At 73.2% G+C, this 95,020-nt stretch carries 87 protein-coding genes (1 of these 87 running past the window's edge); 44 read left to right on the plus strand and 43 right to left on the minus strand.

Annotated features, from left to right (window positions below; translation table 11 throughout):
- A protein-coding gene (locus tag ABD899_RS02110) for a hypothetical protein (RefSeq protein WP_345201767.1) crosses the window boundary here: on the minus strand, nucleotides 1-1,008 show its 5' portion. It extends 30 nt beyond the left edge of the window; 1,008 of the gene's 1,038 nt are visible here — the first part of the coding sequence; it begins with the start codon at nucleotides 1,006-1,008; the stop codon falls past the left edge of the window.
- Nucleotides 1,009-1,095: 87 nt separating this feature from the next.
- Here ABD899_RS02110 and ABD899_RS02115 point away from each other — a divergent pair, with 87 nt between their 5' ends.
- From ABD899_RS02115 to ABD899_RS02145, 7 genes are all read left to right on the plus strand, one after another.
- Nucleotides 1,096-2,052, plus strand: coding sequence for a 1-phosphofructokinase family hexose kinase (locus ABD899_RS02115; RefSeq protein WP_345201768.1), 957 nt, complete (start codon nucleotides 1,096-1,098; stop codon nucleotides 2,050-2,052).
- Complete coding sequence (locus ABD899_RS02120; RefSeq protein WP_345201771.1) at nucleotides 2,049-3,056, plus strand: LacI family DNA-binding transcriptional regulator; 1,008 nt, start codon at nucleotides 2,049-2,051, stop codon at nucleotides 3,054-3,056. Before ABD899_RS02115 ends, ABD899_RS02120 begins: the two co-directional genes overlap by 4 nt.
- Nucleotides 3,053-4,507, plus strand: a complete 1,455-nt coding sequence (locus tag ABD899_RS02125) for an FGGY-family carbohydrate kinase (protein ID WP_345201772.1) — start codon at nucleotides 3,053-3,055, stop codon at nucleotides 4,505-4,507. The genes ABD899_RS02120 and ABD899_RS02125 overlap by 4 nt, the downstream gene beginning before the upstream one ends.
- Nucleotides 4,504-5,406 carry a hypothetical protein gene (locus ABD899_RS02130; RefSeq protein ID WP_345201774.1) on the plus strand — a complete coding sequence of 301 codons (903 nt, stop codon included), beginning with the start codon at nucleotides 4,504-4,506 and terminating at the stop codon, nucleotides 5,404-5,406. Before ABD899_RS02125 ends, ABD899_RS02130 begins: the two co-directional genes overlap by 4 nt.
- On the plus strand, nucleotides 5,403-6,167 hold the full coding sequence (locus ABD899_RS02135) for an ATP-binding cassette domain-containing protein (RefSeq protein ID WP_345201775.1): 765 nt from the start codon (nucleotides 5,403-5,405) through the stop codon (nucleotides 6,165-6,167). Before ABD899_RS02130 ends, ABD899_RS02135 begins: the two co-directional genes overlap by 4 nt.
- Nucleotides 6,164-7,201 carry an ABC transporter permease gene (locus ABD899_RS02140; protein WP_345201778.1) on the plus strand — a complete coding sequence of 346 codons (1,038 nt, stop codon included), beginning with the start codon at nucleotides 6,164-6,166 and terminating at the stop codon, nucleotides 7,199-7,201. Before ABD899_RS02135 ends, ABD899_RS02140 begins: the two co-directional genes overlap by 4 nt.
- A gap of 144 nt (nucleotides 7,202-7,345) precedes the next feature.
- Nucleotides 7,346-8,332, plus strand: coding sequence for an ABC transporter substrate-binding protein (locus tag ABD899_RS02145; RefSeq protein ID WP_345201779.1), 987 nt, complete (start codon nucleotides 7,346-7,348; stop codon nucleotides 8,330-8,332).
- Nucleotides 8,333-8,566: 234 nt separating this feature from the next.
- On the opposite strand, the gene ABD899_RS02150 is transcribed toward ABD899_RS02145, so the two are convergent.
- From ABD899_RS02150 to ABD899_RS02165, 4 genes are all read right to left on the minus strand, one after another.
- The gene (locus ABD899_RS02150) at nucleotides 8,567-9,076 is read right to left on the minus strand and encodes a GDYXXLXY domain-containing protein (protein ID WP_345201781.1); all 510 of its coding nucleotides are present in this window, start codon (nucleotides 9,074-9,076) and stop codon (nucleotides 8,567-8,569) included.
- Nucleotides 9,073-10,314: a DUF2157 domain-containing protein gene (locus ABD899_RS02155; RefSeq protein ID WP_345201782.1), complete on the minus strand. Its 1,242-nt coding sequence runs from the start codon at nucleotides 10,312-10,314 to the stop codon at nucleotides 9,073-9,075. The genes ABD899_RS02150 and ABD899_RS02155 overlap by 4 nt, the downstream gene beginning before the upstream one ends.
- Before the next feature lie 195 nt (nucleotides 10,315-10,509).
- A complete protein-coding gene (locus tag ABD899_RS02160) occupies nucleotides 10,510-11,352 on the minus strand; it encodes an aldo/keto reductase (RefSeq protein WP_345201785.1) in 843 nt (280 codons plus the stop codon).
- Entirely contained in the window at nucleotides 11,340-12,380 is a 1,041-nt protein-coding gene (locus ABD899_RS02165; protein WP_345201786.1) for a DMT family transporter, read from the minus strand. The genes ABD899_RS02160 and ABD899_RS02165 overlap by 13 nt, the downstream gene beginning before the upstream one ends.
- A gap of 40 nt (nucleotides 12,381-12,420) precedes the next feature.
- On the opposite strand from ABD899_RS02165, the gene ABD899_RS02170 reads away from it, so the two are divergent.
- Nucleotides 12,421-12,906, plus strand: a complete 486-nt coding sequence (locus ABD899_RS02170) for a MarR family winged helix-turn-helix transcriptional regulator (RefSeq protein ID WP_345201787.1) — start codon at nucleotides 12,421-12,423, stop codon at nucleotides 12,904-12,906.
- Between the two features lie 90 nt (nucleotides 12,907-12,996).
- Nucleotides 12,997-14,781: an acetyl/propionyl/methylcrotonyl-CoA carboxylase subunit alpha gene (locus ABD899_RS02175; protein WP_345201789.1), complete on the plus strand. Its 1,785-nt coding sequence runs from the start codon at nucleotides 12,997-12,999 to the stop codon at nucleotides 14,779-14,781.
- Between the two features lie 137 nt (nucleotides 14,782-14,918).
- Here ABD899_RS02175 and ABD899_RS02180 read toward each other — a convergent pair whose 3' ends face one another.
- From ABD899_RS02180 to ABD899_RS02250, 15 genes are all read right to left on the minus strand, one after another.
- Nucleotides 14,919-15,392 (minus strand): RsbRD N-terminal domain-containing protein, encoded by a 474-nt coding sequence (locus tag ABD899_RS02180; RefSeq protein WP_345201790.1) that lies wholly within the window; start codon nucleotides 15,390-15,392, stop codon nucleotides 14,919-14,921.
- A gap of 280 nt (nucleotides 15,393-15,672) precedes the next feature.
- Nucleotides 15,673-15,921, minus strand: a complete 249-nt coding sequence (locus ABD899_RS02185; RefSeq protein WP_345201793.1) for an antitoxin — start codon at nucleotides 15,919-15,921, stop codon at nucleotides 15,673-15,675.
- 156 nt (nucleotides 15,922-16,077) lie between these two features.
- Nucleotides 16,078-16,425 (minus strand): hypothetical protein, encoded by a 348-nt coding sequence (locus ABD899_RS02190; RefSeq protein ID WP_345201794.1) that lies wholly within the window; start codon nucleotides 16,423-16,425, stop codon nucleotides 16,078-16,080.
- Nucleotides 16,412-17,035 (minus strand): hypothetical protein, encoded by a 624-nt coding sequence (locus ABD899_RS02195; RefSeq protein ID WP_345201796.1) that lies wholly within the window; start codon nucleotides 17,033-17,035, stop codon nucleotides 16,412-16,414. The genes ABD899_RS02190 and ABD899_RS02195 overlap by 14 nt, the downstream gene beginning before the upstream one ends.
- Nucleotides 17,036-17,095: 60 nt before the next feature.
- Nucleotides 17,096-17,947 (minus strand): ethanolamine utilization protein EutJ, encoded by an 852-nt coding sequence (gene eutJ, locus ABD899_RS02200; RefSeq protein WP_345201797.1) that lies wholly within the window; start codon nucleotides 17,945-17,947, stop codon nucleotides 17,096-17,098.
- Nucleotides 17,947-18,489, minus strand: a complete 543-nt coding sequence (locus tag ABD899_RS02205; protein WP_345201799.1) for a cupin domain-containing protein — start codon at nucleotides 18,487-18,489, stop codon at nucleotides 17,947-17,949. Before ABD899_RS02205 ends, eutJ begins: the two co-directional genes overlap by 1 nt.
- A 34-nt stretch (nucleotides 18,490-18,523) precedes the next feature.
- Complete coding sequence (gene eutM / locus ABD899_RS02210; protein ID WP_345201929.1) at nucleotides 18,524-18,823, minus strand: ethanolamine utilization microcompartment protein EutM; 300 nt, start codon at nucleotides 18,821-18,823, stop codon at nucleotides 18,524-18,526.
- 142 nt (nucleotides 18,824-18,965) lie between these two features.
- Entirely contained in the window at nucleotides 18,966-20,510 is a 1,545-nt protein-coding gene (locus tag ABD899_RS02215) for an aldehyde dehydrogenase family protein (RefSeq protein WP_345201800.1), read from the minus strand.
- On the minus strand, nucleotides 20,510-21,166 hold the full coding sequence (gene eutL / locus ABD899_RS02220; RefSeq protein WP_345201802.1) for an ethanolamine utilization microcompartment protein EutL: 657 nt from the start codon (nucleotides 21,164-21,166) through the stop codon (nucleotides 20,510-20,512). The genes ABD899_RS02215 and eutL overlap by 1 nt, the downstream gene beginning before the upstream one ends.
- Complete coding sequence (gene eutC, locus ABD899_RS02225) at nucleotides 21,166-22,227, minus strand: ethanolamine ammonia-lyase subunit EutC (protein WP_345201804.1); 1,062 nt, start codon at nucleotides 22,225-22,227, stop codon at nucleotides 21,166-21,168. Before eutC ends, eutL begins: the two co-directional genes overlap by 1 nt.
- Before the next feature lie 11 nt (nucleotides 22,228-22,238).
- A complete protein-coding gene (locus ABD899_RS02230) occupies nucleotides 22,239-23,606 on the minus strand; it encodes an ethanolamine ammonia-lyase subunit EutB (RefSeq protein WP_345201807.1) in 1,368 nt (455 codons plus the stop codon).
- Nucleotides 23,607-23,636: 30 nt separating this feature from the next.
- On the minus strand, nucleotides 23,637-25,073 hold the full coding sequence (locus ABD899_RS02235) for an ethanolamine ammonia-lyase reactivating factor EutA (RefSeq protein ID WP_345201809.1): 1,437 nt from the start codon (nucleotides 25,071-25,073) through the stop codon (nucleotides 23,637-23,639).
- A gap of 8 nt (nucleotides 25,074-25,081) precedes the next feature.
- Nucleotides 25,082-25,372, minus strand: a complete 291-nt coding sequence (locus tag ABD899_RS02240) for a EutN/CcmL family microcompartment protein (RefSeq protein ID WP_345201811.1) — start codon at nucleotides 25,370-25,372, stop codon at nucleotides 25,082-25,084.
- A 1-nt stretch (nucleotide 25,373) separates the two neighbouring features.
- Nucleotides 25,374-26,831 carry an ethanolamine permease gene (gene eat / locus ABD899_RS02245; RefSeq protein WP_345201814.1) on the minus strand — a complete coding sequence of 486 codons (1,458 nt, stop codon included), beginning with the start codon at nucleotides 26,829-26,831 and terminating at the stop codon, nucleotides 25,374-25,376.
- 122 nt (nucleotides 26,832-26,953) lie between these two features.
- Nucleotides 26,954-28,366, minus strand: a complete 1,413-nt coding sequence (locus ABD899_RS02250) for an NAD(P)H-quinone dehydrogenase (protein WP_345201817.1) — start codon at nucleotides 28,364-28,366, stop codon at nucleotides 26,954-26,956.
- A 180-nt stretch (nucleotides 28,367-28,546) separates the two neighbouring features.
- Between ABD899_RS02250 and ABD899_RS02255 the strand changes: the two genes are divergently transcribed.
- Genes ABD899_RS02255 through ABD899_RS02270 form a run of 4 tightly spaced genes read left to right on the plus strand, consistent with a single transcriptional unit; the run spans nucleotide 28,547 to nucleotide 32,475 of the window.
- Nucleotides 28,547-29,692 (plus strand): ABC transporter substrate-binding protein, encoded by a 1,146-nt coding sequence (locus ABD899_RS02255; RefSeq protein WP_345201820.1) that lies wholly within the window; start codon nucleotides 28,547-28,549, stop codon nucleotides 29,690-29,692.
- Nucleotides 29,685-30,569, plus strand: coding sequence for an ABC transporter permease (locus ABD899_RS02260; RefSeq protein ID WP_345201822.1), 885 nt, complete (start codon nucleotides 29,685-29,687; stop codon nucleotides 30,567-30,569). Before ABD899_RS02255 ends, ABD899_RS02260 begins: the two co-directional genes overlap by 8 nt.
- On the plus strand, nucleotides 30,566-31,429 hold the full coding sequence (locus ABD899_RS02265) for an ABC transporter permease (protein WP_345201824.1): 864 nt from the start codon (nucleotides 30,566-30,568) through the stop codon (nucleotides 31,427-31,429). Before ABD899_RS02260 ends, ABD899_RS02265 begins: the two co-directional genes overlap by 4 nt.
- Nucleotides 31,426-32,475 carry an ABC transporter ATP-binding protein gene (locus ABD899_RS02270; protein WP_345201826.1) on the plus strand — a complete coding sequence of 350 codons (1,050 nt, stop codon included), beginning with the start codon at nucleotides 31,426-31,428 and terminating at the stop codon, nucleotides 32,473-32,475. The genes ABD899_RS02265 and ABD899_RS02270 overlap by 4 nt, the downstream gene beginning before the upstream one ends.
- Nucleotides 32,476-32,558: 83 nt before the next feature.
- Here the strand turns inward: ABD899_RS02270 and ABD899_RS02275 are convergent, their stop codons facing one another.
- Nucleotides 32,559-33,137 (minus strand): fasciclin domain-containing protein, encoded by a 579-nt coding sequence (locus ABD899_RS02275; protein WP_345201829.1) that lies wholly within the window; start codon nucleotides 33,135-33,137, stop codon nucleotides 32,559-32,561.
- 175 nt (nucleotides 33,138-33,312) lie between these two features.
- Here ABD899_RS02275 and ABD899_RS02280 point away from each other — a divergent pair, with 175 nt between their 5' ends.
- The 11 genes from ABD899_RS02280 to ABD899_RS02330 all read left to right on the plus strand — a co-directional run bounded on the left by ABD899_RS02280 (nucleotide 33,313) and on the right by ABD899_RS02330 (nucleotide 46,157).
- On the plus strand, nucleotides 33,313-34,152 hold the full coding sequence (locus ABD899_RS02280) for a purine-nucleoside phosphorylase (protein ID WP_345201830.1): 840 nt from the start codon (nucleotides 33,313-33,315) through the stop codon (nucleotides 34,150-34,152).
- 10 nt (nucleotides 34,153-34,162) lie between these two features.
- On the plus strand, nucleotides 34,163-36,013 hold the full coding sequence (locus ABD899_RS02285; protein WP_345201832.1) for a phospho-sugar mutase: 1,851 nt from the start codon (nucleotides 34,163-34,165) through the stop codon (nucleotides 36,011-36,013).
- A 434-nt stretch (nucleotides 36,014-36,447) separates the two neighbouring features.
- Nucleotides 36,448-37,437 (plus strand): deoxyribose-phosphate aldolase, encoded by a 990-nt coding sequence (deoC, locus tag ABD899_RS02290; RefSeq protein ID WP_425474930.1) that lies wholly within the window; start codon nucleotides 36,448-36,450, stop codon nucleotides 37,435-37,437.
- Between the two features lie 40 nt (nucleotides 37,438-37,477).
- Nucleotides 37,478-38,926 carry an aldehyde dehydrogenase family protein gene (locus tag ABD899_RS02295; RefSeq protein WP_345201833.1) on the plus strand — a complete coding sequence of 483 codons (1,449 nt, stop codon included), beginning with the start codon at nucleotides 37,478-37,480 and terminating at the stop codon, nucleotides 38,924-38,926.
- On the plus strand, nucleotides 38,923-39,852 hold the full coding sequence (locus ABD899_RS02300) for an aldehyde dehydrogenase family protein (protein WP_345201834.1): 930 nt from the start codon (nucleotides 38,923-38,925) through the stop codon (nucleotides 39,850-39,852). Before ABD899_RS02295 ends, ABD899_RS02300 begins: the two co-directional genes overlap by 4 nt.
- A gap of 127 nt (nucleotides 39,853-39,979) precedes the next feature.
- The gene (locus ABD899_RS02305) at nucleotides 39,980-40,630 is read left to right on the plus strand and encodes a uridine kinase family protein (RefSeq protein ID WP_345201836.1); all 651 of its coding nucleotides are present in this window, start codon (nucleotides 39,980-39,982) and stop codon (nucleotides 40,628-40,630) included.
- A 63-nt stretch (nucleotides 40,631-40,693) separates the two neighbouring features.
- Nucleotides 40,694-41,881, plus strand: a complete 1,188-nt coding sequence (locus ABD899_RS02310; RefSeq protein ID WP_345201837.1) for a DUF7847 domain-containing protein — start codon at nucleotides 40,694-40,696, stop codon at nucleotides 41,879-41,881.
- A gap of 4 nt (nucleotides 41,882-41,885) precedes the next feature.
- Nucleotides 41,886-42,524, plus strand: coding sequence for a DUF4129 domain-containing protein (locus ABD899_RS02315; protein ID WP_345201839.1), 639 nt, complete (start codon nucleotides 41,886-41,888; stop codon nucleotides 42,522-42,524).
- Entirely contained in the window at nucleotides 42,521-43,816 is a 1,296-nt protein-coding gene (locus ABD899_RS02320) for a DUF4350 domain-containing protein (RefSeq protein WP_345201840.1), read from the plus strand. Before ABD899_RS02315 ends, ABD899_RS02320 begins: the two co-directional genes overlap by 4 nt.
- Nucleotides 43,813-44,865: an AAA family ATPase gene (locus ABD899_RS02325; protein ID WP_345201842.1), complete on the plus strand. Its 1,053-nt coding sequence runs from the start codon at nucleotides 43,813-43,815 to the stop codon at nucleotides 44,863-44,865. The genes ABD899_RS02320 and ABD899_RS02325 overlap by 4 nt, the downstream gene beginning before the upstream one ends.
- The gene (locus ABD899_RS02330; RefSeq protein WP_345201844.1) at nucleotides 44,865-46,157 is read left to right on the plus strand and encodes a DUF58 domain-containing protein; all 1,293 of its coding nucleotides are present in this window, start codon (nucleotides 44,865-44,867) and stop codon (nucleotides 46,155-46,157) included. Before ABD899_RS02325 ends, ABD899_RS02330 begins: the two co-directional genes overlap by 1 nt.
- A 220-nt stretch (nucleotides 46,158-46,377) precedes the next feature.
- Here ABD899_RS02330 and ABD899_RS02335 read toward each other — a convergent pair whose 3' ends face one another.
- Nucleotides 46,378-47,376, minus strand: a complete 999-nt coding sequence (locus tag ABD899_RS02335) for a stage II sporulation protein M (protein WP_345201845.1) — start codon at nucleotides 47,374-47,376, stop codon at nucleotides 46,378-46,380.
- A gap of 231 nt (nucleotides 47,377-47,607) precedes the next feature.
- On the opposite strand from ABD899_RS02335, the gene ABD899_RS02340 reads away from it, so the two are divergent.
- Complete coding sequence (locus ABD899_RS02340) at nucleotides 47,608-48,450, plus strand: RDD family protein (protein WP_345201847.1); 843 nt, start codon at nucleotides 47,608-47,610, stop codon at nucleotides 48,448-48,450.
- Between the two features lie 90 nt (nucleotides 48,451-48,540).
- Here ABD899_RS02340 and ABD899_RS02345 read toward each other — a convergent pair whose 3' ends face one another.
- From ABD899_RS02345 to ABD899_RS02365, 5 genes are all read right to left on the minus strand, one after another.
- Entirely contained in the window at nucleotides 48,541-49,641 is a 1,101-nt protein-coding gene (locus tag ABD899_RS02345; RefSeq protein ID WP_345201848.1) for an adenosine deaminase, read from the minus strand.
- Nucleotides 49,641-50,930 (minus strand): thymidine phosphorylase, encoded by a 1,290-nt coding sequence (locus ABD899_RS02350; RefSeq protein WP_345201849.1) that lies wholly within the window; start codon nucleotides 50,928-50,930, stop codon nucleotides 49,641-49,643. Before ABD899_RS02350 ends, ABD899_RS02345 begins: the two co-directional genes overlap by 1 nt.
- Before the next feature lie 65 nt (nucleotides 50,931-50,995).
- Nucleotides 50,996-51,457 carry a cytidine deaminase gene (locus ABD899_RS02355; RefSeq protein ID WP_345201851.1) on the minus strand — a complete coding sequence of 154 codons (462 nt, stop codon included), beginning with the start codon at nucleotides 51,455-51,457 and terminating at the stop codon, nucleotides 50,996-50,998.
- Entirely contained in the window at nucleotides 51,454-52,677 is a 1,224-nt protein-coding gene (locus tag ABD899_RS02360) for an amidohydrolase (protein WP_345201852.1), read from the minus strand. The genes ABD899_RS02355 and ABD899_RS02360 overlap by 4 nt, the downstream gene beginning before the upstream one ends.
- Before the next feature lie 20 nt (nucleotides 52,678-52,697).
- Nucleotides 52,698-53,342 (minus strand): GbsR/MarR family transcriptional regulator, encoded by a 645-nt coding sequence (locus ABD899_RS02365; protein WP_345201855.1) that lies wholly within the window; start codon nucleotides 53,340-53,342, stop codon nucleotides 52,698-52,700.
- 53 nt (nucleotides 53,343-53,395) lie between these two features.
- Between ABD899_RS02365 and ABD899_RS02370 the strand changes: the two genes are divergently transcribed.
- The 3 genes from ABD899_RS02370 to ABD899_RS02380 are packed head-to-tail and all read left to right on the plus strand — an operon-like array spanning nucleotide 53,396 to nucleotide 56,427.
- Nucleotides 53,396-54,292 (plus strand): ABC transporter ATP-binding protein, encoded by an 897-nt coding sequence (locus tag ABD899_RS02370; protein ID WP_345201856.1) that lies wholly within the window; start codon nucleotides 53,396-53,398, stop codon nucleotides 54,290-54,292.
- Nucleotides 54,289-55,953 (plus strand): ABC transporter permease, encoded by a 1,665-nt coding sequence (locus ABD899_RS02375; RefSeq protein ID WP_345201859.1) that lies wholly within the window; start codon nucleotides 54,289-54,291, stop codon nucleotides 55,951-55,953. Before ABD899_RS02370 ends, ABD899_RS02375 begins: the two co-directional genes overlap by 4 nt.
- Nucleotides 55,954-55,998: 45 nt before the next feature.
- On the plus strand, nucleotides 55,999-56,427 hold the full coding sequence (locus tag ABD899_RS02380; RefSeq protein ID WP_345201860.1) for a VOC family protein: 429 nt from the start codon (nucleotides 55,999-56,001) through the stop codon (nucleotides 56,425-56,427).
- Between the two features lie 124 nt (nucleotides 56,428-56,551).
- Here the strand turns inward: ABD899_RS02380 and ABD899_RS02385 are convergent, their stop codons facing one another.
- Nucleotides 56,552-57,376, minus strand: a complete 825-nt coding sequence (locus ABD899_RS02385) for an aldo/keto reductase (RefSeq protein WP_345201863.1) — start codon at nucleotides 57,374-57,376, stop codon at nucleotides 56,552-56,554.
- A 258-nt stretch (nucleotides 57,377-57,634) separates the two neighbouring features.
- Here ABD899_RS02385 and ABD899_RS02390 point away from each other — a divergent pair, with 258 nt between their 5' ends.
- Complete coding sequence (locus tag ABD899_RS02390) at nucleotides 57,635-58,360, plus strand: FMN-dependent NADH-azoreductase (protein ID WP_345201864.1); 726 nt, start codon at nucleotides 57,635-57,637, stop codon at nucleotides 58,358-58,360.
- A gap of 15 nt (nucleotides 58,361-58,375) precedes the next feature.
- Here ABD899_RS02390 and ABD899_RS02395 read toward each other — a convergent pair whose 3' ends face one another.
- Genes ABD899_RS02395 through ABD899_RS02410 form a run of 4 tightly spaced genes read right to left on the minus strand, consistent with a single transcriptional unit; the run spans nucleotide 58,376 to nucleotide 61,901 of the window.
- Nucleotides 58,376-59,461 carry a mannose-1-phosphate guanylyltransferase gene (locus ABD899_RS02395; RefSeq protein ID WP_345201866.1) on the minus strand — a complete coding sequence of 362 codons (1,086 nt, stop codon included), beginning with the start codon at nucleotides 59,459-59,461 and terminating at the stop codon, nucleotides 58,376-58,378.
- 47 nt (nucleotides 59,462-59,508) lie between these two features.
- Nucleotides 59,509-60,021: a 2'-5' RNA ligase family protein gene (locus tag ABD899_RS02400; protein WP_345201869.1), complete on the minus strand. Its 513-nt coding sequence runs from the start codon at nucleotides 60,019-60,021 to the stop codon at nucleotides 59,509-59,511.
- Between the two features lie 11 nt (nucleotides 60,022-60,032).
- Nucleotides 60,033-61,067: a tryptophan--tRNA ligase gene (gene trpS / locus ABD899_RS02405; RefSeq protein ID WP_345201871.1), complete on the minus strand. Its 1,035-nt coding sequence runs from the start codon at nucleotides 61,065-61,067 to the stop codon at nucleotides 60,033-60,035.
- Between the two features lie 33 nt (nucleotides 61,068-61,100).
- Nucleotides 61,101-61,901, minus strand: a complete 801-nt coding sequence (locus ABD899_RS02410; RefSeq protein ID WP_345201873.1) for an exodeoxyribonuclease III — start codon at nucleotides 61,899-61,901, stop codon at nucleotides 61,101-61,103.
- A gap of 112 nt (nucleotides 61,902-62,013) precedes the next feature.
- On the opposite strand from ABD899_RS02410, the gene ABD899_RS02415 reads away from it, so the two are divergent.
- On the plus strand, nucleotides 62,014-64,224 hold the full coding sequence (locus tag ABD899_RS02415) for an NADP-dependent isocitrate dehydrogenase (RefSeq protein ID WP_345201876.1): 2,211 nt from the start codon (nucleotides 62,014-62,016) through the stop codon (nucleotides 64,222-64,224).
- Nucleotides 64,225-64,337: 113 nt separating this feature from the next.
- Here the strand turns inward: ABD899_RS02415 and ABD899_RS02420 are convergent, their stop codons facing one another.
- Nucleotides 64,338-64,775 carry a cupin domain-containing protein gene (locus ABD899_RS02420; RefSeq protein WP_345201878.1) on the minus strand — a complete coding sequence of 146 codons (438 nt, stop codon included), beginning with the start codon at nucleotides 64,773-64,775 and terminating at the stop codon, nucleotides 64,338-64,340.
- A 181-nt stretch (nucleotides 64,776-64,956) separates the two neighbouring features.
- Between ABD899_RS02420 and aqpZ the strand changes: the two genes are divergently transcribed.
- Nucleotides 64,957-65,772, plus strand: coding sequence for an aquaporin Z (gene aqpZ, locus ABD899_RS02425; RefSeq protein WP_345201881.1), 816 nt, complete (start codon nucleotides 64,957-64,959; stop codon nucleotides 65,770-65,772).
- Nucleotides 65,773-65,891: 119 nt separating this feature from the next.
- On the opposite strand, the gene ABD899_RS02430 is transcribed toward aqpZ, so the two are convergent.
- Nucleotides 65,892-66,740 (minus strand): ceramidase domain-containing protein, encoded by an 849-nt coding sequence (locus ABD899_RS02430; RefSeq protein ID WP_345201884.1) that lies wholly within the window; start codon nucleotides 66,738-66,740, stop codon nucleotides 65,892-65,894.
- A gap of 95 nt (nucleotides 66,741-66,835) precedes the next feature.
- Here ABD899_RS02430 and ABD899_RS02435 point away from each other — a divergent pair, with 95 nt between their 5' ends.
- Entirely contained in the window at nucleotides 66,836-67,825 is a 990-nt protein-coding gene (locus tag ABD899_RS02435) for a malate dehydrogenase (protein WP_345201886.1), read from the plus strand.
- 257 nt (nucleotides 67,826-68,082) lie between these two features.
- Here ABD899_RS02435 and ABD899_RS02440 read toward each other — a convergent pair whose 3' ends face one another.
- Nucleotides 68,083-69,186: a calcium:cation antiporter gene (locus ABD899_RS02440; RefSeq protein WP_345201888.1), complete on the minus strand. Its 1,104-nt coding sequence runs from the start codon at nucleotides 69,184-69,186 to the stop codon at nucleotides 68,083-68,085.
- Nucleotides 69,183-70,097 (minus strand): bifunctional methylenetetrahydrofolate dehydrogenase/methenyltetrahydrofolate cyclohydrolase, encoded by a 915-nt coding sequence (locus ABD899_RS02445; RefSeq protein ID WP_345201889.1) that lies wholly within the window; start codon nucleotides 70,095-70,097, stop codon nucleotides 69,183-69,185. The genes ABD899_RS02440 and ABD899_RS02445 overlap by 4 nt, the downstream gene beginning before the upstream one ends.
- 69 nt (nucleotides 70,098-70,166) lie before the next feature.
- Here ABD899_RS02445 and ABD899_RS02450 point away from each other — a divergent pair, with 69 nt between their 5' ends.
- A complete protein-coding gene (locus tag ABD899_RS02450; RefSeq protein ID WP_345201890.1) occupies nucleotides 70,167-71,582 on the plus strand; it encodes a PucR family transcriptional regulator in 1,416 nt (471 codons plus the stop codon).
- An 84-nt stretch (nucleotides 71,583-71,666) separates the two neighbouring features.
- Here the strand turns inward: ABD899_RS02450 and bar are convergent, their stop codons facing one another.
- From bar to ABD899_RS02475, 5 genes are all read right to left on the minus strand, one after another.
- A complete protein-coding gene (gene bar / locus ABD899_RS02455) occupies nucleotides 71,667-72,782 on the minus strand; it encodes a barbiturase (protein WP_345201892.1) in 1,116 nt (371 codons plus the stop codon).
- Nucleotides 72,783-72,827: 45 nt separating this feature from the next.
- The gene (locus ABD899_RS02460; RefSeq protein WP_345201893.1) at nucleotides 72,828-74,201 is read right to left on the minus strand and encodes a uracil-xanthine permease family protein; all 1,374 of its coding nucleotides are present in this window, start codon (nucleotides 74,199-74,201) and stop codon (nucleotides 72,828-72,830) included.
- Nucleotides 74,202-74,263: 62 nt separating this feature from the next.
- Nucleotides 74,264-76,786, minus strand: a complete 2,523-nt coding sequence (locus tag ABD899_RS02465) for a xanthine dehydrogenase family protein molybdopterin-binding subunit (RefSeq protein ID WP_345201895.1) — start codon at nucleotides 76,784-76,786, stop codon at nucleotides 74,264-74,266.
- A complete protein-coding gene (locus ABD899_RS02470) occupies nucleotides 76,779-77,270 on the minus strand; it encodes a (2Fe-2S)-binding protein (protein WP_345201896.1) in 492 nt (163 codons plus the stop codon). The genes ABD899_RS02465 and ABD899_RS02470 overlap by 8 nt, the downstream gene beginning before the upstream one ends.
- Nucleotides 77,270-78,085, minus strand: a complete 816-nt coding sequence (locus ABD899_RS02475) for an FAD binding domain-containing protein (protein WP_345201897.1) — start codon at nucleotides 78,083-78,085, stop codon at nucleotides 77,270-77,272. Before ABD899_RS02475 ends, ABD899_RS02470 begins: the two co-directional genes overlap by 1 nt.
- Nucleotides 78,086-78,334: 249 nt before the next feature.
- Between ABD899_RS02475 and ABD899_RS02480 the strand changes: the two genes are divergently transcribed.
- The 8 genes from ABD899_RS02480 (at nucleotide 78,335) to ABD899_RS02515 (ending at nucleotide 87,680) form a co-directional block, all read left to right on the plus strand.
- Nucleotides 78,335-79,225 (plus strand): oxamate carbamoyltransferase subunit AllH family protein, encoded by an 891-nt coding sequence (locus tag ABD899_RS02480; protein WP_345201900.1) that lies wholly within the window; start codon nucleotides 78,335-78,337, stop codon nucleotides 79,223-79,225.
- Nucleotides 79,222-80,715 carry an AllF/FdrA family protein gene (locus tag ABD899_RS02485; RefSeq protein WP_345201901.1) on the plus strand — a complete coding sequence of 498 codons (1,494 nt, stop codon included), beginning with the start codon at nucleotides 79,222-79,224 and terminating at the stop codon, nucleotides 80,713-80,715. The genes ABD899_RS02480 and ABD899_RS02485 overlap by 4 nt, the downstream gene beginning before the upstream one ends.
- On the plus strand, nucleotides 80,712-82,127 hold the full coding sequence (locus ABD899_RS02490) for a YlbE family protein (protein ID WP_345201903.1): 1,416 nt from the start codon (nucleotides 80,712-80,714) through the stop codon (nucleotides 82,125-82,127). Before ABD899_RS02485 ends, ABD899_RS02490 begins: the two co-directional genes overlap by 4 nt.
- 121 nt (nucleotides 82,128-82,248) lie before the next feature.
- Nucleotides 82,249-83,133, plus strand: a complete 885-nt coding sequence (locus ABD899_RS02495; protein WP_345201904.1) for an FAD binding domain-containing protein — start codon at nucleotides 82,249-82,251, stop codon at nucleotides 83,131-83,133.
- Entirely contained in the window at nucleotides 83,130-83,717 is a 588-nt protein-coding gene (locus tag ABD899_RS02500; protein ID WP_425474931.1) for a (2Fe-2S)-binding protein, read from the plus strand. The genes ABD899_RS02495 and ABD899_RS02500 overlap by 4 nt, the downstream gene beginning before the upstream one ends.
- The gene (gene cutA, locus ABD899_RS02505; protein ID WP_345201907.1) at nucleotides 83,714-86,125 is read left to right on the plus strand and encodes an aerobic carbon-monoxide dehydrogenase large subunit; all 2,412 of its coding nucleotides are present in this window, start codon (nucleotides 83,714-83,716) and stop codon (nucleotides 86,123-86,125) included. Before ABD899_RS02500 ends, cutA begins: the two co-directional genes overlap by 4 nt.
- Nucleotides 86,122-86,781 carry an SRPBCC family protein gene (locus ABD899_RS02510; RefSeq protein WP_345201909.1) on the plus strand — a complete coding sequence of 220 codons (660 nt, stop codon included), beginning with the start codon at nucleotides 86,122-86,124 and terminating at the stop codon, nucleotides 86,779-86,781. Before cutA ends, ABD899_RS02510 begins: the two co-directional genes overlap by 4 nt.
- Nucleotides 86,781-87,680 carry a carbon-nitrogen hydrolase family protein gene (locus tag ABD899_RS02515; protein ID WP_345201912.1) on the plus strand — a complete coding sequence of 300 codons (900 nt, stop codon included), beginning with the start codon at nucleotides 86,781-86,783 and terminating at the stop codon, nucleotides 87,678-87,680. The genes ABD899_RS02510 and ABD899_RS02515 overlap by 1 nt, the downstream gene beginning before the upstream one ends.
- Nucleotides 87,681-87,806: 126 nt before the next feature.
- Here the strand turns inward: ABD899_RS02515 and ABD899_RS02520 are convergent, their stop codons facing one another.
- Nucleotides 87,807-88,598, minus strand: a complete 792-nt coding sequence (locus tag ABD899_RS02520) for a class I SAM-dependent methyltransferase (RefSeq protein ID WP_345201914.1) — start codon at nucleotides 88,596-88,598, stop codon at nucleotides 87,807-87,809.
- Nucleotides 88,599-88,756: 158 nt separating this feature from the next.
- Here ABD899_RS02520 and ABD899_RS02525 point away from each other — a divergent pair, with 158 nt between their 5' ends.
- From ABD899_RS02525 to ABD899_RS02535, 3 genes are all read left to right on the plus strand, one after another.
- A complete protein-coding gene (locus ABD899_RS02525) occupies nucleotides 88,757-90,958 on the plus strand; it encodes a hydantoinase/oxoprolinase family protein (protein ID WP_345201916.1) in 2,202 nt (733 codons plus the stop codon).
- 1 nt (nucleotide 90,959) lies between these two features.
- Nucleotides 90,960-92,966 (plus strand): hydantoinase B/oxoprolinase family protein, encoded by a 2,007-nt coding sequence (locus tag ABD899_RS02530; RefSeq protein WP_345201917.1) that lies wholly within the window; start codon nucleotides 90,960-90,962, stop codon nucleotides 92,964-92,966.
- A gap of 106 nt (nucleotides 92,967-93,072) precedes the next feature.
- Nucleotides 93,073-93,546 (plus strand): nucleoside deaminase, encoded by a 474-nt coding sequence (locus tag ABD899_RS02535; protein WP_345201920.1) that lies wholly within the window; start codon nucleotides 93,073-93,075, stop codon nucleotides 93,544-93,546.
- A 115-nt stretch (nucleotides 93,547-93,661) separates the two neighbouring features.
- On the opposite strand, the gene ABD899_RS02540 is transcribed toward ABD899_RS02535, so the two are convergent.
- Nucleotides 93,662-95,020, minus strand: a 1,359-nt coding sequence (locus tag ABD899_RS02540; RefSeq protein WP_345201921.1) for an HNH endonuclease signature motif containing protein, incomplete at its 5' end; no start/stop codon positions are given.

Genomic DNA, 95,020 nt, shown 5'->3' on the forward strand with positions numbered 1-95,020 from the left:
CCAGGTCTCGCCGACGACCGACACGGCATCCGCCATGGGGACCGGCGTCCACGCGGGGGCGCCGCGACCCTCGAGCACCTCGGCGAGCTCGTCGAGGCGGCGGGCCGCCAGGGCCGCACCCGCAGCGCGCTGACCGGCATCGAGCCGCCCGACGGCGTCGCCCCAGATCGCCCGCCCGGCCATGAAGCCGCTGCAGCCGTGGTCGGCGGCGACGTCGACCTGGGTGCGGAAGCCCTCGAAGGTCACCCCGGCACTGAGCAGCACCCACGGGCCGTCGACCGCGGCGTCGAGCTCGGCGCACGCGGCGTGGCAGGCGTCGCGGTCGGTGAGGTCGAGGAGGGGGAACTCGACCTTCATGATGTCGGCCCCGACGTCGTGGAAGGACCGGGCCGAGGCGAGGACGCTGCTGCGCCGCCGGTCGCGCACCGCCGGGTCGTCGAGGGACTCGCCGTCGACCGGGAACCACAGCGGCTCGACGATGAGGGGAAGACCCACCGCGTGGCAGTCCTGCGCCGCCTGCGCCACCACCTCGTGCTGGTGGGCGACGACGGCCGGGTCGGCGTCCTCGCGGTGGAAGACGACGAGCTTGGCCGCATCGGCCCCGAGGGCTGAGAGCCTGGCCGGATCCCAGCCCTGCTTGAGCCTCAGCTCCGTGTCGAACCCGACCGAGCTCGTCGCGGGGGTGTAGTAGAGGTCCTCGAGACCCGAGATGAGGCCCACGTCACCGGGCAGGGCGCCGGTGACGACGGCCTGGCCGAAGCTCCAGACCGGGTCGGCGAGGACCGACGTCGCGTGCCGTGACAGCTCGGCGATCATCTCGAGCTTGGACTCGACGACCTCCTCGAAGGTGACCGACGAGACGTCGTCGTCGAACAGGAGCAGGTAGGTGTCCGGGTGGTCGATGGCGATCGTGCGGATCAGCCCGGCCGCGTCGCAGATGCGGGCCAGGCGCCGGTGGAGACCGACGGTCTCGGCAGTTGGGACGTGGGGTATTGACAGCGCTGTCATGCCGCCTTACGTTAGTCGACAGGCGAAGAACCGACAAGCGTGTCCGCCACATGACAGCGCTGTCTGACCTAGGGCAAGGAGGCCCCCGTGCTCGTCGTGACACCCAACACGTGCATCGACGTGACGACGTGGCTGCCCGTCCTCGTTCCCGGGTCGGTGAGCCGGGCGTCGCGCACGGAGGTCACGGCCGGCGGCAAGGGTGTCAACGTCTGCCGCACGCTGCGGGCCCTCGGCGTCACGCCCCGTCTCGTCGGCCTCGCCCCGGTGGCGGACCCGCGGCTCTCCGAGCTGCTCGCCGCCGAGGGGTGTGACTTCCTCCCCGTCCCCCACACCGGTGAGGCGCGGCTCGCCCTCATCCTCCTCGAGGACTCCGGGCGGGTCACCGTCGTCAACGGCCGCGGTCCCGAGCCCCACGAGTGGGACCACGACACCTTCCTCGGCACGATCGTCGGCGAGCTCGCGGCCACCGGCCCGGCCGCGGTCCTGTGCTCCGGCTCACTTCCTCCCGACGTGCCCGTCGACCTCTACGGCGAGGTCGTCGCCGCCGCGCACGCGGCCGGCATCCCGGCGTTCGTCGACGCCGCCCCCGCCGTGCTCGGCGCCTCCCTCGCCAGCGGGCCCGACCTCGTCAGCCCCAACGTCGGCGAGGTCGAGTCGCTCCTGCACGGTCGCACCGACGAGCACGTCGAGGAGCAGGGCGACGACCTTCCCGAGCGCTGCGTCGCCGCCTCGCGCGAGCTGCACGCCCGCGGCGCCCGCCGGGCCGTCGTCACGGCGGGGTCGCACGGCGCCGCGCTCACGACGGCCGGGGGCTCGTGGTGGGTCGACGCCGTGCACGTCGAGGTGGCGAACCCGATCGGCGCCGGCGACTCCTTCCTCGCGGGCACGGCGCACGCCCTGACCGGCGGCGCCGACGACGTCACGGCCGTCCGCCACGGCATGGCCGTCGCCGCCGCCGCGGTCCAGCACGAGCGCGGCGGCATGCTCCACGCCTCCCTCGTCGACGGGCTGCTCGCCCGGCTCCCCCAGGGGGTCCCCGCGTGAACGGGCCGACCATCTACGACGTGGCCCGCGAGTCGGGCTTCTCGATCAAGACCGTCTCGCGCGTCATCAACGGCGAGAGCGGGGTCCGGCCCGAGACCATCGACCGGGTCGAGCGCGCGATCAAGGCCCTCGACTACCACCCCAACCCCGCCGCCCAGCGCCTCGGCGGCGGAAAGCTGCCGACCATCGGGATCGTCGTCGACTCGATCGACGACCCGTTCTTCGGCGAGGTCATCGCCGTCGTCGAGCGGCGAGCCGTCGAGATGGGCATGGACGTCCTCGTCGCGTCGACCGGCATGGATGCCGTCCGCGCCCGCACGCAGGTCGAGCGCCTCGTGCGCCGCGGGGTCTCCGCCCTCATCGTCGCGCCCTTCGGGGACGACGCCGCCGCCCGCGCCGACCTGCCCGATGACGTCCCCGTCGTCGTCATCGACCGCAAGTGCGGCATCGAGGACAAGGACGTCGTGCGGGTCACCGACCACGAGGGGGCCGTCGAGGCGGTGCGCCACCTCGTCGCGCACGGGCACGAGCGCATCGCCTTCCTCGGCGAGACGGCCGAGTTCACGACCGTCCAGGACCGCCTGAGCGGCTACACCGACGCCCTCGTCGAGGCCGGTCTGGCGGTCGAGCCCGAGCTCGTGGAGACCCGGTGCTGGAGTGCCGATGTCGCCTACCCCCTCGCCCTCGCGATGCTCGCCCCGCCGGACGCCCCCACCGCCGTGTTCGCGTCGACGCCGCTCGTCGGGCTCGGGGTGCTGCGCGCGCTCAAGCGCCTCGACCGCCAGGACGTCGCGCTCGTCGTGTTCGGCGACTTCCCGCTCGCCGAGCTCATGACCCCGCCCACCACCGTCGTCGACCAGCGCCCGACACCCCTTGCGCACGCCGCGTTCGACCACCTCGCCCGCCGCCTCGACGACGCGCACGCGCCCGTCGTCGAGACCGTCCTGCCCACCCGCCTCATCCAGCGCGGCTCGGGTGAGCTGCCGCCCAGGGAGACCTCGTGAGACACCCCCTCGTCGTCGACCTCGGGTTCGACCTCGGCACGACCGTCACGAAGCTGACGGCCCTGGCCGAGGACGGCTCGAAGCTCGTCGACCTCTCCGTCGCCACGACGTGGCACGAGCTCGCCGACGGCCGGGCCGAGCGCGACCCGCAGGTCGTCGTCGACGCCGTCGAGGATCTCGTCGCCCGCGCCGCGACGACGATCGGCGCCGGCAACGGCGCGGGACGCCCGGTCACCATCCGCTCGATCGGGTTCACGTCCATGGCCGAGGCCGGGGTGCTCGTCGACGCCGACGGGCGGGCCCACTCCCCCGTCATCGCGTGGTTCGACCCTCGCGGGGCCGAGCAGGCCCGGGCGCTCCCGGCCGATCTCGCCCACGACTTCCCTGCGCGCACCGGCCTGCCCGTCAGCCACGTCGCCTCGCTGTTCAAGCTCGCCTGGCTGCGCGACCAGGGCCTCTCCCTGGCCGGGCTCCAGTGGCTCTCGCTGCCCGAGTTCGTCATCGACCGCCTCGGCGGGCGACGCGTCGCCGAGCTGTCGCTCATGGGCCGCACCGGCTTCTACGACATCCACGCCGACGGGCTGTACCGCCCGGCCCTGGACCACCTCGGCGTCGGCGAGGACTTCGTCCCCGAGCTCGTGGGTGCGGGGACCCCGGCCGGTCGGGTCCGTGCCGACCACCCGGTCGTCGCGGTGCGTGGCGCGGTGCTCACCGTCGCAGGCCACGACCACGCGGTCGCCGCGGCGGCCGCGAACTCGGCCGCGACGGCATCCGCGATGGACAGCTTCGGCACCGCCGAGGCCTTCCTCGTCGCCAGCGCCCACGTCCCGGACCCCGAGAGGGTGCGGACCCTGTCGGCACACGGCGTGTCCGTCTACCCGCACGTCGTGCGCGGGACGACCGGGCTGCTCGCGGGGATGCGCACCGGGCTCGTCCTCAAGCGCGTCCTGCGCCTCCTCGGCGCCGACGACGAGGAGGGCCGGGCCCGCGTCGACCGCGAGTCGCTCGCCTTTCGCGGCGACCGCAGCGGGGACGTCGGCGTCACCGGCTTCTCGATGTCGGACCACGACGTCACCGTGCACCTGCGCGGCGACTCGCCGACCCCGGGGAGGGTCTGGCGCGCCGCGCTCGACCACAGCACGGCGCACGCCGCCGATCTCCTCTCGCACCTCGGCACCGCCGGGGTCCCCATCGAGCGCCTCGTCCTCGCGGGCGGCTGGAGCCGGATGCCGTCGGTCCTCGACGCACGCCGCGCCCTCGCCCCCACGGTCGAGGTCGCCGCCATCCAGCAGCCGGGGCCTCGTGGTGCCGCGCTCTACGGGCGATGGGCCGCCACCCAGGGCGACCCCATCAGCAGCGACCTGCGGCCCCCAGCCGCGTACTTCACCTCGGTCGCGGAGACGGTCTCCGTCGACCACGCACCACCTCTGGCTAAGGAGGCCACCTCATGACGACGACCGGACTCGACGCGATCGCGACCCCGCAGGGCACGTTCGCGGTGCTCGCGATGGACCAGCGCGGCACGCTCAGGCGGATGCTTGCCGCGGTGGACCGCACGGACACCACGGACGCCGAGATCGTCGCGATGAAGCGCGACATGATCGCCTCGCTCGCGGGCAGCGCCTCGGCGTTCCTCATCGACCCGACCTTCGGCATCCCGGCCGCCGAGCAGGTGAGGGACGTCCCTTCGTACGGCCTGCTCCTCGCGGCCGAGCCGGGCACCCGCCCCACCCACGACGGTGAGCCCACCGTCACCCTCGACCCGGCGCAGGATGCCGCGTGGGTGCGGGACAGCGGTGCCCACGCCATGAAGTTCCTCGCCCAGGTCCGGGCCGACCGCCCGGTCGGCGCCGACGGTCGCGACCTCACCGCCGAGGCGCACGACGCGCTCAAGGTGCTCATCGAGGACTGCGCCGCCCAGGGCGTGCCCTCGGTCGTCGAGAACCTCATCTACCCGCTCAACGGCGAGGCCCCCCTCTCCCCCGAGGCCCGGGCCGACGCCATCATCGAGGCCGCGGTGCTCATCGACGGCCTCAAGCCCAGCCTGCTCAAGCTCGAGTACCCCGGCAGCCCCGAAGCCTGCCGCCGCCTCGCCGAGCGCCTCACCGTGCCGTGGGCCGTGCTGTCGGCGGGCGTGTCCTCCGACGAGTTCGCCCAGGTGCTGCGGGTCAGCTGCGACGAGGGCGGCGCGAGCGGCTTCATCGCCGGTCGGGCCATCTGGAAGGAGACCGTGGCCATGGACCACGCCGAGCGCGTCGCGTTCCTGTCGGAGACCGGCCGGCGTCGCATGGACGATTACACCTCGATCATCGACGGGCGTGCCCGTCCGTACCGCGAGGCGATCGCATGAGCGCCCTGCTGGAGGCCCGTGGGCTGTCCCGCCGCTTCGGCCGGGTGCAGGCTCTCGACCACGCCGACTTCGACGTCGACGCGGGCGAGGTCGTCGCCCTCATCGGCGACAACGGTGCCGGGAAGTCGACTCTCGTCAAGGCCCTCACCGGCAACCTCGACATCGACGAGGGCGAGGTCCTCTTCGAGGGTCAGCGGGTGCAGTTCACGAGCCCGCACGAGGCGTCGGCCGTGGGGATCGAGGTCGTCCACCAGGATCTCGCCCTCGCCCCGCACCTCGACTCGGCCCAGAACATGTTCCTCGGTCGGGAGCTGATGCGGCCCGGCATCCTCGGGAAGCTCGGCTTCATGGACAACACGACGATGCGCAGCCAGGCCGCCCAGGCCTTCACCGAGCTGGGCTCGGCGGTTCGCTCGGTCGTCGTGCCGGTCGGCGCGATGTCCGGTGGGCAGAAGCAGTCGGTCGCCATCGCCCGCTCGGTCTCCTGGGCCAACAAGGTGCTCTTCCTCGACGAGCCCACGGCGGCGCTCGGCGTCGTCCAGACGCATAACGTCCTCGAGATGATCAAGAAGGTCCGCGACCGTGGCCTCGCCGTCGTGCTCATCTCGCACTCCATGCCACACGTCATGGAGGTCGCCGACCGGGTGCAGGTCCTTCGCCTCGGCAGGCGCGTCGCCACCTACCGAGCGGCCGACACCTCGGTCGAGGAGCTCGTCGGCGCCATGACCGGCGCCCTGGACAAGAAGGAGGGGGCGGCATGACCACCACGACGACCCCGGCGCAGGTGATCGAGACCACGGCGAGCCACGGCAGCCTCGCCGAGAGGGTCAAGGGCCTGCAGTCCGTGTGGATCCTCGGCGTGCTCGTCGTCATCGTCGCCGTGTTCGGCGTCCTGTCACCGACGACGTTCCTCACCGCCGGGAACATGACGAACATCATGCAGAACGTCTCCATCTGGGCGGTGCTCGCCGTCGGCATGACGTTCGTCATCATCACCTCCGGCATCGACCTGTCGGTCGGCTCCGTCCTCGTCGTCTCGTCCGTCGTGGCGGCGAAGACGATGGAAGCCCTGGGCGGGCAGGGCTGGGGCACCGCCCTCATCGGCCTCGTGCTCTCCGTCGTCGTCGGCCTGGCCTGGGGCATCCTCAACGGGTTCCTCGTCGCCCGGGCCAAGGTCCCGCCGCTCATCGTCACCCTCGGCACGCTGTCGGTGGCCCTGGGCATCGCGCAGATCATCACCGGTGGGCTCGACATCCGTTCGGCGCCGGACGTGCTCGTCGACACCATCGGGTACGGCCGCCTCGCCGGCATCCCGGCGATCAGCCTCATCGCGCTGGCCGTCGTCGTCATCGGCGGAATAGTCCTCCACAAGACGCGGTTCGGCCGCTACACCTACGCGATCGGCTCCAACGAGATCTCGGCGCGGCGGGTCGGCATCAGCGTCGACCGCAAGCTCGTCCAGATCTACGCCCTGTCCGGCCTGCTCGCCGGGTTCGCCGGCATCCTGTCGCTCGCGCAGTTCGGCACGACGACGATCGCCGGGCAGTCACTGACCAACCTCAACGTCATCGCCGCGGTCGTCATCGGCGGCACGTCGATCTTCGGTGGCCAGGGCTCGATGTTCGGCTCGATGGTCGGCCTGTTCATCCCCGCCGTCCTCCAGTCCGGCTTCGTCATCATCGGCGTCTCCCCGTACTGGCAGACCGTGGCGGTCGGGGCGATCCTCATCGCCGCCGTGTACGTCGACCAGCACCGACGCGCGGCCGCCAGCCGCGGCAAGGGCGTCAGCACCTGACCCCTGCCGTCCCGCCCGGGCCGGCCACCCCGGCCCGGGCAGGCATCCCGAGCACGAGCACCAGCAGCACCGCAGCACCAGCAGCACCGCAGCACCGCAGCACCGCACCACCACACCTCACCACACCCGCAGGAAGGCAACACCATGAGGAACACCATCAAGCTCACCGCGATCACGGCCGGCGCAGCGCTGGCCCTGGCCGCGTGCAGCACCGGAGCCCCCTCCGCCGAGGACACCACCGCCGCGGCCGGCGGCAGCGACAACAAGAACATCGCGTTCGTCCAGGGCGTCGCCGGTGACGAGTTCTACATCACCATGGAGTGCGGCATCAAGGAGAAGGCCGCCGAGCTCGGCTACACCGTCACCACCCAGGGCCCGCAGAAGTTCGACCCGACCCTGCAGAAGCCGATCGTCGACTCGGTGACGGCCTCCAAGCCCGCGGCGATGCTCATCGCCCCGACCGACGTCGAGGCCATGCAGGCCCCGCTCGAGCAGGCCGCCGCGGCCGGCATCAAGGTGGTCCTCGTCGACACCACCGTCAACGACCCGTCCTTCGCGGTCTCGCAGATCAGCTCGGACAACGTCGGCGGCGGCGCCGCGGCCTTCGACGCCATCAAGGCGGCCAAGCCCGCGGGCGGCAAGGTGCTCGTCATCTCCACCGACCCCGGCATCTCGACGGTCGACGCCCGCGTCAAGGGCTTCGAGGATGCCGTCAAGGCCGACTCCGCGTACACCTACCTCGGCGTCCAGTACAGCCACAACGACCCGGCCACGGCGGCCAACCTCGTGTCGGCCGCGCTGCAGAAGGACCCCGACATCGTCGGCATCTTCGCGACCAACCTGTTCTCGGCCGAGGGCTCCGCCACCGGTGTGCGCCAGGCTGGCGGCAAGGACATCACGATCGTCGGCTTCGACGCCGGGCCCAACCAGATCAAGGCCCTCGAGGACGGCACCGTCCAGGCGCTCGTCGCCCAGCAGCCGGCGACGATCGGCTCCGACGGCGTCGAGCAGGCGGATGCCTCCCTCACCGGCGGCACCGTGACGCCCACCATCCAGACCGGGTTCACCATCATCACGAAGGACAACCTGTCCGGCGAGGGCGGCGACGCGGCCTACAAGTCGTCCTGCTGACCCTCCCCCAGACGGCGGGGCCGTCGCGCGCTCGACGCCGCGGCGGCCCCGCTCCCACGCCCGGGCCCGGCGAGTCGCACCGCCGGACAGGCGCACCGCCGGACAGGCAGTCGAGCCCGCGGGTTCGTCGTCCTCACCCCGATCCACGCTCGGGCCGGCGACCCACGGGAAGCACTGCCTGTTCGGCGGCGCACTCCTTCCGGGTTCGGCAGCCGACAGCCGGGTCGGCGACGGTCAGCGGGCGACGACGTCGACGAGGGCGGCGTGTCCCGCGGCGTCGACGCGCACGACCGCGACGGCCGAGCCGCCCCGCACGGCATCCTCGAGCGCCGCGGCCTCGTCCTGGGGCAGGAACCAGCTCTCGATGCCGCACTCGAGGCGCCAGCTCGAGTCGTCACAGCGCAGGAACACGCCGTCCGACGGGGCGGTGCGGCGCACCTCGCCGCCGACCCACACGTCCCCCTGCCGGGTGAGCGGGACGTAGGCCGTGCCGCGCTCGTCGTCGACGGCCTGCTCCTCCTCGACGCCCGGGACCTCGCCCTGGAGCGGCTGGCCGGGCAGGTCCGGGTATCCGAGGTCGACGTAGGCGCCCCGGAACGGGTCGTAGGGGTCGACGGGCTGGACCCGCAGCACGACCTCCTCGCCGGTGATCCGGGCGGACAGCGGAGCCCAGACCGCGACACCGACGAGGGCCAGCTGGGCGAGGACGACGGCCCCGACCCGGACCGCGCGGGCGGTGCTCATGACAGCGCCTCCTTCGCCTCGCTGACGAGCCGGCGTCGGCCACGGTCGGCGAGGACGCCGGTGCCGAGGAGCACGATGCCGACGATGAGGAACAGGGCAGCCCCCGAGACGACCGGGGCGAAGACCGCGAACGCCTGGACCGTGACGAACACGACGAGCGCCGCGGTGGCGAGCCAGGTGAGGCGGCCGGTGTCGCGCATACCGCCGAGCACGGCGTACCCGCTCGCCACGAGCAGGTACGCGACGACCGAGAGCACGGCCCGCGCCCACGCGCCGGGCGGCAGGTCGGAGGTGTCGAGCAGGCTCTCGTCGAAGCGCCACAGCGACAGGCCGACCGTGAGCACGAGGGACAGTGCCGCGAGACCGACCTCGAAGCGGTCGAGCCGGTCGCCGCGCACGGCGGCGCCGATCGCAAGGAGCACGGCGACGCCGAGGCCGACCCACAGAGCGACGCCGCCCTCGGCATCACCCCAGGCGTAGGGCAGGGCCGCGACGAACAGCGCCACGAGGGCCAGGGCGGCCCCGATCTCGCGCCACGGGGCGGCGAACTCGCGCCAGCCGAGCACGCCGTGCCCGACCCCGATGGACACGCCGGCGAGCGCCGCGGCGGCCAGGGCGGTCGAGACGGCGAACGCGCCCTCGGCCGCGCTCAGCACCTCCCAGACGAACCAGAACGCGATGAGGCCGATGCCGAGGACGAGCGGGGCGACCCCCCGCACGGTGTACGCCCACAGGATCGCGCCGAGGCCCCAGACCCCGACGAGGAGCGGCTCGTAGGCGGGCACCTGCAGGCTCTGGGCCGCCTGGAAGACGACGGCACCGAACGCACCCGCGGCGAGGAGCCGGACGGCCCCGACGACCGGGGAGGCCACGTCCCCCGAGCGGGCGCGCCGGGCGGCGAGCAGCTCGGACGCGACGACAAGGCCGATCCACACGGTCACCATGAGCAGGAAGCGCACGAGCGGCGACATCTGCTGGAGGTTGGACGCGACGAGCCAGATGAGCCCCAGCCCGACGAAGCAGGCGCCGAGGGTCAGCACGATCCGCGAGAGCGTGAAGCGCCGGCTCGCAACGTAGCGGCCGCGGATCGCCGTGGCGGTGTCAGTGTCGACGAGGCCCTCGGCCTGCCAGTGCCGCAGCTCGCCCTCGAGCCAGTGCAGCTGGCCGGGGCTGGCCGCGTGGACCGCGGGGTCGCGGTGCGCCGGGGCGGCGGGGGGGTCGGTGGGCGGCGCAGTCATCGCGGGCTCCTCGGAGGTCGGGCCGTCGCCCGGAAAGGGGGCGACTCCATCGTCCTCCCGGGGCGGGGCGCGCAGCCATGAGCACGGCTACTCACCCGCGTGTCCCGAAGCGCCGGGCGCTCGCGAAGCCGGGATGGGTACACCCCGGTCCCACGGTGGACTCCCTCGGTGGAACTCCCCCGCCCCTCCGATGGGTCACACCTCGTTGAACTCCTCGGGGTTGGGCCCGGTGCGGAAGCCCCGGTCGAGGGTGGCAAGGTCCGCGAGGTCCTCGGGCGTCAGGGTGAGGTCGGCCGCGGCGAGGTTCTCGACGATGCGCGACGGGGTCACCGACTTCGGCAGCACGACGAGGCCGAGGGCGAGGTGCCAGGCGATGACGACCTGGGCCGGGGTGGTGCCGTGGACCTGCGCGATACGGCCGACGACGGGGTCGTCGAGCACCTTCTTGCCGGACGCGAGCGGGCTCCACGACTCGGTGACGATGCCGCGCTGCGCGTGGAAGGCCCGCAGCGGTGCCTGCTGGAGGTAGGGGTGCAGCTCGATCTGGTTGATGCTCGGCCACTCCCCGGTCTCGTCGCGCAGCCGCTGGAGGTGCTCCGCGTGGAAGTTGCAGACCCCGACGGCCCGCACCCGGCCCTCGTCGCGCAGCTCGCGCAGCGCCTCCCAGGTCTCGACGTAGCGGCCCTGCCGCGGCACCGGCCAGTGCACGAGGTAGAGGTCGAGGACGTCGAGGCCGAGGCGCCCCATCGACGCGTCGAACGCGGCGAGGGTGGCGTCGCGGCCGTGGTCGTCGTTCCACACCTTCGTCGTGACGAAGACCTCCTCGCGGGGGACGTCGCTCGCCGCGAGGGCCCGCCCGACGCCGGCCTCGTTGCCGTAGATGCGGGCGGTGTCGATGTGGCGGTAGCCGGCCTCGAGGGCGGCGGTGACGGCCGGTCCGACCTCGTCGTCGGGCACCTGCCAGACGCCGAAGCCGATCGTCGGGATCTCCACCGGTCCGGTGGGCGTGGTCAGCGAGGTCGTGGTCACGTGGGGCATGCACCCACCGTATTGCGCTCGCCGCGCCGCAACCTCGCCCGGGTGCCCGGCAACCTCACGCCGGTGCGTCGCAGCGTCGCCCGGGCGCGCGCCCACGTCGCGAGCGCGCGCCCCAGCAGCCTGGCCAGCGCACTCGCGGCCCGCCGGCGGACGGCCGCCTGGGCGAGCAGGACGCTGCCGAGGGTCAGCGCCATCGCCGCCAGGGCCACGCCGCCGAAGGGCTCGGCCAGCAGGGCGACCCCGAGCACGGTGCCGACGACGGGGTTGACGAGGCCGACGACGGCGACGGCACCGGCATCCATCCGGGTGAGGCCACGGAACCACAGCACGTACCCGAGCGCCGAGCCCACGAGGCCGAGGTAGGCCAGTGCGGCGAGCGCCGAGGCGTCGAGGGCGGGGGGTGCGCCCTCGACGGCCGCCGCGACCGGCACGAGCAGGATGCCGCCCGCGACGAGCTGCCACGACGTCGTCACGAGGACGTCGTCGCGCGGCGACCAGCGCTTGACGAGGACGAAGCCGGTCGACGACGCGACGACCGCGCCCACGACGGCGACCACGCCCCACGGGTCGACCCCACCCGACCGGTCGCCCTGCCAGACGAGCACGACGACCCCCGCGACGCCCGCCACCGCCGCGAGGAGGGTCACCCGGGCCTGGCGCTCCCCCAGGACGAGGAACGCCACGGCCATGACGACGAGGGGCGAGATCGCGGTCAGGGTCGAGCCGAGGCCGCTCGGCAGGCGGTACGCCCCGACGTACAGCAGGGCGAAGAAGAGACCGTGGTTGAGCCCCCCGAGCACGAACGAGCGCCCCCACCACCGCCCCCGCGGCAGCCGCCGGACCCAGAGGAGCAGCAGGATGCCGGCCGGCAGCACCCGGGCGGCCGCGGCGAAGAACGGCCGGTCCGCGGGCAGCCACAGCTGGGTCACCGCGTACGTCGAGCCCCACACGACGGGGGGCACGGCGGTGAGCGCGACGGTCGCCAGCCCCGGTGGCCGCGATCGGGTCCCGGACAGTTCATCTTCCATGGAAGAGACTTTACCTTCCATGGAAGATAAAGTCCATTCCATGGACCACGTCGCCATCATCGCCGAGCAGTGGCGTGCCGAGCGCCCCGACCTCGACACCTCTCCCGTGCTCGTCATCGGCCGGATCCACCGCATCGCGGCCGCCCTGACCCCCGAGCTGGTCGCCGTCTACGCCCGGCACGGCCTCGGGGAGGGCGAGTTCGACGTGCTGGCGACGCTGCGCCGCCAGGGCCCCCCGTACGCCCTCACTCCCGGGGAGCTCGGCGAACGCACCATGGTCACCTCGGGAGCGGTCACCAAGCGGGTCGACCGGCTCCTGGCCCACGGACTCGTCGAGCGGCGAGCCAGCCCGTCGGACGGTCGCTCGCGCACCGTCGTCCTCACCCCCGCCGGTCGACGGGTCATCGACGCCGCCATGGTGGACCACGTCGCCAACGAGGCCCGCCTGCTCGCCGGGCTCGACGCCGACGAGCGCGCCACCCTCGCCGACCTGCTCGCGCGGCTCGCGACGTCGCTCGGCGCCTGACCGGACCGCTCGTCGACTCCGTCACACCGGAGCACGCACCGGCCCCGGCCGCAGGGCTGGGGCACCCGGCATACCGATAGAGTCCGAGCCATGGCCATCAGCAAAGTCCTCATCGCCAACCGGGGTGAGATCGCGGTCCGCATCGCCCGTGCCTGCACGGACCACGGCATCGGGTCCGTCGCCGTCTACGCCGAGCCCGACCGCGACGCCCTCCACGTCAAGGTCGCCGACGAGGCGTACGCCCTGGGCGGGTCGACGCCGGCCGACTCCTACCTGCTCCAGGACAAGCTGATCGAGGTCGCCCACCAGGCCGGTGCCGACGCCGTCCACCCCGGGTACGGCTTCCTCGCGGAGAACGCCGGCTTCGCGCAGAAGGTCATCGATGCCGGGCTCGTGTGGATCGGGCCGGGGCCCGAGGCCATCGACTCCCTCGGCGACAAGGTCAAGGCCCGCCACATCGCGCTCGCCGCGAAGGCGCCCCTCGTCCCGGGCACGCCCGACCCGGTGAGCGGCCCCGACGAGGTCGTCGCGTTCGCCCGGGAGCACGGCCTCCCGGTCGCCATCAAGGCGGCCTACGGCGGCGGCGGGCGCGGGCTCAAGGTCGCCCGCACCCTCGAGGAGATCCCCGAGCTGTACGAGTCGGCGGTGCGCGAGGCGGTCACCGCGTTCGGGCGCGGCGAGTGCTTCGTCGAGCGCTTCCTCGACCACCCGCGCCACGTCGAGACCCAGTGCCTCGCCGACCAGCACGGCAACGTCGTCGTCGTGTCGACCCGAGACTGCTCGCTGCAGCGGCGCAACCAGAAGCTCGTCGAGGAGGCCCCCGCGCCGTTCGTCACCGACGAGCAGCACACCGAGCTGCTGCGGGCGTCGAAGGAGATCCTGCGCCGAGCGGGCTACGTCGGCGCCGGCACCTGCGAGTTCCTCGTCGGTCCCGCAGGCGACATCTCCTTCCTCGAGGTCAACACCCGCCTGCAGGTCGAGCACCCCGTCTCCGAGGAGGTCACCGGCATCGACCTCGTCCGCGAGCAGTTCCGCATCGCCGACGGCGAGGCGCTCGACTACCCCGACCCCGAGCCGCACGCGCACTCCATCGAGTTCCGGATCAACGGCGAGGATGCCGGTCGCGGCTTCCTCCCCGCGCCCGGCACCGTCACGACGATGCGCGTCCCGCACGGCCCCGGGGTGCGCTGGGACTCCGGCCTCCTCGAGGGCGACACCGTCGCCGGGGCGTTCGACTCGATGATCGCCAAGCTCGTCGTCACCGGACGCGACCGCCAGGAGGCCCTGCAGCGGGCCCGCCGTGCCCTCGACGAGCTCGTCATCGAGGGCATGCCCACCGTCACCCCCTTCCACCGGGCCGTCGTCGCCGACCCCGCGTTCGCGCCGGCCGACCCCGGCGAGAAGTTCTCCATCCACACCCGCTGGATCGAGACCGAGTTCGACAACACCATCGAGCCGTACTCCGGCGGGTCGGCGGACGCCCCGGAGGCCGAGGAGCGCCAGACCGTCGTCGTCGAGGTCGGCGGCAAGCGGCTCGAGGTCTCGCTGCCCGGCGGGCTCTCGCTCGGCGCAGGCGCCGGGGGTGCCGGCGGTGCCGGGGCCCGCAAGAAGGCCCCACGCCGCAGCGGCGGCGCGAAGGCGGGCGCCGCGGCATCCGGTGACTCCCTCACCGCACCCATGCAGGGCACGATCGTCAAGATCGCCGTCGAGGAGGGCGCCACGGTGGCCGCGGGCGACCTCGTCGTCGTCCTCGAGGCGATGAAGATGGAGCAGCCCATCACGGCGCACAAGGCCGGCACCGTGACGGGCCTGACCGCCGAGGTCGGCGCGACCGTGTCCAACGGCGCCGTGCTCTGCGACATCAAGGACGCCTGACCGTCGAGGTCGGCGCGACCGTGTCGAACGGCGCCGTGCTCTGCGACATCAAGGACGCCTGGCTGCGCCTTGTCGGACGGCGTGGCCGGCGCCCTGTCGGGACGGCCCGACCGGCGCCCTGACGACCGGGCCGCCCCCTACTGGGGGTCGACCTCGCGCGGCTGGGTGCCGGCGAACAGCGCCGTGAGGTCGAGCGACGGCACGTGCCGGCGGCTGGCGAGCGATACGTACGTGCGCGCCAGGACGTCCTTGCCGAAGCCGAGCACGGTGCTCAGCAGGCCGGTGGCCTCCGCCAGGTCCTCGGGCGGCTCGTTCGCCACGACGTGGCGCCACATCGTCTCCTCGAGCGCGTTGAACGCCGCCTGGACCTCTCCGATGTCGAAGCCCTGGTTGAAGCGCTCCTCGGCGATCCGGCGCGAGAAGACGCTCACCCGGGCGAGGTCGCGGTCGCGGATCGCGGAGACGACGAGCGTGAAGAGGTCCTCGAGCCGCTGGCGGGTGAACTCCTCCCCCGCGGCCTCGTAGTGGTGGATGTGCGAGCGCTCGAGGGCGGCGAAGCTGTCCTCGAGGATGCTCGACTGGGACTCCAGCAGCAGCGCTGCAAGATCCATGGGGATGCACCTCCGGTCTCGGTGCTCCCCATCCTTCCACCCGGGCACGACGCGCAGGACGCGACCCCGCTCATTGCGTCGCATCCCGGTGCCGGATGCCGGCAGGATGCCGCGCGGCTGCCGGCAGGATGCCGCGCAGGTGCCGGGCGGACACCGCGCGGGTGCCGGTCGGATGCCGCGCGGGTGCCGGTCGGATGCCGCGCGGATGCTGCCCGCCCCGACACGCAGCGCGCCCGGCAGGCCGACCCGTCCAGGGCCGACCCGCCGGGCGCGGGACGAGTCAGGCGCTCGGTGGCGGGGGTGGCGGCGTCACGCCGCCCCGGGGGGTCGACGAGATGCCGAGGCCGGACCGCACGGCCTGGCCCCCCTTGCCGACGTGGCCGGCGTACTTCGGGCCGACCTTGCTGCTCACCGCGGACTCGACCTTCGCGATGGTCGAGGACACGGAGTCGGGGTTCTTGCGTGCGTAGTCACGGGCCTGCTTCGCGAGACCGGCGAGGGCGGCGAGCTTGATGGCGCCACGGGCCATGGGGTCCTCCTGGGGTCGACGGTACGGTCTGACCGGAAGAACTCGTCGCGGGGTCGTGGTGTTCCCAGGGATGGAGGTCGGTGGGCCAGCGCCTTGACGCCCCGGTCAGCGCCTGTGGCACCTCAACGCCCGTGGCACCTCAGCGCCCGTGGCGCCTCAGCGCCCGCGGCGCCTCAGCGCCCGGTCGATCGCCGCCTCGAGCCCCTCGGGCTCGCGCCCGAGCTCGGCGACGACGGCACTGCGCACCGCCGCCCGCAGGGCCTCGGTCGCTGGTGGGCCAGCAGCCGGGGCCGGCGGCCCACCCGGTGTGCGGCGAGCGGCACCCTCCCGCTCGATGCGGACACCCAGGTCCTCGGCGCGCTGGGCGGCCTCGTCGGTGACGACGTCACGCCCGCTGACGACGATGGGCGTGCCGGAGCGGGCCGCGTCCTCGACGTGGTGCCGGGTGACGAACCGCCGACGCCCCGCGCCGCCCCCCGGGCCCCGGGGCTCAGTCGCGGCCATCGATGGCCTCCAGTGCCGCGACGGCCGCGTTGCGCGCGGCGAGGATGTCGGCCTCGGTGCCGGCCATCCAGAGCCGACCGTAGACACCGACCGAGGTGACGTGCATGAGGTTGACCGCGGCGGCCTTCTCGGCCTCGTTGGCCGCGAGGTTGATGTAGGCCGCCGGCGTGCACTCGAGCACGAGCATCGTCTGGCCGGCCACGAGCATCATGCCGCGGGTGAACCGGTTGAGCAGCTGGGACTGGTAGGGGCTGACGTTGGTGATGACCTGCATCGAGGCGATCTGGGGCTGCTTGCGCGCGGTGACGTCGAGGTCGAGCTCGCGCAGGACGGCCTCACCGGCCTGCAGCACCTCGGCCTGGGACTCCGAGTGCAGCTCGAACATGCCGAACTGGCGCTCGACGATCTGCGCGCCCGGTCGGGCCATCGTGGACTTCACGGCGACGTCGACGACGCGGAAGACGTGGTTGCCGGGCGCCATCTCGACGTACAGGGCGGCCATGCCCTCGACCGGCAGGTCGCCCTGGGTCACCGTCCCCACGAAGGAGGCGTACTGCGGCTGCATCCGGTCGAGGTAGCAGTAGGCGCGGAGCTCGAACTCATCGGCCATGGGAACACTTCTCCTTCTCGGGGTCTGTCAGGCCCGGGGTGACACGTCCTCGCCGGCCCCTCATCCGTGGGCCGATCGGTGGCCCACCTCGAGGGCGGGGGCGCTGCGCGCGATGCCGAGCGGGGTGACGAAGAGCGGAGCCACCGGCACCACGGCATCCAGGCCGGTGGTCTCGGACACCACCTCGGCGAAGCCCGGGAACGCCGCGCTCCCGCCCACGAGGTGCACCTTCGGCGTCGGCCAGCCGCGGGTGTGCGCCGACACGATCGACGCGACCTTCTCCATCACCGGGCGGATGAGGGGGAACAGCCGCGGCTGTTCGGCGGGGTCCTTCTTGAGCCGTTCCGCCTCCTCGACGGGGACGCCGAGCGCGCCGGCGATGACGAGGGTGAGGTGCGTGCCGCCGGTGGGCTCGTCGGCCGTGTGGACGACCACGCCGTCCTGCACGACCGCGACGCCCGTCGTGCCTCCGCCGATGTCGACCACGACACCGTCGGCCAGGCGGAGCACGGCGTTCGCCGCGCTCGGCTCGTCCACCAGCCCGGTGCACTCCATCCCCGCGGACTCGATGACGTGGCGCACCGCCCGGACCGAGCCGCTCGCGACGCCGGGCGGGAAGGCGCCGTGCGCTCCGGCAACGGCCACGCCGAGGCGCTCCTCGACCTGCTGCTTCAGCCGGCGCACCACGTCGACGGCACCCACGTAGTCGGTGACGACGCCGTCGCGCACCACGCCGGCCGTCTCGTGGGCCGCGGCGAGCGGACGGTCATCGGCGTCCAGCGCCACGAGCACGACGTATGCCGTCCCGAGGTCCACGCCACCCTTCACCAGGACCGGCGGCACGTCGAGGGGGGTGGACACCATCGCCGCGTCGAGCGCGGACATGGTGTCGTGCAGGGTGGCTCCTCCCATCACGAGCTCCAGTCGGCCGGGTAGGTGACGTAGAGGAACTTCGCCCAGGACGGGGTGCCGAACGTGATCGACGACCCCTTGGGCACGGCGATGACGTCGCCGGGGCGGCCGACGACCTGCTGGGCCGCCGTGGTGATGTGCAGCTCTCCCTCGAGGACGTACTCCACCTCGTCGTAGTCCAGCGTCCACGGGAACGACCCCGCCCGCAGGCTCATGAGCCCGGCCGCGATGGGCAGCCCGTGGTCCGCGGTCACGACGTCGAGCAGGCGCACGTCCATCTCCGGCCGGTGCACGTCCACCGGGAACGGCTCGAGCGGTAGCACGTTCGCCCCGGCCACGTGCCGCACGGAGGGCGGCCCGCCGGCCGGCATCCGGTCGACGGCGTCCTGCGTCGGGGCGCGCACGGTGATCCGTACCCCCCGCTCGGCCGCCACGTCCCGGGCGAGCGGTGTCACGAGGTCTCCGGGCGCGACGGCGAGCTCGGTGCCGCCCGTGCGGGCGAGACCGAGCACGTCGTCGGCCGTGTGGACCCGGCGGCTCACGGCAGCGCCCTAGCGCTCCTCGTGGTCCCGCGGCTCACTTGGCCTGGGTCTGCGACGCTCCCGGGTTCTGTGCGGGCAGGATGAACTCGACGTCGCTGTGCGGGCGCGGGATGACGTGGACGCTGACCAGGTCACCGACGCGCTGGGCGGCGGCGGCACCGGCGTCCGTTGCGGCCTTGACCGCGCCGACGTCGCCACGCACCATGACGGTCACGTAGCCACCGCCGATCTGCTCCTTGCCGATCAGGGTCACGTTCGCCGCCTTCACCATGGCGTCGGCGGCCTCGATCGAGCCGACGAGCCCACGGGTCTCGATCATGCCGAGGGCGATCATCTGGGGGTTTGTCACTGGAGTGTCCTCTCACTGTGGTGCTGCCGGAGTGCTGCGGAGTCGGGGTGCTGTGGGTGCGTTCCCGCCACGGGTGGCGGCTGGGCCCTCGCCGGCGGCGCCGGCCCTCGGATGCCGCGGCCGCCGGTCATGGGCCACCTCCGAGCTGGCTGAGAACACGCCGCACGATGCGGTCGACCTGGTCGGTGCCCGGTGGGGACGGGTCGGGCACCCCCGGCACCCGGGGACGCGGGGCCGCCCCGGCGGCTCGGGACCCGTCGTGCCGCGGGGCCCCCCGGACGTCCGGAGCGTGCTCGTACGCCGCCGCGGGTGGTTCGTGGAGGGCGAAGGCGAGCCGCTTGACGTTGAGCAGGTGGGTCACGGTGATGTTGTCGCTCACCACGGCACCGCCGATGCCGCCGGGGGCGAGGGTCATCGCGGGCATCACGCCCGTCGTGGCGCCGATCGCACCCAGGGTGCCCCAGGTGTTCACGAGGATCCGGAAGGCCGGCTTCTCGAGGCCGAAGGCCATGACGACGTCGTCGTCGGTCGCGTGGATCACGAGCGAGTGCCCGTCCCCGCCGAAGCGGAGCAGCTCGATCGAGCGCTCGCAGCCCGCCCGCCAGCCGTCGGCGACGTACCAGCCCAGAACGGTCGTGAGCTTCTCGGCGCTCAGCGGCTCCTCGCGCCCGACGCTGCCCAGCTCGGCCACGAGGATGCGCGCGTGGGCGGGGACGTCGATGCCCGCCAGGGCCGCCAGGGCCTGCGGTGTCCGTCCCACCGCCCCGGGGTTCATCCCGCCGCCGGGGGTGAAGACGGTCCGCTCGAGGGCCGCCTTCTGGGTCGGCGTGACGAAGTGGGCCCCGAGCCGCTCCATCTCGGCCCGGAGCTGCGCGGCGACCGGCGCGTCGACGACGACGGACTGCTCGGTCGCGCAGATCGTGGAGCAGTCGAAGGACTTGCTGTTGACGATCGCGGTGGCCGCGGCGAGCACGTCGGCGCTGCGGTCCACGTACACGGGGACGTTGCCGGGACCCACGCCGAGGGCCGGCTTGCCCATGCTGTGCGCGGCCCGCACCATCGGGGTACCCCCGGTGGCCAGGATCATCGAGGTGGCGTAGTGGCGCATCAGCTCCTGCGACCCGGGGAGGCTGACCTCCTGCATGCACCCGACGAGGCCCCGCGGCATCCCGGCCCGCTCGCCCGCCTCGATCATGAGCCGCACCGCCTCGTAGGTGCAGGCCTTGGCCGAGGGGTGCGGGGCGATGATGCAGGCGTTGCGGGCCTTGACCGAGATGAGCACCTTGTAGACGGCCGTCGAGTTCGGGTTGGTCGAGGGGCACAGGCCCACGACCACGCCCACCGGCCAGCCGATCTCGACGACCCCCCTGGCGTCGTCCCGGCGCAGCACGCCGACCGTCGGGATGTCGCGGATCGACTCCCACACCGTCCGGGACGCGAACTCCACCTTGATCCGCTTGTGGGCCGGCACGCCGTAGCCGGTCTCGTCGGTGGCGAGCTGCCCGAGCCGCGCCGCGTCGCGGTACACGGCGTCGGCCATCGCGGCACAGATCCGGTCCACCTCGGCCTGCGAGGCGTGGGCGAACTCGCGCTGGGCCGCGCGCGCGGCCACCGCGAGACGGCGGGCCTCCTGGACCGACCGCAGGTCGCTGTCGAGCTCGTCGTACGACATCACACCTCCCGCGGCTGCGCCGCAACCTCGAGGACCGCGTCGCGGAACGCGGCGCACGCCGCCACGACGGCGCTCTGGGACCCGACGAGGAAGCCGCCGGAGAAGTTGGTCTCGGACGGCGGTGGGAACCAGACCCTGATCTCCACGTCGGCCGCCTTGAGGGCGGCGTCGAGGGCATAGGTCGCCTCCAGCGGCGGGGCGATGAGGTAGGCCATCGGCGTCCCCTCGGGGATGTCGGCCTCCTTGCTGAGGTAGCGGCCGGTGCGGGAGATCGGGTGGGCGAAGAAGCCCAGCTCGCCGGCCTCGTCCGCGGCGTGGAACCACGCCTCCTGCTCGGCGTAGTCGACGCACGCCGCCAGGCCGGCCCGTGCCTCGGCCGGTGACGGGGCCGCCAGGATGCCGATGACCTCCCCGGACAGCGGGCCGGACGCGTGGGCGGAGCCGGCGTAGAAGCTGTGCGCGTAGACGACCTCCACGTCGGCCATCTTGGTCGCCTCGTCGAGGGAGACGTACAGGCTGTCGTCGATGTCGCAGGTGACGAGGGCCAGGCTGCGCTGGTCGTCCCTCAGCTCGAGCCGGGCCGCGAACGCCCGGTCGACGTTGGGGATGAGCCGCGTGGCGAGGATCGTGGGCTTGATCGGGTCGAGGACGGCCATCACCGGCTCCCGCTCTCGAGGAGCCGCAGCTCGACCCCGCTGGCCTGGTGCTTCATGACGTTCTTGACGTGCTCCACGACGAACGCGCCAGCCTCCAACGGGTTCGTGCCCCCGTTCTCGGTGATCATGCAGATGACGTCCCGGTGCGCGTCGGTCTTGCCTGCGGTGGGCCGCCAGCCCGAGTAGACGCTCATGGCGTCCGCGACGCCGAGCCCCGGCCGTTCCCCGATGAGCAGGAGCACGACGTCGGCCCGGACGATGTCGTTGACGTCGTTCATGACGCCCACCCGGCAGTACCGCACGAAGAACGGTGTCCCGAGGGTGAGCCCGGCGTCGCGCAGGCCCTGCTCGAGGACGGGGTAGATCTGCGGCAGGTTGTTGGTGACCGCGGCCGCGGAGAGCCCGTCGCCGACGACGATCTGCACCTGCGGCTGCGTCGCGCACTTCTCCCGGACGAGCTGCTTGGCCTCGTCGCCGAGCTCCCGGCCGAGGTCCGGACGCAGGAGGAACTCGTCCTGGGTGGTGACCCTCGTCTGCACGGTGAAGAGGCCGAACTGGTCGAGCAACGAGGTGGGCACGTCGCCGAAGATCGCGTCCTGGGTCACCGCATGGTCCGCGCCGAAGAGCAGCACGCTCCGGGTGGGCGGACGGGGGCCGGCACGGCCGACGGCGAGGCGCGCCGACGTCGAGGCGGCGAGGTTCTCCAGGCCGCTCGGGTTCGCGGGGTCCCGGACGCCGATCCGGTGACGCTCCTGCGCGACGGTCGGGTCGGGGACCTCGATGCTGACGTCGGCCCCGCCCGGGCTCGGTCGTGGGGCCCGCGGCTCGGGCGGAGCCGGTGACGCCGGGGAAGGGACGGTCGGGGCAGGGGCCGCCTGGGCAGGGGCCTTCGGAGCGGGGGCCGCCTGCGCAGGGGCCTTCGGAGCGGGGGCCGCCTGGGCCGGGGTCGTCGGAGCGGTGGCCCTCGGAGCGGGGGCCACGGCGTCGCCGGCCTCGCCGGCCAGCTCGGCGAGGACCTCCGTGACGATGCTGCGGAGCTCCTCGGTCGACATCGCGCTCATCCGGTGTTCCCCTACCTGCTCAGGAAGAAGGAGGCGTCGCCCGCCTTCTCGGTCAGTCGGCCGTCCCGCAAGAGGCCGAGGTCCTCCATCCACGCCTCGAACTCCGGGAGGGGTCGCAGCCCCAGCAGCTGCCGCAGGCTCGGCGCGTCGTGGAAGCTCGAGCTCTGGTAGCTCAGCATCGAGTCGTCGCCCATCGGGATCCCCATGATGTAGTTGACGCCCGCGGCCCCGAGCAGCACGGCCAGGTTCTCCAGCTCGTTCTGGGTCGACCGCGCGTGGTTGGTGTAGCAGACGTCGGCGCCCATCGAGATGCCGGTGAGCTTGCCCATGAAGTGGTCCTCGAGCCCGGCCCGGGTGATCTGCGTCGAGTCGTAGAGGTACTCCGGCCCGATGAACCCGACGACCGTGTTGAGCTGGAAGGGGTCGTAGCGCTTGGCCAGGCCGTAGCACCGGGCCTCCATGACGACCTGGTCGGCGCCGTGGTGCGCGTCCGCGGAGAGCTCCGCGCCCTGGCCGGTCTCGAAGTACATGAAGTTCGGACCAGTGACGACCGAGTACCGCTTGGCGAGCGCGTTGGCCTCGTCGAGCATGGCGACGTCGATTCCGAAGGACTCGTTGCCCTTCTGGGAGCCGGCCAGGCTCTGGAAGACCAACCCGACCGGTGCGCCCTTGCGCATCGCCTCCATCTGGGTCGAGACGTGGGCCAGCAGGCAGTTCTGGGTGGGGATCTGCCACCGGGTGATGATCTCGTGGGTCATCTCGAGCAGCCGCGAGACGCTGCCGAGCGAGTCGTCGGAGGGGTTGATGCCGATGACGCTGTCGCCCGACCCGTAGCTCAGTCCCTCGTAGACCGCGGCCCGGATCCCCTCGACCGAGTCGGTCTGGTTGTTCGGCTGGCACCGGGACCCGAGGGTGCCTCGCAGGCCGATGGTGTTGTTGGCGTGCTTGACGACCTTGATCTTGCTCGCCGCCAGCATGAGGTCCATGTTCGACATCAGCTTGGTGACCGCAGCGACCATCTCCGCGGTGAGGCCGTTGCTCAGCCGCTGGATCATCGCCTCGGTCGTCGTGTCGGCCAGCAGCCACTCCCGCAGCTCGCCGACCTGCATCCCCTTGATCTCGGCGTAGACGGCCTCGTTCACGGCGTCGTCGATGACCCGCGTGACCTCGTCCTCCTCGTAGGGCACGGCGGGGTTGGCGCGCAGGGTCTCCAAGGTGACCTCGGCGAGGACGAACCTGGCGGCCATCCGCTCCGCCGCGCTCTCGGCGGCGACACCGGCCAGCTGGTCCCCGGACTTCTCCTCGTTCGACTTCGCCAGCAGGTCCTTGATGTCACGGAACTGGTAGCGGGTGCCGAAGAGCGTCGTGGCTAGCTGCATGGGGATGCGCTCCTTCGGAGGGCGGCCGGCTCAGTCATAGAAGACCAGCGTCTTGATGGACAGCGGGACTGCCCGGCCGTCCAGGACGGGGAGCCCGATGTCGATGAAGTCGCCCTCCCCGAGGCCGACCTGGTCGATGACGAGGAGGGGCACGCCGGGCCGGATGCCCTGGATCGTCTGGCCGAGGACCTGGGCGTAGTCCTGCTGGAGGACCAGGACCAGCGGGCGCTCGCGGTGCCCGGCGTCGTGGAAGGCCACGATCTCCGCGGCGACGGCCTGGAGCGCCGGGTAGCCCAGCTCCGTGGGCAGCTCGACGACGATCGCCGCCTCGGCGTCCTCGTCGAGGTCCCAGCGGGCCATCGCCTCCCGCACCGCGCCCGCGAAGGGCAGCCCTCCGCCGCGTCCAGGGAGCGCCGGCCGGAGGACCGGCAGGTTGCGCAGCGGGAGGAGCTCGCGGTCGGCCCAGATGGTCGAGCCGCTCAGCGTGACGGTCTGCCCCGCCGCGCCGAGCACCGTGGCGCGCAGCGTCTCGGGCGGCTCGCGGACGTTCAGCTTCCGGAGCCGGTCGTTGCGGTGCAGGGAGTCCGCCAGCAGCGGCCCCACGTCGCCGTAGCGGGCCACCTCGGCGACCGTCGTGACCGGGAGGCGGTCGTAGTAGCAGGCGCCGATCCCCCCGGTGAGGAACACCGAGGAGGAGGCATCCGAGCCGGACAGGGGCGGGGTGAGCTGGAGCCCGTGACCGACCCTGACCTCCTGACCGGTGGCGAGGTCGACGACGAGGTCGGCCATCACGTCGCAGAAGGCGCGCAGCTCCTCGAGCGTGGCGACCCTGCAATCCTTCAGACCCAGGCCGAGGTCGTCGACGATGGTCCGCCCCGGGGGTGCGATCCGCAGCACCGTCCCCGCCGCGTCGATCTCCACCTGGCGTCCCCCCACGGCCAGCCCGCTGGAGCACTGGTGGCGACCCACCTTGAAGATCGCGGCGTTCGACGTGCCGCCGCCGATGTCGATGCTCGTCACCTGCTCGTAGTGGTCGGTGGACCAGCGAGCGGCCCCCGAGCCCCGACCCGCGATCTGCGCCTCGGCGTTCGGACCTGCGATCGTGACGACGAAGTCACCGGCGCTCGCGGAGAGCGCCTGCAGGATCGCGTCGGCGTTCTTCGTGCGGGCCGTCTCCCCGGTGATGATGACGGCCCCGGTCTCGATGCTGCCGGGCGAGACCCCGGCCGCGTCGTACTCGCCGCGGACGAGGGTGGCCAGCGCCTCCGCGTCGACGACGTCGGGCGCGGTGAGCGGGGTGGGGTGGGCCTCCCCACGGAAGACCACCGACTTCTCGTCGACCTGGATCCGTGGCACCTGGCCGGGCCGGGCGACGTCGTGCAGGACGAGGCGGGAGAACACCACCTGGGTGGTGGTGGTCCCCACGTCGATCCCCACGCTCAGGACCTCCCGTTGGACCCCGGCCACGGCGGCCGTCAGCTCTTCCTGAAGGTGACGGTTCCGTCCACCTCCAGGGAGTCCAGGATCCCCATGATGACCGCGTCCACGGGCTGCCCGGACGTCGTCGTGCTGTGGCGCGCGGCGCTGCCCTCGGCGACGAGCACGAGCTCGCCCGACCCGGCACCGACGACGTCGATCGCGACGAAGGCCGGACCCGTGACGTTGTTGCGCTCGTCGGTCTCCGCGACGAGGAGGAGCTTGTGCCCCACCAGGGTCGGGTCCTTCACCGTGGAGACGGCCGACCCGATGACGCGCGCGATCCTCATGTCAGTGCAGCTCGGACTCGGAGGACTCGATGAGCGCGAACTCCTCCTCCGGGGCCGACGCGACGATGTGGTGCCGGCTGTACAGCCCGAAGTAGGCGATGGCGACCGCATAGACGATGGCGGTGATCGTCACCACGCGGGTGTCGACGAGGAAGCCGGCGATGAGCGCGACGACGGCGAGCGCGCAGGCGATCCCGGTCGTGACGACGCCGCCCGGGGTGCGGTAGGGGCGGGCCAGCTCGGGTTCCTTGTACCGCAGGATGATGTGCGACAGCGTCATCATGATGTAGGAGATCGTCGCGCCGAAGACCGCGACGAGGATGAGCAGGTCGCCCTGGTTGAGCACGGCCATGACGAACCCGATGATCCCGGGGACGATGAGCGCGACGTACGGCGTCTTCCGCTTTCCGGTCAGCGACAGGAACCTCGGCAGGTAGCCGGCCCGGGACAGGGCGAAGGTCTGGCGCGAGTAGGCGTAGATGATCGAGAAGAAGCTCGCGATGAGCCCGAGCAGCCCGACGAGGTTGATGAACTGGCTCACCAGGTTCTGGCCGCCCCAGGCCTCGGGCGCCTCGAGCGCCTCGACGAGCGGGTTGCCGGACTCCATGAGGTACTGCGCACCGGCGGCGCCGGGGGCGACGAGCAGGATGACGAACGCGAAGACGATCAGCGTCAGCATCGCGCCGATGATGCCCTTGGGCATGTCCCTCGCCGGGTCCTTCGACTCCTCGGCGGCCAGGGGCACGCCCTCGACGGCGAGGAAGAACCAGATCGCATACGGCAGCGCCGCCCAGATACCCACCAGCCCGAACGGTAAGAAGGCGCTGGCCCCGAAGGCGTCGGTCGCCGGGATGTCGGTCAGGTTGGAGGCATCGAACTTCGGGATCGCGGCACCCACGAAGACGACGAGGGCCACGACCGCGATGGCGGTGATGACGAACATCAGCCTGAGGGCCTCACCGACACCCCAGAGGTGGAGCCCCACGAAGACCGCGTAGAAGACGAGGAACACGACCCAGCCGACGTCGAACCCGGTGAGCGACTCGACGTAGGCGCCGATGAAGTTCGCGATCGCGGCGGGGGCGATGGCGTACTCGATGAGGATCGCCGTCCCGGTGAGGAAGCCACCCCACGGGCCCATGGCGCGACGGGCGAAGGCGTAGCCACCGCCGGTCGTGGAGATCGTCGAGGAGAGCTCGGCGAGCCCCAGGACCATGAAGAGGTACATGATCGCCATGACGGCCGTGGCGAGCAGCAGCCCACCCCAGCCGCCCTCCCCCAGACCGAAGTTCCAGCCGGCGAAGTCGCCCGAGATGACGTAGGCGACCCCGAGGCCGGCGAGGAGCAGCCAGCCCGCCACGCCCCCCTCGAGCTGTCTCTTCTCGAAGTACTCGGCTCCCTCGATCTCGGCGTCGATACCGCCGCGTTCGTGGATGCGCTTGGGGGCCTTGTCACTCATCGCGGAGCTCCTGACTCTCGCCCGGGCACCACTGGGGTCGCGGTGCCCACTGACCCGACGCTAGACCTGCCGACGGTGCGCGGCAAGGTAGTTGCGTCACATGACGGGTCCGGCCCGCTCGGTCAGTCGGTGGAGTGGAGGCGGCGCGCCGCCTCGGCGATGGACCCGGACAGCGACGGGTAGACGGTGAAGGTCGCCGCCACCTGGTCGACGTTGAGGCGGTGCTGCACCGCGAGGGTGACCGGGAAGATGAGCTCGGACGCCCTCGGGGCGACGACGACACCGCCGACGACCGCCCCCGACCCCTTCTGGGCGAAGAGCTTGACGAACCCGTCGGTGATGCCGAGCATCTTGGCCCGCGCGTTGCGCGACAGCGGCAGCATGAGCACCTCGGCGTCGACGACCTCGTCGTCGACGTCCTTCTGCGACACCCCGACGGTCGCGATCTCGGGGTCGGTGAAGATGTTCGCCGAGACCACGCGCAGGTCGAGCGGTGCCACGGCATCCCCGAGGGCGTGCGACATGGCGATCCGACCCTGCATCGCGGCGACCGACGCGAGCGGCAGCACGCCGGTGCAGTCGCCCGCGGCGTAGACGCCGCGCACCGACGTGCGTGACACCCGGTCGACGTGGACGTGCCCCGACGGGGTGAGCTCGACGCCCACCTCCTCGAGGCCGATGCCGCGGGTCTGGGGCACCGAGCCCACCGCGAGCAGGGCGTGCGAGCCGGCGACCTCGCGGCCGTCCTCGAGGCGCACGACGACGCCGTCTGCGGTGCGCTCGACCGCGGCCATCCGCGAGCGGCCGAGCACCTCCATGCCGCGCTTGGTGAAGACGTCCTCGATGACCTGCGCGGCGTCGGGGTCCTCCCCGGGCAGCACCCGGTCACGGGAGGAGACGAGCACGACGTCGGACCCGAGGCCGAGGTAGGCCTGCGCGAGCTCGGCGCCGGTGACCCCCGACCCGACCACGACGAGCCGCTCGGGCAGGGCCTCGAGGTCGTAGACCTGCTGCCAGGTGAGGATCCGCTCGCCGTCGGGACGCGCGGTGTCCATGACCCGGGGGGTGGCGCCGGTCGCGAGGAGCACGACGTCGGTCTCGAGGTGCTCGACGCCGTCGCCCGACTCGACCCGCACCGTCGAGGCGGAGGTCAGCGCGCCCCGGCCGGCGACGACCCGCACGCCCACCTCGGCGAGGCGGGCGGAGATGTCGGTGCTCTGGGCGGCGGCCAGGTCGAGGACGCGGCGGTTCACCTCGGCGAGGTCGGCCACGGCATCCGCGACGGCGTCGCCCTCGGAGTCCTCGAGGTGCACCCCGAGGTGGTGCGCGGTCTCGAAGTCGCTCATGTAGTCGGCGGTGGAGATGAGCGTCTTGCTCGGCACGCAGTCGGTGAGCACGGCCGCGCCGCCGAGGCCGTCGCGCTCGACGACGGTGACCGAGGCGCCGAGGTGGGCGGCGACGAGGGCGGCCTCGTACCCGCCGGGGCCCCCACCGAGGATGACGACTCTGCTCGACCGCGCGCTCACGGCGTCCATCCAACCACTGCGCCGCTCCCGGGGCGGCCGCCGGCGTCCGGTGCCCGGTGGTCACGTTTTGGTTGCGTCCGGGGCCACTTCCAATGGTCCGGTTCCGTACCAACCCCCCGGTCCATAGAGTGCGAACGGGCCCGTCCCACGAGCGTCCCGCCCGTGCCGCCCCCGACCAGGAGGTCTTCGATGACACACACGTTCACCCGACGCGCAGGAGCCCTCGCGCTCGTCGGCATCGCGGCGGCCACCGTCGTCGCGTGCTCCCCGCCCGCCGAGGACGACACCCCAGCACCCGCCGGCTCCTCCGGCGCCGTCGACGCGAGCACCGCCACCTCGGCCGAGGACTTCGGTGGGCTGGAGGGACTCGTCACCGCGGCCAAGGCCGAGGGTCGGCTCAACGTCATCGCCCTGCCCCCGGACTGGGCCAACTACGGCGAGATCATCAAGGCCTTCCAGGCCAAGTACCCCGAGATCACGGTCACGAGCGACCAGCCCGACGCGAGCAGTGCCGACGAGATCGCGACGGCCGAGCGCCTCAAGGGCCAGGACGGCGCCCCCGACGTCTTCGACCTCGGCGCCGCCGTCGCCCTCGCGAACACCGACATGTACGCCCCGTACAAGGTCGCGACCTGGGACGACATCGCACCGGACCTCAAGGACCCCGACGGGAAGTGGGTCAACGACTACGGCGGCTACATGAGCATCGGCTACGACTCGGCCAAGGTCCCCGCACCGACCGCCGTCGCCGACCTGCTCAAGGCCGACTACAAGGGCAAGGTCGCCCTCAACGGCAACCCGACCGAGGCCGGCGCGGCCTTCGCCGGGGTGCAGATGGCGTCCATCGCGCAGGGCGGCACCGCCGGTGACCTCACCAAGGGCGTCGAGTTCTTCGGCCAGCTCGCCGATGCCGGCAACTTCCTGCCCGTCGACCCCACCCCGGCGACCGTCGAGTCGGGCCAGACGCCCCTCGTCATCGACTGGGACTACCTCAACGCCTCGCTGTCGGCCAAGCTGCCGACCTGGGAGGTCATGGTGCCCAAGGAGGCCGTCGTCGCGGGCTTCTACTACCAGGCGATCAACGCCGACGCCCCCAACCCGGCGGCCGCCCGGCTGTGGCAGGAGTTCCTCTACTCCGACGAGGGTCAGAACCTCTGGCTCAAGGGCGGCGCCCGCCCGGTGCGCTTCGAGGCGATGAAGATCGCCGGCACCCTCGACACGGCGGCCGCCGAGGCGCTCCCGCCCGTCGAGGGCACCCCGGTCAACCCGACCCAGGCCGACGCCGAGAGCGGCAAGGCCTACCTCGCCGAGAACTGGGCCAACGCCGTTGGCTGACGCCGAGCGCGGGAGGGCGCCCCGCGGCCGCCGGCCGTCGGGCGCCCTCCTGGGCGTCGTCCCGTTCTTCGCCTACACGACCGTCTTCCTGCTCATCCCCACGCTCGTCGTCGTCGTCGGCGCCTTCGTCGACCCCGCGAACCAGCCCACGCTCGGCAACGTGTCGGCCCTGACCCAGCCGGCCGTGCTGCGCGCGCTGCGCAACTCGGTCGTGCTCTCCGCGGTGACCGCGGTCGCCGGGGCGGCGCTCGGCGGCATCCTCGCGTACGCGGTCAGCACGGCACGGGCGAGCAGCGTCACGAAGCGCTTCGTCACCTCGCTGTGCGGTGTGCTCGCGCAGTTCGGTGGCGTCGCCCTCGCCTTCGCGTTCATCGCCTCCTTCGGCATGACGGGCCTCATCACCGCGTGGCTCACCGCCGTCGGCGTGGACACCGGCACCGGGTTCTGGCTCTACGAGTGGGACAAGGGGCTCATGCTCGTCTACCTGTACTTCCAGGTGCCGCTCATGGTCATCGTCTTCCTGCCGGCGGTCGAGGGCCTGCGCCCGCAGTGGCGCGAGGCGACCGAGACCCTCGGGGGCACGACGTGGACGTACTGGCGCCGGGTGGCCGGCCCCATCCTCCTGCCGTCCTTCGTCGGGGCGATGCTGCTGCTGTTCACGAACGCGTTCTCCGCCTACGCCACGGCCCGGGCCCTCATCTCCCAGGGCACGCCCCTGCTGCCGCTGCAGATCGGCGGCACCCTCAGCTCGGAGGTCATCCTCGGCCAGGAGAACGTCGGCAAGGCGATGGCGCTGGCGATGGTCGTCGTCGTCGCGGTCGTCATGAGCGCCTACGTCCTCCTCGACCGCCGTGCGAGCCGGTGGATGCCGCGATGAGCGGCCAGCGCGCGACGCGGCGGCGCCGCCAGACGGCCTTCCGGTGGGCCGCGATCGTCACCGCGACGGTGGGCTTCGCGCTCCCGCTGCTCGGCATGCTCGACTTCACGACCCAGGGCCCCGGCGGCGTGGGGCGGACGGGGCAGACCTGGCGCACCCTCGTCGACGTGCAGGCCGTGACGACCGACTACCCGGCGCTGCGCGAGGGGTTCCTCGCGTCGCTCGGCCTCGCCGTCGTGACACCGCTCGTCATGCTCGCCATCCTCGTGCCGACGATGACGTGGGTGCGGCTGCGCCTCCCCGGGCTCTCGCGCACCGTCGAGTTCATCTGCCTCCTCCCGCTCACCGTGCCCGCCATCGTGCTCGTCGTCGGGTTGGCGCCGGTCTACGCGTGGGTCTACTACCTCCTCGGGTCCTCGACGCTGCTGCTCTCCCTCGCCTACGTCGTGCTCGTCCTGCCCTACGCGTACCGCTCGCTCGACGCCGGGCTGCGCGCCATCGACGTGCGCACGCTGTCCGAGGCCGCCCGCTCGCTCGGGGCGTCGTGGTTCACGGTCATGCGCCGCGTCGTGCTGCCCAACCTGCGCTCGGCCGTGCTGTCGGCGTCGTTCCTGTCCGTGGCGCTCGTGCTCGGGGAGTTCACCATCGCGAGCCTGTTCAGCAAGAAGAACCTCCAGGTCGCGATGTACGAGCTCGGCAAGTCCGACGCCAAGATCTCCGTCGCCGTCGGGCTCGTCTCGCTCGTGTTCGCCTTCCTCGTGCTCTTCGCGATGTCGTTCGTCGGCAGCGGGAGCGCCGGCACCTCACCCCTCGCCCGCCTCCGGCGCCCGCGCGCCGACCGCAAGGAGCCCGCCGCATGACCGACGCCACCCGCGGCACCGCCGTCCTGCTCACGGACCTGCACCGGTCCTACGGCGGGGTCGCCGCCCTCGACGGGCTCACCCTGCACATCGAGCCGGGCGAGTTCGTCGCGCTGCTCGGCCCCTCCGGGTGCGGCAAGACGACCGCCCTGCGCTGCCTCGCCGGGCTCGAGGACCCCGACTCGGGCACGGTCGTCGTCGGTGGTCGCGACCTCACCCGGGTGCCCACGAACAAGCGTGACATGGGGATGGTGTTCCAGGCCTACAGCCTCTTCCCGCACATGACGGCCCGGCAGAACGTCGAGTTCGGCCTCGAGCTGCGCGGGCGCGACAAGGCGTCCCGGCGGGCCCGCACCGGGGAGATGCTCGACCTCGTCGGGCTGTCCGAGCACGCCGAGAAGTTCGCCCACCAGATGTCGGGCGGGCAGCAGCAGCGCGTCGCGCTCGCGCGGGCCCTCGCGATCGAGCCCCAGGTGCTCCTCCTCGACGAGCCCCTGTCCGCGCTCGACGCGAAGGTCCGCACCCAGCTGCGCGACGAGATCCGCCGCATCCAGCTCGAGGTCGGCACGACGACGCTCTTCGTCACCCACGACCAGGAGGAGGCCCTCGCCGTCGCCGACCGGGTCGGGGTCATGTCGACGGGCCGGCTCGAGCAGCTGGCACCCCCCGCGGAGCTCTACACCGCGCCGCGCACGCCCTTCGTCGCCGACTTCGTCGGGCTGACCAACCGCATCCGGGCCCGGGTCGAGGGAGGGCGGGCGCACCTGCTCGGGGGGAGCGTGCCGCTCCTGCCCGGCTCGGCCGCGGGGCCCAGCGCGCTCGTCCTCGTGCGCCCGGAGGGCGTGCGGGTGGTCCACGACCCGGAGGGCACGGCATCCGTCGTCAGCTCGAGCTTCCTCGGTGGGCACGGCCGGGTCATCACCCGGCTGCCCGACGACACGCTCGTCACCGTGCAGGTGCCCAACACCGAGGTGACGACGTTCCGCGCCGGCGACCCGGTGACCCTGTCACCGCGCGGGGACGCCGCCCTCGCCGTGGCCGACTGACGACACCCCGCATGCGGCGATGCCGGCCGCCCGGGTGGGCGGCCGGCATCGGTCCGGTCAGCTCGGCTGGAGGACCCGACGGGTCACTCCGGCATGAGGACGGTGTCGATGACGTGGATGACGCCGTTGCTCGCCTCGACGTCGGTCGCGGTGACGTTCGAGGTGCCACCCGCGGCGTCGGTGAGCGAGACCTTGTCGCCGTCGACGTTGATCGTGAGCTCGCCGCCCTGGACGGTCTTGACCTTCTGGCCGTCCATCGTCAGGACGTCGGCAGCCATGACCTTGCCCGGCACGACGTGGTAGGTGAGGATCTGGGTCAGGTCGCCCTTGGGGTCCTCGAGGAGGGTGTCGACGGTGCCCTCGGGCAGCTTCTCGAACGCCGCGTCGGTCGGCGCGAAGACGGTGAACGGCCCGTCGCCCTTGAGCGTGCCGACGAGCTCGGAAGCCGTGAGCGCGGCGGCGAGGGTCGTGAAGTCGCCGGCGGCGACGGCGGTGTCGACGACGTCGGCGGAGGCCATCGACTCGCTCGGGGACGGCGACGGCGAGGCCGACGTCGTGGCGGGGGCCGGGGTGGAGGCGGCGGTGTCGGTGTCGTCGCTCCCACAGGCGGCGGTGGTCAGGGCGAGGGCCAGGATGGCGGCCACGGGAAGTGTGCGTCGCATCGCGAAGATCCTTTCGAGGGTGGTGCTCGGGTTGGTGTGACACCCCTTCTTCCGCAGGGGCCGCGGTCGTGGATGCACTTGCTTGGACAAAGTTTCTACGGAGTGTCACGGCGGCGGTGCCTGTCGCACCACAGCCCGTCGCCACCCCCAGCAGGGGCTCGCTACGCTGCGGCTCGTGACCGACACCGCTGCCGCCCACGAACTGACCGACCCCGCGACCGACCCGTTCGCGGTCGCCGACGCCGCCGCCGCGGTCATCCGCGAGCGCACCGGGGCGGACCGGCACGACGTCGCCCTCGTCCTCGGGTCCGGGTGGGGCCAGACCGGCGACCTCATCGGCGAGACGCTCGCGACGATCGACAACACCGACGTGCCGGGCTTCGGCAAGGCGGCCGTCGCCGGCCACTCCGGCACGATGCGCTCGGTCGCGATCGGCGACACCGGTCGCCGCGCCCTCGTCTACGGCACCCGCACCCACTACTACGAGGGGCGGGGCGTGCGTGCGGTCGTGCACGGCATCCGCACGGCCGCGGCCGCGGGGTGCCGCACCGTCGTCATCACGAACGGCTGCGGCGGGCTGCGCGAGGAGTGGGCACCCGGCACGCCGGTGCTCATCCGCGACCACATCAACCTCACGGCGACCTCCCCCATCGAGGGCGCCACCTTCGTCGACCTCACCGACGTCTACTCCCCGCGGCTGCGCGCCCTCGCCCGCGAGGTCGACCCCGACCTCGACGAGGGCGTCTACGTCCAGTTCCGCGGGCCGCACTACGAGACCCCGGCGGAGGTGCGGATGGCCGGCATCCTCGGCGGCGACCTCGTCGGCATGTCGACCTCCCTCGAGGCGATCGCCGCCCGGCAGAGCGGGCTCGAGGTGCTCGGCATCTCGCTCGTCACGAACCCGGCGGCCGGCATCTCGAAGACCCCGCTCAACCACGACGAGGTGCTCGAGGCCGGCCGCGCGGCCGCCGCGCGCTGTGGCCGCCTCCTCGCCGCCGTCGTCGGCCGGATCTGAGGGGGACGCCATGACCACCGCACCCGCACCGCTCGCCGACCTGCTCGCCGCGGCCCGGGCCTGGGCCGACGACGACCCGGACGCCGTGACGCGCGCCGAGCTCGTCGGCCTCGCCGACGCCGCGGAGTCCGGTGACGAGGCCGCCGCGACCGAGCTGGCCGACGCGATGTCCGGGATGCTCGAGTTCGGCACCGCCGGGCTGCGCGGGCGCCTCGGCGGTGGGCCGAACCGGATGAACCGCGCCGTCGTCATCCGGGCGGCGGCCGGGCTGACCGCCCACCTCAAGACCGTCGACCCGGAGCCCTTCGTCGTCGTCGGCTTCGACGCGCGCACCAACTCCGACGTCTTCGCGCACGACACCTGCGCCGTCGTCGTCGGCCTCGGCGGACGCTCCATGGTGCTCCCCCACCCGCTGCCGACCCCGGTGCTCGCGTACGCGATCCGCCACCTCGGCGCGGATGCCGGGGTGATGGTCACCGCGTCGCACAACCCGCCCGAGGACAACGGCTACAAGGTCTACGTCGGCGACGGCTCCCAGATCGTGTCCCCGGTCGACGGCCTCATCGCCGCGCAGATCGCCGCGGTCAGCTCGGTCGCGTCGGTGCCGCTGGCCGACGACGGCTGGCACACCCTCGACGACTCGGTGCTCGAGGCCTACCTCGCCGACGTCGTCACCGTCGTCTCACCCGACAGCCCGCGCGACGTCACGGTCGTGCACACCGCACTCCACGGCGTCGGGTCCGAGACCGTGCGGGCGGCCTTCGTGGGCGCCGGCTACCCGGCACCCATCCCGGTGGCGTCGCAGGCCGAGCCCGACCCGATGTTCCCGACCGTGTCGTTCCCCAACCCGGAGGAGCCGGGGGCGATGGATGCCGCGCTCGAGCTCGCCGAGCAGACCTCGCCCGACGTCGTCATCGCCAACGACCCCGACGCCGACCGCTGCGCGGTCGCCGTGCCCGGGCCCGGCGGCTGGCGGATGCTGCGCGGCGACGAGGTGGGTGCGCTGCTCGGGTCGCACGTGCTGTCGCGCGGCGTCGAAGGCGGGGTCGTGCCCGACTCGGCCGAGTGCGTCTTCGCGAACTCGATCGTGTCGTCGCGCCTGCTCGCGGCGATGTGCCGCGCCGCCGGGGTGCGTCACGAGGAGACGCTCACCGGGTTCAAGTGGATCGGGCGCGTGCCGGGGCTGCGCTACGGGTACGAGGAGGCGCTCGGGTACTGCGTCGACCCGGCGCGGGTGCGCGACAAGGACGGCGTGTCCGCGGCGCTGCTCGTCGCCGAGCTCGTCGCGACGCTCAAGGCGCAGGGGCGCTCGCTCGTCGACCGGCTCGACGACCTCGCGCGCGAGCACGGGGTGTACGCGACGGACGCCTTCTCGGTGCGGGTCGAGGACCTCTCGCTCATCGGTGAGGTCATGGGGCGGCTGCGGTCGTCGCCGCCCACGTCGGTCGCGGGGGTCGCGGTCGCCCGGGCGGACGACCTGGCCCGGGGTGACGGCGGGCTCCCCCCGACCGAGGGCCTGCGCTACTACCTCGCGGACGACTCCCGGGTCATCGTGCGCCCGTCGGGCACCGAGCCCAAGCTCAAGGTCTATCTCGAGGTCATCGAGCCGGTGGGCGCCGGTGGGTCCGGTGAGGCTGGTGGGTCCGGTGGGTCCGGTGGGTCCGGTGGGTCCGGTGGGTCCGGTGGGTCCGGTGGGACCGGTGGGGCTGGTAGGTCCGGTGGGTTCGATGGAGCTGGTGGGGCCGGTGGAGCTGGTGGAGCTGGTGGCTCGGACGCTGCTGACCTGCGGGCGGCGAGGGAGCGAGCCGCGGCCCGGCTGGCCGGCATCCGTGCCGACCTCGAGGCAGCCACCGCCCTCTGACCAGGACCGCGACCGACGACAGGTCACGCCGGGCACGGGCCTGCACCACCCGCAGTGACCCATCGGTCGGTGAGGACTGCTCCGGCGAGGGGTGGAACGGGGTTCGGCGCGACCTACCGCGTGGGACTCGTCGTGATCACAGCGACTCCTGCGCGGTAACCCGCGGCGTCGCCGGCCCCCGTCCTGAGTTGGGTGCTCAGGTGGTTGCCCCAGCAGCCAGCTGAGCACCCGACTCGGGTTCTGCGGGGATGCCGGTGGGCGTCGTTGCCTCGCCTGGTGCCGGTCGACCTGCGACTCCAGGAGCACCTCGCGCGCTCGGCGCCCCGGGGCTGCCCGGATGTCGGCGGGCGGCGACGGCCCGGCATCCTCGCCGTTCGTGACGGTGCGCGCATTCGGACGGTGACCGGGCACCGGCCCGCCCGTAGACTCGCCCGGTGAGCACCGCCACCGATGTCGACCCGACGGCGCGCGCCCGAGACCTGCTCGGCGTCACCCGCCTGACCAACTCCGCCCTGACGAGCTGGCTGCACGGGCTGCCCGGCGTCGACCAGGTCGGCTGCGAGGACCGGGCCGCGGCGCTCGGCACCCGGTCGATCAAGACGACGAGCAAGGCGTGGGCCATCGACACCGCGATCACGATGATCGACCTGACGACCCTCGAGGGCGCGGACACGCCGGGCAAGGTCCGTGGCCTGGCCGCCAAGGCCCTCGTCCCCGACCCGAGCGACCCGAGCACCCCGCGCCCCGCGGCCCTGTGCGTGTACGGCGACATGGTCGCGGTCGCGAAGGAGGCCCTCGGCGGGGCACCGGTCAACGTCGCGGCCGTCGCCACGGCGTTCCCGAGCGGTCGCGCGAGCATGCCCGTCAAGCTCGCCGACACCCGTGACGCGGTCGAGGCCGGGGCCGACGAGATCGACATGGTCATCGACCGCGGGGCGTTCCTCGCCGGCGACTACCTCACCGTCTTCCGCGAGATCGCCGAGGTCAGGGCCGCGTGCGGCACCGCCCGGCTCAAGGTCATCATGGAGACCGGCGAGCTCGTCACCTACGACAACGTGCGCCGCGCCTCCTGGCTGTCGATGCTCGCCGGCGGCGACTTCATCAAGACCTCGACGGGCAAGATCTCGCCGGCCGCGACCCTGCCGGTCACCCTCGTCATGCTCGAGGCCGTGCGCGACTGGCGCGAGGCGACGGGCGAGATGGTCGGCGTCAAGCCCGCGGGCGGCATCCGCACGAGCAAGGACGCCATCAAGTTCCTCGTGGCCGTCAACGAGGTCGCGGGCGAGGAGTGGCTGGACAACCAGTGGTTCCGCTTCGGCGCCTCGAGCCTGCTCAACGACCTCATCCTCCAGCGCCAGCGGATGCGGACCGGCGCCTACTCCGGCGGCGACTACGTCGCCGACGACTCCCCCAGCCTCTACTGACCGCCCGCGGCCGACCACCACGGATCGAGGAACGAGAACCATGTCCCCCTTCGAGTACGCCCCGGCCCCCGAGTCGCGCGCCGTCGTCGACATCGCGAGCAGCTACGGCCTGTTCATCGGCGGCGAGTTCGTCGAGGCCACCGGCGGCAAGCCCTTCAAGACGGTCAACCCGGCCACCGAGGAGGTGCTCGCCGAGGTCTCCGAGGCGACCCCCGACGACGTCGACGCGGCCGTCCGAGCCGCGCGCACGGCATACACGCGGGTCTGGTCGCGGATGGGCGGCGCCGACCGCGGCAAGTACCTCTTCCGCATCGCGCGCATCCTGCAGGAGCGCTCCCGCGAGTTCGCCGTGCTCGAGACGCTCGACAACGGCAAGCCGATCAAGGAGGCGCGCGACGTCGACCTCCCCCTCGCGGCGGCCCACTTCTTCTACCACGCCGGCTGGGCCGACAAGCTCGAGCACGCCTCCCTCGGCCCGAACCCCTGCTCCCTCGGTGTCGTCGGCCAGATCGTGCCGTGGAACTTCCCGCTCCTCATGCTCGCGTGGAAGATCGCGCCGGCCCTGGCCTGCGGCAACACCGTCGTCCTCAAGCCCGCCGAGACGACGCCGCTCACCGCCCTGCTCTTCGCCGACGTCTGCCAGCAGGCCGAGCTGCCCCCGGGTGTCGTCAACATCGTCACCGGCGCCGGCCCGACGGGTCAGGCCATCGTCGACCACCCCGGCATCGACAAGCTCGCCTTCACCGGCTCGACCGCGGTCGGCAAGATGATCGCCCGCTCCATCGCCGGCACCCGCAAGAAGGCCACTCTCGAGCTCGGCGGCAAGGCCGCGAACATCATCTTCGACGACGCCCCCGTCGACCAGGCCGTCGAGGGCATCGTCAACGGCATCTTCTTCAACCAGGGCCACGTGTGCTGCGCCGGCAGCCGGATCCTCGTGCAGGAGAACATCGCCGACGACCTCGACCGCAGGCTCAAGCGCCGCCTCGCGACGCTGCGCGTCGGCGACCCGATGGACAAGAACACCGATGTCGGCGCGATCAACTCGCGCAAGCAGCTCGACCGGATCGAGGAGATGGTCGCGGTCGGCGAGGCCGAGGGCGCGCAGCGCTGGGACTCCGGCTGTGACCTGCCGGCCAACGGCTTCTGGTTCCGCCCGACCGTCTTCAGCGGCGTGAGCCAGACGCACCGCATCGCCCAGGAGGAGATCTTCGGGCCAGTCGTGTCGGTGCTCACCTTCCGCACCCCCGCCGAGGCAGTCGCGAAGGCGAACAACACCCCCTACGGACTGTCCGCCGGGGTGTGGACCGAGAAGGGCAGCCGCATCCTGTGGATGGCCGACCAGCTGCGCGCCGGCGTCGTGTGGGCCAACACGTTCAACAAGTTCGACCCGACCTCGCCGTTCGGCGGCTACAAGGAGTCGGGCTACGGCCGCGAGGGCGGTCGCCACGGCCTCGAGGCCTACGTCACGACGGGGAGCGAGAAGTGAGCACGCGAGTCGACGTCCGCAAGACGTACAAGCTGTACATCGGCGGGAAGTTCCCGCGTAGCGAGAGCGGGCGCTCGTACGAGGTCTACGCCGCGCCGTCCGGTGCCGCTGCACGCCGCGGGTCCGCCTCTCGGGCACCGAGGTTCCTCGCGAACGCCGCGATGGGCTCACGCAAGGACGCGCGGGATGCCGTCGTCGCGGCTCGCAAGGCGCAGTCGGGCTGGGCGGGGGCCACGGCCTACAACCGCGGGCAGGTGCTCTACCGCGTCGCCGAGGTCATGGAGTCGCGCCGGGCACAGCTCGTCCAGGACGTGCGCGACAGCGAGGGCGTGACCGCGGCCCGGGCCGAGGCGACAGTCTCCGAGGCCATCGACCGGTGGGTCTGGTACGCCGGCTGGTCCGACAAGTTCACGCAGGTCCTCGGTGGGCTCAACCCCGTCGCGGGACCGTACTTCGACATCTCGGCGCCCGAGGCGACGGGTGTGGTCGCCGTGCTCGCGCCGCAGGGCTCGAGCCTGCTCGGGCTCGTGTCCGTCGTGGCACCGGTCATCGTCTCGGGCAACACGGCGGTCGTGCTGACGAGCGAGGACCGCCCGCTGCCCGCGATCACGCTCGCCGAGTGCCTCGCGACGTCGGACGTCCCGGGCGGGGTCGTCAACATCATCACCGGGCGCACGGGCGAGGTGGCCCCGTGGCTCGCGAGCCACCGCGACGTCAATGCCATCGACCTCACCGGGGCCGCGGGGGCGGAGGGCGTCGAGTGGGGCGCGCTCGAGGAGGCCGCGGCCGAGAACCTCAAGCGGGTGCTCCGCCCCGGCGGCACCGGTGCCGAGGCGGTCGAGCCCGACTTCGGCGCGACGCCTGACCTGTCTCGGCTGAGCGCCTTCCTCGAGACCAAGACCGTCTGGCACCCCAAGGGCCGCTGACCCCCTCCCCCTTCGCGACTCCTTGCACATCGCCCACCTCGCTGACGCCCTGGGGGCCCGTGCGGGTGGGTCATGTGCCAGGAGTGCGGACGGGCGTCGGCCGGGCGCGCCCGTAGACTTGCGGTCCGTGGCTGACGACGTGACGACCACCGGCGACGGGGCGTCCGCCGCCACCCCCGGCGACCGCCAGCGGGTCGTCGTCCTCGCCGGTCCGAGCGGCGCCGGCAAGTCGCGCCTCGCGGCGCGGCTCAACGCCCGGCACGGGTGGCCGATCTTCCGACTCGACGACTTCTACCGCGACCACGACGACCCGGCCCTGCCGCGCAGCGAGGGCCTCGGCATCGTCGACTGGGACCACCCCGACAGCTGGGACTCGGACCGCGCCCTCGCGTCGCTCCTCGAGCTCGTCGACACCGGGCGCACCCACACCCCGCTCTACGACATCGCGTCCAGCCGTGCGGTCGGGCACCGCGAGGTGACCGCCGCCGCCCACGACCTCGTGCTCGCCGAGGGCATCTTCGCCGCCGAGGTCGTCGCCCGGCTGCGCGACGTCGGCATCCTGCACAGCGCCTGGTGCGTGCACCACCGCCCCGAGGTCACCTTCGTGCGCCGCCTCGCCCGCGACCTCAAGGAGCGTCGCAAGCCCCCGCTCGTGCTCGTCCGCCGTGGGCTCGCGCTCATGCGGTCCGAGCCGGAGATCGTCCGCCGCCAGACCGACCTCGGCGCCCGCCCGGCCCGGGCCGCCGACCTCGAACGCGAGCTCGCAGCGAGCCGCTGACCCGGGATCCGGCGCCCGGGCGCGTCGGTTAGGGTCGACCCGTGCGCGAGAAGGGGACACGTCGTGAGTGACGGGCCGTGGGTGGCCCCGGGGTCGACGCCTCCCCCGGAGCCTCCTCCCGCGCCCGCGCCGTACCCCCCACCGGGGTATGCCGCCGCGCCACCGCCCGGGTACGCCCCCGCGCCACCTCCCGGGTACGCCCCCGCGCCACCTCCCGGGTACGCCACGCAGCCTCCGTTCCCCGGCCCCCGGGCCGCCCCGTCGGCCGGGCCCACCTGGGCCGAGCTCGAGTTCCGGCCGGGGATCATCCCGTTGCGCCCGCTCGGGCTCGGCGACATGTACGGCGCGGTGACGAAGGCGATCCGCGGCAACGTCGCCGCCACGATGGGGCTGGCGCTGCTCACCTCGGTCGTCTGCCTCGTGCCGACGACCGCCCTCGGGGCGTGGATCGCGAGCCAGGACACCCTGGCGCTCACCGACGACGAGCTCACCGGTGAGGCGGGCGGGGTGTACGGGATGCTCGGCACGTACCTGCCCGCGGTCGGCTCGCTCGTGTCGTCCATCGCCCTCACCGGGTTCCTCGCCTACGTCATCGGTCAGGCGGTGCTCGGCCGCAAGGTGGGCATCGGCGAGACGTGGGACGGCACGAAGCGCCGTCTGCCGGCCGTCGGGGCAGCCGTGCTCCTCACCCTCGTCGGCGCGGTCGTGCTCCTCGGGCTGCTCCTCGCCGTGCCGGTGCTGCTCCTCGTCGAGGGCGGGTTCAGCGCCGGACCCGTGCTCCTCCTCGTGCTCGCCCTCCTCGCGTCGGTGCTGCTCTACCTGTGGCTGTGGACCCGGCTCGCGTTCGTCACGGCCGTCATCGTCCTCGAGGGCCGAGGTGTGCTCTCCGCCTTCGCCCGGTCGTGGCGCCTGACGTCCGGTGCCCCCTTCTGGCGCATCCTCGGCATCCGGGTCCTCACCGCGATGGTCGTCGGCTTCGCGGCGCAGGTCATCACCGTGCCCATCACCATCGGCGGCATCGTCGCCGTCCTCGCCCTCGGGGGCGAGGAGCAGCTGTTCATGTGGCAGGCCATCCTCACCGGCATCGCGACCCTCGTGAGCGGGGCGATCACGACGCCCTTCTCGGCGGGAGTCGACGCCCTCATGACCATCGACCAGCGGATCCGCCGCGAGGGCCTCGACGTGCAGCTCATCCACGCGGCCCAGCAGGGCGGCCCGGCCCCGTGGCCGAACGCGGCCGGGGCCCGCTGAGCCGGTGCGACTCGACCCACCCCTCGACCCGACGTCGCCCGAGGCTCGGGACTGGCTCGAGGAGGAGCTGCGCAAGGGGATCTACCGCGACGAGCCAGGCCTGCTCGAGCGACTCTGGGGGTGGCTCACCGACGTCCTCTCGACGACCGGTGGGGGGAGCCTGCCCGCCTGGACCGTCGCGCTCGCCGTCGGCGTCGCCCTGGCCGTCGTCGCGCTCGTCGTCGCCCGCTCCCTCGGCGCCGAGCGCCGGATGACGGGCGCGGCCGGCGACGGCGTGCTCGACGGGCCCACCCGCACGTCCGACGAGCACCGTGCCGCCGCCCGACGGGCCCTGGCCGCCGGTGATGCCGACACCGCCGTCCTCGAGGGCTACCGCGCGATCGCCCGGGCTGCCGTCGAGCGAACCCTGCTCGACGACCTGCCCGGCCGGACCGCCCACGAGGTCGCGCTCGCCCTCGGCCCGGCGTTCCCGGACTCGGCTGCCCGCCTCGCCGGTGCCGCAGACGCCTTCGACGCCGTGCGCTACGGACACCGCGCCGCGCGGGCGGAGACTGCTCAGGGGGTCTGCGACCTCGACGCGACCCTCGCGTCGACCCGCCCGGTCCTCTCAGACCCGCGCCGTGCGGCCGGGACGGCCCGATGACGACCACCGCGGCGCCCGGAGCGCCCGGCGCACCCGGAGCACCCGGCGCACCCGGAGCACCCGCCAGGCCCGCCGATCCGTCACCCTCCCCCGCCGTCGGCAACCCGCGGCGCCGCGCACGCCGGACGACGGCCTACGTCGGAGCCGTCGGGTTGGGCCTGCTCCTCGTCGTGCTCCTCGCGCTGACGGCCCAGCGTCCCGGCCAGCCGCTCGACCCCGACGGCCCCGGACCGGAGGGCGCGATGGCCCTCGCCGAGGTGCTACGCGACGAGGGCGTCGAGGTCGAGGTCGTGCGCTCGATCGGCGCCCTCGAGGCGAGCGACCCGGAGCGCGCCACGACGGTGCTCGTCGGCGACCCGGCGAACCTCGGCCCGGGCGCGAGCGAGCGGCTCGGCGCCGCGACCCAGACCGCCGGCCGGCTCGTCCTCGTCGGGGTGGGCAGCGAGCAGCTGCGCCTCCTCGGGATGCCGGTCGCGGCCTTCGCGGGTGGCGGGGACGACCTCGTCGCCGCGTGCTCGTCGGACGTCGCCCGGGAGAGCGACGTCGTCAGCGCGGCCGACACGCGCTACCTCGTCGAGGACGGTGCTCGCGGGGTGAGCACCTGCTTCTCGCTGCCCGACCCGGAGAGCACGACCGGTGAGCCGGCACCCGACGGCGCGTACGGCGCGGCGCTCGTCGAGCTCGAGCGCACGGCCACCCGCCCGCAGACCCTCGTCGTCGGCTTCGGGCCGGCGTGGACGAACGAGCGCGTCACCGACGACAGCCACGCCGGCACGGCCGTTCGCGCGCTCGGCTCGACGCCGCGCCTCGTCTGGTACCAGCCGGGGTCCGGCGACCTCACCGCACCCGGCTCCGGCGGTGAGCAGGAGGCGAGCGCGTCCGTCTGGCCCGCGTGGACCATGCCCGCCACGGTCCTGCTCGGCGTCGCGGTGCTCGCCCTGGCCCTCGCCCGCGGACGCCGACTCGGCCGGCTCGTCCGCGAGCCCCTGCCGGTCGTCGTGCGCGCCATCGAGACGACCGAGAGCCGGGGACGGCTCTACCGCCGGGCCGGTGACCGCGGTCGTGCGGCCGCCGTGCTCCGGGCCGGATCGGCCGAGCGGCTGGCCCGGCGCCTCGCCGTCCCTCGCGGCGCCGCACCGATGGCACTGTGGCAGGCCGTGTCCGCCGCGAGCGGACGTCCACCCGTTGAGGTCGCCGACCTCCTCGCGGGTCCGCCTCCACCCGACGACACCGCCCTGATCCACCTCGCCCAGCAGCTCACCGACCTCGAGGAGAGGGTCCGCCACCCATGACCGACGCCGAGACCACCGCGCCCGCCCCGGGACCCGCACCCTCCGCAGCGGCCCCGCCGGCATCCCCACCACCGCACGCCCCGGCATCCCCACCGGATGCCGAGCGAGCGCGCGCCGCGCTGCTCGCCGTGCGGGCCGAGGTCGCCAAGGCCGTCGTCGGCCAGGACGCGGCGGTGGCCGGACTGCTCGTCGCCCTGCTGTGCCGCGGCCACATCCTGCTCGAGGGGGTGCCCGGGGTCGCGAAGACGCTGCTCGTGCGGGCCCTCGCGGCGGCCCTCGACATCGAGACCCGGCGGGTGCAGTTCACGCCCGACCTCATGCCGGGCGACCTCACCGGCTCGCTCGTCTTCGACGCCCGGGAGAGCGACTTCTCGTTCCGGCACGGCCCGGTCTTCACCAACCTCCTGCTCGCCGACGAGATCAACCGCACGCCCCCGAAGACCCAGTCCGCCCTTCTCGAGGCGATGGAGGAGCGCCAGGTCAGCGTCGACGGCCACCCCCACCCGCTGCCGAGCCCGTTCATGGTCGCGGCGACCCAGAACCCCGTCGAGTACGAGGGCACCTACCCGCTGCCCGAGGCCCAGCTCGACCGCTTCCTCCTCAAGGTCGTCCTGCCGCTGCCCCAACGCCACGACGAGGTGCAGGTGCTGCGGCGCCACGCCGACGGGTTCGACCCGCGCGACCTCGCCGCGGCCGGCCTGCGGGCCGTGGCGACGGTCGCAGACCTCGACGCCGGCGTCGCGGCGGTGCGGGCGGTCGAGATCTCCGACGAGGTCGCCGCGTACGTCGTCGACATCGCCCGCGCCACCCGGGTCTCGCCGTCGCTGTCGCTCGGGGTCTCCCCCCGCGGGGCGACGGCGCTCATGGCGACGAGCCGGGCGTGGGCGTGGCTCGCCGGCCGCACCTTCGTCACCCCCGACGACGTCAAGGCCCTGGCCCACGCGACGCTCGCGCACCGCCTGTCCCTGCGTCCCGAAGCCGAGCTCGAGGGCGTCGGCGTCGGCGCCGTGCTCGACAGCGCGCTCGGGTCGGTGCCCGTCCCACGCTGATGGCCATCACGTGGCGCACCGTCGTGCTCGTCCTCCTGGGGCTGGCACCGGTCGCCGTGTGGCCGACGGGGGCGGCGGTGCGGTGGTGGCTGCTCGCCGTCGCGCTCCTCGTGGCCCTCGACGTCCTCCTCGCGAGCCGCCCCGACGTGCTCGACATCGTGCGCGGCGAGCCCGCCCAGGTGCGCCTCGGCGAGACGACGACGAGCAGCCTGTGGGTGACGAACACCTCGGCGCGCGGGGTGCGGGGCGTGCTGCGCGACGCCTGGCCACCGTCGGCGGGGGCCCGCGACGCCGTCCACGAGCTCGCGGTACCGCCGCACGAGCGGGTGCGCCTCACGACCCACCTCGTGCCGACCCGGCGGGGTGACCGCAGCGCCGACCGGGTGACGGTGCGCATCCACGGCCCGCTCGGGCTCGCCGGCCGCCAGCGCTCCGTCCCCGTCCCGGGGTCCCTGCGGGCACTGCACCCCTTCCCCTCGCGCCGCCACCTGCCGAGCCGCCTCGCCGTGCTCCGCCAGCTCGACGGGCGGGCCGCCGTGCGCACCCGCGGCCAGGGCACCGAGTTCGACAGCCTGCGCGACTACGTCGAGGGCGACGACGTGCGCTCGATCGACTGGCGCGCCACGGCCCGCCGCCAGCACCTCGTCGTGCGCACCTGGCAGCCCGAGCAGCACCGCCGCGTCGTCATCGTGCTCGACACCTCCCGCACGAGCGCCGGGCGGATCGGTGACGCGCCTCGGCTCGACGCGTCGATGGATGCCGCGCTGCTCCTCACCGCGCTCGCCGGCCATGCCCGCGACCGGGTGCAGGTCCTCGCCGGGGACCGGGTCGTGCACGCCCGGGTGAGCGGCACCGACCGGGCGCGCCTCCTCCACGACACGATCAGCACGCTGGCGCCCGTCGAGTCGCGCCTCGTCGAGGCGGACTGGTCGGCACTGGCCACTGAGGTCGTGCGGCTCGGCACCCACCGTGCCCTCGTCGTCCTGCTCACCTCGCTCGAGTCCTCGGCGATCGAGGAGGGCCTGCTCCCCGTCCTCCCGGCGCTCGCCGCCCACCACCGGGTCCTGGTCGCGTCCGTCACCGACCCTGCTCTCGCGACGATGCGCCGGGCCCGCGACTCGACGAGCGAGGTGTACGACGCGGCCGCGGCGGAGCGCACGCTCGCCCTGCGCCGGCGCACGGCATCCGCCCTCGAGCAGCTCGGGGTGGACGTCGTCGACGCCCCACCCGCCGAGCTGCCGGTGCGGCTCGCGGACCACTACCTCATGCTCAAGCGCCAGGGCCTGCTCTAGGGCTCCCGGGGCCTCGAGGGGGGTCCTGGTGCCGGGTATCGGCACTGCTGCACGCCGGCGCAGCAGTGCCGATAGCCGGGCGGGGACGAGGTATGAGCACTGCTGCACTCCGGCGCAGCACTGCCGATATCGGGCGGGGACGTGGTATCGACAGTGCTGCACTCCGGCGCAGCAGTGCTGATACCGGGCGGAGAGGTCCTGTCAGGCCCGACGCTCCCCGTCAGGCGGCGGTGACCGGGGCGGTGTCGCCGGCGTCCCGGGCGAGCACGTCGCCCGTCGCGCCCGCGCGGACGGCGGCCCGCCCGACGACGAAGACATAGGCGAGGAAGAGCGCCTCGGCCACGACCCCGATGGCGATCCGGGCCCACGTCGGCAGGCCCGACGGCGTGACGAACCCCTCGATCGCACCGCTGACGAGCAGCACCGCGACGAGGCCGAGGGCGATCGCGATGGCCGTGCGGCCCTCGCGGGCGAACGACTCGAGCCGGCCCATCGGCCCCGGCTCGACCCACGACCAGAACAGCCTCAACCCGACCCCGCCGGCGACGAACACCGCGGTCAGCTCGAGGAGGCCGTGCGGGAGGATGAGGCCGAAGAAGAGGGCGCCGCGGTCGTACGAGAGCATGAGCGCCGCCGCGACGCCGACATTGACGACGTTGCTCGCGAGCACCCACACGACGGGCAGCCCCAGCACGCCGAGCGCGATGCACAGCGCGGCGACCCGGGCGTTGTTGACCCACACGAGGGTGCCGAACTCCGCGTGCGGGAACTCGGAGTAGTAGTTCTCGAAGTCGGTGCCGACGTAGGCCTCGATCTCGGCCGGGGTCATCCGGCTCGTCCACACCTCCGGGTTCCCGAGGGACCACCAGGCGACGAGGGCGGCGAGGGCGACGCTCCCGAACGCCGTCGCGAGCCACCACCAGCGGGTGCGGTAGAGGGCGGCCGGGAAGGTTCGCGTGAAGAAGCCGAGCACGTCCGCCCACGTCGAACGGCGGGCGCCGGCCGCCGCGACCCTGGCCCGTGCGAGCACCGACGACAGGTACGCGACGACGGAGGGGTCGGGGCTGGCCGAGCGCACGACAGACAGGTGCGTCGATACCCGCTGGTAGAGGTCGAGCAGCTCGTCCGCCTCGGCCCCCGTGAGCCGGCGCCGGCCCGCGAGCTCCTCGAGCCGCCGCCACTGGGCCTGGTGCACCGTGAGGTAGGCGTCGAGGTCCACCCGGGCAGCCTAACCGCCGCGGTCGTGCGCGCTGCCGGGTCAGCATCGCCCGGGTCGTGCGCGCTGCCGGGTCAGCATCGCCGGGCGTGCGCGCTGCCGGGTCAGCATCGCCCGGGTCGTGCGCGCTGCCGGGTCAGCATCGCCGGGCGTGCGCGCTGCCGGGTCAGCATCGCCGGGCGTGCGCGCTGCCGGGTCAGCATCGCCGGCTGGCTGCCGGGTTAGCATCGCCGGGTGAGCGACCCCGGGGGCTACCGCAGCTACGCCACCGACGACCTGGTCACCGGTGAGGGCGTCGCCGTCGAGCTGCCCACAGCGAGCGTCGGGGCCCGGATGGCGTCCGGCGCGATCGACGTCGTGCTCACCATCGCCGTGCTCGTCGCCGGGTTCATCGCCTTCGGGCTCGCGCTCGGCGAGGCCTCCGACGCCGTCATCGGCATCGTGAGCATCGTGCTCAGCACGCTCGTCGTCGTCGGGATGCCGGCCACGATCGAGACCGCGTCGCGCGGTCGCAGCCTCGGGCGCCTCGCGCTCGGCCTGCGCACCGTGCGCGACGACGGGGGCCCGGTGACGTTCCGGCACGCCCTCGTGCGGGCCCTCGTCGGCTACGTCGAGATCTACCTCCTGCTCGGCATCCCCGCCGTCGTCGCCTCGATGGTGCACCCGCGGGCCAAGCGCCTCGGCGACATGGCCGCGGGCACGGTCGTCGTGTCGCAGCGGGCGTCGCTGCGCCTCAGCCCCCCACCGGAGATGCCGCCGGCGCTGCACCACTGGGCGAGCACGGCCGACGTCACCGCACTGCCGTCCGGCCTGACCGTCGCGGTGCGGCAGTTCCTGGCCCGCGCGCCGGGGCTGTCGCCGCAGTCACGCCACACGCTCGGCGTCGAGCTGCTCCACGCAACCCTGCCGCACGTCAGCCCGGCGCCGCCGCCCGGCCACCACCCCGAGGCCGTCCTGTCGGCGGTCGTCGCGGAGCGGCGCCGGCGCGACCTGGTCCGGCTCTGGCGCGAGGAGCAGCTGCGCGCCCGGGTCCTGCCGGCCGACCCCCTCTCCGCACGCTCCACCCCACCCGGCTGACCGGCATCCCCGTCCCGACCTGTTGCACATCGCCCACTCCTCGGCGACGCCAGCGGCACCTCTCGCGTGGGTGATGTGCAATGCGTCCGGTCAGCCGTGGGCGCCGAGGGCGGCGTACCCCGGCTTGACGACGTGCTCGATGATCGTCAGGCGCTCGTCGAAGGGCAGGAACGCCGACTTCATCGCGTTGATCGTCGCCCAGCGCAGGTCGTCGATGGTCCAGCCGGCCTCGTCGACGAGCAGCTGCATCTCGCGGCTCATCGAGGTGCCGCTCATGAGCCGGTTGTCCGTGTTGACCGTGACCCGGAACCGCAGCCGCTTGAGCATCGTGATCGGGTGCTCGGCGACCGAGCGCGCCGCCCCCGTCTGGATGTTCGAGCTCGGGCACATCTCGAGGGGGATCCGCATGTCGCGCACGTAGGCGGCGAGGCGGCCCAGGGCGGGGATGCCGTCGTCGCCGGTCGCGATGTCGTCGACGATCCGCACGCCGTGCCCGAGGCGGTCGGCGCCGCACCACTGGATCGCCTCCCAGATGCTCGGCAGGCCGAACCCCTCGCCGGCGTGGATCGTGAAGTGCGCGTTCTCGCGGCGCAGGTACTCGAACGCGTCGAGGTGCCGGGTGGGCGGGAACCCCGCCTCGGCGCCGGCGATGTCGAAGCCGCCCACGCCCTCGTCGCGGTAGCGCACCGCGAGCTCGGCGATCTCCCGGCTGCGGGCGGCGTGGCGCATCGCGGTGAGCAGGGTGCGCATCCGGATCGGCGTGCCGGCGGCGGCCGCCTCCTGCTCCCCCTCGCGGAACCCGGTGAGCACGGCGTCGACGACCTCCTCGAGGGTGAGCCCGCCGGCGAGGTGCTGTTCGGGTGCGAAGCGCGACTCGGCGTAGACGACCCCGTCGGCGGCGAGGTCGAGGGCGCACTCGCGGGCGACGCGGGCCAGCTGCTCGCGCGTCTGCATGACCGCCACCGTGTGCGAGAACGTCTCGAGGTAGCGCTCGAGCGAGCCCGAGTCGGCCGAGTCACGAAACCACTGACCCAGCGCGACGGCATCCGTCGTCGGCAGCCCGGTGTACCCGGCCGCCTCGGCCAGCTCGACGATCGTCGAGGGTCGCAGGCCCCCGTCGAGGTGGTCGTGGAGCAGGGCCTTGGGGGCCCGGGCGACGATCGTCGGGGCCACGGCCGCGGTGCCGGCCATCAGGCGATCCGGTCGATGACGATGGGCGTGCGGGCGACCGTGGTGCCCTGGGGGGCGACCGTGATGCCGCCCTCGAGCGCCGCGTGGGCCCGCTCGAAGCGGTCGGGTGTGTCGGTGTGCAGGGTGAGCAGCACGTCGCCCTCGCGCACGGCGTCGCCCGGCTTGGCGTGGATCTCGATGCCGGCGCCGGCCTGCACCGGGTCCTCCTTGCGGGCGCGCCCCGCACCGAGCCGCCACGCGGCGACGCCGACGGCATACGCGTCGAGGCCCGACAGCACACCGGATGCCGTCGCGCGCACCTCCTGGGTCTCCCGGGCCGTCGGCAGCGGGGCGTCGGGGTCCCCGCCCTGGGCCGCGATCATCCGGCGCCACGCGTCCATGGCCCGCCCGTCGGCGAGCGCCGCGGCGACGTCCTGACCACCCCGCCCCGCGGCCGAGAGCATCTCCTCGGCGAGGCGGACCGTGAGCTCGACGACGTCGGGCGGGCCGCCGCCGGCGAGCACCTCGACCGACTCCCGCACCTCGAGGGCGTTTCCGGCGGTCAGGCCCAGAGGGGTGGACATGTCGGTGAGCAGCGCGACGGTGTTGACGCCGGCATCCGTGCCGAGGTCGACCATCGTGCGGGCCAGCTCAGTGGCGTCCTCGCGGGTCTTCATGAACGCGCCGCTACCGACCTTGACGTCGAGCACGAGCGCGCCGGTGCCCTCGGCGATCTTCTTGCTCATGATCGAGCTCGCGATGAGCGGGATCGCCTCGACGGTGCCGGTGACGTCGCGCAGGGCGTAGAGCTTCTTGTCGGCAGGAGCCAGGCCCGAGCCGGCGGCGCAGATGACCGCGCCGACGTCCTCGAGCTGGCGCATCATCGCCTCGTTCGTGAGCGACGCCTGCCAGCCGGCCACCGACTCGAGCTTGTCGAGGGTGCCGCCGGTGTGGCCGAGCCCGCGACCGGACAGCTGCGGCACGGCGACATCGAAGACCGCGACGAGGGGCGCGAGCGGCAGGGTGATCTTGTCCCCCACCCCGCCGGTGGAGTGCTTGTCGGCGGTCGGGCGGGACAGCGACGAGAAGTCCATCCGCTCCCCGCTCGCGATCATCGCCGCGGTCCACGTCGCGATCTCGCGGCGGGTCATCCCGTTGAGCAGCACCGCCATCGCGAGCGCGCTCATCTGCTCGTCGGCGACGACCCCGCGCGTGTAGGCGTCGATGACCCAGCGGATCTGGTCGTCGGAGAGCTCGTGGCGGTCCCGCTTGGTCGTGATGACGTCGACGGCATCGAAGGATTCACTCATCGGCCCATCATGGCAGTGGACCACGGGTCGCCGTCACCGCCCGGCCGGATGCCGGGGGCGCGGCGTCAGGGACGCTCGCGCAGGTTGTCGGGCCCGAACGCCTGGGGCAGGACCTCGCGCATCGGCATCACGCCCTCGGGGGTCATGAGGAGGGTGTCGGGGGTGCCGTTCTCCCAGAGCAGCTGGCGGCACCGGCCGCACGGCATGAGGGCGTCGCCCGCACCGTCGACGCAGTAGACGGCGACGAGCAGGCCGCCGCCGGTGGCGTGCAGCTGCGAGACCATGCCGCACTCGGCGCACAGCGTGACGCCGTACCCGGCGTTCTCGACGTTGCAGCCGGACACGACGCGCCCGTCGTCGACGACGCCGGCGACACCGACCCGGTACCGGCTGTAGGGCGCGTACGCGAGCGTCGTCATCCGCACGGCCTCGGCGTGCAGGGCGTCCCAGTCGACGTCCGGGGTGGTGCCGGCGCCGCCACCGCCGCCACCGCCGCCGGGCGGGCTCGGGCGGGACTGCTCGCTCATGTCGCCTCCAGGGTGTCGGCGCTGAGCCGGGTCGCCTCGGTGTGCCGGATGACGGCGACCGACGCGAGGAGCCGGGCGCCGAGGGTGATCGAGTCCTCGTCGACGACGAGGTCACCCTGGTGCAGGTCGAAGGTGGGGCCGCCGTGCGTGCGGGTGCCGAGGCGGGCCATCGCGCCGGTGGTCTGCGCGAGGTACCACGAGAAGTCCTCGCCGCCGAGCGACTGGGTCGTCGGCACGGGGTGCATCCCGCTCGCGAGGGAGGCGAGCCGGAACGCCTCGATTCCCTCGGCGGTGTTGACGACGGGCGGCACGCCCTTGACCCGCTCGACCTTGGCCTGGACACCGTAGGGCGCGACGACGCCGTGCACGATCTCCTCGAGGAGCGGGCCGACGGTCAGCCAGGCCTGCGCGTCGAGCATCCGCAGGGTGCCCACGCACTCGCCCGTCGAGGGGATGACGTTGGCGGCCCGCCCGGCGTTGATCGTGCCCCAGACGAGGGCCGCGCCGGCGCGCGGGTCCAGCCGGCGCGAGAGCGCCGCGGGCACGTCGGTGACGACCTTGGCGAGCGCGAAGGTGAGGTCCTCGGTGAGCTGGGGGCGGGAGGTGTGGCCGCCGCGGCCGTGCAGGGAGACGGCCACCTGGTCGCAGGCCGCCGTGAGCGGCCCCTCGCGCAGGCCGACCTGCCCGACGTCGAGGCTGGGGTCGCAGTGCACCGCGAAGACCGAGTCGACGCCGTCGAGGGCGCCGGCGAGGATCGCGTCGTGGGCGCCCCCGGGCATGATCTCCTCGGCGGCCTGGAAGATGCCGCGCACGGCGACCCCCCGCTCGATGAGCGCGGGCTCGCACGACCGGAGCGCGAGGAGCGCGCCGACGAGTGCGGCGACGTGCACGTCGTGGCCGCAGGCGTGGCACACGCCCGCGGTGCGCGAGGCGTGGTCGAGGCCGGTGCGCTCGCGCACCGGCAGGGCGTCCATGTCGGCGCGCAGCGCGACCCGGTACGCGGCATCCGGCGGGCCGACGTCGGCGAGCAGACCGGTGCCGGGCAGGAGTCGCACGCCCACGCCCGCGGCATCGAGGCGGCGGGCCACGGCGTCGGTCGTGCGCGTCTCCTCGCGCGACAGCTCGGGGTGGGCATGGAGGTCCCGCCGGATGTCGATGAGCTCGGGTGCGAGCGAGGAGATGCGTTCGCCGAGGGCGGCGAGGAGGGCATCGTCGTTCATGGGAAGACCGAGTCTACTGGTCAGCGGGCCGGCGCCGGCCCCGCTTCCCCGAGCGCGGAACGGGTCGGCCCGCCGGGTCGGGCCCGGGCCGCCTTGTGCTCCTCCCAACGGCGGGCGATGCCGTCCATCTCGCGCTGGATGAACTCGAGGAACTCCACCGACAGCTGCATCCGCTCGCCCGCGCGGGTGTGCTCGCCCACCTCCCGGCGCGCGACGACGAGCGCCGCGAGGATGGGGGCGTAGATCTGCTCCTTCTGCATGAGCACGTCGTGCCACGCGTCGTCCCTGACGACGAAGACGTCGCGGCGTGACCCCCGCTCGCGCAGCCGGCGGACCATCCGCACCTGGGCGAGGTAGCGCACCGCGCCCGAGATGCCGGCCGGGCTCACCCCGAGCAGGGCCGCCAGCTCGGATGCCGTGAGCCGACCGTCCTCGGTCGCGAGGAGCGCGGCGAACACGCGGGCGGGCAGCCGGGCGATGCCGGCCTCGGCGAGGGCGCCCCCGAGGTGCTCGACGGCGTCGACGAACGCCGGGTCGGGTCCGCCCCCGACCGGGGAGAGGGGTGCCTCGCCCCCGACCGGGGAGAGGGGTGCCTCGCCCCCGACCGGGGAGAGGGGTGCCTCGGCGCCACGGCGGGCGGGCGACGCGTGCGGCGCGGACGGCATACGCCGAGTTTACCCGATTCACAAACTTCTGAAGCAGGCGTAGCGTGAACGCCATGACCGACGTCATCTCCGTCACCGGGCTCCACAAGTCCTTCGGCCGCACGGTCGCGCTCGACGGGCTCGACCTCGCCGTGCGCGAGGGCGAGGTGCACGGCTTCCTCGGGCCGAACGGGTCGGGCAAGTCGACGACGATCCGCATCCTGCTCGGGCTGCTTCGTGCCGACGCCGGCACGGCATCCGTCCTCGGCCGTGACCCGTGGCGCGACGCGACCGAGCTGCACCGCTCCCTCGCGTACGTCCCGGGCGACGTCGTGCTCTGGCCGACGCTGAGCGGCGGCGAGGTCATCGACCTGCTCGGCCGGCTGCGCGGCGGCATCGACGAGGCCCGGCGTCGCCGCCTCGTCGCGCGCTTCGAGCTCGACGAGACGAAGAAGGGCAAGGCCTACTCCAAGGGGAACCGCCAGAAGGTCGCCCTCGTCGCGGCCCTCGCGAGCAACGTGCCGCTCCTCGTGCTCGACGAGCCGACCTCGGGGCTCGACCCCCTCATGGAGGAGGTCTTCCAGGCCGAGCTGGCGGCCCTGCGCGCCGACGGGCGCACGGCCCTGCTCTCGAGCCACATCCTCAGCGAGGTCGAGAAGGCCTGCGACCGCGTGAGCATCGTGCGCTCGGGGCGGATCGTCGACACCGGCAGCCTCGCCGACCTGCGCCACCTCACGCGCACCCGCGTCCACGCCGCGTTGCGCGAGCCGCCCACCTCGGCCGAGGCCACGGCCTGGCCGGGCGTCCACGACGTGCGTCTCGTCGACGGCGAGCTGCGCTGCTCGGTCGAGGCCGAGCACCTCGGCGACCTCGTGGCCACCCTCGGCCACCGCGGGGTCGAGAGCCTGACCTGCCAGCCCCCGACCCTCGAGGAGCTCTTCCTCGCGCGCTACCAGGAGCAGCCGGTATGACCGCCGCCGCTCCGACCGCGCCCACCACCCCGACCGTCCCCCCCGCCACGTCGACCGCGCTGGCGACCCGGCTGGCCGGCGTGACCCAGCTCTTCCGGCTCGCCTGGCGCCGCGACCGGATCCTCGTCCCCGCGAGCGTGGTCGGGCTCGTCGCCCTGTCGGTCGGGTCCGCCCGGGCGACGCTCGCGCTCTACCCCGACGACGAGTCGGCCGCCGCCGGCCTGGCCGGCATCTTCACCAACCCCTCGGTCGTCGCGATGTACGGTCCGCTCGCGTCGCCGACGGCGGACGCCCTCGCCGTCTTCAAGACGGTCATGATGGGCGCCTTCCTCACGGCGGTGCTCGGCCTCGTCGTCGTGCGGCGGCACACCCGCACCGAGGAGGACGAGGGCCGGCTCGAGCTCCTCGGCTCGGGCGTCGTCGGCCGGTGGTCCCCGCTGGCGGCCGCCGTCGGGCTCGCCTGCCTCGCGGTCGTCGCGGCGAGCGTGCTGTCGGGCGCCGGTCTCGCGGCCCTCGGGATGGATGCCGCGGGCAGCGCGGCGTTCGCGGTGGCCTGGCTCGCCGCCGGGCTGGCGACCGTCGGGGTCACGGCCGTCGCCGTGCAGCTCGCGTCGACGACCCGCGGCGCCGCGGGGCTCGGCTTCGGGTTCCTCGCCGCGGTGTACGCCCTGCGCGCCCTCGCAGACTCGGCCGACGAGGGCACCCTCGGGCACGCGCTCGGCTGGCTCTCCCCGCTCGGCTGGGCGGGCCGGGTCGAGGCCTACGGCGCGAACCGGCAGTGGGTGCTGCTCCTCGGGGTCGGCACCCTCGTGCTCGGGGTCGCCGTGGGGCTGGCCGTGCTCGAGCGGCGCGACCTCGGCGCGGGGATCATCCCGGCACGCAGCGGCCCGTCACGGGCGGGGCGCACCCTGTCGTCGCCGCTCGGCCTCGTCACCCGCCTGGCGCGAGGCACGATCATCGGCTGGACGGTCGGCATCACCCTCGGGGGGGTCGTCATCGGATCCCTCCTCGGCGCCATCGCCGGCCTCGCGGACGACGCGGCCATCCAGGACTTCCTTCGCCTGCTCGGCGGCGACGTCCCGAGGGTCGAGGACCTCTTCGTCGCCACCGAGCTGCGCTTCGTCGCGGTCGGCGTCGCCGCGGTCGGCATCGCGCTCGTGCTGCGCCTCGTGGGGTCCGAGCGATCCGGGCTCGGCGAGGTCGTCCTCACCACCCCCGCGAGCCGCACCAGCTGGTACGCCGCGCACGTCGTCGTGCCCCTCGCCCTCTCCGCCGCGCTCCTCGCGCTCTTCGGCCTCGTCATCGGCCTCGTCGGGCCGCTCGCCACGCCGCTGGCGCCCACCGTCGGCGCCTCGGTCGCGGCGGCGCTGTCGACGCTGCCGGCGGTGTGGGTCGTCGTCGGCGTCGCGGCCGCGCTCGCCGGGGCGGCCCCGCGCTTCGCGCCGGTCGCATGGGCCGTGCTCCTCGTGTCGTTCGTCGTCGGCGAGCTGGGGGACACGATGAACCTGCCCGGCTGGCTCGTCGACGCGTCCCCGTTCGCCCACCTGTCGCAGCTGCCCGGGGGGTCCTTCGAGGCGACCGGAGCCGTCGCCCTCAGCCTGCTGGCCGCCGCCCTCATCGGGTTCGGCTGGGTGGCCTACCAGCGTCGCGACGTGGTCTGACCGCCTCCGTCCCGCTACCGTGGCCGGAAGGCCAAGGGAGGCATCATGGCGCACCTCGTCGTGCACTTCGAGATCCACGCGTCCGAGCCGCAGGCGCTCATCGACTTCTACGGTGACCTCTTCGGGTGGACGTTCACCCGGTTCGGCGAGGCGCCGTACTGGCTCATCGACACCGGTGAAGGGGCGGTCGGGGTCGACGCGCCCGGCCGTGGCATCAACGGCGGCCTCACCCAGCGCCAGGGCGCGGGGCCGACTCCCGGGGCTCCGGTCAACGGCTGCACCGTCGTCGTCGGCGTCGACGGCAGCGTCGACGAGCTGTTCCGCAGGGCGCTCGAGCTGGGGGCCGGGGAGGCGGTCCCCCTCGAGGACATGGAGGGCGTCGGCCGCGGCGGCTACCTCCTCGACCCGGACGGCAACGTCTTCGGGGTGCTCTCGCCGGTGCTCTCCGACGGCACGGTGGCGATGGGAGGGTAGTGCCGGGCCACCGCCGAGTAGTGCCGGGTCACCGCCGGGTACTGCCGGGTTCACCGCGGCAAGTGCCGGGTCGCCGCGCGTCGTGCCGGGTCACCACCGGGTCCGCCCGAGCCGCCGTAGCCGGTCAGTGGCCGAAGGTGTCCGAGTCGACGGCGTGGGCCTCACCGGTGTCGAGGGCGTGGAGCGCCTCGAGCTCGTCGCCGCTGAGGTCGAAGCCGAAGACGTCGAGGTTCTGCGCCTGCCGGCGCGGGTCCGCCGAGTTCGGTGCGACGACGTACCCCTGCTGGGTCTGCCACCGCAGCAGCACCTGGGCCGGCGTGACGTCGTGCGCCGCGCCCGTCGCGACGACGACCGGGTGGTCGAGCAGCCCGTTGTCCCGGCCGAGCGGGCTCCACCCCTCGGTGACGATGCCGTGCTCGGCGTGGTACGCCCGCACGGCGTCACGGGTGAGGAAGGGGTGCAGCTCGACCTGGTTGACCTCGGGCGTCACGCCGGTGGCGGCGATGACCCGGTCGAGGTGCGCGGGCTTGAAGTTCGACACGCCGACCGCGCGGGCGAGGCCGCGCTCGCGCAGCTCGACGAGCCCTTCCCAGGCCCGGACGTACAGGTCCTGGGCGGGGTTGGGCCAGTGGAGCAGGAGCAGGTCGACGTGCTCGAGCCCGAGCCGCCGCAGGTTCCCCGCGAGGCCGTCGGCCGGGGCAGCGTGCCACTGCCGGTTGATCTTCGTCGTGACGAAGAGCTCCTCGCGCGGGAGTCCGCTGGCGCGCACCGCGCGACCCACACCGACCTCGTTCTCGTAGTTCTCCGCGGTGTCCACGTGGCGGTAGCCGGCCTCGAACGCGGTGAGGCAGGCGCGCTCGACCTCCTCGTCGCCCATCGGCCAGGTGCCCAGCGCCACCTGGGGGACGGACGTTCCCCCGAGCAGGGACAGGGTCGGTGCGGGGCTCATGCGACGAACCCTGCCACACGGCATCCGGCCACTGCGCTCCGTCCGTCCGTGCTTCCGTGCTTCCGTGCTTCCGTGCTTCCGTGCTTCCGTGCTCCCGTGCTCCCGTGCTCCAGACGGTGCTGGACCGAGCGACGGTCGTGCCGTGAGAGGCCTCTGGTCGGCAACGCCCGACCGGACCTACGATCAGCAGACCAGTGGCCAGCCGCCGACCTCCCGACGTCGGCGGCGAACCTGCACCGTCCAGGACAAAGGGTCACCATGAGCACTCGCCTCCTCCACATCGTCGCCACCCCCCGCGGTCTCGCGTCGAACACCGGACGCATCTCGGCGGTGCTGCTCGAGGGGCTCCACGACCGCTACGACGACCTCGACGTCAGCACCCTGGACCTGTTCAGCGCCGACCTGCCTGCGGTCGCAGGTGTCAACATCAAGACGAAGTACGCGCTCATGACCGGACAGCCCCTCGACGAGGGGGCACGGGCCTCGTGGAGCGAGATCGAACGGACCATCGAGCAGTTCCTCGCCGCGGACGTCTACCTGCTGACCGTTCCCATGTGGAACTTCGGCATCCCCTACGCGCTGAAGTACTACATCGACGCCATCGTGCAGCCCGGGTACCTCTTCAGGTACGACGAGACCGGGCGGCCGCACGGTCTCGTGCACGGAAAGCGGATGGTCTGCGTGACGTCCCGGGGCGCGGACTACACGCAGCAGCCGCTCCTCTCGCTCGACTACCTCAACACCTACCTGGCCACGATCTTCGGGTTCGTCGGGATCACCGACATCCAGTTCTTCAGCGCGCAGCCGATGGACGTGTCACCGGACTCCCGCCGGGCAGCCTTCCGCACCGCGATCGGGGAGGTGCGGTCGTGGGTCGCGGGCGGGGCGTGGGAGGGGTCACCCCCTCCACCGGCCGAGGCACTTCCGCCCGAGGTCAAGCCGCAGGTCATCGTCGAGGAGGCGCCCGACAACGGGGTCGCCTGACCCGCTCGGGCCGGGTCAGGTCAGGTCGGTCCGCCCGGCCTCCACGAGCGCGTCGACGACCCGCTTGACGTCCTGGGCGCGCGAGCGCGTCGTCACGAGGAGGGCGTCCGGGGTGTCGACGACCACGACGTCGTCGACCCCCACCACCGCCACCCGGCGGCCCCCGGTCGCGACGACGACCCCGGAGGCGTCGACGGTGGTGACGTCGTCGGCCGACCCCAGCACCCGCAGGCTCGCGCCGCCCTCCACCGGTGGGAGCAGGGACGCGAGGCTCGCGAAGTCGCCGACGTCGTCCCACGCGAAGGAGGCCGGCACGACGACGACGTGACCGGCATCCGCCGCGGGCTCGGCCACGGCGTGGTCGATGGCGATCCTCGTCAGCCGGGGCCACACCTCGTCGAGGCGCTCGGGCTCGGCCGCGATGACGCGCACCCCGGCGGCGAGGTCGGGGTGCCAGCGCTCGAGGAGGTCGAGGAGCGTCGTGGCGCGCACGACGAACATCCCTGCGTTCCAGCGGTACTCCCCGGAGGCGAGGTAGCGGGTCGCCCGCTCGGCATCCGGCTTCTCGACGAACTCGACGGCCCGCAGCGCCGTGGGGAACCCGGGCAGGGGCTCGCCCGTGCGGATGTACCCGAAGCCGGTCGCGGGCGAGGTCGGCTCGATGCCGATCGTCACGAGGTGTCCCGCGCGGGCGACCTCGACGGCCTCGCGGATGACCGCCTCGAACGCCGTGGCATCGGGGATGACGTGGTCGGCCGCGAAGGAGCCGATGACCGCCTCGGGGTCGAGTCGCTCGACGATCGCCGCGGCGAGCCCGATCGCGGCCATCGAGTCACGCGGGGACGGCTCGGCGACGACCCGCCCGGCGGACGGGCCGGTGAGCTGCGCCCGCACGGCATCCGCGTGGGCATCCCCCGTCACGACGACGACCCGCTCGCCGGTGAGCGGGCCGAGCCGGTCGACGGTCGCCTGGAGCAGGGTGCGGCCGCTGCCGGTGAGGTCGAGGAGGAACTTCGGGTGGGCAGCGCGGCTCAGCGGCCACAGCCGGGTTCCGGCGCCACCGGCGGGGACGACGGCCCAGAAGCCGGGGATGCTCGCCATGGGACGCGAGGCTATCCCGTCGCCGGAGGTTGACCGGCCCGGGTGGGTCAGCCGCCGAGCGGGAAGCTGTCGATGACGCGCCAGACGCCGTCCTCGTCGTGGTGGTACAGCTCGACGGAGGTCACCGGGAAGCGGCAGCGGAAGTCGGCCAGGCCCTCGAAGGCCCGGTCGAGCGCGTCCTCTCCGAGGTGGTGCGCGACGGTGACGTGCGGGTGGTACGGGAAGTCGAGCACCCGCTCGACCGGACCGGAGCGCACCGCGCGCTCGAGCCCCTCGCACGGGCCGATGCCCCGTGAGACCTGGACGAAGACGACGGGCGAGATCGGCCGGAAGGTGCCGGTGCCCGACAGCACCATCTCGAACGGGTCGACGGTGGCCGTGACCCCCCGCAGGTGCTCGAGGAAGGACCCCATGACGTCGTCGGCGATCGCGGTCGGTGGCAGCAGGGTCACGTGCGGGGGGATGGCCGAGGCCATCGGGTCGCCGAAGTCCTCCCGGGCCTCCTGGAGGGTCGTGGACCAGGGCTCGGGAACGGTGACGGCGACGCCGTGGTGCGGCATGGGCAGGGACCCTACCGCGCGGCGGGGAGGAGGCCCACGGCATCCTTGACCCGCCTCAGCGTGGCCTCGGCGACGACCGCGGCGCGTGCCGCGCCGCTGGAGAGGACGCGGTCGAGCTCGGCCGGGTCGGCGAGCAGCTCGGCCATCCGCTGCTGGAACGGACCGACCGCCTCGACGACGACGTCGGCGACCTCGGCCTTGAGCGCGCCGTAGCCCTGGCCGGCGAAGCGGGACTCGAGCTCGGCGACCGGCGTGCCACTGAGCACCGAGTGCACGACGAGCAGGTTGGACACCCCGGGCTTGGTGTCGGGGTCGTGGCGGACCTCGGCCTCGGCGTCGGTGACCGCCGAGCGGATCTTCTTCGCGATCCGCGACGGCGGGTCGCTGAGCAGGACGATGCCCTTGTCCGACGAGAGCGACCCGCTCATCTTCGACGTCGGCTCCTGCAGGTCCATGATCTTCGCCGACTCCTTGAGGATGTACGGCTCGGGCACCGTGAGCAGCGGGCCGAAGCGGGTGTTGACCCGCTCGGCGAGGTCGCGGGTGATCTCGAGGTGCTGGCGCTGGTCCTCGCCGACGGGAACGAACGCCGCGTCGTACATGAGGATGTCGGCCGCCATGAGGATCGGGTAGGTGAACAGCCCGACGTTGGCGTTCATCCCCTTCGACGTCTTGTCCTTGAACTGGGTCATCCGGTTCATCTCGCCCATCGCCGTCTGGCAGGACAGCACCCAGGCGAGCTCGGGGTGGGGGTGGACGTGGCTCTGGAGGAAGACCGCCGACGCCTCCGGGTCGACCCCGGCGGCGATGAACTGCGCGGCGGTGACCTGGGTGCGCCGGCGCAGCACCGCGGGGTCGGTGGGCACGGTGAGCGCGTGGAGGTCCGCGACGAAGTAGTAGGCGTCGAACTCCTCCTGCAGGCCGACCCAGTTCACGAGGGCGCCGAGGTAGTTGCCGAGGTGGAGGGAGTCGCTCGTCGGCTGCATCCCGGACAGGATGCGCGGACGTGCGGACGCGGCCGGTGCGGGGGTGGGCATGCGGGTCATTGTGTCAGGGGGGCCGCGGCGCCCACCCGCCGGTCACAGGGCGTAGCGGACGCTCACCGGGGCGTGGTCGCTCCATCGCTGCGCGTACGCGGGGGCGCGCCCGACCTCGACGCTGACGGCCCGGGCGGCGAGGGGCGCGGAGGCGAGCTGGTAGTCGATGCGCCACCCGGCATCCGTGTCGAAGGCCTTGCCGCGCCACGACCACCACGTGTACGGCCCCGGCCCCGGGCCGTGCAGGTGGCGGTGGACGTCGACGAAGCCGTGGGTGGCGATCCACGTGTCGAGGTGCGCCTGCTCCTCGGGCAGGAAGCCGGACTTGCCGCGGTTGCCCTTCCAGTTCTTGAGGTCGTCGACCCGGTGGGCGACGTTGAGGTCGCCGGTGAGCACGGCGTGGCGGCCCTCCTCGGACCACCGGGCGAGCCGGGCGCCGACCGCGTCGAGGAAGCGCAGCTTCTCGTCCTGGCGGGGCGTGCCCGCCTCGCCGGTGTGGACGTACGCCGAGGCGACGGTGACGACGGCCTCCCCCACCGGGACGTCGGCCTCGACCCACCGCCCGGACCCGTCGAACTCCGCGACGCCCACCCCGGTGCGCACGGCCACCGGCTCGGTGCGCGAGAGCACCGCGACACCGGCACGGCCCTTCGCGCCGCACGGCGCGTGCGCGACGTGCCAGCCCTCGAAGGCGGTCCCGGCGAGCGCCGCCACGAGCTGGGCGTCGTCGGCGCGCACCTCCTGGAGGGTCACGACGTCCGGCGCGGCCGCCTCGAGCCAGGCGATCCCGCCCCGGCGCAGGGCCGCCCGGATGCCGTTGACGTTTGCGGTGACGAGGAGCACCGGGCCATTGTGCGAGGTGGTGGATGCCGTGCCTGCCCCGGGTGCCCGGCATCCGGTAGTGTTTGTCTTGACGTCAAGATAACCGCGACGACCGAGGAGCAACGACGCACCCATGGCAACGATCATCTACACGCTGACCGACGAGGCCCCGATGCTGGCCACGTACTCCTTCCTCCCGGTCGTGCAGGCCTTCGCGTCCTCCGCGGGCGTGGACGTCGAGACCCGCGACATCTCGCTCGCCGGGCGGATCCTCGCCGTCTTCCCCGAGTACCTCACCCCCGAGCAGCGCACCGGCGACGCCCTGACCGAGCTCGGGCAGCTCGCGACGACGCCCGAGGCGAACATCATCAAGCTGCCCAACGTCTCCGCGTCGATGCCCCAGCTCAAGGCGGCCGTCGCCGAGCTGCAGGGCCAGGGCTTCGCGGTGCCGGACTACCCGGACGACCCGCAGACCGACGCGGAGCGCGACGTGCGCGCCCGCTACGACAAGGTCAAGGGCAGTGCGGTCAACCCCGTGCTGCGCGAGGGCAACTCCGACCGGCGGGCCCCCGCCGCCGTCAAGAACTACGCGCGCAACCACCCGCACTCGATGGGCGCGTGGAGCAGCGGGAGCAGGACGAACGTCTCGACGATGGGGGCCGACGACTTCCGCTCCAACGAGCAGTCGGTCGTCCTGTCCGGCGACGACACCCTGGCGATCCGCCACGTGGCGGCCGACGGCACGACGACGACCCTCAGGGAGGGCCTGACGGTCCTCGAGGGCGAGGTCGTCGACGCGACGGTCATGCGCGCGGCGTCCCTCGACGCGTTCCTGCGCGAGCAGGTCGCCCGCGCCAAGGCCGAGGACGTGCTGTTCTCCGTCCACCTCAAGGCCACGATGATGAAGGTCAGCGACCCGATCATCTTCGGGCACGTCGTGCGCGCCTTCCTGCCCGACGTCTTCGAGCGCTTCGGCGCCGACCTCGAGGCCGCGGGGCTGTCCCCGAACAACGGGCTCGGCGGTATCCTCGACGGCCTGTCGGCCCTGCCCAACGGTGCCGAGATCAAGGCGGCGATCGACCGGGGCCTCGCCGACGGCCCGCGTCTGGCGATGGTGAACTCCGACAAGGGCATCACGAACCTGCACGTCCCGAGCGACGTCATCGTCGACGCGTCGATGCCGGCCATGATCCGCACGTCGGGCCACATGTGGGGGCCCGACGGCGAGGAGCACGACACCCTCGCGGTCATCCCCGACAGCTCGTACGCCGGTGTCTACCAAGCGGTCATCGAGGACTGTCGCGCCCACGGCGCCTTCGACCCCCGGACGATGGGCTCGGTGCCGAACGTCGGCCTCATGGCCCAGAAGGCCGAGGAGTACGGCAGCCACGACAAGACCTTCGAGATGACGGATGCCGGCCGCGTCGAGGTCGTCGACGCCGCCGGCGAGGTGCTCATGGCCCACGACGTCGAGGCCGGCGACATCTGGCGGGCCTGCCAGACCAAGGACGCCCCGATCCGCGACTGGGTCAAGCTCGCTGTCACCCGCGCCCGCGCCTCGCAGACACCCGCGGTGTTCTGGCTCGACGACAGCCGCGCCCACGACCGCAACCTCATCGCCAAGGTCGAGACCTACCTCGCCGACCACGACACCGAGGGGCTCGACATCCGGGTGCTCTCCCCCGTCGAGGCGGCCAGGCTCTCGGTCGAGCGGATCCGACGCGGTGAGGACACCATCTCGGTCACCGGCAACGTGCTGCGCGACTACAACACCGACCTCTTCCCGATCCTCGAGCTCGGCACGAGCGCGAAGATGCTCTCGGTCGTGCCGCTCATGAACGGCGGTGGTCTCTTCGAGACCGGTGCCGGCGGGTCGGCGCCCAAGCACGTGCAGCAGCTCGTCCAGGAGAACTACCTGCGCTGGGACAGCCTCGGTGAGTTCCTCGCCCTCGCCGAGAGCTTCCGGCACGAGGCGACGAACGGCAACGCCCGCGCCGGTGTGCTCGGCGAGGCCCTCGACCGGGCCACCGAGCGCCTCCTCAACGAGAACAAGTCCCCGGCCCGTCGCGTCGGCCAGATCGACAACCGCGGCAGCCACTTCTGGCTCGCGCGGTACTGGGCCGAGGAGCTCGCGCAGCAGACCGACGACCCCGAGCTCGCCTCCCGCTTCACGTCGGTCTCCGAGCAGCTCGTCGCGCACGCCGAGACCATCGACACCGAGCTCATCGCGGTGCAGGGCTCCCCGGCCGACATCGGCGGCTACTACCGCCCCGACGGCGCCAAGGCGGCCGCGGTGATGCGCCCGTCGGCGACCTTCAACCGCATCCTCGCCACCCTGGGCTGACCGACTCGCTGCACATCACCCACGTCGCGCGTACCGGAAACGGCCGTTCCACGTGGGTGATGTGCACGAAGTGGGGCGGCGCGGATGCCGGGCGCACGGCATCCGCCCGCACCTCACCGCGGGTGGTCGGTCGCGGAGTGGTGGTGGTCGTGCTCGTCGGCGTCCGCCTCGGCCTTGGTGAGGTGGACCGTGCCGTGCGGGTGCTCGGCCGGGCCGTAGATCGAGTACAGCCGCAAGGGCCCCTCACCGGTGTTGACGACGTTGTGCCACGAGCCGGCCGGCACGAGGACGACGTCGTCGTCGGCGACGTCCCGGGTGAACGAGAGGTCCTCGCGGGTCGGCCCCATGTAGACCCGCCCGGAACCGCCCTCGATCCGCAGGAACTGGTCGATGTCGTGGTGCACCTCGAGGCCGATCTCCTCCTCGGGCTGCAGGCACATGAGCGTCAGCTGGAGGTGGCGCCCGGTCCACAGGGTCGTGCGGAAGGCGTCGTTGGCCAGCGTCCCGGCCTCGATGTCGGTGACGAACGGGTCGGGTCCGTGGTCGGACATGGCTCTCTCCTCGGGTCGGTCGGTCGGTCCGGTCCGGTCGGCTCGGTCCGGTCGGGCTCGGTCCGGTCGGGCTCGGTAGGGCTCGGTAGGGCTCGGGACCAACCTACCGAGGGGGGCGCGGGCCGGTCCGGCATCCGGCGCGCCACGTGCGTCCCGGCCCCGGGGCCGCCACACTGGCCGCATGACCACACCCACCATGGCCCAGCGCCTCGGCGCGGAGTTCCTCGGCACGTTCTGGCTCGTCTTCGGCGGGGCCGGCTCGGCGGTGTTCGCCGCAACGTTCATCGTCCCCAACGTCGTCGCCGGCCAGAGCGTGCAGCTGGGCATCGGCTTCCTCGGGGTGGCCCTCGCGTTCGGCCTCACCGTCATGACGATGGCCTACGCCGTCGGCCACATCTCGGGCGCCCACTTCAACCCCGCGGTGACCATCGGCGTCGCCGTCGCGAAGCGGTTCGACTGGCGGGACGTGCCGGCGTACGTCGGTGCCCAGGTCGCGGGCGGCCTCGTCGCCGGCCTCGCCATCTGGGGCATCGCGCGCGGTCGCGCCGGGTTCGAGGCGACCGGCAACATGGCGGCGAACGGCTACGGGGACAACTCGCCGGGCGGCTACGGCCTCGTCGCGGTGTTCGTCGCCGAGGTCCTGCTCACCGCGGTGTTCCTCTACGTCATCCTCGGGGCCACCGACTCGCGGGCCCCGCAAGGCTTCGCCCCGATCGCCATCGGCCTGGCCCTCACCCTCATCCACCTCGTCTCCATCCCGATCTCGAACACGTCGGTCAACCCGGCCCGCTCCACCGGCGTCGCCTTCTTCAACGGCGACGGTGCCCCGGCGCAGCTGTGGGTGTTCTGGCTCGCGCCGATCATCGGTGCGGCCATCGCCGGTGCGACGTTCCACCTCATCACCGGGCTGGACCGCCGCGACCGCGACATCTCCGGCGAGATCGAGCCCGAGGACGTCCCCGTGCCCGACCACGTGGACCCCGACGCCCCGCGCTGACCCACCACCCCCTTGCGTCCGGCAGGTCGGGGGCTGGGGCCCCCAGGTTGCCGGACGCAACGGAGGCTGCAAGGGGACGTCCGGCAGGTCGGGGGCTGGGGCCCCCAGGTTGCCGGACGTCACGGGGCGTGCTCGGCGGCGTAGTGCCGGAAGAGCAGGTAGGCCGCGAGCGCGCACAGGACGTGCCACAGGCCGTGCTGCTGGAGCAGGGACTCGGGCCGGCACCACGGGTGGTCGCGCTGACCGGTCGTCCAGATCGCGAAGGCCACGGCCAGGGTCGCGACCGACGCAAGCCCGAACCACACGTCCTGGCGCGGTGAGCGCCGCCGGATGAGCGCCACCTCGAGGGCGACCGCGCCCCCGACCTGCACCGCGAACGCGGCGTTGCCGGCGTGGCCTACGGGCGGGACGCTGCCCCCCCGAAGGTGCACGGCCATCCCCACGACGACGGCGACGAGGAAGACGACCGCCATGAAGGCCGGCCCGCGCCGCACGAAGCGCATGAGGGCGTAGCCGAGGGCGAACCCGGACACCGCGAACATGCTCAGCAGGTCGAGGTGCCCGCCGAGGTCGGTCTGGGTGGCGTGCATCGCCATGCTGCCCGGGCCGAGGAGGACGACGAGCACCGCGTATGCCGTGGCGAGACCCGGGTGGGCGCCCATGGTGAGCCCGAGGCGGACCCGGTCCGCGGCATACCAGGCGACAGCCAGCCCGGCGACGACGAAGGCGAGGTTGCTCCACGTGTTGACCGGTTGGCGGACCCAGCCCGGTCGCGCGGCCTCGCAGAAGCCGTCCCCGCGACCGACGTCGGGCCCGAGCCAGCCCCACCTGGCTGCGGCCAGGACGAGGGCGAGCGAGACGACGGCCGTCGTGGCGGCGGCGACCAGCGGGCGCAGGTCGCGCCGCTGCGACGCGTCGGGCGCGGCCGGCGGGCGCACGTCCCTGCCGTCCGGCGCTGCACTCGTCACGTCGGCCACCTCACCACAGGAGCCGGTGCTGCGCCACGGCCGGGCGCTGATAGCGTCGAGAGCGACACTTTCCGCGCGTACGAAGGGGTACCACCGTGAGCACCACGCCCGTCAAGGTCGCCGTCACCGGCGCCGCCGGCCAGATCGGCTACAGCCTGCTGTTCCGCATCGCGAGCGGTGCGCTGTTCGGCCCGGACACCCCGGTCGAGCTCCGGCTCCTCGAGATCACCCCGGCGCTCAAGGCGCTCGAGGGAGTCGTCATGGAGCTCGACGACTGCGCGTTCCCGACGTTGGCAGGTGTGCAGATCGGCGACGACGCGACGAAGGTCTTCGACGGCGTCAACCACGCCCTCCTCGTCGGCGCCCGCCCGCGCGGCCCGGGCATGGAGCGCGGCGATCTGCTCGAGGCGAACGGTGGCATCTTCGCCCCGCAGGGCAAGGCCCTCAACGAGGTCGCGGCCGACGACATCCGGGTCACGGTGACCGGCAACCCGGCCAACACGAACGCCCTCATCGCGATGAGCAACGCCCCCGACATCCCGACCGAGCGCTTCTCGGCGCTGACCCGCCTCGACCACAACCGCGCGATCTCGCAGCTGGCCGCGAAGCTCGGCGTGCCGGTGACCGAGATCCGCAGGATGACGATCTGGGGCAACCACTCGGCCACGCAGTACCCCGACCTGTTCCACGCCGAGGTCGGTGGCCGCAACGCCGCCGAGGCCGTCGGCGACCAGGACTGGCTGGCCAACACCTTCATCCCGACCGTCGCCAAGCGCGGCGCGGCGATCATCGAGGCACGTGGGGCATCGTCCGCGGCATCCGCCGCCTCCGCGACGATCGACCACGCCCGCACGTGGACCCAGGGCACCCCCGAGGGTGACTGGGTGTCGATGGCGGTGCGCTCCGACGGCTCCTACGGGGTCCAGGAGGGGATCATCTCCTCGTTCCCCGTCACCGTGGCCGACGGGCAGTGGTCGATCGTGCAGGGCCTGGAGATCGACGACTTCTCGCGGGCGAAGATCGACGCGTCGGTCGCCGAGCTCGTCGAGGAGCGCGACGCGGTCCAGGGCCTCGGCCTCATCTGAGTCGGTCCCCACATCGCAACCGGATGCCGTCCGCCCCACGAGGGCGGGCGGCATCCGGTCGTCTGCCCCACGAGGGCGGGCGGCATGCGGTCGTCTGCTCCGTCGCCACGGCGGCGGGCTCCTACCCGAACTCACCCCTCCAGAACTGCTTTCAGCGTGAAAGGAACTCCTCCCGCGGTGAAAGCAGTCCCGGTGCAGGTGGTGCGAGCCGCCGGTCGTCGGGCCGGTCGACCCGGGCGAGCGGTCAGGGCGAGCGGTCAGGGAGACATCGCGAGGAACAGGAACGCCGCGAAGAGGGTGAGGTGCACGCTCGCCTGAAGACGGGTCGCCCGGCCGGGCACGACCGTGAGCACGGCCACGACGACGGTGATCGCGAGCAGCACGATCTGCGTCGCGCCGAGGCCGAGCTTGAGCGGCGTCGGGATCCAGATCGAGGCGACCGCGAGCGTCGGGATGGTCAGGCCGATCGAGGCCATCGCCGAGCCCATGGCGAGGTTGAGCGAGGTCTGGACGCGGTCGCGTCGCGCGGCGTTCGCGGCGGCGATCGTCTCCGGGAGGAGCACGAGCAGGGCGATGACGACTCCGACGAACGACACCGGCAGCCCCGCCGCGACGACGCCCTCCTCGATCGCCGGCGACTCCACCTTGGCCAGCCCGACGACGGCGACGAGCGACAGGAGGAGGAAGACGAGCGAGACGTACGCCTCGCGGGTCGTCGGCGGGTCGGCGTGCTCGTCCTCGGTGAGCGGGGCCCCCTTGCGCGAGACCGGGAGGAAGAAGTCGCGGTGCCGCACCGTCTGGGTGACGACGAAGGCCGCGTAGAGCGACAGCGAGGCGACCGCGGCGAAGGCGAGCTGGCCCGCGGTGAACTCCGGGCCGGGCTCACCCAGGGTCACGGTGGGGAGCACGAGGCACACGGTGGCGAGCGTCGCGACGGTCGCCAGCGCACCGCCGGTGCCCTCGGCGTTGAACCGCACGGTGCCGAAGCGGCGCGAACCGATGAGCAGGGAGATGCCGAGGATGCCGTTGACGGTGATCATGACCGCGGCGAACACCGTCTCACGCGCCAGGGTCGCCGCCTTCTCGCCGCCGGAGAGCATGAGGGTCACGATGAGCGAGACCTCGATGACCGTGACCGCGACGGCGAGGACGAGGGAGCCGAACGGCTCGCCGACCCGGTGGGCGACGACCTCGGCATGGTGCACGGCCGCGAGCACCGCCCCGGCCAGGAGGAACGCGACGACGACCACGACGACGATCCCGATGTCCCGCCCCCACGTCGCGGCGAGGGCGACGAGGGAGACGACCGGGATGACCCGCCACGCCAGCGTCGTGCGCGGACCCGCGGCGACCGCCGTCACCGCGGACCGCTCGCGGCGGCGGCGCCGGCGGTGGCCCGGGCGTCCGCCCCGGCGAGGGCGCGCTCGGCGGCGTCGACGACGTTGCTGAGCAGCATGGCGCGCGTCATCGGCCCGACCCCGCCGGGGTTCGGGCTGACGTACCCGGCCACGTCCCAGACACCGGGGTGCACGTCGCCCGCCACCCGGGAGCGCCCGGACTCCTCGTCGAGGACCCGCGACACACCGACGTCGAGGACCGCCGCCCCGGGCCGGACCATCTCGGCGGTGACGATGCCGGGTACGCCCGCCGCGGCGACGACGATGTCCGCCTGCCGCACCTCGGCGGCAAGGTCCCGGGTTCCGGTGTGGCACAGGGTGACCGTCGCATTCTCGGACTTTCGCGTCAGGATGAGCCCGAGGGGGCGGCCGACGGTGATGCCGCGGCCGACGACGACGACCTTCGCGCCCGCGATCGGCACGTCGTAGCGGCGGAGCAGCTCGATGCAGCCGACCGGCGTGCACGGCAGGGGTGCCTTCTCGCCGAGCACGAGCCAGCCGAGGTTCGTCGGGTGCAGCCCGTCGACGTCCTTGGCCGGGTCGACCGCCGAGAGGATGGCGTTCTCGTCGAGGCCGGTGGGCTGCTGGACGATGAAGCCGGTGCACTCGGGGTCGTCGTTGAGCTCGCGGACGACCGCGAGCACCTCGCCCTGGGACGTGCCCGCGGGCAGGTCGCGGCGCAGGCTGCGGATGCCGATCTCGGCGCAGTCGCGGTGCTTGGCCCCGACGTACCACTGGCTGCCCGGGTCGTCACCGACGAGCACCGTGCCCAGGCCCGGCACGACCCCGCGTGCTGCGAGGGCTGCCACGCGAGCGCGGAGCTCGTCCTTGATCGTGCCGAGGATCGCCTTGCCGTCCAGCGTGGTCGCAGCCATACGGCGATCCTTTCACGGCCGGTGTGCGACGGCACCGGGCCGACGACACGCAGGGTCTACAGTGACCGGATGGTCGATGGTGCCGGGGATCGGTCGCCTGGCGCACGGACCGCGCCACCGACCGGGGACGCGCCAGCCACCCTGGGAACCGCCCTTCGCCCCGCCCTTCGCCCCCAGGACCTGCCCCGGGACCCCACCGAGCGCGCGGCCCTGCTCGCGCAGGTCGTCGAGCAGCAGTCCCTGCTCCTGCGGCGCGAGGACGAGGTGCACCGGGTGCTCGTGCGGATCGTGCTCGCGGGGGGCTCGGTGCGTGACCTGTGCCAGGCCGTCGCCGGGTTCTTCGGGGGCGCGGCCCTCGTGACGACGACCGACGGGCGGGTGCTGTCGATCGCCGGCGACGAGTCGGAGGTCGAGCGCGTCAGCGCGCTGGACTGCTTCGACCGCACGGGGCGCCTCGTCGTCGAGGACGAGCCCGTCGGCGCCCGCGCCCCCGGCACGCCCGGCAGCACGCGGGCGTTCGTCCGGATCGTCGCCGGGTCCGCGGACCACGGCCTGCTCGGGGCCTTCTCGCCGGAGCGGCCGCTCACCCCCGCCGACGTGCACCTGCTCGAGCGGGCAGCAACGGTCGCGGCGCTCGCCATCACCAAGGAGCAGGCGGTGGCGGCGGTCGAGGGGAAGTACCGCGCCGAGTTCCTGCGCGACGCCCTCGCCGGACGCGCCGGTGAGGGGGCCGACGCCGTCGCGCACGCGGCATCCCTGGGGTGGGACATCGCTCGTCCGATGGTCGTCGTCGTCGCCGAGACCGACGAGAACGACGAGGAGACGACCCGGTCCCCCGACGAGGTGCGCTCGCTGCAGGAGCGGTTCGTCCGGGCGTGGGTGCAGGCCGTGCGCGCCCGCGACCCGAGCGTCCCCGTCGCCGGTTTCAGCCAGGAGGTCGTCGCGCTGCTGCCCACGGGGCCGGAGCCGGGCACCGATGCCCTCCTGCGCACGGTCGGCGACATCGCCAAGGTCGTCCGCGGGGACGGCGGCGGGGGACGGCGCACCTTCTCCACGGGTGTCTCCCGGACCGTCAGCTCGGTGGCCGAGCTGCCCGCGGCCTACGACGAGGCGCTCACCGCCGTGCACGTCGGCCGGCAGATGCACGGGGAGTCCGCGCTCGCCCACTTCGACGGGCTGGGGATCTACCGGCTGCTCGCCCTCGTGCCCGACGGCGCCGACCTGCGGCGGTTCGTCGAGGAGTCCCTCGGTGAGCTCGCGACGGACGACTCCCCGGAGAACGCCGACCTGCGCCGGACCCTGTCGGTGCTCATCGACACCAACCTCAACGTCGCCGAGACCGCGCGCCGGCTGTTCTTCCACTACAACACGCTGCGCTACCGCGTCGCGAAGCTCGAGCGGATGCTCGGCCCGTTCACCTCCGACCCGCAGCTGCGCCTCACGCTCGCCCTCGCGCTGCGGATCCACGAGATGCGCGGCCTCTGACCGGGAGGGCCCGGGGACGGCACGGTCCTGCTCGTGGTCGGCGCGCTGGGCGAGGACCACGAGCAGGACCGTCGTCCGGGGTGGTCAGGCCTCCAGGTCCACGATCGCGATGACCGGCCCGCCGCCGGAGGGGCCCTGGTGCACCGCCGCGACCGACACGAAGTTCATCGGGTCGCCGGTGACGGCGCCCACGACCCCGCCCACGGCGGCCTTGATCTGGCGGTGCCAGGCGACGTCGGAGTCGTCGAGCATGATGTTGCGGCGGCCGCGCACGCGTCCGCTCGGGTCCGCCTCGCACTTGAGGAACAGGTTGACCAGACGGCCCTTGATGTGGCGCGGGTGGATGCAGTCGGCCGGCATGTCGTCGAGCCCGGCGTTGCGGATGGCCTCCCAGACCCCGTCCATGTCGAGGGCGTCCTTCATGATGCTGTGCCCGGCCCGGAACCGGCCCCCGATCCCGCGCGTGTTCCCGACGACGACGATCTGTGCCTGGTCGAGCTCGACGCCCGAGGAGCACGACGCGACGGAGGAGAACAGGGACAGGTCACGGAAGATCTGGTCCGCTGTCGGCATCTCGATCTCGCCGAGCGCCACCGCCACACCGAGAGCGGTCGTGGCGTTGGAGACGTCCATCGACTCCAGCGTGTTGTGGGTGTAGACGGTCTCCCCACGCGACTCGGCGTCGTTGATGGTGTCCTGCACGAGCAGTGGTGTCTTGGTCTGCACGTAGTGCACGTCGGCAGGGTCGGTGATGCCGGCCCGCTCCATCGCGACGCGCACGCCCGCCGCCACCTTCTCGACCATCGCCGGCCGCCCGATGTCCTCCGGAAGGAGCACCTCGCTCATCGCGTAGCCCACGGTGACCCGTGGCTCGTCGGTCGGTTCGTACCTGCCCTCGGGGGCGTAGGCGAAGATCGTCGCGTGTGGGCTGATGACACCGTCGGTGCCGCCGGACCACACGAGCGGGACCTGCGCGACCTCCTCCTTGCTGCGTGTCCCCTTCTCCTCGAGCACGCTGCGGTAGGCGGTCGTGGCAATGATCCGGGTGTAGTCGTTCACCCCACCGTTGCCCTCGGTCTTGCCGACGACGGCGATGACGTCGTCGGCCGAGAACACTCCCTCGTCGATGAGCGCGGTGAGCCCTGCGGCGTCGCTGACGCTCTCGATCGGGACCTTTCGTACTTCGATGGGACGTGGCATTCGCGTCCTACCTTCCATGAGTCGGTGGATCAGGGGGCGAGGTCTCTACAGGTTGGGGTCGGTGGGGGTCGGTTTCGGGTAGTCCTCCGAGGTGATCTTCCCGGGCACGGTGCCCGGGCTGAAGGGGACGCCCCGGTTCACGCCGTACTTCGCGACGTAGAACATGACCTGGTAGATGATGATCGTCGCGAACGACCCGATCGCGATGCCGTTGAAGGAGACGTCGCCGCTCGCCGAGGTCCACGTCGCGTTGGCCGCACCGAGGATGAGGCCGATGGCGGCGGGGAAGAGGTTGATCGGGTTCTTGAAGTCGACCCGGGCCTCCACCCAGATCCGTCCGCCCAGCACCGCGATGAGGCCGTAGAGGATGATCGTCGCGCCGCCGAGGACGCCGATCGGGATGCTGACGATGAGGGCGCCGAACTTAGGCACCATGCCCAGGGCGATCGCGGTGAGACCCGCGACGACGTAGGCCGCGGTCGAGTAGACGCGGGTCGCCGCCATGACACCGATGTTCTCGGCGTACGTCGTCGTACCGGAACCACCTCCGAGGCCGGCGACCATCGTCGCGGCACCGTCACCCATGTAGGCCCGGCCCAGGGACCGGTCCAGGTTGCGGTCGGTCATCGAGGCGACGGCCTTGATGTGGCCGGTGTTCTCGGCGATGAGCACGACGACGACGGGGACGATGAGGGCGATGGCGTTCCAGCTGAAGCTCGGGGCGGTGAAGTCGGGGAGGCCGATCCAGTCGGCGGCGGCCAGGTTCGAGTCCAGCTCGCTGAGCTGGCCCTGCGGGAAGGCGACGAGGTAGCCGATGACGACGCCGATGAGGATCGAGATGCGACCCCAGAACCCTCGGAAGAGCACGGTGGCGAGGACGATGGCGGTGAGGGTGATCGTCGCGGTCCACGGCTGCTGCTGGTAGTTCTCCCAGGCGACCGGTGCGAGGTTGAGGCCGATGAGCGCCACGATGGCGCCGGTGACCGCCGGGGGCATGAGCTTGTTGATCCACCCGGCACCGAACCGGTCGACGAGGACGCCGATGAGGAAGAGCACGAGGCCGGCGGCGATGATGCCGGACAGCGCCTCGGCCATGCCGCCGCCCGCGGTCGCGGCGATGACCGGGGAGATGAAGGCGAAGCTCGAGCCGGTGTAGCTCGGCAGCCCGAGCCGCTGCCCGTGGCCGACGGTCATCAGGATGAAGATCAGGGTCCCGACACCGGAGAAGAAGATCGTCGCGGTGGGCGGGAAGCCGGTGAGCACCGGCACGAGGAACGTCGCGCCGAACATCGCGATGACGTGCTGCATGCCGATGCCGATCGTCATCGGCCAGGCGAGGCGCTCCTCCGGCGCCACCACGTCATCGGGGGCGACTCGCTTGCCGTCCCCGTGCACGGTCCACGTCCTGAGTTTTGGCATGGTGTCGCTCACTTCCTACCGGGCGTCGTCGACCGGTGTGTTGACAGGGTGTCGCGCGTCCGTCACCGCAGGACGGGCTGCGCTTGTCGAAGGGGTGGGGTTCTCTCCTCCACCGCCAGGTTGCCGCCGGGGAGGTCGGAGCGGCAGGAGCCGACGGGGGTCTCGGTGATCCAGTTGTCGATCGGCTCATGGCTCTGCAGCGCCCGCCACACGTCCTCGTGACGGATGGGCATGTGCATGAGCTCGGCACCGGTGGCGTGCTGGATCGCGTTGCCGATGGCCGGGGCGACCGAGATCATCGGGTGCTCCCCCACCCCTCGGGCGCCGAACGGGCCGTCGATCTGGGCGGTCTGCACCGCCGCGCTCTCGATCCGTGCAGGGATGTCCCGCGAGGTCGGGATCTTGTTGTCCGTGAACGACGGGTTGAGCAGGCGGCCCTGCTGGTCGTAGATGTACCCCTCGCAGAGCGCCGTCCCCAGCCCCTGCACCATGCCGCCGATGCACTGGCCCCGCACGAGGCCCGGGTTCACGACCCGCCCGACGTCGTACGCCGAGGAGATGGCCAGCACGTCGAACTCCCCGGTGTCGGGGTCGACGTCGACGACGACACCGTGCGCGCCGTACGTCCAGTCGAGGGCCGGCAGCCCCTGACCCGTCTCCTTGTCCAGGTGGGTCAGCCCCTGCGCGATGTAGCGGCCGACGCCCACGAGGGGGCCGCCGATCCCGTTGCCGTTGGGGAAGGCGTAGCCGATGGACAGCTCGGGCCACGTGACCCCGTGGTCGCGGTGGTGCCTGACGAAGACCCCGTCGGCGTCGTGGTCCAGGTCGGCCGGGTTCGCCCTGAGCACCTGCGCCGCCGTGGCGTACCCCTGCTCCAGCAGGTTGTCGCACGCGAGGATGGTGGCGTTGCCGGAGAGCAGGAGCCCCTTGGAGGCCACGGTCTGCCAGTCGTAGGGGTCCTTGTCGGTGTCCCGTTCGACGGCCACCCTGACCCGGTGCAACGGGAAGCGCAGCCGCTCGGCGGCGATCTGGGCGAGCGCGGTGTTGCAGCCCTGCCCGATCTCGGTGAGCGCGATGTTCAGGACGACCGAACCGTCGGAGTTCATCTTGACCACCGCGGCCGTCGCGGTGAACGACGGCATGGCCGGCGCCTTGTGCAACGTGGCGACGCCCTTGCCGATCCGACGGCCGGTGCGCCGCTCGTGCTCGGCCTCCTCGGGGGTGAGCCGGCCGTAGTCGATCGACGTCGCGGCGGCCTCGAGGCAGGCCAGGGGGTCCCCGGTGTCCGCGGTGATGACCTCACCGGTCATCGTGACCGAACCCGGCTTGAGCAGGTTCCTCCTGCGGAACTCCAGGGAGTCCATCCCGATGGCCTGCGCCACGAGCTCCATGTGCCGCTCGAGCCCCCAGAAGAACTCCACGTGGCCGAAGCCGCGATAGGCGGTCCCGTAGGGCTTGTTCGTGTAGATCGTGTAGGCGTCGACGGTCGCGTTCGGCAGCTCGTAGGGTCCGCTGGCGGAGAACCCGGACGCGCGGGTCACGTTGACGGCGTAGTCGGCGTAGGCCCCGGCATCCCAGAACATCGTCATCTGCTGGGCGGTGATGGTGCCGTCGGAGCGGACGCCCGTCTTGATCCGGTACGTCAGTGCGCTGCGGCACGGGAGCAGGCTGAACTCCTCCTCACGGGTCGCCTGGAGCCGCACCGGGCGGCCACCGGCCTTGCGGGACAGGCAGGCCACGAGGGGCTCGAGGTGGATACCGGCCTTGCCGCCGAAGCCACCGCCGACGTGCGGAACGATGACCCGGACCTGGTTCAGCGGCAGCCGCATCGCGGTGCAGAAGAGGTTGCGGACGGTGAAGGGTGACTGGGCGCTCGACCAGATCGTCACCTGGTCGCCGGCCTTCCACTGCACGATCGCGACGTGCGTCTCGAGCGGGACGTGCTGGACCGAGGGGTTGGTGTACTCGCGCTCGATGACCCACTCCGCCTCGGCGAACCCCTGCTCGACGTCACCCTTGCGGATCTTCTGCACGTGGGCGACGTTCGTGCCCGGCTGGGGGCTGAAGGCCGCCTCGACGTAGCTGTAGCTGCCGAGCTCCGGGTGCACGAGCGGGGCGTCCGGCTCGAAGGCCACCATCGGGTCGAGCACCGGTGTCAGCACCTCGTACTCGACCTCGATGAGCTCGACGGCCTCGGCGGCGATCTCGACGCTCTCGGCCGCCACGGCCGCGACCGCCTCACCGAAGTGGCGCACGACGTCCTTGGCGAGGATGTCCTTGTCGACGATGTATAGGCCGATCTTGTAGTCGAGCTCGTGGCCGGTGAGCACGGCGTGGACACCGGGAAGCGCCTCGGCCCGACGGGTGTCGATGCCCAGGATCCGAGCGCGGGCGTGCGGGCTCTGCTTGACCTTCGCATGGAGCATCCCCGGCAGCTGCAGGTCCCCGGTGTAGAGCGCGTCGCCGGTCAGCTTCTCGGTCGTCTCCACCCGTGGGTGGTCGACGCCGACGGTGGGTGGGACCGGCGCACCGGGGCCGGGAGCCTCGCTCTTCTCCGGCGGCAGGACGCTCGTGTCGTCAGACATACCTCAGTGCTCCCTTCGAGGAGTCGTCGAGCTGACCCGATGCGTCGAGGACGGCCTCGATGATCTGCTCGTAGCCGGTGCACCGGCAGAAGTTGCCCTCGATGCCCTCCTTGATCTCCTCCACCGAGGGCTTCGGGTTGCGTCGCAGCAGGTCGCGCACCGTCATGACCATGCCCCCGGTGCAGAAGCCGCACTGCACCGCGTGGTGGCGCGCGAAGGCGGCCTGGATCTCGGAGAGCCGTCCGTGCTCCGCCTCGCCCTCGATCGTGCGGATGCTCCCCCCGTCCACCTCCACCGCGAGGGCCAGGCAGGAGTTGACGGTCCTGCCGTTGAGCTCGACGGTGCACGCGCCGCACTCGCCGGCCCCGCACCCCTCCTTCGAGCCGGTCATGCCGAGCCCGTCGCGCAGGAAGCGCAGGAGGGTCCAGTGCTCCTCGACGTCCCGTTCGAACGCGTGCCCGTTGACCGTCACCGATATGCGCATCACGCCACCTCTCGCAGTGCCCGCCGGACGTACACGCCGACCATGTGGGTCCGGTACTCCTTGCTGCAGCGCACGTCGCTGATGGGGCTGATCACCGCGTGCGCGGCAGCCACGACGTCGTCGGCGGGGTCTCGTGCGGACAGCCCCTCCACGAGGAGCGGGGTCGCCGCGCAGGAGCTGATGCCGAGCCGCAACGCGCCGTCCTTGGCCATCGCCGCCACACCGACGATGCCGAGGTCGTGGCCCTTGATGCGCTTCAGCTTGCGGTAGGAGCCACGGGCGTTCGCGGTCTCGGGCGGGACGACGATGCGCTCGATCAGCTCGCCGGGCGCCAGCACGGTGCGCTTGGCACCGGTGAAGAACTCGGTGACCGGGATCTCCCGGGTGGCGTCGAGCGACGACACGACGACCGTGGCCCCCAGGCACAGCAGCGCGGGCGACATGTCCGCGCAGGGTGAGGCGTTGGCGACGTTGCCGATGACGGTCGCGCGGTTGCGGATCTGGTGGGAGGCCAGGTCCTTGGCACAGGCCACGAGGAGCGGGTAGGCCTCCTGCACCGTCGAGCTCGACAGCACGTCGTTGATGGTCACCGCCGGACCGATGACGAGCCCCTCCTCGGCGCTCCAGGCCAGGTCCGCGTACCCGTCGACCCGCTTGACGTCGACCACCATCGCCGGGCGGGCCAGTCCGCTGCGCACGTCCCCCAGCAGGTCCGTGCCGCCGGCCAGGACCCGCGCCCCGGGACCGTGATCGGCCAGGAGCGAGAGCAGCTGCTCCCGCCGGGTGGGAGCTGCGTAGCTGAACCTGGCCGCCATGACGCCTCCTCGCGAGTGGCGCAGCCGTGCGGCCGCACCGGGCCCCGGGATGGCTCCCGCGCACCTTCGCGCGGTGCCGTCGTGCCGACCCTAGCGCTGCTCCCCCCTGCCGTGGGAGACCCAGGGCGCTTCCCCGCGCCCGACGTGTCCGGTCTCACTCCTGCCGGTCGGCCGTGTCGGTGAGCCCTGGTCGGTCGGACGGTGCCGGTCGGCCTGTCTCGTCGGGCCCCCGACCGATACGGTGGCGTCGTGGCCCTTCCGCAGCCGTGCCCGCAGGAGCGCGTGGCCGGCGCCGCCTCCGCCTCGGTGTGCAGCACGGTCTCCGGGCCGTCCCGTCCGGCGACCGTGCTGCACGCCGGCCACGACGCGGTGTACCTCGACCTCGACGGCGCGTGTCTCGGGGTGGTGTCCTCCCGCGGGGTGCACGTGCCGTGCGGGGTCCGCACGCGGCGTCCACGGCTGCCCCTCCTCCGGCCCGGCGACGGTGCCACCGTGGGGGAGGGCTCGATCAGGCTGCCGGGGCTCGAGGTGGAGGTCACCGAGATCGTCGACACCACCGTCGGGGTGCTCGGCCCGGATGCCGTCGGTCGCGCGGCCCACCTGCTGCGGGAGGCCGTCGGCGACCGGCTGGCCGGGGCGCTCGCCGAGCTCCCCGAGGAACCGATGCGGCGCCTGGCCGAGTGCGACGCCTCCGCCGTGGCGGGCCTCCTGGGGTTCGGCAGCGGGCTCACCCCGCTCGGCGACGACGTGCTGGCCGGCTGGCTCGCCGTGGGAGCCGCGACCCGGCATCCCGCGCTGGCGTCGATCCGGACCGCTGTCGGGCTCTCCGCGCGACAGCGGACGACGACGCTCTCGGCGACCCTGCTGGCGTGCGCGGCCCGCGGTGAGGGCGTCCCGCAGTTCCGCCGCCTCCTCGAGGGCCTGGCGGTGGGGGACGCGGACCTGGTCGAGCAGTCGGCGGACGACGTGCTCGACATCGGCGACACCTCGGGGTCGGGGCTCGTTCTCGGCGCCCTGACCGCCCTGGACACGCTGGACGCACTGACCGCCCTGGAAGCACTGGACGTCCCGGACGTCCTCGACGCCCTCGAACCACCCCCACCCCCACCCTCACCCTCACGGCAAGGAGCCTCCCGATGAGTCCCAGCGACGGGTTCACGCACGTGGAGCTGCGCAGCGCCTACGCCGACTCGGTCACCCTGCTGCAGGTCAGCAGGGACGTCGCGACCGCACCGGGAGTCATCGCCGCGCAGGTGGCGATGGGCACCCCGCTCAACGTGGACGTCCTCTCGGGCATGGGGTTCGACGTCCCCGCCTGCACCCCCAACGACCTGGTCGTGGCGCTTCGGCTGGCCTCGGAGGAGGCGCTGGCGGGAGCGCTCGCCGCCGTGGCCGACGCCCTCGTCGTCACCGCCCGCCGGGACGACGGTGCCGCCCGCACCGTGCAGCCCCGCACCACCGCCAGCGCCGTCCGGCGGTCCGGGGCCGCTCTGGCCCTCGTGTCGGTGCCCGGTGAGCACGCCGCCGTCGAGGCGGTGGACGCGCTGGACGCGGGCGCGGACGTCATGATCTTCAGCGACAACGTGCCCCTCGACCAGGAGATCGGCCTCAAGCGGCTCGCCGCCGAGCGCGGGCTGCTCGTCATGGGTCCCGACTGCGGGACCGCGGTCGTGGGAGGGGTCGGCCTCGGCTTCGCGAACGTCGCACCCGCCGGAGAGGTCGGCATCGTCGCCGCGTCGGGCACGGGGTGCCAGCAGCTCATCTGCCTGCTCGCCGCGGCGGGGGTCGGGGTGGGCGCGGCGCTCGGCGTGGGCGGGCGCGACCTCTCGCCCGGGGTCGGCGGGCTCTCGACGATGGAGGCGCTCCGCCGCCTCGACGCCGACCCGTCGGTGCGCCGTATCGTGCTCGTCTCGAAGCCGCCCGCACCCGAGGTGGCGGAGGCGGTCCGGACCTACGCCGACACGCTGTCCACGCCCGTCGACCTCGCCCTGCTCGGCCCCGGCCGCCCCGACCTGACGACGGCGACCGAGGCGCTCCTGCGCTCGCTCGGGCGGCCCGTGCCGGAGTGGCCGGTGTGGGGCGCACGGCAGTGGCACCCGGGGCCCGGACACCTCCGCGGGCTCTTCGTCGGCGGCACCCTGTGCGACGAGGCGATGCTCGTCGCCGGTGAACGCCTCGGCCCGATCCGCAGCAACATCCCGCTGGCCCCGGAGCTCGCGCTCGACGAGTCGCTCACGGCGGATGCCCACCTCATGGTCGACTTCGGTGACGACGCCCTCACCCGTGGCCGGGCCCACCCGATGATCGACCCGGGGCTGCGGCTGGAGCACCTGGCCCGGGCGGCCGCCGACCCGGCCACCGCGGTGCTCCTCCTCGACGTCGTGCTCGGGCACGGTGCGGAGGCCGACCCCGCGGCCCTCCTCGCCCCGGCGGTCGCCGCGGCCATCGCCACGGCCCGCGACGCCGGTCGGGAGCTGCCGGTCGTCGTCGCGTGCGTCGGCACCGAGGACGACCCGCAGGGGCTCACCCGGCAGGCGCTCGCCCTCGCCGACGCGGGCGCCGAAGTGCACCTGTCCAACGCCCACGCGGCCACCCGGGCCGCCTCGTTGACCACCGGAGCCAGCTCATGACCGTCGTGAACCCCGCCCCGTCGGAGGCCCTCGCTGGGCTGGTGTCCACCGGCGCAGACCACTTCGCGACGGCGGTCGAGGCGCAGGGCGTCCCGGTCGAGCGGGTCGAGTGGCAGCCACCCATGGCCGGCACCGCGGACGACCTCGCCGTGCTCGCGACCGACCCGCTGAGGCGTGCGGCGAACGCCCGCGCGGTCGAGGCGGTGCTGTCGAGCCAGGCGTCGCTCGTGGACGTCGCCCCGGCCTCGGAGGTGCTGGGGCTCGAGCCCGGACAGTTCCTCCACGCCGGCCCGCCGATCGCCTGGAACCGCACCTCGGGGCCGCTGCGTGGGGCGCTCATGGGCGCCGCGGCCTTCGAGGGGCTCGTCGATGCGCCCGAGGATGCCGTGGCGCTCTTCGAGGGCGGCCGGTTCGCCCTCGAGCCGTGCCACCACCGGCGCACCGTCGGCCCGATGGCCGGCGTGGTCTCCCCCTCGATGTGGATGTTCGTCCTCGAGGACCCGGCCACGGGGCGGCGGACCTTCTGCTCGCTCAACGAGGGGCTGGGCAAGGTGCTGCGGTTCGGCGCCCACGCGCCGGAGGTCCTCGAGCGGCTGCGGTGGATGTCCGCCGTGCTCGGGCCGCTGCTGCGCGACACGGTGCGTGCCGGTGACCCGGTCGACGTCACCGGCATCCTCACCCAGATGCTCCAGATGGGCGACGAGGCGCACAACCGCAACCGCTCCGGCACGCTCATGCTGCTCCGGGACCTCGCGCCGGGGCTCGCCTCCTCCGGCCACGACCCGGCCGACGTCGCGGACGTGCTGCGGTTCATCGGGGGCAACGACCACTTCTTCCTCAACCTCTCGATGCCGGCCTGCAAGCTCGCGCTCGACGCGGCCCGCGACATCGACGGGTCGACGATGGTCGTCGCGATGGCCCGCAACGGCACCGAGTTCGGCATCCAGGTGTCGGGGACCGGCGACCAGTGGTTCACCGGTCCGGCGCAGTACATCGACGGGCTCTACCTCGGGGGCTTCGGCCCCGAGGACGCCAACCCCGACATCGGCGACTCGGCGATCACCGAGACCGCCGGCATCGGCGGGTTCTCGATGGCGACCGCCCCGGCGATCGTGCGCTTCGTCGGCGGGACGGTCCCCGACGCGCTCGCGACCACCCGGCGGATGCACGAGATCACCCTCGCGAAGAACCCCCGCTGGACGATCCCGGTGCTCGAGTTCGACGGGGCACCGACCGGCATCGACGTCGCCGCGGTCTGCCGCACCGGCATCCTGCCGCAGATCAACACCGGGATGGCCGGCAACCGTCCCGGCATCGGTCAGGTCGGAGCCGGGCTGGTCAACCCGCCGGCCGAGATCTTCCCCGCTGCGCTGGCCGCCCTCGCCGACCGGGCCCGCTCCCGAGCGGCCTGATCCCACCGAGGGGGCGGGTGCGCCCGCCGCCCTGACCCGACCCGCCCTCTCGCCGAAGGCCCGGCCCTCCGGCGGGGCGGCGCCTTCCCCTCGAGCCCCTTGAGCAGGCAGGATCGAGCAGGTGAAACCCGGACCCTTCGTGCACCACGCCCCGCGCACCGTCGAGGAGGCCGTCGCCGTGCTCGCCGAGGTCGGCCACGACGGCAAGGTGCTCGCCGGCGGGCAGAGCCTCATCCCCGTGCTCAACATGCGGCTGGCCAGCCCGGGGCACCTCGTCGACATCAACGGCGTGGACGGGCTGAATGCCGTGGACGTCACCGATGCGTGGGTGCGCGTCGGGGCCCTCGTGCGGCACGCCGCCCTCGAGCGGCACGGCGGGGCGGGTGCCGCCCTCCCGCTCATCCGCCAGGGCCTGCGCAACGTCGCCCACCCCGCGATCCGCAACCGCGGCACGACCGTCGGCTCGATCGCGCACGCCGACCCGGCGGGTGAGATGCCCTCGGTCGCCGTGCTCACCGGCGGGGTCGTCGAGGCGGTCGGCCCCGGCGGTCGGCGCGAGATCGCCGCGGCCGACTTCTTCGAGGGCCCGCTGGAGACCACCCTCGCCCACGACGAGCTCGTCGAGGCCGTGCGCTTCGGGCGGTTCGCACCGGGCACGCGCACGGCGTTCCTCGAGTCGGCTCGCCGTCACGGCGACTACGCCCTCGCCGGGGTCGCCGTGGCCGTCGAGGTCACCGACGGGGTCGTCCGCACGGCGCGGGCGTCGTTCGTGTCGGTGACGCCGGTGCCGACCGTGCTCGACCTCACCCCTGCGCTCGGCGGGCGGGAGGCCGACTCCCCCACCGCGCCGGCGGACGCCGAGGCCGTCGTCGAGCTCGTGCGTGCGCACGTCGACCCCGAGGGAGACATCCACGCGAGCGCCGACTACCGACGGATGCTCGCCGCCGAGCTGACCCGGCGGGCGCTCGCCGCCACGACCACCGAGGCGCAGGAGGGGGCGGCGTGAGCGGCCCGACGAGCCAGAGCAGCACGGCCGACCCGTCCCGCCCGGCCGCCGAGCAGCTGCTCGACATCACGGTGCGCGTCAACGGGGTCCCGCACTCGGCCACCGCCCCCGCCCGGCGCCTGCTGTCCGACTTCCTGCGCCACGACCTCGGGCTCACCGGCACCCACGTCGGGTGCGAGCACGGCGTCTGCGGCGCGTGCACGGTGCTCGTCGACGGCCGGCCGATGCGCTCCTGCCTCATGTTCGCGGTGAGCGCCCAGCGCCACGAGGTGACGACCGTCGAGGGGATCGGCGACGACCCCGCGGCGATGAGCCCCGTCCAGCAGGCCTTCGCCGAGTGCCACGGGCTGCAGTGCGGCTTCTGCACCCCGGGGTTCGTCACGACGATCACCGCCTTCCTCGAGGAGAACCCCGACCCGACGCCGGAGGAGGCGCGCGAGGCGATCTCGGGCAACCTGTGCCGCTGCACCGGATACCAGAACATCGTCGCGGCGGTCGGTCGCGCGGCCGAGATCCGCCGCACCGGGAGCGACCCGTCGGCCGGCGGTCGACCGGGCGACGGGGCGGACGAGGTGGCCCGATGAGCACCCGCCAGTTCGGCGAGAAGGTCCAGCGCTGCGAGGACCCCCGCCTGCTCACCGGCAACGGCCGCTACCTCGACGACCTCGGCCGGCACGCCCTCGCGGCGGCCTTCGTCCGCAGCCCGCACGCCCACGCCCGCATCGTCGACATCGACATCCACGACGCCTGGGAGGTCGAGGGGGTCGAGGCGATCTACACGTGGGAGGACCTCACCGGCCGGGTCGCAGAGCCGCTGCCCGTGCTCATCCCCCACCCGGCCCTCACCCACCCGCGTACCGGCCACTGCCTGGCCCGGGAGGAGGTCAACCACGTCGGGGAGGCCGTCGTCATGGTCGTCGCGCGCGACCGCTACGTCGCCGAGGACGCCGCCCAGCGGATCCGGGTCTCGTACGAGGGCCTTCCGGTCGTCGTGGGCATCGAGAAGGCGCGCGACGGCGAGGCGCTCGTCCACCCGGACGCGCCCGGGAACGTCGCCGCCCACCTCGTCCAGGAGGTCGGTGACCTCGAGGCCGCGATGACGGCCGCCCCCCACACGCTCACCCTCGACCTCGCGATCGAGCGCAGCGCGTCCATGCCGATGGAGGGCAAGGGCGTGCTCGCCCGCTGGGACGTCGACGACCAGTCGCTGCGCCTGTACTCCTCGACCCAGACGAGCACGGGGGTGCGCGCGGCCGTCGCGGCCAAGCTCGGGATGCCGCTCGCCAAGGTCGAGTGCACCGCGCCCGACGTGGGCGGCGGCTTCGGCGTCAAGATCATGCACCCGTGGCCCGAGGAGGTCCTCGTGCCGTGGGCGGCCCGGCTGCTCGGCCGCGACGTCAAGTGGACCGAGGACCGCCGGGAGCACTTCGTGTCGAGCTCGCACGAGCGCGGCCAGCTCCAGGAGGTCACGGTCGGGTTCGACGACGAGGGGCGCCTCCTCGCCCTCGACGTGCGCTTCTGGCACGACAACGGCGCGTACACGCCCTACGGCATCATCGTCCCGATCATCACCGCCACCCAGCTGCTCGGGCCCTACAAGCCCGGGGCCTACCGCGTCGAGTTCTGGTCCCTGTACACGAACACCGTGCTCGTGACCCCCTACCGCGGAGCCGGGCGCCCCCAGGGGTGCTTCGCGATGGAACGCGCGATGGATGCCGTCGCGGCCCACCTCGGTCTCGACCGGGCGGAGGTGCGAGCGCGCAACTTCATCCAGCCCGACGAGATGCCCTACGACCACGGATTGATGTTCCAGGACGGGCGACCCCTGAAGTACGACTCCGGTGACTTCCCGGCATCCCTCGCGAAGCTCAAGGCCCTCGTCGGCTGGGACGACTTCGCGGACCACCGCCGGGAGGCCGAGGCGCAGGGCCGCCGGGTCGGCCTCGGCATCGGCTGCTACGTCGAGGGCACCGGGGTCGGCCCCTACGAGGGCGGGCACGTGCACGTCGAGACGAGCGGCCGGGTCAACGTCGCCACGGGGCTGACGACCCAGGGCCAGGGGCACCAGACCATCCTCGCCCAGATCGTCGCCGACGAGCTCGGCGTGCGGATCGAGGACGTCCACGTCACCACCGGGGACACGCGCCGGATGGCGTACGCCGTGGGCACCTTCGCCTCCCGCGGGGCGGTCATGTCCGGCAACGCCGTCGCGCTCGCGGCGAGGGTCGTGCGCGAGAAGGCCCTCCGGATCGCGGCCGACGCCCTCGAGGTCGCAGCCGACGACCTGCAGATCGAGGACGGCGTCATCTCGGTCAGGGGGGCGCCGGGCACCTCGATCGCCCTGTCGACGGTGGCGGTGCTGTCGAACCCGCTGCGGTACGCGTTCGACGAGTCGTCGCAGGCGGCGACCCAGTTCGCCGGCACCTTCGACCCGGACAGGCCGCCGGTCGCCGACGACGAGGAGCCCGGGCTCGAGGCGCAGGACTTCTACTCCCCCACCCAGGCGACCTTCGCCAACGGCATGCACGCGGCGATCGTCGAGACCGACCCGGTCACGGCGGAGATCCGCATCCTGCGCTACTGCGTCGTCCACGACTGCGGGGTCATGGTCAACCCGATGATCGTCGAGGGCCAGGTGCACGGCGGCGTGGCGCAGGGGGTCGGTGGGGCGCTCTACGAGCGGATGGCCTACGACGAGTCGGGGCAGTTGCTCAACGCCTCGTTCATGGACTTCCTCATCCCCTACGCCTCCGAGGTCCCGCACATCGAGACCGACCACCTCGAGACCCCCAGCCCGCTCAACCCGCTCGGCCTCAAGGGCGCCGGCGAGGCGGGCACGATCCCGGTCACCGCCGTCATCGCCTCGGCCATCGAGGACGCCGAGGGGTTCCCCATCCGCTCGATGCCGATCAGCCCGTCGGAGCTGTGGCACCTGCGCCAGCAGCACGCCCGCGACCCCGACACCGTTCCCGCGCAGGAAGGCTCGCCATGAAGATCTCCGGCACGTCCACGCTCGAGGCGCCCGTCGACAAGGTCTGGGAGGCGATCCTCGACCCCGCCGTGCTCGCCCGGTGCATCCCGGGCTGCGAGGCCCTGAGCACCGTCGGCGAGGACCGCTACGCCATGTCGGTCACCGCGGGCGTCGCGGCGATCAAGGGGACGTACGCCGGTGAGGTCTCGCTCGCCGACAAGGTCGCCCCCCACTCGCTGACGATGAAGGCCTCCGGCGCGGGCGCCCCAGGCACGATCGACGCCGACGTCAGGGTGCGGCTCGTGCCCTCCCCCGACGGCGGCACCGAGCTGAGCTACGACGCCGACGCGTCGGTCGGGGGGGCCATCGGGGGTGTCGGCCAGCGGATGCTCGTCGGCGTGACGAAGAAGATGGCCGGCCAGTTCTTCCTCTCGCTCGACCAGGACATCGCCGGGGTCCTCGTCCCTGCCGGGGCGACGACCGCGGTCGGCGCGCCGCTCGCGGGGGGCGAGGGCGCGGCATCCGCACCCGGGGTGTACGTCGGTCGTGGCGCGGCGCCGAGCCGGGGCGCGCTCGACCTCGGCTCGCGCGGAGGGTTCGCGCTCGGCACCCTCGTCGGCGGCCTGCTGGCGCTGGCCGGGGTCGCGCTCGGGGCACGGATCGGGCGGCGGTCCTGATGCGCGCCTTCACGGCGGCCGCGGTCCAGATCGCGCCGGTGCCGGGGCCGCTCACCGCGGCGTCGGTGGCGGCGAACCTCGACCGGATGGTCGACGTCACGCGCCGGTGCGTCGCGGCGACCGGTGCCGAGCTCGTCGTCCTGCCGGAGTCGGCGACGACCGGCTTCACCCCCGGCTGCCCGACCGAGGAGCTGTGGGAGCTCGTCTCCGAGCTGCCCGGCGCGGTCGCCGAGCCGCTGCGCGACGTCGCCGCCGAGCTCGGCATCCACCTCGTCGCCGGCACGTACGAGCGCGGGCCGACCCCCACCGTCGTCCACAACTCGTCGGTGCTCATCGATCCTGCGGGCACACTGCTCGGGGTCTACCGCAAGACCCACCCGTTCTGCTCCGAGGCGGTCTCGGGCGGCGGGTGGGTGACGCCGGGCGACACGGTCACGGTGTGCGACACCGAGCTCGGCCGGATCGGGATGATCATCTGCTTCGACGGCGACTACCCCGAGCTGTCGCGCATCCAGGCGGTGCAGGGCGCCGAGGTGATCTGCCGCCCGTCGGCGCTGCTGCGCTCGGCGGACATCTGGGAGCTCACCTCACGGGCGCGCGCCTACGACAACCACGTCTACGTCATCGGGGCGAACGCCGTCGGCGCCGACCCCGCGGGGGTGCTCTACTTCGGCAACTCGCACATCGTGACCCCCATCGGGCACATCGTCGCGAAGGCCGCGACGCACGAGGGCTGGGTCTCGGCCCGGCTCGACCCCGCCGACGCGCTGTCGTCGCTCACGCCCGGGTCGAACATCGGGCAGGGCTTCGACCACCTGCGCGACCGCAACCTCGACCTCATCCGCAACCACCGAGCGGACCTCGAGGCCCCGGCGAAGACGTCCTTCCCCCACGCCTGACCCACCCCCCTCCCCCGCGCCTGACCCACCCCGCGGACTCAGGTGCAGTACGTCTGCTCAGGGCCGTACTGCGACCTGAGCCGGCGAAGTGCTCCTGACTTCGAGAGGAAGGGGCGTGTATGCCGGTCAGCCCGCCGCGGTGCCGCGCACCCACCACGCCCGCGAGGTCAGCTCGAACGGGCCGGGCCCGAGGGTGGCGAGGAGCTCGGCGCGCAGGGCGGCGCGACCGGCATCGGTGAGCCCGGCGACGTACACGCCGGCCGGGCCGGTGCCGTGGAGGAACGGGGCCCAGTAGTCCTCGAACGTCCCGTACCGCCGGCGCACCTCGACCGCGCCGTCGTCGACCCCGGTGAGGCCGGAGCCGCGCCACAGGCCGGCGAGTCCGCCGGGGCGACCGAGCGGCATCGTCGCCTCGTCCTGCCCGACGACCGACGGGTCGAGGCGGGCCGCGGCATCCCAGAGCGCGCGCAGCATCCCCATGCCACCGCCGTAGTCCCAGACCGCGGCGGCGACGACCCCGCCGGCCCGGGTGACCCGGAGCATCTCGGCCATCGCCCGGACCGGGTCGGACAGGAAGGTCATGACGAGGAGCGAGACCGTGGCATCGACGGAGCCGTCCTCGAGGGGGAGGTGCTCGGCCTCACCGACCTCGAACCGGACACGGGGGGCGTCACCCGTGGCCCGCACGCGTTGACGCGCGGCCTCGACGAACCCCGGTGCCGGGTCGACGCCGACGACCTCGCAGCGCGGCCAGCGGCCGGCCACCTCCAGCGCGAGGTGGCCGGTGCCCGAGCCGACGTCGAGCACCCGGACCGGCGGCGTCGCCACGTCGAGGCCGACGACGTCGAGGAAGGCCGGGGCGAGCAGCACGCTCCAGCGCCCCATGAAGCGCTCGTAGGCCGACGCGTCGCCGAACACCCGTCCACCGTGGCACGGCGGCCGGCGGCCGACCAGCCCGGTGCCGGTGGCGGACGAGCGGCGAGCCCGATGTGGTGGCGAGATGTGGCCCGGAACCGGCGCTTCGTCGGCAGCAACTGCCAACGAAAGCAGCCCTGTGGCGGAGTTGGATCGTGCCCATGGCCGAGCAGACGCAGCGACGGATCCGGGTGGGCATCGACACCGGAGGGACGTTCACCGACGTCGTGGCCCTCGACGAGGAGACCGGTGAGCTCGTCACGACGAAGACCCCGAGCACCCCGGGGAACCCCGCCGACGGCTTCATCGCGGGCATCGAGAAGATCCTCGGCGTCATGGGCGCCGCCGGCGACGACGTCACAGCGGTGTGCCACGGCACGACCGTCGCGACGAACAAGCTGCTCGAGGGCAAGGTCGGGCGGCTCGGCTTCATCACGACCGAGGGCTACGAGTTCATGCTCGAGATCGCCCGCCAGGCCGTTCCCGACGGCTACGGGAACTCCTACTTCTGGGTCAAGCCCCCCCGGATCGTCCCCGCCGACCACGTGCGCACCGTGGGGGGCCGGATGGACTTCGAGGGCAACGTCATCCGGCCTTTCGACGAGTCGGGTGCCGTGGCCGCCGCGCGCTGGCTGCGCGAGCGGGGGATCACGACGATCGGCGTGTGCTTCCTGCACTCCTACGCCAACGACGAGCACGAGCTGGCGATGCGCGAGGTGCTGACCCGCGAGCACCCCGAGGCCGTCGTCTCGATCAGCTCGGAGGTGCTGCGCGAGTACCGCGAGTACGAGCGGTCGATGACCACCCTCGTCGACGCCGCGGTCAAGCCCGACGTCAGTCGGTACGTGTCCAGCATCAGCTCGCGCCTGCGCGCGATGTGGCAACCGGAGCGCAGCGAGATCCGTGCGGTCGGGGGGGTGCACGGGGGGGCGCGGGTCCCACGCTCTGCGTGGGCGCCCTCCCGTGGGGCAGGTTCCGGGGGGCTGCACGGGGGGGCGAAGCCCTCCCGTGGGTTCTACGTCATGAAGAGCAACGGCGGGGTGCTCTCGGCCGACGAGGTCGTCCACCAGCCGATCACGACCGTGCTGTCCGGGCCCGCAGCCGGCGCGCTCGGCGCCGCGCTCATCGCCCGCAGGGCCGGCTTCGACAAGGTGCTGACCTGTGACGGCGGTGGCACGTCGACCGACGTCTCCGTCGTCCTCGACGGCGAGCCGACCCTGACGACCGAGGGCAGCGTCGGCGCCTACCCGAGCAAGATCCCGATGATCGACGTCGTCACCGTCGGTGCCGGCGGCGGTTCGATCGCGCGGGTCTCCCCGGAGGGTTCCCTCAAGGTGGGCCCCCAGTCCGCGGGTGTGGACCCCGGCCCGCTGTGCTACGCCCAGGGCGGCACCGAGCCGACGATCACCGACGCGCACCTCGTCCTGGGCCGCATCCCCCCGCACCTGCTCGGGGGGGAGATCCCCCTCGACGTCGAGGCGGCCCGGCGCGGCATCCGCGAGCTCGCCGAACGACTCGGCCTCGACGAGCAGCGGTGCGCCACCGGCATCCTCGAGATCTCCGCCTGGAACCAGGCCAACGCGCTGCGCCAGGTCAGCGTCAAGCGAGGGCTCGACGTCCGGGACTTCGTGCTCACGACCTTCGGCGGCTCGGGCTCGCTGCTCGCCTGCCGGCTCGTCGACGTCCTCGACCTCGCCGGCGTCGTCGTGCCGCAGAACCCCGGAAACGTCAGCGCCTTCGGCCTGCTCACTGTCGACGTCAGGAACGACTACGTGCAGACCCACGTCGCCCGGCACGCGGGCCTGGACCACGGTGGCGTCGAGAGGGTCTTCGACGAGCTCACCGCCAAGGCCGCCGCCGCGCTCGACACCGAGGGCTTCCCGCGCGAGCAGCACGAGTACGCCCGCACCGTCGACCTGCGCTATGTCGGGCAGGCCTACGAGGTGCGGGTGCCCGCGAGGCCGGGCCGGGTCGACGAGGCGTACGCCACCGCGGTCGCCGACCGGTTCCACGAGGCGCACCGCCAGCTCTACGGCTACGACTTCCGGGGGGACCCCCGCCAGCAGGTCGAGTGGGTCAACCTGCGCGTCACCGGGGTCGGGCCGATCACCCGCCCCGAGCTGCGCGAGGTGCCGACTCGCGACGGGACGGCGCTCGCCCCGCGCTCGACCCGTGGGGTCTGCTTCGACGCGGATGCCGGGTCCGTCACCACCGACGTCTACTGGCGCCCCGACCTGCGGGCCGGTGACACCTTGTCCGGCCCGGCGATCGTCGAGGAGTTCGGCTCGACCGTCCCCGTCCACCCCGGCTTCACCGTGCGCGTCGACGCGTTCGGCAACCTCGTCGTCACGAAGGAGGCCTGAGATGTGCGGCCCCATGGTCCGTCACGCCGTCGCCCCGCCGGCCACGTCCGGCAGCGCGCCCGCCACCACCGCCGGGGCGCCGCTCAACCCCGCTGGCTTGCCCACGGCATACGAGCACGGCAACCGGCTGACCGCGGAGGGCAGCACCGTCGACCCGATCCTCGTCGAGATCGTCCAGGGCACCCTGGCGAGCGTCGAGATGGAGGTCGAGACCGCGATCGCCCGCACCTCGCGCAGCCCGATGATCCGCGACGCACACGACTTCCGCGCCGGCATCCACGACCGCCAGCTACGAAAGCTGACCGGGCGCTCGTACTCCGCCCTCGTCCACCCGATCGTGCGCGACTTCCCGCTCGCGGACATGCGCGAGGGCGACGTGTTCTTCCACAACGACGTCTACGAGTCCGAGGGGGGCATCGGTCACCTGCCCGACCTGTGCGTCACCGTGCCGGTCTTCCACGAGGGGGAGGTCGTCGCGTTCGTGCAGGCCTTCGGGCACCACGACGACATCGGCGGGGCCGTGCCCGGCTCGATGCCGAGCAAGGCGACGAGCGTGTTCGAGGAGGGCCTGTCGGTGCCGCCGATCCGGCTGTGGGACGCCGGTGTCCCCAACGAGGCGGCCTTGCGCATCATGACCCGGAACAGCCGGATGCCGGACAGCCTCGCCGCCGACCTCGACGCCGAGTGCTCCGCCTGCCTCATGGGCGCGCGCCGCCTGTCCGAACTGTTCGCGCGCTACGGGCGGGACTCGATCGAGGCGGCCTTCGACGCCATCCTCGACGCGACGACGGAGACGTACCGCCGCGAGATCCTCGGCAGGATCCCCGACGGCACCTACGTCTGGGAGGACTACGCCGAGCACGACGGCGTCGACGAGCCGCGGCTGCACACCCAACGGATCACCCTGACGAAGCACTCGACCGGCGGCCCCGGCCCGGGCGACGGCGGCCCGAGGCTGGTCATCGACTTCACCGGCACCGGCCCTCAGGCCAAGGGGCCGATCAACCACTGCGGGGACTACGTCGGCGGCAACTTCCTCAAGAAGTGGCTGGCCCCGATCCTGCGCAACCTCGCCGACACCCCCGAGCGGATGGCCGAGCTCGACGTCAACGAGGGCGTCGTGCCGCTCATCGAGATGCGCTTCCCCGAGAAGGGGACGCTCCTCACGCCGATCTACCCCGCCCCGACCAACGCCCGCACCTTCGTCATCCTGCGCCTGCTCGGCGTGCTCGCGGGCGTCGTGGCCAAGGCCGTCGACGGTCGGATGCCGGCCGACCAGGAGACGATCCGCTACACGGGGGTCTACGGCAAGGACCGCGACGGCAACGACTACCTCATGCGCGAGGTGCTCGGCGGCGGCTCCGGCGGGCGCTACTACGCCGACGGCGAGGACACCATCCACGTCGTGCCCGACTCACGCAACCTGCCGACCGAGTTCACCGAGTCCCGCTTCCCGTTCGTCGTCGAGCGCCTCGGCCTCGCCGTCGACTCCGGGGGCGCCGGACGGCACCGCGGCGGTCTCGGGTACGAGAAGCACATCCGGATGCTCGAGGACGCGAACTTCATGTCCATCGCCGACCGCTCGATCCTCGCGTGTTGGGGCGTCAAGGGCGGGAAGGCCGGCAGGCCGTTCCAGGTCACCATCGACGTCGGTGGGCCGCACGAGCGCCTCGTCCACGCCCTCGCCGACGCCGAGCCGGTCACCGCGGGTCAGGTCATCCGCATCCGGACGACGGGCGGCGGGGGCTGGGGCGACCCGCTCGAGCGGCCCTACGACGAGGTCGAGCGCGACCTGCGCTGGGGCAAGGTCTCCTTCGCGGGCGCGCGCGCCGACTACGGCGTCGTCGCGACCGGCACCCAGGACGAACCGGTCGTCGACGTCGCGGCGTCCGACGCGCTGCGTGCCGAGCGGCGGGCGGGGCGGGGCGAGTCGCCCTTCTTCGACCGGGGGCCCGGCTACGCCGCCCTGTCCGGTGGCGCCACCGCCGCTGCGGTCGACTGGGTGTGAGGGGCGGTCCGCCGGCGGGCAGGGTCCTCGGAGCCACGGGGTGGCAGGACCCTCCGAGCCACGGGGTGGCAGGATCCTCCGAGCCACGGGGTGGCAGGATCCCGGCATGAGCGACGAGCTGGCCTGGCTGGACCGAGCAGTGGACCTCGCCGTCGACAACGTGCGCCGCTCGGGCGGACCCTTCGGCGCGGTCGTCGTGCGTGACGGCGTCGTCCTCGGCGAGGGGACGAACCGGGTGACCGCCGACCTCGACCCGACCGCCCACGCGGAGGTCGTCGCGATCCGAGCCGCGTGCCGGGATGCCGGCGAGTTCGCCCTGCCGGGCGCCACCGTCTACGCGTCGTGCGAGCCGTGTCCGCTGTGCCTGTCCGCGCTGCTGTGGGCCCGGCTCGACGCGGTCGTGTTCGCTGCCGACCGGCACGCGGCGGCCGCGGCCGGGTTCGACGACGCCGCCTTCCACCGGCTGTTCGACGCCTCCCCCGGCGCGCCGTGGCCGCTGCGTCGGGAACACCACCCCACGGCTCGCGCCGACGAGCCGTTCGACGCCTGGCGGGCCACCGCCTCGCGCGTTCCCTACTGACCGACCCTCCCGGCCGAGTCGAGGCGCTTCTCGCCCTTCGTGCCCTCGTCGCGCTCTCGTGCCCTCGTCGCGCCGAGCGTGACCGCTCCCGTTTCCGCGTTCACGGTCGGGTCGTTCAGGCGGCGGTGTCGTGGAGGGTGGGTGGGGTGGTCGTGTGGGTGCGTCCGGTGGGGGTGGTCCACGTGCAGGTGCCGTCGGGGGTCATCGTCACGGTCCAGCCGGCGTGGTGCTTGAAGCCGTGGTGGGCCGGGCACAGCGCCTGGAGGTTCTCCTCGACGGTCTGCCCGGCCGGGTGGGGGGTGACGTGGTCGAGGTGGCAGCGGTGGGCCGGGACGCTGCACCCGGGGAAGCGGCAGTGCCGGTCGCGGGTCCGGACCCGGGCGGCCAGGGCCTTGCCGGGGCGATAGGTGCGTCGGCGGGCGGGGGGCCCGTCAGCCGCGCCCGGGGGTCCGTCGTGGATGCGGATCCGGGTGTCGGGGTCGCTGAGCAGGGCGACGACCTCTTCGGGAAGCAGCGCGCACGCGCCCGGTGCCTCGAGCAGCCCCTCGACGAACCAGACCGGCCGCGACTCCGAATCCGGAACCGGGAGCGGCACCGGCGGCGGGTGCCCCACGGGCGGCGGCACCGACAGCGGCACCGACGGCGGGTGCGGCACCGACGGCGGGTGCGGCACCGACGGCGGGTGCGGTGCGCGAGGTGGGGGGTGGCCGGTCAGGAACGGGTTGGTCTGGGTCTCCAGCCACTGACCCAGGACCATCCCGAGGGTGCGTTCGAGGCTCCCCGAAGCCAGGGTGTCTCCGGTGACCTGCCCCAGGAGGAGGTCGAGCAGGACCTCGTCGACGCGCACGCCACCCGCCGGGGTGGGGTCGTGCCCCTGTCGGTCGTTGCCCTCGGCCGCGGCCCTGCCCGGCGCGGCAGCGCCCTGCGGGCGGGGGCGGGTGCACGCGGCGGCGGCGGTGCGCGGGTCGGGGCGGGTGACGAAGGTGTCGCCGGTGCCCGCCCGGACGGGCACGACGAGCTCGACGAGGGTCTCCACGTGCGCGTTGGCCAACACCAGGTCGGCCAGCGCGTCGAGGCGGGCCGCCTCCACGGTGCGCCGCCCCCCACCCGGTCCGCCGCCGGCGGTGGTGGTGGTCCGGGCGCGGTCGGCGGCCAGGTACTCCTGGGCCAGGGCGTCCACCGCTGCGAACACGCGCCGGGACAGCTCGTCGGGCACCTCGAGGGTCCAGCGCATCAGCCCGGTCGTGGCGGACGGGCCGACCCTCAGGCCCCGGCGGGACCGGGCGCGAGCCACCCCCCGGGTCACGCTCTGCGGGTCGGACCTGACCGCCGCCTTGCGGGCCCGCTCCACCAGCCGCGGCCGGGGCAGGGCCGAGACGTCCGCGCAGTACAGGCGCGCCTCGAACTCCACGAGACGCTCGACGGCCACGTCGGCCGAGGCCGACACCACCGCGTCGACCCGCCACGGCTCGAG

This window comes from Fodinibacter luteus (assembly GCF_039541575.1).
Lineage (GTDB): Bacteria > Actinomycetota > Actinomycetes > Actinomycetales > Dermatophilaceae > Fodinibacter > Fodinibacter luteus.

Bases quoted from the DNA above. Each gene is read 5' to 3' on its own strand.
- ABD899_RS02365 (WP_345201855.1), bottom strand. From the start codon at position 53,342: ATGCCGTCCGCGCCGCACGCGTCGCCCGCCCGCCGTGGCGCCGAGGCA.
- ABD899_RS02490 (WP_345201903.1), top strand. From the start codon at position 80,712: ATGACCGTCGTGAACCCCGCCCCGTCGGAGGCCCTCGCTGGGCTGGTG.
- ABD899_RS02325 (WP_345201842.1), top strand. From the start codon at position 43,813: ATGACCGACGCCGAGACCACCGCGCCCGCCCCGGGACCCGCACCCTCC.
- ABD899_RS02135 (WP_345201775.1), top strand. From the start codon at position 5,403: ATGAGCGCCCTGCTGGAGGCCCGTGGGCTGTCCCGCCGCTTCGGCCGG.
- ABD899_RS02445 (WP_345201889.1), bottom strand. From the start codon at position 70,097: ATGGCTGCGACCACGCTGGACGGCAAGGCGATCCTCGGCACGATCAAG.
- ABD899_RS02385 (WP_345201863.1), bottom strand. From the start codon at position 57,376: ATGAGCCCCGCACCGACCCTGTCCCTGCTCGGGGGAACGTCCGTCCCC.
- eutM (WP_345201929.1), bottom strand. From the start codon at position 18,823: ATGATCGCCCTCGGCATGATCGAGACCCGTGGGCTCGTCGGCTCGATC.
- cutA (WP_345201907.1), top strand. From the start codon at position 83,714: ATGAGCACCCGCCAGTTCGGCGAGAAGGTCCAGCGCTGCGAGGACCCC.
- eutL (WP_345201802.1), bottom strand. From the start codon at position 21,166: ATGGCCGTCCTCGACCCGATCAAGCCCACGATCCTCGCCACGCGGCTC.
- aqpZ (WP_345201881.1), top strand. From the start codon at position 64,957: ATGACCACACCCACCATGGCCCAGCGCCTCGGCGCGGAGTTCCTCGGC.
- ABD899_RS02350 (WP_345201849.1), bottom strand. From the start codon at position 50,930: ATGAGTGAATCCTTCGATGCCGTCGACGTCATCACGACCAAGCGGGAC.
- ABD899_RS02240 (WP_345201811.1), bottom strand. From the start codon at position 25,372: ATGAGGATCGCGCGCGTCATCGGGTCGGCCGTCTCCACGGTGAAGGAC.
- ABD899_RS02265 (WP_345201824.1), top strand. From the start codon at position 30,566: ATGAGCGGCCAGCGCGCGACGCGGCGGCGCCGCCAGACGGCCTTCCGG.
- ABD899_RS02285 (WP_345201832.1), top strand. From the start codon at position 34,163: ATGACCACCGCACCCGCACCGCTCGCCGACCTGCTCGCCGCGGCCCGG.
- ABD899_RS02140 (WP_345201778.1), top strand. From the start codon at position 6,164: ATGACCACCACGACGACCCCGGCGCAGGTGATCGAGACCACGGCGAGC.
- ABD899_RS02170 (WP_345201787.1), top strand. From the start codon at position 12,421: ATGGACCACGTCGCCATCATCGCCGAGCAGTGGCGTGCCGAGCGCCCC.
- ABD899_RS02390 (WP_345201864.1), top strand. From the start codon at position 57,635: ATGAGCACTCGCCTCCTCCACATCGTCGCCACCCCCCGCGGTCTCGCG.
- ABD899_RS02255 (WP_345201820.1), top strand. From the start codon at position 28,547: ATGACACACACGTTCACCCGACGCGCAGGAGCCCTCGCGCTCGTCGGC.
- ABD899_RS02375 (WP_345201859.1), top strand. From the start codon at position 54,289: ATGACCGCCGCCGCTCCGACCGCGCCCACCACCCCGACCGTCCCCCCC.
- ABD899_RS02470 (WP_345201896.1), bottom strand. From the start codon at position 77,270: ATGCGCATATCGGTGACGGTCAACGGGCACGCGTTCGAACGGGACGTC.
- ABD899_RS02515 (WP_345201912.1), top strand. From the start codon at position 86,781: ATGCGCGCCTTCACGGCGGCCGCGGTCCAGATCGCGCCGGTGCCGGGG.
- ABD899_RS02330 (WP_345201844.1), top strand. From the start codon at position 44,865: ATGGCCATCACGTGGCGCACCGTCGTGCTCGTCCTCCTGGGGCTGGCA.
- ABD899_RS02475 (WP_345201897.1), bottom strand. From the start codon at position 78,085: ATGGCGGCCAGGTTCAGCTACGCAGCTCCCACCCGGCGGGAGCAGCTG.
- ABD899_RS02380 (WP_345201860.1), top strand. From the start codon at position 55,999: ATGGCGCACCTCGTCGTGCACTTCGAGATCCACGCGTCCGAGCCGCAG.
- ABD899_RS02525 (WP_345201916.1), top strand. From the start codon at position 88,757: ATGGCCGAGCAGACGCAGCGACGGATCCGGGTGGGCATCGACACCGGA.
- ABD899_RS02230 (WP_345201807.1), bottom strand. From the start codon at position 23,606: ATGCAGCTAGCCACGACGCTCTTCGGCACCCGCTACCAGTTCCGTGAC.
- ABD899_RS02185 (WP_345201793.1), bottom strand. From the start codon at position 15,921: ATGGCCCGTGGCGCCATCAAGCTCGCCGCCCTCGCCGGTCTCGCGAAG.
- ABD899_RS02485 (WP_345201901.1), top strand. From the start codon at position 79,222: ATGAGTCCCAGCGACGGGTTCACGCACGTGGAGCTGCGCAGCGCCTAC.
- ABD899_RS02415 (WP_345201876.1), top strand. From the start codon at position 62,014: ATGGCAACGATCATCTACACGCTGACCGACGAGGCCCCGATGCTGGCC.
- ABD899_RS02395 (WP_345201866.1), bottom strand. From the start codon at position 59,461: ATGGCGAGCATCCCCGGCTTCTGGGCCGTCGTCCCCGCCGGTGGCGCC.
- ABD899_RS02165 (WP_345201786.1), bottom strand. From the start codon at position 12,380: ATGGAAGATGAACTGTCCGGGACCCGATCGCGGCCACCGGGGCTGGCG.
- ABD899_RS02345 (WP_345201848.1), bottom strand. From the start codon at position 49,641: ATGGCCGGCACCGCGGCCGTGGCCCCGACGATCGTCGCCCGGGCCCCC.
- ABD899_RS02320 (WP_345201840.1), top strand. From the start codon at position 42,521: ATGACGACCACCGCGGCGCCCGGAGCGCCCGGCGCACCCGGAGCACCC.
- ABD899_RS02275 (WP_345201829.1), bottom strand. From the start codon at position 33,137: ATGCGACGCACACTTCCCGTGGCCGCCATCCTGGCCCTCGCCCTGACC.
- ABD899_RS02460 (WP_345201893.1), bottom strand. From the start codon at position 74,201: ATGCCAAAACTCAGGACGTGGACCGTGCACGGGGACGGCAAGCGAGTC.
- eutC (WP_345201804.1), bottom strand. From the start codon at position 22,227: ATGAGCGCGATGTCGACCGAGGAGCTCCGCAGCATCGTCACGGAGGTC.
- ABD899_RS02155 (WP_345201782.1), bottom strand. From the start codon at position 10,314: ATGACTGCGCCGCCCACCGACCCCCCCGCCGCCCCGGCGCACCGCGAC.
- ABD899_RS02465 (WP_345201895.1), bottom strand. From the start codon at position 76,786: ATGTCTGACGACACGAGCGTCCTGCCGCCGGAGAAGAGCGAGGCTCCC.
- ABD899_RS02355 (WP_345201851.1), bottom strand. From the start codon at position 51,457: ATGAGCGAGCAGTCCCGCCCGAGCCCGCCCGGCGGCGGTGGCGGCGGT.
- ABD899_RS02130 (WP_345201774.1), top strand. From the start codon at position 4,504: ATGACGACGACCGGACTCGACGCGATCGCGACCCCGCAGGGCACGTTC.
- ABD899_RS02270 (WP_345201826.1), top strand. From the start codon at position 31,426: ATGACCGACGCCACCCGCGGCACCGCCGTCCTGCTCACGGACCTGCAC.
- ABD899_RS02420 (WP_345201878.1), bottom strand. From the start codon at position 64,775: ATGTCCGACCACGGACCCGACCCGTTCGTCACCGACATCGAGGCCGGG.
- ABD899_RS02215 (WP_345201800.1), bottom strand. From the start codon at position 20,510: ATGTCGTACGACGAGCTCGACAGCGACCTGCGGTCGGTCCAGGAGGCC.
- ABD899_RS02535 (WP_345201920.1), top strand. From the start codon at position 93,073: ATGAGCGACGAGCTGGCCTGGCTGGACCGAGCAGTGGACCTCGCCGTC.
- ABD899_RS02250 (WP_345201817.1), bottom strand. From the start codon at position 28,366: ATGGACGCCGTGAGCGCGCGGTCGAGCAGAGTCGTCATCCTCGGTGGG.
- ABD899_RS02175 (WP_345201789.1), top strand. From the start codon at position 12,997: ATGGCCATCAGCAAAGTCCTCATCGCCAACCGGGGTGAGATCGCGGTC.
- ABD899_RS02160 (WP_345201785.1), bottom strand. From the start codon at position 11,352: ATGCCCCACGTGACCACGACCTCGCTGACCACGCCCACCGGACCGGTG.
- ABD899_RS02370 (WP_345201856.1), top strand. From the start codon at position 53,396: ATGACCGACGTCATCTCCGTCACCGGGCTCCACAAGTCCTTCGGCCGC.
- bar (WP_345201892.1), bottom strand. From the start codon at position 72,782: ATGCCACGTCCCATCGAAGTACGAAAGGTCCCGATCGAGAGCGTCAGC.
- ABD899_RS02295 (WP_345201833.1), top strand. From the start codon at position 37,478: ATGTCCCCCTTCGAGTACGCCCCGGCCCCCGAGTCGCGCGCCGTCGTC.
- trpS (WP_345201871.1), bottom strand. From the start codon at position 61,067: ATGACCCGCATGCCCACCCCCGCACCGGCCGCGTCCGCACGTCCGCGC.
- eutJ (WP_345201797.1), bottom strand. From the start codon at position 17,947: ATGGGAGGAGCCACCCTGCACGACACCATGTCCGCGCTCGACGCGGCG.
- ABD899_RS02195 (WP_345201796.1), bottom strand. From the start codon at position 17,035: ATGGCCGATGAGTTCGAGCTCCGCGCCTACTGCTACCTCGACCGGATG.
- ABD899_RS02190 (WP_345201794.1), bottom strand. From the start codon at position 16,425: ATGGCCGCGACTGAGCCCCGGGGCCCGGGGGGCGGCGCGGGGCGTCGG.
- ABD899_RS02530 (WP_345201917.1), top strand. From the start codon at position 90,960: ATGTGCGGCCCCATGGTCCGTCACGCCGTCGCCCCGCCGGCCACGTCC.
- ABD899_RS02145 (WP_345201779.1), top strand. From the start codon at position 7,346: ATGAGGAACACCATCAAGCTCACCGCGATCACGGCCGGCGCAGCGCTG.
- ABD899_RS02400 (WP_345201869.1), bottom strand. From the start codon at position 60,021: ATGCCGCACCACGGCGTCGCCGTCACCGTTCCCGAGCCCTGGTCCACG.
- eat (WP_345201814.1), bottom strand. From the start codon at position 26,831: ATGAGTGACAAGGCCCCCAAGCGCATCCACGAACGCGGCGGTATCGAC.
- ABD899_RS02150 (WP_345201781.1), bottom strand. From the start codon at position 9,076: ATGAGCACCGCCCGCGCGGTCCGGGTCGGGGCCGTCGTCCTCGCCCAG.
- ABD899_RS02510 (WP_345201909.1), top strand. From the start codon at position 86,122: ATGAAGATCTCCGGCACGTCCACGCTCGAGGCGCCCGTCGACAAGGTC.
- ABD899_RS02360 (WP_345201852.1), bottom strand. From the start codon at position 52,677: ATGAACGACGATGCCCTCCTCGCCGCCCTCGGCGAACGCATCTCCTCG.
- ABD899_RS02180 (WP_345201790.1), bottom strand. From the start codon at position 15,392: ATGGATCTTGCAGCGCTGCTGCTGGAGTCCCAGTCGAGCATCCTCGAG.
- ABD899_RS02450 (WP_345201890.1), top strand. From the start codon at position 70,167: ATGGTCGATGGTGCCGGGGATCGGTCGCCTGGCGCACGGACCGCGCCA.